The sequence below is a fragment of the Enterobacter cloacae complex sp. IR53030 genome (assembly GCF_049238365.1).
GTDB lineage: Bacteria > Pseudomonadota > Gammaproteobacteria > Enterobacterales > Enterobacteriaceae > Enterobacter > Enterobacter kobei.
Genome location: NZ_JBMKHA010000018.1, coordinates 1 through 115,343, shown reverse-complemented (window position 1 = coordinate 115,343; position 115,343 = coordinate 1). Strand labels below are relative to the sequence as shown.

At 54.7% G+C, this 115,343-nt stretch carries 100 protein-coding genes, 2 tRNA genes and 1 pseudogene; 60 read left to right on the top strand and 43 right to left on the bottom strand.

All coding sequences use genetic code 11. The features are described from left to right. Window positions 1-6: 6 nt before the first annotated feature. From ACOTXR_RS17955 to ACOTXR_RS17940, 4 genes are all read right to left on the bottom strand, one after another. Window positions 7-83, bottom strand: a tRNA-Pro gene (locus ACOTXR_RS17955). A gap of 91 nt (window positions 84-174) precedes the next feature. After that, window positions 175-1,869: a kdo(2)-lipid A phosphoethanolamine 7''-transferase gene (gene eptB, locus ACOTXR_RS17950; RefSeq protein ID WP_058690617.1), complete on the bottom strand. Its 1,695-nt coding sequence runs from the start codon at window positions 1,867-1,869 to the stop codon at window positions 175-177. 236 nt (window positions 1,870-2,105) lie between these two features. Continuing rightward, the gene (locus ACOTXR_RS17945) at window positions 2,106-3,308 is read right to left on the bottom strand and encodes an L-lactate MFS transporter (RefSeq protein WP_058690618.1); all 1,203 of its coding nucleotides are present in this window, start codon (window positions 3,306-3,308) and stop codon (window positions 2,106-2,108) included. 238 nt (window positions 3,309-3,546) lie between these two features. Beyond that, complete coding sequence (locus tag ACOTXR_RS17940; RefSeq protein ID WP_023331756.1) at window positions 3,547-4,245, bottom strand: autotransporter domain-containing protein; 699 nt, start codon at window positions 4,243-4,245, stop codon at window positions 3,547-3,549. Between the two features lie 162 nt (window positions 4,246-4,407). On the opposite strand from ACOTXR_RS17940, the gene tag reads away from it, so the two are divergent. Both tag and ACOTXR_RS17930 read left to right on the top strand, forming a co-directional pair. Continuing rightward, the gene (gene tag, locus ACOTXR_RS17935; RefSeq protein WP_014882052.1) at window positions 4,408-4,989 is read left to right on the top strand and encodes a DNA-3-methyladenine glycosylase I; all 582 of its coding nucleotides are present in this window, start codon (window positions 4,408-4,410) and stop codon (window positions 4,987-4,989) included. After that, a complete protein-coding gene (locus ACOTXR_RS17930; RefSeq protein ID WP_032635359.1) occupies window positions 4,967-5,413 on the top strand; it encodes an N-acetyltransferase in 447 nt (148 codons plus the stop codon). The genes tag and ACOTXR_RS17930 overlap by 23 nt, the downstream gene beginning before the upstream one ends. On the opposite strand, the gene ACOTXR_RS17925 is transcribed toward ACOTXR_RS17930, so the two are convergent. Continuing rightward, window positions 5,376-7,655, bottom strand: a complete 2,280-nt coding sequence (locus ACOTXR_RS17925; protein ID WP_058690632.1) for a molybdopterin guanine dinucleotide-containing S/N-oxide reductase — start codon at window positions 7,653-7,655, stop codon at window positions 5,376-5,378. The two genes, ACOTXR_RS17930 and ACOTXR_RS17925, sit on opposite strands and share 38 nt — an antisense overlap. A gap of 212 nt (window positions 7,656-7,867) precedes the next feature. On the opposite strand from ACOTXR_RS17925, the gene ACOTXR_RS17920 reads away from it, so the two are divergent. From ACOTXR_RS17920 to ghrB, 6 genes are all read left to right on the top strand, one after another. Further along, window positions 7,868-8,530: an OmpA family lipoprotein gene (locus tag ACOTXR_RS17920; protein ID WP_010426241.1), complete on the top strand. Its 663-nt coding sequence runs from the start codon at window positions 7,868-7,870 to the stop codon at window positions 8,528-8,530. 144 nt (window positions 8,531-8,674) lie between these two features. Beyond that, on the top strand, window positions 8,675-9,691 hold the full coding sequence (locus tag ACOTXR_RS17915; protein WP_058690621.1) for a LacI family DNA-binding transcriptional regulator: 1,017 nt from the start codon (window positions 8,675-8,677) through the stop codon (window positions 9,689-9,691). Window positions 9,692-9,794: 103 nt separating this feature from the next. Beyond that, the gene (locus ACOTXR_RS17910; RefSeq protein WP_058690622.1) at window positions 9,795-10,544 is read left to right on the top strand and encodes a sugar phosphate isomerase/epimerase family protein; all 750 of its coding nucleotides are present in this window, start codon (window positions 9,795-9,797) and stop codon (window positions 10,542-10,544) included. A gap of 3 nt (window positions 10,545-10,547) precedes the next feature. After that, entirely contained in the window at window positions 10,548-11,486 is a 939-nt protein-coding gene (locus ACOTXR_RS17905) for a sugar kinase (protein ID WP_058690623.1), read from the top strand. A gap of 117 nt (window positions 11,487-11,603) precedes the next feature. Beyond that, window positions 11,604-12,884, top strand: a complete 1,281-nt coding sequence (locus ACOTXR_RS17900) for an MFS transporter (protein WP_023331751.1) — start codon at window positions 11,604-11,606, stop codon at window positions 12,882-12,884. Window positions 12,885-12,910: 26 nt separating this feature from the next. Next, entirely contained in the window at window positions 12,911-13,885 is a 975-nt protein-coding gene (gene ghrB / locus ACOTXR_RS17895) for a glyoxylate/hydroxypyruvate reductase GhrB (protein ID WP_023336571.1), read from the top strand. A gap of 58 nt (window positions 13,886-13,943) precedes the next feature. Here ghrB and cspE read toward each other — a convergent pair whose 3' ends face one another. Both cspE and ACOTXR_RS17885 read right to left on the bottom strand, forming a co-directional pair. Continuing rightward, window positions 13,944-14,156: a transcription antiterminator/RNA stability regulator CspE gene (cspE, locus tag ACOTXR_RS17890; protein WP_003860775.1), complete on the bottom strand. Its 213-nt coding sequence runs from the start codon at window positions 14,154-14,156 to the stop codon at window positions 13,944-13,946. A gap of 247 nt (window positions 14,157-14,403) precedes the next feature. After that, the gene (locus ACOTXR_RS17885) at window positions 14,404-15,114 is read right to left on the bottom strand and encodes a DUF3053 domain-containing protein (RefSeq protein ID WP_014882044.1); all 711 of its coding nucleotides are present in this window, start codon (window positions 15,112-15,114) and stop codon (window positions 14,404-14,406) included. 332 nt (window positions 15,115-15,446) lie between these two features. On the opposite strand from ACOTXR_RS17885, the gene ACOTXR_RS17880 reads away from it, so the two are divergent. Continuing rightward, complete coding sequence (locus tag ACOTXR_RS17880) at window positions 15,447-15,734, top strand: HTH-type transcriptional regulator (RefSeq protein ID WP_014882043.1); 288 nt, start codon at window positions 15,447-15,449, stop codon at window positions 15,732-15,734. Window positions 15,735-15,772: 38 nt separating this feature from the next. Here ACOTXR_RS17880 and ACOTXR_RS17875 read toward each other — a convergent pair whose 3' ends face one another. The 4 genes from ACOTXR_RS17875 to ACOTXR_RS17860 form a co-directional block, all read right to left on the bottom strand. Next, window positions 15,773-17,392: an ABC-F family ATP-binding cassette domain-containing protein gene (locus tag ACOTXR_RS17875; RefSeq protein ID WP_222834741.1), complete on the bottom strand. Its 1,620-nt coding sequence runs from the start codon at window positions 17,390-17,392 to the stop codon at window positions 15,773-15,775. Window positions 17,393-17,828: 436 nt separating this feature from the next. Beyond that, window positions 17,829-19,898, bottom strand: a complete 2,070-nt coding sequence (gene glyS / locus ACOTXR_RS17870; protein ID WP_023338916.1) for a glycine--tRNA ligase subunit beta — start codon at window positions 19,896-19,898, stop codon at window positions 17,829-17,831. A 9-nt stretch (window positions 19,899-19,907) separates the two neighbouring features. Further along, window positions 19,908-20,843 (bottom strand): glycine--tRNA ligase subunit alpha, encoded by a 936-nt coding sequence (gene glyQ, locus ACOTXR_RS17865; RefSeq protein ID WP_023338915.1) that lies wholly within the window; start codon window positions 20,841-20,843, stop codon window positions 19,908-19,910. Between the two features lie 160 nt (window positions 20,844-21,003). Continuing rightward, window positions 21,004-21,309 (bottom strand): YsaB family lipoprotein, encoded by a 306-nt coding sequence (locus ACOTXR_RS17860; protein WP_014882040.1) that lies wholly within the window; start codon window positions 21,307-21,309, stop codon window positions 21,004-21,006. Between the two features lie 182 nt (window positions 21,310-21,491). On the opposite strand from ACOTXR_RS17860, the gene ACOTXR_RS17855 reads away from it, so the two are divergent. Continuing rightward, window positions 21,492-22,487, top strand: a complete 996-nt coding sequence (locus ACOTXR_RS17855; RefSeq protein ID WP_045282188.1) for an acyltransferase — start codon at window positions 21,492-21,494, stop codon at window positions 22,485-22,487. Between the two features lie 54 nt (window positions 22,488-22,541). Here the strand turns inward: ACOTXR_RS17855 and xylB are convergent, their stop codons facing one another. Beyond that, complete coding sequence (gene xylB / locus ACOTXR_RS17850; protein ID WP_058690625.1) at window positions 22,542-23,996, bottom strand: xylulokinase; 1,455 nt, start codon at window positions 23,994-23,996, stop codon at window positions 22,542-22,544. Between the two features lie 61 nt (window positions 23,997-24,057). Beyond that, complete coding sequence (xylA, locus tag ACOTXR_RS17845) at window positions 24,058-25,380, bottom strand: xylose isomerase (protein WP_086527836.1); 1,323 nt, start codon at window positions 25,378-25,380, stop codon at window positions 24,058-24,060. 370 nt (window positions 25,381-25,750) lie between these two features. Between xylA and xylF the strand changes: the two genes are divergently transcribed. From xylF to xylR, 4 genes are all read left to right on the top strand, one after another. Continuing rightward, a complete protein-coding gene (gene xylF, locus ACOTXR_RS17840; RefSeq protein WP_014882036.1) occupies window positions 25,751-26,743 on the top strand; it encodes a D-xylose ABC transporter substrate-binding protein in 993 nt (330 codons plus the stop codon). 72 nt (window positions 26,744-26,815) lie between these two features. After that, complete coding sequence (locus ACOTXR_RS17835) at window positions 26,816-28,357, top strand: xylose ABC transporter ATP-binding protein (RefSeq protein WP_200923760.1); 1,542 nt, start codon at window positions 26,816-26,818, stop codon at window positions 28,355-28,357. Then, window positions 28,335-29,516 (top strand): xylose ABC transporter permease XylH, encoded by a 1,182-nt coding sequence (gene xylH, locus ACOTXR_RS17830; RefSeq protein ID WP_014882034.1) that lies wholly within the window; start codon window positions 28,335-28,337, stop codon window positions 29,514-29,516. Before ACOTXR_RS17835 ends, xylH begins: the two co-directional genes overlap by 23 nt. A 33-nt stretch (window positions 29,517-29,549) precedes the next feature. Next, window positions 29,550-30,728, top strand: a complete 1,179-nt coding sequence (xylR, locus tag ACOTXR_RS17825) for a D-xylose utilization transcriptional activator XylR (protein WP_014882033.1) — start codon at window positions 29,550-29,552, stop codon at window positions 30,726-30,728. A gap of 38 nt (window positions 30,729-30,766) precedes the next feature. On the opposite strand, the gene ACOTXR_RS17820 is transcribed toward xylR, so the two are convergent. Beyond that, window positions 30,767-31,591 (bottom strand): protein bax, encoded by an 825-nt coding sequence (locus tag ACOTXR_RS17820; protein ID WP_058690626.1) that lies wholly within the window; start codon window positions 31,589-31,591, stop codon window positions 30,767-30,769. Window positions 31,592-31,905: 314 nt separating this feature from the next. On the opposite strand from ACOTXR_RS17820, the gene ACOTXR_RS17815 reads away from it, so the two are divergent. Further along, a complete protein-coding gene (locus ACOTXR_RS17815) occupies window positions 31,906-33,936 on the top strand; it encodes an alpha-amylase (RefSeq protein WP_058690627.1) in 2,031 nt (676 codons plus the stop codon). Between the two features lie 198 nt (window positions 33,937-34,134). After that, window positions 34,135-35,391, top strand: a complete 1,257-nt coding sequence (avtA, locus tag ACOTXR_RS17810; protein WP_058690628.1) for a valine--pyruvate transaminase — start codon at window positions 34,135-34,137, stop codon at window positions 35,389-35,391. A gap of 56 nt (window positions 35,392-35,447) precedes the next feature. Here the strand turns inward: avtA and ACOTXR_RS17805 are convergent, their stop codons facing one another. After that, complete coding sequence (locus ACOTXR_RS17805) at window positions 35,448-36,257, bottom strand: helix-turn-helix domain-containing protein (protein ID WP_058690629.1); 810 nt, start codon at window positions 36,255-36,257, stop codon at window positions 35,448-35,450. A gap of 225 nt (window positions 36,258-36,482) precedes the next feature. Between ACOTXR_RS17805 and ACOTXR_RS17800 the strand changes: the two genes are divergently transcribed. Together ACOTXR_RS17800 and ACOTXR_RS17795 are read left to right on the top strand one after the other, a co-directional pair. Continuing rightward, the gene (locus ACOTXR_RS17800; RefSeq protein ID WP_058690630.1) at window positions 36,483-37,883 is read left to right on the top strand and encodes an MFS transporter; all 1,401 of its coding nucleotides are present in this window, start codon (window positions 36,483-36,485) and stop codon (window positions 37,881-37,883) included. A 10-nt stretch (window positions 37,884-37,893) separates the two neighbouring features. Further along, window positions 37,894-39,843, top strand: a complete 1,950-nt coding sequence (locus ACOTXR_RS17795; protein ID WP_058690631.1) for a glycoside hydrolase family 127 protein — start codon at window positions 37,894-37,896, stop codon at window positions 39,841-39,843. A gap of 74 nt (window positions 39,844-39,917) precedes the next feature. Here the strand turns inward: ACOTXR_RS17795 and ACOTXR_RS17790 are convergent, their stop codons facing one another. Beyond that, window positions 39,918-40,658, bottom strand: coding sequence for a MipA/OmpV family protein (locus tag ACOTXR_RS17790; protein WP_014882026.1), 741 nt, complete (start codon window positions 40,656-40,658; stop codon window positions 39,918-39,920). Between the two features lie 116 nt (window positions 40,659-40,774). Between ACOTXR_RS17790 and ACOTXR_RS17785 the strand changes: the two genes are divergently transcribed. Next, complete coding sequence (locus ACOTXR_RS17785) at window positions 40,775-41,740, top strand: LysR family transcriptional regulator (protein WP_078309900.1); 966 nt, start codon at window positions 40,775-40,777, stop codon at window positions 41,738-41,740. Here ACOTXR_RS17785 and aldB read toward each other — a convergent pair. The 6 genes from aldB to ACOTXR_RS17755 form a co-directional block, all read right to left on the bottom strand. Next, window positions 41,737-43,275, bottom strand: a complete 1,539-nt coding sequence (gene aldB, locus ACOTXR_RS17780; protein WP_222834739.1) for an aldehyde dehydrogenase AldB — start codon at window positions 43,273-43,275, stop codon at window positions 41,737-41,739. The two genes, ACOTXR_RS17785 and aldB, sit on opposite strands and share 4 nt — an antisense overlap. Before the next feature lie 86 nt (window positions 43,276-43,361). Then, window positions 43,362-45,209 (bottom strand): selenocysteine-specific translation elongation factor, encoded by a 1,848-nt coding sequence (gene selB, locus ACOTXR_RS17775; RefSeq protein WP_057057600.1) that lies wholly within the window; start codon window positions 45,207-45,209, stop codon window positions 43,362-43,364. Beyond that, window positions 45,206-46,591, bottom strand: a complete 1,386-nt coding sequence (gene selA, locus ACOTXR_RS17770) for an L-seryl-tRNA(Sec) selenium transferase (RefSeq protein ID WP_023338906.1) — start codon at window positions 46,589-46,591, stop codon at window positions 45,206-45,208. The genes selB and selA overlap by 4 nt, the downstream gene beginning before the upstream one ends. A 103-nt stretch (window positions 46,592-46,694) precedes the next feature. After that, window positions 46,695-47,303: a glutathione S-transferase gene (locus ACOTXR_RS17765; protein ID WP_014882021.1), complete on the bottom strand. Its 609-nt coding sequence runs from the start codon at window positions 47,301-47,303 to the stop codon at window positions 46,695-46,697. Window positions 47,304-47,393: 90 nt separating this feature from the next. Continuing rightward, the gene (locus tag ACOTXR_RS17760) at window positions 47,394-48,530 is read right to left on the bottom strand and encodes an HlyD family secretion protein (RefSeq protein WP_014882020.1); all 1,137 of its coding nucleotides are present in this window, start codon (window positions 48,528-48,530) and stop codon (window positions 47,394-47,396) included. 2 nt (window positions 48,531-48,532) lie between these two features. Beyond that, window positions 48,533-48,889 (bottom strand): DUF3302 domain-containing protein, encoded by a 357-nt coding sequence (locus tag ACOTXR_RS17755; RefSeq protein WP_200923759.1) that lies wholly within the window; start codon window positions 48,887-48,889, stop codon window positions 48,533-48,535. A 661-nt stretch (window positions 48,890-49,550) separates the two neighbouring features. Here ACOTXR_RS17755 and ACOTXR_RS17750 point away from each other — a divergent pair. From ACOTXR_RS17750 to trmL, 9 genes are all read left to right on the top strand, one after another. Beyond that, the gene (locus ACOTXR_RS17750; protein ID WP_058690595.1) at window positions 49,551-51,458 is read left to right on the top strand and encodes a PTS mannitol transporter subunit IICBA; all 1,908 of its coding nucleotides are present in this window, start codon (window positions 49,551-49,553) and stop codon (window positions 51,456-51,458) included. Between the two features lie 102 nt (window positions 51,459-51,560). Beyond that, the gene (gene mtlD, locus ACOTXR_RS17745) at window positions 51,561-52,709 is read left to right on the top strand and encodes a mannitol-1-phosphate 5-dehydrogenase (protein ID WP_200923758.1); all 1,149 of its coding nucleotides are present in this window, start codon (window positions 51,561-51,563) and stop codon (window positions 52,707-52,709) included. Further along, window positions 52,706-53,296: a mannitol operon repressor MtlR gene (gene mtlR, locus ACOTXR_RS17740; protein ID WP_023331737.1), complete on the top strand. Its 591-nt coding sequence runs from the start codon at window positions 52,706-52,708 to the stop codon at window positions 53,294-53,296. The genes mtlD and mtlR overlap by 4 nt, the downstream gene beginning before the upstream one ends. A 58-nt stretch (window positions 53,297-53,354) precedes the next feature. After that, window positions 53,355-53,717, top strand: a complete 363-nt coding sequence (locus ACOTXR_RS17735) for a YibL family ribosome-associated protein (protein ID WP_014882015.1) — start codon at window positions 53,355-53,357, stop codon at window positions 53,715-53,717. A 271-nt stretch (window positions 53,718-53,988) separates the two neighbouring features. Beyond that, window positions 53,989-55,644, top strand: a complete 1,656-nt coding sequence (lldP, locus tag ACOTXR_RS17730) for an L-lactate permease (protein WP_014882014.1) — start codon at window positions 53,989-53,991, stop codon at window positions 55,642-55,644. Then, entirely contained in the window at window positions 55,641-56,414 is a 774-nt protein-coding gene (gene lldR / locus ACOTXR_RS17725) for a transcriptional regulator LldR (RefSeq protein WP_058690594.1), read from the top strand. Before lldP ends, lldR begins: the two co-directional genes overlap by 4 nt. Then, window positions 56,411-57,598 carry a quinone-dependent L-lactate dehydrogenase gene (lldD, locus tag ACOTXR_RS17720; protein WP_023331735.1) on the top strand — a complete coding sequence of 396 codons (1,188 nt, stop codon included), beginning with the start codon at window positions 56,411-56,413 and terminating at the stop codon, window positions 57,596-57,598. The genes lldR and lldD overlap by 4 nt, the downstream gene beginning before the upstream one ends. Before the next feature lie 182 nt (window positions 57,599-57,780). Continuing rightward, window positions 57,781-59,121, top strand: coding sequence for an MFS transporter (locus ACOTXR_RS17715; protein ID WP_421767063.1), 1,341 nt, complete (start codon window positions 57,781-57,783; stop codon window positions 59,119-59,121). A 45-nt stretch (window positions 59,122-59,166) separates the two neighbouring features. Next, window positions 59,167-59,640 carry a tRNA (uridine(34)/cytosine(34)/5-carboxymethylaminomethyluridine(34)-2'-O)-methyltransferase TrmL gene (gene trmL / locus ACOTXR_RS17710; RefSeq protein ID WP_014882010.1) on the top strand — a complete coding sequence of 158 codons (474 nt, stop codon included), beginning with the start codon at window positions 59,167-59,169 and terminating at the stop codon, window positions 59,638-59,640. Here the strand turns inward: trmL and cysE are convergent. From cysE to ACOTXR_RS17685, 5 genes are all read right to left on the bottom strand, one after another. Beyond that, entirely contained in the window at window positions 59,637-60,458 is an 822-nt protein-coding gene (gene cysE / locus ACOTXR_RS17705; protein ID WP_008502718.1) for a serine O-acetyltransferase, read from the bottom strand. The two genes, trmL and cysE, sit on opposite strands and share 4 nt — an antisense overlap. 75 nt (window positions 60,459-60,533) lie before the next feature. Next, on the bottom strand, window positions 60,534-61,553 hold the full coding sequence (gene gpsA, locus ACOTXR_RS17700; RefSeq protein ID WP_047343731.1) for an NAD(P)H-dependent glycerol-3-phosphate dehydrogenase: 1,020 nt from the start codon (window positions 61,551-61,553) through the stop codon (window positions 60,534-60,536). Further along, window positions 61,553-62,020, bottom strand: a complete 468-nt coding sequence (gene secB / locus ACOTXR_RS17695) for a protein-export chaperone SecB (RefSeq protein WP_008502716.1) — start codon at window positions 62,018-62,020, stop codon at window positions 61,553-61,555. The genes gpsA and secB overlap by 1 nt, the downstream gene beginning before the upstream one ends. Window positions 62,021-62,052: 32 nt before the next feature. Next, on the bottom strand, window positions 62,053-62,304 hold the full coding sequence (gene grxC / locus ACOTXR_RS17690) for a glutaredoxin 3 (protein WP_014882008.1): 252 nt from the start codon (window positions 62,302-62,304) through the stop codon (window positions 62,053-62,055). 11 nt (window positions 62,305-62,315) lie between these two features. After that, a complete protein-coding gene (locus tag ACOTXR_RS17685) occupies window positions 62,316-62,747 on the bottom strand; it encodes a rhodanese-like domain-containing protein (protein ID WP_058690592.1) in 432 nt (143 codons plus the stop codon). 246 nt (window positions 62,748-62,993) lie between these two features. On the opposite strand from ACOTXR_RS17685, the gene gpmM reads away from it, so the two are divergent. The 5 genes from gpmM to ACOTXR_RS17660 are packed head-to-tail and all read left to right on the top strand — an operon-like array spanning window position 62,994 to window position 68,941. Further along, window positions 62,994-64,538: a 2,3-bisphosphoglycerate-independent phosphoglycerate mutase gene (gene gpmM, locus ACOTXR_RS17680; protein ID WP_032635332.1), complete on the top strand. Its 1,545-nt coding sequence runs from the start codon at window positions 62,994-62,996 to the stop codon at window positions 64,536-64,538. A gap of 33 nt (window positions 64,539-64,571) precedes the next feature. Next, a complete protein-coding gene (gene envC, locus ACOTXR_RS17675; RefSeq protein WP_230278613.1) occupies window positions 64,572-65,831 on the top strand; it encodes a murein hydrolase activator EnvC in 1,260 nt (419 codons plus the stop codon). 3 nt (window positions 65,832-65,834) lie between these two features. Further along, window positions 65,835-66,785 carry a divergent polysaccharide deacetylase family protein gene (locus ACOTXR_RS17670; protein ID WP_032635331.1) on the top strand — a complete coding sequence of 317 codons (951 nt, stop codon included), beginning with the start codon at window positions 65,835-65,837 and terminating at the stop codon, window positions 66,783-66,785. A gap of 20 nt (window positions 66,786-66,805) precedes the next feature. Continuing rightward, entirely contained in the window at window positions 66,806-68,011 is a 1,206-nt protein-coding gene (locus ACOTXR_RS17665; RefSeq protein WP_023331731.1) for a glycosyltransferase, read from the top strand. A 15-nt stretch (window positions 68,012-68,026) separates the two neighbouring features. Beyond that, window positions 68,027-68,941, top strand: coding sequence for a hypothetical protein (locus ACOTXR_RS17660; protein ID WP_058690591.1), 915 nt, complete (start codon window positions 68,027-68,029; stop codon window positions 68,939-68,941). A 27-nt stretch (window positions 68,942-68,968) separates the two neighbouring features. On the opposite strand, the gene tdh is transcribed toward ACOTXR_RS17660, so the two are convergent. Continuing rightward, window positions 68,969-69,997, bottom strand: coding sequence for an L-threonine 3-dehydrogenase (tdh, locus tag ACOTXR_RS17655; RefSeq protein WP_014882001.1), 1,029 nt, complete (start codon window positions 69,995-69,997; stop codon window positions 68,969-68,971). A 9-nt stretch (window positions 69,998-70,006) separates the two neighbouring features. After that, window positions 70,007-71,203, bottom strand: a complete 1,197-nt coding sequence (kbl, locus tag ACOTXR_RS17650) for a glycine C-acetyltransferase (RefSeq protein WP_014882000.1) — start codon at window positions 71,201-71,203, stop codon at window positions 70,007-70,009. A gap of 215 nt (window positions 71,204-71,418) precedes the next feature. Here kbl and rfaD point away from each other — a divergent pair, with 215 nt between their 5' ends. From rfaD to ACOTXR_RS17620, 6 genes are read left to right on the top strand one after another with little or no spacing between them, the layout of a single operon-like run. Next, window positions 71,419-72,351: an ADP-glyceromanno-heptose 6-epimerase gene (gene rfaD / locus ACOTXR_RS17645; RefSeq protein WP_014881999.1), complete on the top strand. Its 933-nt coding sequence runs from the start codon at window positions 71,419-71,421 to the stop codon at window positions 72,349-72,351. A 2-nt stretch (window positions 72,352-72,353) separates the two neighbouring features. Then, the gene (rfaF, locus tag ACOTXR_RS17640) at window positions 72,354-73,400 is read left to right on the top strand and encodes an ADP-heptose--LPS heptosyltransferase RfaF (protein ID WP_014881998.1); all 1,047 of its coding nucleotides are present in this window, start codon (window positions 72,354-72,356) and stop codon (window positions 73,398-73,400) included. Window positions 73,401-73,403: 3 nt separating this feature from the next. Next, window positions 73,404-74,387 (top strand): lipopolysaccharide heptosyltransferase RfaC, encoded by a 984-nt coding sequence (gene rfaC / locus ACOTXR_RS17635; protein WP_023336550.1) that lies wholly within the window; start codon window positions 73,404-73,406, stop codon window positions 74,385-74,387. A 3-nt stretch (window positions 74,388-74,390) separates the two neighbouring features. Continuing rightward, window positions 74,391-75,500, top strand: a complete 1,110-nt coding sequence (locus ACOTXR_RS17630) for a glycosyltransferase family 9 protein (RefSeq protein ID WP_023331727.1) — start codon at window positions 74,391-74,393, stop codon at window positions 75,498-75,500. 5 nt (window positions 75,501-75,505) lie between these two features. Beyond that, a complete protein-coding gene (locus ACOTXR_RS17625; protein ID WP_023331726.1) occupies window positions 75,506-76,414 on the top strand; it encodes a glycosyltransferase family 2 protein in 909 nt (302 codons plus the stop codon). After that, on the top strand, window positions 76,402-77,616 hold the full coding sequence (locus ACOTXR_RS17620; RefSeq protein ID WP_014881994.1) for an O-antigen ligase family protein: 1,215 nt from the start codon (window positions 76,402-76,404) through the stop codon (window positions 77,614-77,616). Before ACOTXR_RS17625 ends, ACOTXR_RS17620 begins: the two co-directional genes overlap by 13 nt. 24 nt (window positions 77,617-77,640) lie before the next feature. Here the strand turns inward: ACOTXR_RS17620 and ACOTXR_RS17615 are convergent, their stop codons facing one another. Continuing rightward, on the bottom strand, window positions 77,641-78,597 hold the full coding sequence (locus ACOTXR_RS17615; protein ID WP_032629639.1) for a polysaccharide deacetylase family protein: 957 nt from the start codon (window positions 78,595-78,597) through the stop codon (window positions 77,641-77,643). Between the two features lie 150 nt (window positions 78,598-78,747). On the opposite strand from ACOTXR_RS17615, the gene rfaQ reads away from it, so the two are divergent. The 7 genes from rfaQ to coaD all read left to right on the top strand — a co-directional run bounded on the left by rfaQ (window position 78,748) and on the right by coaD (window position 85,639). Next, window positions 78,748-79,818 carry a putative lipopolysaccharide heptosyltransferase III gene (gene rfaQ / locus ACOTXR_RS17610; RefSeq protein ID WP_200923757.1) on the top strand — a complete coding sequence of 357 codons (1,071 nt, stop codon included), beginning with the start codon at window positions 78,748-78,750 and terminating at the stop codon, window positions 79,816-79,818. Next, window positions 79,815-80,942: a glycosyltransferase family 4 protein gene (locus ACOTXR_RS17605; RefSeq protein ID WP_047344998.1), complete on the top strand. Its 1,128-nt coding sequence runs from the start codon at window positions 79,815-79,817 to the stop codon at window positions 80,940-80,942. The genes rfaQ and ACOTXR_RS17605 overlap by 4 nt, the downstream gene beginning before the upstream one ends. A 2-nt stretch (window positions 80,943-80,944) precedes the next feature. Continuing rightward, the gene (locus ACOTXR_RS17600) at window positions 80,945-82,045 is read left to right on the top strand and encodes a glycosyltransferase (RefSeq protein ID WP_023331722.1); all 1,101 of its coding nucleotides are present in this window, start codon (window positions 80,945-80,947) and stop codon (window positions 82,043-82,045) included. Window positions 82,046-82,056: 11 nt separating this feature from the next. Further along, window positions 82,057-83,046, top strand: a complete 990-nt coding sequence (locus tag ACOTXR_RS17595; protein ID WP_058690588.1) for a glycosyltransferase — start codon at window positions 82,057-82,059, stop codon at window positions 83,044-83,046. 65 nt (window positions 83,047-83,111) lie between these two features. Further along, window positions 83,112-84,386 (top strand): lipid IV(A) 3-deoxy-D-manno-octulosonic acid transferase, encoded by a 1,275-nt coding sequence (waaA, locus tag ACOTXR_RS17590; RefSeq protein WP_014881988.1) that lies wholly within the window; start codon window positions 83,112-83,114, stop codon window positions 84,384-84,386. Beyond that, the gene (locus ACOTXR_RS17585) at window positions 84,386-85,156 is read left to right on the top strand and encodes a glycosyltransferase family 2 protein (protein ID WP_014881987.1); all 771 of its coding nucleotides are present in this window, start codon (window positions 84,386-84,388) and stop codon (window positions 85,154-85,156) included. The genes waaA and ACOTXR_RS17585 overlap by 1 nt, the downstream gene beginning before the upstream one ends. Before the next feature lie 3 nt (window positions 85,157-85,159). Then, a complete protein-coding gene (gene coaD, locus ACOTXR_RS17580) occupies window positions 85,160-85,639 on the top strand; it encodes a pantetheine-phosphate adenylyltransferase (RefSeq protein WP_058690587.1) in 480 nt (159 codons plus the stop codon). A gap of 2 nt (window positions 85,640-85,641) precedes the next feature. Here the strand turns inward: coaD and mutM are convergent, their stop codons facing one another. The 4 genes from mutM to radC form a co-directional block, all read right to left on the bottom strand. Continuing rightward, a complete protein-coding gene (gene mutM / locus ACOTXR_RS17575; RefSeq protein WP_014881985.1) occupies window positions 85,642-86,451 on the bottom strand; it encodes a bifunctional DNA-formamidopyrimidine glycosylase/DNA-(apurinic or apyrimidinic site) lyase in 810 nt (269 codons plus the stop codon). A gap of 72 nt (window positions 86,452-86,523) precedes the next feature. Continuing rightward, entirely contained in the window at window positions 86,524-86,691 is a 168-nt protein-coding gene (gene rpmG, locus ACOTXR_RS17570) for a 50S ribosomal protein L33 (protein ID WP_003024094.1), read from the bottom strand. Between the two features lie 22 nt (window positions 86,692-86,713). Further along, window positions 86,714-86,950, bottom strand: coding sequence for a 50S ribosomal protein L28 (gene rpmB, locus ACOTXR_RS17565; RefSeq protein WP_002436699.1), 237 nt, complete (start codon window positions 86,948-86,950; stop codon window positions 86,714-86,716). Between the two features lie 218 nt (window positions 86,951-87,168). Then, entirely contained in the window at window positions 87,169-87,837 is a 669-nt protein-coding gene (radC, locus tag ACOTXR_RS17560; RefSeq protein WP_058690586.1) for a RadC family protein, read from the bottom strand. A 171-nt stretch (window positions 87,838-88,008) separates the two neighbouring features. Between radC and coaBC the strand changes: the two genes are divergently transcribed. The 3 genes from coaBC (at window position 88,009) to slmA (ending at window position 90,373) form a co-directional block, all read left to right on the top strand. Continuing rightward, window positions 88,009-89,220, top strand: a complete 1,212-nt coding sequence (gene coaBC, locus ACOTXR_RS17555; RefSeq protein ID WP_014881983.1) for a bifunctional phosphopantothenoylcysteine decarboxylase/phosphopantothenate--cysteine ligase CoaBC — start codon at window positions 88,009-88,011, stop codon at window positions 89,218-89,220. Continuing rightward, window positions 89,198-89,656 (top strand): dUTP diphosphatase, encoded by a 459-nt coding sequence (dut, locus tag ACOTXR_RS17550; RefSeq protein ID WP_015570042.1) that lies wholly within the window; start codon window positions 89,198-89,200, stop codon window positions 89,654-89,656. The genes coaBC and dut overlap by 23 nt, the downstream gene beginning before the upstream one ends. A gap of 120 nt (window positions 89,657-89,776) precedes the next feature. Then, window positions 89,777-90,373 carry a nucleoid occlusion factor SlmA gene (gene slmA, locus ACOTXR_RS17545; RefSeq protein WP_014881982.1) on the top strand — a complete coding sequence of 199 codons (597 nt, stop codon included), beginning with the start codon at window positions 89,777-89,779 and terminating at the stop codon, window positions 90,371-90,373. Between the two features lie 84 nt (window positions 90,374-90,457). Here slmA and pyrE read toward each other — a convergent pair whose 3' ends face one another. After that, a complete protein-coding gene (gene pyrE, locus ACOTXR_RS17540) occupies window positions 90,458-91,099 on the bottom strand; it encodes an orotate phosphoribosyltransferase (RefSeq protein ID WP_058690585.1) in 642 nt (213 codons plus the stop codon). Window positions 91,100-91,164: 65 nt separating this feature from the next. Next, window positions 91,165-91,881: a ribonuclease PH gene (gene rph / locus ACOTXR_RS17535; RefSeq protein ID WP_023331718.1), complete on the bottom strand. Its 717-nt coding sequence runs from the start codon at window positions 91,879-91,881 to the stop codon at window positions 91,165-91,167. A gap of 125 nt (window positions 91,882-92,006) precedes the next feature. On the opposite strand from rph, the gene ACOTXR_RS17530 reads away from it, so the two are divergent. After that, window positions 92,007-92,870, top strand: a complete 864-nt coding sequence (locus ACOTXR_RS17530) for a YicC/YloC family endoribonuclease (RefSeq protein ID WP_008502687.1) — start codon at window positions 92,007-92,009, stop codon at window positions 92,868-92,870. Between the two features lie 206 nt (window positions 92,871-93,076). Continuing rightward, entirely contained in the window at window positions 93,077-93,694 is a 618-nt protein-coding gene (locus ACOTXR_RS17525; RefSeq protein WP_023331717.1) for a trimeric intracellular cation channel family protein, read from the top strand. A 2-nt stretch (window positions 93,695-93,696) separates the two neighbouring features. Here ACOTXR_RS17525 and ligB read toward each other — a convergent pair whose 3' ends face one another. Then, window positions 93,697-95,367, bottom strand: a complete 1,671-nt coding sequence (ligB, locus tag ACOTXR_RS17520; RefSeq protein WP_058690584.1) for an NAD-dependent DNA ligase LigB — start codon at window positions 95,365-95,367, stop codon at window positions 93,697-93,699. 252 nt (window positions 95,368-95,619) lie between these two features. Here ligB and gmk point away from each other — a divergent pair, with 252 nt between their 5' ends. From gmk to recG, 5 genes are read left to right on the top strand one after another with little or no spacing between them, the layout of a single operon-like run. Continuing rightward, a complete protein-coding gene (gene gmk / locus ACOTXR_RS17515) occupies window positions 95,620-96,243 on the top strand; it encodes a guanylate kinase (protein ID WP_014881977.1) in 624 nt (207 codons plus the stop codon). 54 nt (window positions 96,244-96,297) lie between these two features. Then, a complete protein-coding gene (gene rpoZ, locus ACOTXR_RS17510; protein ID WP_000135058.1) occupies window positions 96,298-96,573 on the top strand; it encodes a DNA-directed RNA polymerase subunit omega in 276 nt (91 codons plus the stop codon). Window positions 96,574-96,592: 19 nt separating this feature from the next. Then, window positions 96,593-98,707 (top strand): bifunctional GTP diphosphokinase/guanosine-3',5'-bis pyrophosphate 3'-pyrophosphohydrolase, encoded by a 2,115-nt coding sequence (gene spoT / locus ACOTXR_RS17505; RefSeq protein WP_014881976.1) that lies wholly within the window; start codon window positions 96,593-96,595, stop codon window positions 98,705-98,707. A 4-nt stretch (window positions 98,708-98,711) separates the two neighbouring features. After that, a complete protein-coding gene (gene trmH / locus ACOTXR_RS17500; RefSeq protein WP_058690583.1) occupies window positions 98,712-99,401 on the top strand; it encodes a tRNA (guanosine(18)-2'-O)-methyltransferase TrmH in 690 nt (229 codons plus the stop codon). Window positions 99,402-99,404: 3 nt separating this feature from the next. Continuing rightward, on the top strand, window positions 99,405-101,486 hold the full coding sequence (gene recG, locus ACOTXR_RS17495; RefSeq protein ID WP_032635294.1) for an ATP-dependent DNA helicase RecG: 2,082 nt from the start codon (window positions 99,405-99,407) through the stop codon (window positions 101,484-101,486). A 2-nt stretch (window positions 101,487-101,488) separates the two neighbouring features. On the opposite strand, the gene gltS is transcribed toward recG, so the two are convergent. Next, the gene (gene gltS / locus ACOTXR_RS17490; protein ID WP_014881973.1) at window positions 101,489-102,691 is read right to left on the bottom strand and encodes a sodium/glutamate symporter; all 1,203 of its coding nucleotides are present in this window, start codon (window positions 102,689-102,691) and stop codon (window positions 101,489-101,491) included. Window positions 102,692-102,915: 224 nt separating this feature from the next. On the opposite strand from gltS, the gene xanP reads away from it, so the two are divergent. Further along, a complete protein-coding gene (xanP, locus tag ACOTXR_RS17485) occupies window positions 102,916-104,307 on the top strand; it encodes a xanthine/proton symporter XanP (protein ID WP_014881972.1) in 1,392 nt (463 codons plus the stop codon). Between the two features lie 118 nt (window positions 104,308-104,425). Beyond that, the gene (locus ACOTXR_RS17480) at window positions 104,426-106,114 is read left to right on the top strand and encodes an AsmA family protein (protein ID WP_058690582.1); all 1,689 of its coding nucleotides are present in this window, start codon (window positions 104,426-104,428) and stop codon (window positions 106,112-106,114) included. Between the two features lie 117 nt (window positions 106,115-106,231). Here ACOTXR_RS17480 and yicI read toward each other — a convergent pair whose 3' ends face one another. Continuing rightward, window positions 106,232-108,550 carry an alpha-xylosidase gene (gene yicI / locus ACOTXR_RS17475; RefSeq protein WP_058690581.1) on the bottom strand — a complete coding sequence of 773 codons (2,319 nt, stop codon included), beginning with the start codon at window positions 108,548-108,550 and terminating at the stop codon, window positions 106,232-106,234. Between the two features lie 12 nt (window positions 108,551-108,562). Continuing rightward, window positions 108,563-109,954: a glycoside-pentoside-hexuronide family transporter gene (locus ACOTXR_RS17470; RefSeq protein ID WP_023331710.1), complete on the bottom strand. Its 1,392-nt coding sequence runs from the start codon at window positions 109,952-109,954 to the stop codon at window positions 108,563-108,565. Window positions 109,955-110,245: 291 nt separating this feature from the next. Between ACOTXR_RS17470 and ACOTXR_RS17465 the strand changes: the two genes are divergently transcribed. Further along, window positions 110,246-110,340: transfer RNA gene (locus tag ACOTXR_RS17465), tRNA-Sec, on the top strand. Between the two features lie 162 nt (window positions 110,341-110,502). Further along, window positions 110,503-111,726 carry a tyrosine-type recombinase/integrase gene (locus ACOTXR_RS17460; protein ID WP_044599767.1) on the top strand — a complete coding sequence of 408 codons (1,224 nt, stop codon included), beginning with the start codon at window positions 110,503-110,505 and terminating at the stop codon, window positions 111,724-111,726. A 123-nt stretch (window positions 111,727-111,849) separates the two neighbouring features. On the opposite strand, the gene ACOTXR_RS17455 is transcribed toward ACOTXR_RS17460, so the two are convergent. From ACOTXR_RS17455 to ACOTXR_RS17445, 3 genes and pseudogenes are all read right to left on the bottom strand, one after another. Further along, window positions 111,850-113,475 carry a UvrD-helicase domain-containing protein gene (locus tag ACOTXR_RS17455; RefSeq protein ID WP_044599768.1) on the bottom strand — a complete coding sequence of 542 codons (1,626 nt, stop codon included), beginning with the start codon at window positions 113,473-113,475 and terminating at the stop codon, window positions 111,850-111,852. Between the two features lies 1 nt (window position 113,476). Next, complete coding sequence (locus ACOTXR_RS17450) at window positions 113,477-115,177, bottom strand: ATP-dependent nuclease (RefSeq protein WP_421767062.1); 1,701 nt, start codon at window positions 115,175-115,177, stop codon at window positions 113,477-113,479. 64 nt (window positions 115,178-115,241) lie between these two features. Continuing rightward, window positions 115,242-115,343, bottom strand: a pseudogene (locus ACOTXR_RS17445) (type VII secretion system (T7SS), usher family protein); the annotation flags it as partial.

The window sequence follows — 115,343 nt, the reverse complement described above, 5'->3', positions numbered from 1 at the left end:
AGAATGTGGTCGGCGAGAGAGGATTCGAACCTCCGACCCACTGGTCCCAAACCAGTTGCGCTACCAAGCTGCGCTACTCGCCGAATGCGGAGCGCATCTTACTGCTGAGGTGCGCCCCCGTCAATCCCTTATTTTCAAAAAGCCATTCAACTGGCGATATTCTCGCCAGAGCAGTTACTGCGCGGCTTTTGCGGTGCTATCAGGGAGTTTACACCAGTTGTTGTTTTCGTTAATTCCACCATTTGGTGAGGTATAGCCGAGACAACCCATAATGGTGTCGTACAGTTCAACGTGGCGACGTGGCACCTTCATCTCCGCCTCTTTTTTCAGATGAGCAAACATTGCGGCTTTGTCAGGGTTTTCCAGATACTTATCCGACATCCACATAATCATCGGCACGCGGAACTGCTCCGGCGGTGCCAGCTTGCGCGGTGTACCGTGCAAATGCTCTTTCTCATTGATGGATTCACCGTGATCTGCCGCATAGATAACAATCGCTTTCTTGTCTCGCAGCTGGTCAATCACGCGGCTCAGGAAGGTATCAACATACAGTACCGAGTTATCGTAGGCATTGATCAGTTCCTGCTTGCTGCAGTCTTTATTAATACCGACGCACTCAGGTTGCCACTTTGCAAAGTCGCGCGTGTAACGTTGGTAATAGCTGTAATGTGACCCTTTTGTATGCAGAATGACGAGATGTTTGCCCTGCGGATGATTCTTCAGAGACTCAGACATCTCCTCAAGGAGCAGCATATCGTCGACGTTTTTACCGCGGTTGCGGGGCTCGGCGCCAATCTGCTCACGGTACGCGATGTTATCCGCCAGCGTATTGGTGTAGAACCACATCTCACTTTGCATCGCGAACAGGTCAGAGCTAAATCCAAGCTGCTTCAGCACGGCAAACACGTTTTGCTCTTTCAGCGTGCGTTGTGGGTTATCACTCGCACCGCCTTCACGCACAAACATACAGCGCAATGAGAGCTTCGTCGCGGTATCGCAAGAGTAGCCGCGATAGGCCACCAGGTTCTTTTCCTGAGCCAGTTTTGGTGTGGTATCACGGTCGTAACCGAGAATACCCATATGATCCCAGCGTGTTGTTTCACCGATAACAAACACGACGTAAGTATCATCCAGTCCGTCAGCAGGTGCCTGATAGGTGAATTTTTTTGTCGGGTTAATCAGCGATTTCACATCACTCGATTCGTCCGCCTGTGCCCAGGCATAAAGACCTAATGCCGAGAGCCAGTTAGACGGCAGATACGAGTTAGCCACTACACCACCGTAGCTTGGCATATCAACGCCCGTCGCTTTTTCAATTCGTTTTTGCTGTTTTTCAATTAAGCGAATAGGCGCCCATACCAGCAGTCCGGCCAGCAAAACGACAACGATATTGCGTACCCGCTGCCCGCGCGTACGCAACTGGCGTAATAAGGTATAGCGGCAGGTATTACTCCAGATAAAGAAGAGCGGGATCAGGCAGGTTAACACCGTCCAGACGATAAAGCCTTTACCGACCACCTCTTTTGAAAGATCGATATCCGTGGTCATCACCGACGCCACGATACCGTACCCGATGACGACGTTCATGAACGTCATGTAATAGCTTGCGGCGGCAGAGATAATCACCACCAGCGAGGCCAGAATTTGCCAGGTACGTCGGCCAAAAAGTGAGAGCAGGCGTAACAGGAAGAAGGTTGCCAGAACGGAACCAAACACTTCAATCGCGGCAAAAATTCCATTTCTTACGGTGAGGTGTTCAAAATAACCTTCCACTCTTCTGAACAGCACCGCGCCATTCAGAAACAAACCGATATAGACAGCCAGCATCAGACACAATCGTTGCTGGGTAAGAGACCTAATATATTTCATGCAAACAACCCTGGGGGAAGGGGTATAAAGACCCGCCGAATCTCATCGAGAAAGCAGACAGAGTAAGTTGGTGCGAGAGAAACCGTTATCAGAAAGGTCCACAAGCGCGATAAGTAGACCACAGCGGGAAAGAAAAGTGGCAGCAGAGAATGTGATCGATGAAGATTTTTACAAAATAACAAGTCCGAAGGCAATGCAGAGATAAAAAAGAGGCCCTGCGGCCTCTCTTCATTAAATCAGGCATGCGCTTCTTTATAGACTTCACGCTGCGGCTGACGAATCGTCGTGGACAGTGCCAGCGAAATAATCAGCAAAGCAAATATCACGCAGAAGGTCACGTAGAACCCGCCGAACAGCGAGGCAATCAGCGAGCCGCAGATACTGCCGATCCCAAAGCCGAGATAGATAACCCCGTAGTTTTTCGCCAGGTTATTCAGCCCAAAGAACTCGCTTACCAGCGACGGGAAGACGGTAATGGTGCCGCCAAAGTTAAAGGCCACGCAGGCAATTGCTGCAAAGAATGTCGCTTCATTCAGCGGGGCGAACAGTAACGCCGCCATCCCCACCAGAGAGACCACCTGCCCTATCGTAATGACGCGGATACGGGCAATCTTGTCGGACAAGATCCCCAGCACCAGGCGACCAGACAGGTTAGCGATGGAAATAACCGTCACCGCATTCGCCGCGGTTGCCGCATCCAGTTTCACCATTCCCTGGGCGATATCTTTCGCCACGCCAATGACGTACAGACCACTCATGCAGGCCGTCAGGAACATCACCGCCAGCATCCAGTACTGCGGTTTGCGCATGGACTGCGCCAGCGTAAAGTCGTTCTCCACCACGCCGTTAACGGATTTCACTTCCTGCTGCGGGGCATCTTTCATCAGCGTGGCACCGAACAGAATCATCACCAGCACGATGGCACCCCAGATCATGAAGGTCTTTTCGAGGCCAACGGACGCCAGCAGATGGGCATCAATAAACTTAAAGCCGAGGCTGCCCAGGCCATAAGAACCAATGGCAAAGGCGGAGATTAACCCCTTACGCTCCGGGAACCACTTCACGCAGTTCGACAGCGTCAGCAGATAGCCCGCACCGTCTGCCAGGCCCACCAGGACGCCAGCACTCAGCCACAGCATCATCAGGTTGCTGGAATGCGCCGTCAGGAAGAAGCCCAGACCGAGCAAAATGCCGGACGCCATGGTCACGCGCTTCACGCCAAAACGCTCCTGCAGCTTGCCCGCGACGGAAGACGAGATCGCCAGCGCAAGACTCAGCAGACCAAAAGAAAACGCCACCTGGCTGACCGGTGCGCCAAGTTTGTCGGAAAGCGCACTGTTAAACAGACTCCAGGTATAGACCGATCCCAGCGCGAACTGGGTGACGATGGTGCCAAAGAGCGTGAGCCAGCGCGTACGGTTATAAGTTGATGTGTTCATGGCCGTTGTCCTGCAACAGAAATTAGAAGATTTCGCTGAGGACAACGATAAACAAAACCCTAGCGGTGATGGGGTAAAACGGCATGAAATGCAGGAGGAACGGAATGAAATGCCTGGAATCGGGAATGAATGACCTTGCCGGGGAACAAAGCGACAGCAGGTTAGTACCTGCTATCGCTGTAAAGCCTGTGATTATTGTTTTCGAGATGTTATCGCTACGTTTAAAAAGGTAACAACATTAAAAATTCGCACTCACCCCCAGGGTATAGAGAAACTCTTCACCGGTCGTGGTGCGTTCCCCCTGAGCCAGCGACGCATACGCCGCCATGTGGGTATTAAAAGGCATATCCGTTCCAACAGTGACATCCATCCAGCTACCGTTTTGAGCAGGAGCCGGCGTTTGCGGCATGCCAAACTGCGATTTCCACTGGTTTTCACCAAACTGCTGGTTATAGCTCACCTGCGCCCAGGGACGAAGATCGCCGTACTGAGTATTTACGCGCCAGCCTAGCGTGCTCACGCTGGCATGCCAGAGCGGATCGGCGAGCGTCTGCGTCGTCGCGCTATCGCCAAACTCATTGATCATCATCGGCGTCGAACCGTCATACCGCCAGGACATCACCGGACCGGTGGTGATCCGCGCTGAAACCGGAAAATTCCATCCCAGGCTCATCGCCGCGTCCGTGGTGGCACCTGAGGGAACAGCCAGGGCAAGCCCAGGCAAATTTTGCGAAGACTGAATACGCTCAGCAAGAATATCTTCATAACGCGGTTGGTGATCCGCGTCCCATGTATAGCGTTCCGCCGTATTATTTTGGGCGTCTGAAACGATATATTCCTGTTGCCAGGCAGACGCTGTATGACAAAACAACAGGCAGGCTGAAATCCCCACCAGGCCAGAAACAGCATGGCGACCACTGATTTTTTTTATCATCATCAAAGCGACCCCAGAGAGAGCCGAGTTCGGCGATATTTGTCGTTATTCAGGAAGCGTTTAGCGGGCATATAGCCCTGTATTAACTATTGTCTTTATACCAGGCACGTCAAGACAGACGGAATGAAAATTTTGCGAAATCAGCATCAGTAAGGGAGATAACGGATGGAACGTTGCGGTTGGGTAAGCCAGGATCAGCTTTATATCGACTATCACGATCGGGAATGGGGCGTGCCGGAGACGGAGGGCAGAAAACTCTTTGAGATGATCTGCCTTGAGGGACAGCAGGCGGGATTGTCATGGATTACGGTACTGAAGAAACGTGAAAACTACCGCAACGCCTTTCACCAGTTCGACCCCGTCGCCGTCGCCGCCATGACCGATGAAGACGTAGAACGCCTGGTGCAGGATGCTGGCATCATCCGCCATCGCGGTAAGATCCAGGCCATCATCGGCAATGCCCGCGCTTACCTGGCGATGGAGCAAAACGGCGAGCCCTTCTCTGCGTTTGTCTGGTCGTTTGTGAATAACACGCCGCAGCTCACTCAGGCCACCTCGCTGGCGGAGATCCCGGCCTCCACGCCGGAGTCGGACGCGCTCTCTAAGGCCCTCAAAAAGCGCGGCTTTAAGTTTGTCGGCTCCACCATCTGCTACGCCTTTATGCAGGCCTGTGGCCTGGTCAATGACCATGTTACCGGCTGCTTCTGTCATCCGGGGAGGCAACATGATCCGCAAGTGGCAAAGTGACAATGCCGATCCGCTCCTGAGCCTGTGGCTTGAAAGCACCACCGAAGCGCACCCGTTCATCAGCGCAAGCTACTGGAAGGAGAACGAAGCCATGGTGCGGGAGGTCTACCTCCCTGCAGCGGAAACCTGGGTGTGGGAAGAGGACGGTACGCTGCGTGGTTTTATTAGCATTATAAAGTCGCAGTTTGTGGGGGCGCTGTTCGTCAGGCCAACGTATATCGGGCAAGGTATTGGAGGCGCGCTGCTGAACCATGTTCAACAGCGCTTCCCGCATTTAAGCCTGGAGGTCTATCAGAAAAACGTCCGGGCGGTGAATTTCTATCATGCACAGGGCTTTCGCATCGAAGACAGCGCCTGGCAGGACGATACCCAGCACCCGACCTGGATTATGAGCTGGCAGGCGGATCAAACGCCGTTAAGGTAAGCTCAGGCCCCTGGTATTTCTCGACCCAGGCCAGCGCCGTATTCCCTGCACAACCGTTCCCCAGCTTCGAGCTGGGGAGATCTTTGGTCAGCACGTTAACCGCCCCGTTTTTACAGATCCCCCCCTCGGCAGGCTCAAGATCGGGCCATGCGCCCTGGTGAATACAGATCACGCCCGGTTTAATCCCGTCGCTGACCACCGCCCCTGCCAGCACCTGACCACGATGATTCCAGACGCGCACCACATCGCCGTCCGCAATCCCGCGGGCTTTAGCGTCATGGGTATTCAGCGTGATCGGCTCTCGCCCGGCGACCGCATACTGCTCGCGCAGTGAGGAGTAGTTAAGCTGGCTGTGCAGACGATGTGCGGGATGAGCAGATAACACCTGCAGCTGCTCCGGCTGGGCGTTGCCGTGCCACTCGTCTGGCTCCAGCCAGGAAGGGTGTGGCGGGCAATCGGTATAGCCAAAGCTGGCGATGCGCTCGCTGTAGATCACAATCTTGCCGCTCTCGGTTTTCAGCGGATGGTTCTCCGGGTCGCGGCGGAAATCAGCGAAACGGACGAACTGCGCGTTCTGTTCGCTTTCCGGCATTTCGATCAACTGGTTCGCTTCCCAGAACGCAGAAAATGGCGGCAGCGTTACGCCCTGCGCCGCACCGCGCTGCCCGGCGATCTGGTAAAACGTCTCCAGCCATTGCAGATCCGTTTTCCCTTCGGTAAAACGTTCGCGACCGCCCGCTTCCCACCGCTCGCTCAGTTCAGCAAACACGTCAAAATCATCACGTGCTTCATCGCGCGGCGCCACAACGCGCTTCATCGGTACCATATGCTGGTTGCTGTAATCGCCGGTCATGGTGAGATCGTTACGCTCAAACGACGTGGTCGCCGGCAGCACAATATCCGCATGTTTGGCCGAAGCGGTCCAGAAGCACTCGGAAATCACCACCAGCTCCGGCTTTTGCCAGGCGCGGATCAGGCGATTGGTATCCTGATGGTGCGTGAAGTTCGCCCCGCCCGCCCACCAGATAAATTTAATATCCGGGAAATGGCGGTCCAGACCGTTGTGCTGATAAAAACCGCCCGGGTTTTCCAGGGCTTCAATGATTCGCGCCACCGGGATTTTATCCACGGCATCCACGCCGCCTGCCACCGAACCTTGCAGAGAAGCCAGCACCGCCGCTTTGCGCGTTGGGTTTCCGCCGTTGGCAAAATGATAGGAGAGACCAAAACCGCCGCCCGGCGTACCGATCTGCCCGAGCATGGCGGCAAGCGTGACCAGCATCCAGTGCTTCTGCTCGCCAAACTGCTGGCGCTGCATCCCCCAGCCGGACATTAACATCGTGGTGTTGTCATGGAATAACGCGGCCAGTTCGCGAATTTTGTCAGCAGAAACACCACAAATTCCTGCCGCCCATTCTGCGGTTTTAGCCACCCCGTCGGATTGCCCCGTGAGATAGTCGGCAAATTGGTCAAAGCCGGAGGTGCAGCGGGTGAGGAAGTCACTGTCGTGCCAGTCGTTCTCCAGCAGCGTATGGGCGATACCCAGCATCATTGCCACGTCGGTGCCCATATGCGGCGCAATCCACTCGGCTCTGTCGCCGAAGAAATCCATGGTTTCAGAGCGCATCGGGTCAATGCAGATGATGCGCTTGCCGCTTTTGCGCAGCGCGTCGAAATAGCCAATGCCCTGCTCGTCACTGGCATTCCAGGCAATTTTCAACGTGTTAAGCGGGTTGGCACTCCAGAGCACCACCACATCGGTATGCGCCAGCACCAGCGGCCAACTGGTCTGCTGCTGGTAAACTTCGTTGCCGCCGACCACGTACGGCATGATCGCCTGCGCAGCGCCAGTGGAATAATCTCCCAGATGTCCTGTATAACCGCCCGCCAGACTCATGTAACGCTGCAGCAGCGTCGACGCCTTATGCAGCACGCCGTTTGAACGCCAGCCGTAAGATCCGGCAAAAATGGACGATGGGCCGTAACGTTCGCGGATGCGCTTATGCTGGGCGTGGATCAACGCCAGCGCGTCATCCCAGCTCACGCGAACAAACTCATCCTGGCCGCGAATACCCTGCGGTTTGTCCGGCGAAGCCAGAAAACCTTTACGCACCATCGGCCAGCGCACGCGCGTTTTGCTATGCACCTGATCGCGAACGACGGTCTGTAAAGAGTTGGGATGTTGTGTTGGCAGTGCCCCGCGGGACGACAAAACATTTTCGCCATCGGTTTCGACCAGCATCGGCCCCCAGTGGGCGGCGGTCAGAATGGTTTTCGTTGAGGTGCTCAAGCGTGCGCTCCTGGTTGCGTGCAGGTTTTACGGCCTTCTTGCTGAGGCCGTTTATGGTTTGTCACAAATTTCAGAGTTATACCCGGAATTTTCTCCGTATCTGGACGTCATAATCAACTGCCACGCACGCCGTGGCAAAGAATAAAAAGGATTAAGGAAAGAAGATGAAAAAACGCGTACTCGTTATTGCCGCTCTGGTGAGCGGTGCACTGGCTGTTTCTGGCTGCACAACCAACCCTTACACCGGTGAGCGCGAAGCGGGTAAATCCGGCATCGGCGCAGGTATCGGCTCACTGGTAGGTGCAGGCGTTGGGGCACTCTCCTCCTCCAAGAAAGACCGCGGTAAAGGCGCGCTGATTGGCGCAGCGGCGGGGGCAGCACTGGGCGGCGGCGTCGGTTATTACATGGATGTGCAGGAAGCAAAACTGCGTGACAAAATGAAGGGAACCGGCGTAAGCGTGACGCGCAGCGGCGATAACATCATTCTGAACATGCCGAACAACGTGACCTTTGATAGCAGCAGCGCAACGCTGAAACCAGCGGGTGCGAACACGCTGACCGGCGTGGCGATGGTGCTGAAAGAGTACAACAAGACCGCCGTGAACGTGATTGGCTACACCGACAGCACCGGCAGCCAGGATCTGAACATGCGTCTGTCACAGCAGCGCGCGGATTCCGTTGCCAGCTCGCTGATCGCCCAGGGTGTGGAAGCGAACCGCATCCGCACCAGCGGCATGGGCCCTGCCAACCCTATCGCCAGCAACAGCACGGCGGAAGGTAAAGCGCAGAACCGTCGCGTAGAGATTACGTTGAGTCCAATTCAGTAATCGCATTTCTCCCTCTCCCGTGGGAGAGGGTTGGGGTGAGGGCACCAGACCGCACCCCAGGTAAGCGCAGCGCCACCGGGCAAATTACTTGATTCGTCCGATTTTCCCGTTAAGGTATTCTCACTAAATTCAGGGAAATCAGCGATGAGCAAACCAGCCCGGGCCACCATCAGCGACGTGGCGAAAGCCGCCAGAACCGGTAAAACCAGCATTTCGCGCTACCTTAACGGCGAGAAACATCTATTGTCCGATGCATTGCTGGCGCGTATTGAACAGGCTATTGCCGATCTCGACTACCGCCCCAGCCTGATGGCCCGCGGGCTCAAACGTGGCCGCACCCGCCTTATCGGACTTATCATCGCGGATATCACTAACCCCTACTCTGTAAACGTGCTCAGCGGTATCGAAGCCGCCTGCCGCGAAAAAGGTTTTACGCCTCTGGTCTGTAATACCAACAACGAGGTCGACCAGGAGTTGCACTATCTCGATCTGCTGCGCAGCTACCAGGTGGAAGGGATTGTGGTCAACGCGGTGGGCATGCGTGAAGAGGGGCTGAACCGTCTGCAGCAATCCTCCCTGCCCATGGTCCTCATCGACCGTAAAATCCCGGAATTCGCCTGCGATGTGGTCGGGCTGGATAACACCCAGGCCGCCACGACCGCGACCGAACATCTGATTGAACAAGGTTTCGAGGCGATTCTCTTTCTGAGCGAACCGCTGGGCATGGTAAATACCCGACGCGAACGGCTGGCTGCATTTCGTGCCACGCTGGCGCGTTATCCCGGCGTGATCGCCGAAAATGCCGAAACGCCGCTTCACGAAGCCGGGCAGCTCGACAACACCCTGCGCCAGTTCCACACGCGCCATCGCGGGATGCGCAAAGCCGTTATCTCCGCCAACGGGGCACTAACCCTGCAGGTTGCCCGCTCACTCAAGCGTATTGGCCTGCACTGGGGCAGCGATATCGGTCTGCTGGGGTTTGATGAACTGGAGTGGGCGGAGCTGGCTGGCGTCGGCATTACCACCCTCAAACAGCCCACCTGGCAGATTGGCTATGCTGCTGTAGAACAAGTGGTTCGTCGTATTGAAGGCACCAGTGAGGCCGTACGCGAGCAGGTCTTCTCCGGCGAGCTGATCGTCCGCGGCTCCACCGCACGTTAATATCCCCTTGTGATAGCGATCATAAATTCGACATCCTGAGCTTTTCTTTGGAACCGGTTCCATCTAGCGTAATAGTATTGATATGTTGCGATGGAGTCCGAAGATGGGCAGGAAAATCATGGTGGTCACCGCCGCGTATGGCGCGGAGCAGGTGCGACAGGCGGGCGGTCAGCGGGCGATGCTTCCCGTTATTGCGGGTGCAGGCGCCGACGGCGTGGAGATCCGCCGCGAGCTGTTCAATAGCGAAGAGTTACTGGCGCTGCCTGCGCTCGGTGAGTCCATTGAGCTTCTGGGCCTGCTGGCGTGTTACTCAGCACCTGCCGCCCTGTTTATGCCCGATGGCACCCTCAACCCGGACCTGCCGCGGTATCTCTCAGAAGCCAGCATCCTGAACGCGCTGTGGCTGAAGGTTTCCCTGGGCCATTTTAGCGACACGCAGCCTCTCGATGCCTTACGTAATCTGCTCAATACCAGCGGTATAGCGCTGGTTGTGGAAAACGATCAGACCGACTGCGGCCAGCTTGCACCGATGCAACGTTTTCAGGCCGCCTGTCGCGAAAGGGCGCTTCCCGTCACGTTGACCTTTGACATGGGCAACTGGCTGTGGGTCGGTGACTCCCCGGAAGAGGCCGCGCGTCATCTGGCGCCTGCCGTGAGCTATATCCACGTTAAAGCCGCCGTTCCGCATAAAGATAACTTTCGCGCCGTCGCGCCGGATGGTGCCGATTCCCGCTGGCTGGATCTGCTTGGCCAGCTGCCTGCCGATGCCCCGCGCGGTATCGAGTTCCCGCTGGAAGGGGCGGATTTAACCGCCGTTACCCGCCATTACGTCAACCTGCTGCGCGAGGAGTAAATCATGCACAAGACGCTGGATGTCATCACGATTGGCGAAGCCATGGCAATGTTTGTCGCCACCGAAACGGGCGAGCTGAGCGCGGTAGAGCACTTTATCAAACGCGTGGCGGGCGCAGAGCTGAACGTCGCAACCGGCCTGGCGCGTCTGGGCCTGAACGTCGGCTGGGTCAGCCGCGTGGGCGATGACAGCTTTGGCCACTTCGTTCTCGATTCGCTGAAAAAAGAGGGGATTGATGCCGCAGGCGTTACGCTCGACGGACGCTTCCCCACCGGCTTTCAGCTTAAGTCTAAAGTTGAAAATGGAACCGATCCCATCGTGGAGTATTTCCGTAAAGGGTCGGCCGCCAGCCATCTCTCCGTAGAAGATTACCACGCCGATTATTTTGCCTCCGCGCGCCATTTGCACCTGAGCGGCGTGGCGGCGGCGCTCTCTGCCAGCTCGTATTCGCTGCTGGATCATGCGGCAACGACCATGAAGTCGCTGGGCAAAACGATCTCTTTCGATCCAAATTTGCGCCCGGTGCTGTGGAAAAGCGAAGCGGAAATGATCGAGAAGCTTAACCGGCTGGCATTCAGGGCGGACTGGGTTCTGCCGGGCCTGAAAGAAGGGATGATCCTGACCGGCGAAAATACACTGGAAGGCATTGCTGACTTCTACCTGAATAAAGGGGTAAAAGCGGTGGTGCTGAAAACCGGCGCCGATGGCGCATGGTTTAAAACAGCCGAAGGCGAGCAAGGCGCGGTCGCGGCGGTGAAGGTCGAGAACGTCGTCGACACCGTCGGCGCGGGCGATGGCTTTGCCGTGGGCGTCATTAGCGCGCTGCTGGAAGGCAAACCGCTGCCGCAGGCGGTTGCACGAGGCAACAAGATTGGCTCACTGGCCATTCAGGTGCAGGGCGACAGCGAAGGATTACCGACACGAGCACAGCTCGGCATGTAAATTCCCTCTCCCCGTGGGAGAGGGCCAGGGTGAGGGCCACAGGCCGCACCCAATAATTAAACCACCGTGTACCCTACAGGCAACGGCGGTAACAACCTCAACAACAGAGGCAAGCCTATGAACAGTTCGACCAATGCAGTAAAACGCTGGTGGTACATCATGCCAATCGTGTTTATCACGTACAGCCTGGCGTACCTTGATCGTGCCAACTTCAGTTTCGCATCCGCGGCGGGGATCACCGAAGACCTCGGGATCACTAAGGGCGTCTCATCCCTGTTGGGCGCCCTCTTCTTCCTGGGGTATTTCTTCTTCCAGATCCCCGGTGCTATTTACGCCGAACGCCGCAGCGTGCGTAAGCTGATCTTCATCTGTCTGATCCTGTGGGGCGCCTGTGCGTCACTTACCGGCGTGGTGAACAATATTCCTGCCCTGGCCGCCATTCGCTTTATCCTTGGCGTCGTTGAGGCGGCGGTCATGCCCGCGATGCTGATTTACATCAGCAACTGGTTTACCAAATCTGAACGCTCACGCGCGAATACTTTCCTGATCCTCGGTAACCCGGTCACCGTACTGTGGATGTCGGTGGTCTCCGGCTACCTGATCCAGTCCTTCGGCTGGCGCGAGATGTTCATCATCGAAGGGGTTCCGGCAGTGATTTGGGCCTTCTGCTGGTGGGTGCTGGTGAAAGATAAACCTGCCCAGGCGAAATGGCTTTCCGAAGATGAAAAAGCGGCGCTCCAGGCGCAGCTGGATAAAGAGCAGCAGGGTCTGAAGGCGGTACGTAACTACGGTGAAGCCTTCCGCTCCCGTAACGTGATCCTGCTCTGCGCGCAGTATTTTACCTGGAGTATCGGCGTGTACGGTTTTGTGCTGTGGCTGCCGTCGATCATCCGCAGCGGCGGTGAGAATCTCGGCATGGTTGAAGTGGGCTGGCTCTCGTCCGTACCGTATCTGGCTGCGACCATCGCCATGATCGTCGCCTCCTGGGCGTCGGATAAGCTGCAAAACCGTAAGGTGTTCGTCTGGCCGCTGCTGCTGATTGCTGCTTTTGCCTTCATCGGCTCCTGGGCCGTGGGCGCGAATCACTTCTGGGCCTCTTATACCCTGTTGGTCATTGCCGGTGCCGCCATGTACGCCCCGTACGGTCCATTCTTTGCCATCATCCCGGAGATGCTGCCGCGTAACGTGGCGGGCGGTGCCATGGCATTAATTAACAGCATGGGCGCGCTGGGTTCGTTCTGCGGCTCCTGGTTTGTTGGTTACCTGAACGGAGCCACCGGCAGCCCATCCGCATCGTACATCTTTATGGGGGTGGCGCTTTTTGCCTCCGTGTGGCTTACTCTGATTGTTAAGCCTGCTAATAATCAACAGCACCCCGTCGGCGCACGCCACGCCTGAATCCTTAAAAATCAACGGAGATTAGCATGAAGCCGTCCGTCATTTTGTATAAAGCACTGCCGGAAGATCTGCAGAAACGCCTGGAAGAGCACTTCACCGTCACGCAGGTGAAAAACCTGAGTCCGGAGACCGTGGCACAGCATGCCGATGCGTTCGCCAGCGCCGAAGGCCTGCTGGGTTCAAGCGAGAAAGTGGACATCGCCCTGCTGGAGAAAATGCCGAAGCTTCGTGCTACTTCAACTGTTTCAGTAGGTTATGACAACTTCGACGTGGATGCCCTGAGCGCCCGCAAAATCCTGCTGATGCACACGCCGCATGCCCTGACGGAAACCGTGGCCGACACGCTGATGGCGCTGGTGCTCAGCACCGCCCGTCGCGTGGTTGAAGTGGCCGAGCGCGTTAAAGCAGGCGAATGGACAAAAAGCATTGGCCCGGACTGGTTCGGCGTGGATGTTCACGGCAAAACGCTGGGCATCGTGGGTATGGGACGTATCGGGCTGGCGCTGGCACAGCGCGCGCATTTTGGTTTCAACATGCCGATACTGTACAACGCGCGCCGTCACCACGGTGAAGCGGAAGAACGTTTTAACGCGCGTTACTGTGAGCTGGATACGCTGTTGCAGGAAGCCGATTTTGTCTGCCTGATCCTGCCGTTGACGGATGAAACACGTCACCTGATTGGCAAATCCGCATTTGAAAAAATGAAGAAATCCGCCATTTTCATCAACGCGGGTCGTGGCCCGGTGGTGGATGAGCAGGCGCTCATTGAAGCCCTGCAAAATGGCCAGATCCACGCCGCCGGTCTGGACGTGTTTGAGCAGGAGCCACTGCCGGTGGATTCTCCACTGCTGAAAATGCCAAACGTCGTCGCCCTGCCCCACATCGGCTCTGCCACGCACGAGACACGCTACAACATGGCGGCTACCGCAGTGGACAACCTGATTGCCGCGCTGAGTGGAAAAGTGGATAAAAACTGCGTTAACCCGCAGATCCAACAGTAGAAACGAAAAAACCCGCCAGAAGGCGGGTTTTTGAATTTTGTGCTACTGGGTTGGAAGCTTACAGGCTTACAACGTTACCAGCTGCTGGGCCTTTAGCGCCGCTTTCGATGGTGAAGGACACTTTCTGACCTTCGTCCAGAGATTTGTAGCCATCGTTCTGGATAGCAGAGAAGTGTACGAACACGTCTTTTGAGCCATCGTCAGGAGTGATGAAGCCGAAACCTTTATCAGCGTTGAACCATTTTACCAGACCAGTCATTTTAGCAGACATAGAATTACCTTAATTAACAAATATATTGTGCCTTCCGGCTTGATGGATTGCGTTACAGATTTTTAAGCGATGAAGGAAGGGTCACAACGAAGGGTATCTATGGATAACAATCTGGACTGCTTTACTAAACTGCTTTAGGTCTGTGTAACAAACCGACGGGAATAGTTATACCGATGTGGTAGAGGAATGACAAGCGTTATTTTCGCAATGCATAAAAAAACCCCGCCTGACGCGGGGTTTTTTCGGTTTATTCTGTGGCCGTGACGGCGGCACTCCAGGCCTGGCTAAAGGCCTGATGCTGGGAGGCCAGCGGCCCAATCAGCGTATTGTACTGACTTGCCTGCTGCGAAGTCGGGAACTGGATGCCGTTGGCAACAAAGCTCACCTGAGTGTCCTGCTGGGCGATAAAGTCACCCACCTGAACCAGCTGCTGCGTGAAAATTTGCGCGGCCGGAATCAGCGGTTGCAGTGCTTCAGACGGTTTGGTCACCACTTTCTCATACACTTTGTCAAAGACCGGTTTGAGATCGTCACCCTGCTTCAGCGCAGAACGTGACGCATCAGCCTGCATTTTCGCATTCTGTAGCTGCTGGCTCAGCACGCCGAGCGCACCGTTGGACTGGCGCAGCGGTTCACGCTGAGTCACATAATCCTGTGGAACGCGGATGGCGTTTACGCTATCCACGACCGGGCGGATACCGGAATCCATCGCCTGGCTCACCTGCTGTGAATACCCATAAAGAATGGCGTAATCGGACACAAAGGGACCAAACTGTTTTTTCTGATCCGCAGTCAGCGTCGGTAACCGCTCGCCGCTGCGCATCACTGTATTCTGCAGAAAATCGATAAACGCTTTACGCTGATCGCCTTCTTTATCAAAACACCCACTCAGGCTAACAACCATCAACAACGCCGCAATAGGCGCAAACCAGCGAGAGCAGGACTTTCCTGTCGCCATTTTATTACTCCTTTCACCCAAAAAAGCGCACACCGGCACACGCGTGCCCGACGGCTTACAAGGATAGTCCAGGTCAGCCTTGCAAGATACTCTTTTCATGTAAAACGCCTATTGCCGATTTATTTCTTATCATTTACAAAAAAATACCTGACGGGCCCTCCTTATGGTTAATCAGGTAATTAGCATAACTATCCATATAGCTGAATCGGATAAAGCGATCGTTACCGCACGATTAATCACACCCGTGACGATCCTGGGTTTGTATTAGGGACTATTCTTAATTGGCTCTCTGATGTTCTTGATCACGATGTGAGATTTAAGAGGAGTTCTCAATGGAATATAAAGATCCTGAGTTTGAGCTGCTGAGCAGTCTGGAACAGATCATTTTTAAAGATGTACCGCAGACGATTACCCTGCAACAAAAAGCCAATCCCTTTACAGAATATGAGCAATTGCGCAAAGGGACAGGTCTGAAGACAGAAGAATTCGCCAGAGCGATGGGTGTCAGCGTAGCGATGGTGCTGGAGTGGGAGTCAAAACGTGAGAGACCCACGCCAACCGAGTTAAAGCTGATGCGCCTGATTCAGGCCAACCCTGCACTCAGCAAACAGATAGCGTAGTGACGTTTGAACGCCCCCGCCTTCGCGGGGGCTTGTGTTTAAAGACTTTCGCAACGCCAGCCCGCCTCTTCCCAGATCATCTCGTGCGACAACGTTAACCCTTTTAAAAAAGCGTCATCGTGTGACACCACCAGCAGTGCTCCCGGAAAACCGGCCAATGCCGCTTCAATGGCCTGAACCGAGGCCAGATCCAGATGGTTGGTCGGTTCATCCAGCAGCAGGAGCTGCGTGGCCTCAGCACGCCATAATACGCAGGCCAGTGCCGCCTTAAGACGCTCACCGCGGCTCAGTTCCGCCAGCGGGAGCGCGACTTTATCGACCCCCAACTGAAGCTGCGCTAAACGGGTTCGTAATACCCCCTCTTCAAGGGGCGTATTGCCCAGGTTGAGGTGGGTCATGACCGACTGCGAGAGATCGAGCCGGGACAGATGTTGATCGAGATAAGCGCAGCTGACGGAAACGTTGCAGGTCCCTGAACGCGGGCTGATTTCGCCGAGAATCGCTTTTAACAGCGTCGACTTCCCGCAGCCGTTTGGTCCTTTTAACGCCACGCGCATCGGACCATCCATCCGCCAGTTGAGTGGGGGAACGGGCACATGCGGCAGCACCAGATTTTCCATCACCAGCACCTGTTTTCCTTCCGGAATCTGACTCCCCGGCAGGGTAAACATCACCGGGTTATCGTCTTCAACCCGCTCACGCGCCTTGTTTACGGCAGCGTTCAGGGCATCATTTTGCTCGTTATGCTGCTTTTTCCAGCTGCCAATACGTTCCTTTGCCGCGCCTTTATATTTGACGCGTTCGAACGATGCGATATTGAGGGTATCGACGGTGCGCAATGTTTTTGCCGACCGCCGCTGGCTGTCGTCATGCTCTTTCTGCATGCGCGCGCGGGTACGTTTGCGCGCCGTCGCCGCGTGCTCCAGCGCCACGCGGGCAGCCTGTTGCTCAGCATCGCGCTGGGTTTGATAATCCGCATAATTCCCGCCATAGCTGCGAAGACCCGCGCCACTCAGTTCAAGAATACGCGGCACCTGCGCCAGCAGCTCACGGTCATGGGAGGCCACCAGTACACCGCCCTGATAACGGGCAAGCTGGTCGTAGAACCATGTCCGGCCTTGCCGGTCCAGGTGGTTAGTGGGTTCGTCCAGCAGCAGATAATCCGCTTGCGCCGTAAACGCCCCGCACAGCAACGCGCGGACACGCTCGCCACCGCTGAGTTCAGCGGCTGGCTTATCCGGATCAAACGGCGACAGTGTCGCCCGGGCAAACGCCTCGCTCAGGCGTTCTGCTAAATCCCAGAAGCCATCAAGCGTTTCCAGATCGTCAGGCTGATACTCTCCGCTGTCGACACGCGCTCGCGCCGCGAAGATTGCCTCGTACCCGAGCAGTTCAGCCAGCGTCGTGTGTGGCAAAATATCCTGCTGCTGCGCCACATAAACCTGTGTTCCGGTTCGTTCGATATGCCCGTTTGCGGGTTCATCAAGTCCCGCCAGCAGGCGCAGCAGACGTGTTTTCCCGCTGCCGTTGCGGCCCACCAGCGCGCACAGAGACGGTTCCAGAGAAAGATTCAGCGGACCAAAAAGGGTATCCCCCGTCGCAAATTGACAGGTGACCTGATGCAAAATAAAAGAAGGGGACTGCGCAAAATGAGCCATAAGCACTCCTGAATGAAATCAAAACATCCCCTGCCGACGCGGTGGCGTTTAGCAAGGATCGAAATTCATCAGTCGTGTTTGTTCATTTTTGGGGGGCACTCCAGCGTGAGAAATTTAACGAGGGTAAGGATAACGGTAATGTGTTGAAGGTTTCAAGGTTAAATTTTGGGCGACTTATACTCCCTCAGCCCTTTGGGAAGGACTACTTTGCCGATACCCTGAAGGCGCCGCGCTTATCCGGCCTACAAAAGCCCCATAAAAAAACCCGCCGAAGCGGGTTTTCAAACTGCTGGCAAAGTGCATTTTGTCAGTTTCCCCCGGCGGCGCTACGCTTGGGCCTACAATGAAACGTGCAACCCGTTACACAATGTAGGCCGGGTAAGCGTAGCGCCACCCGGAAAGAAAGACGGCTCACATGTTTATGACAGCGTGCACATTACTGCAGCAGCGAAATATCCGCCACGCGCAGGAACAGCTCGCGCAGTTTTTCGAGCATAGAGAGACGGTTGATACGCAGGTCTTTATCTTCTACGTTCACCATCACTTTCTCGAAGAAGGCGTCGATCACGTCACGCAGTTCCGCCAGCTCCACCAGCGCTTCCTGGTAGCGGCCTTCCGCGAAGTACGGTTCGAGCTTGTCGCGCAGCACCACAACCTGCATCGCCAGAGCAATCTCTTCCGGCTCTTTCAGGGTTGCGGCGTTCACGCGTTCGTTCAGCGTTTCGTCGGATTTCGCCAGAATGTTGGAGACACGCTTGTTAGCCGCAGCCAGCGCAGATGACGCTTCCAGCGTACGGAAGTGGGAAACCGCCTTCATACGCGCATCGAAATCAGCCGGACGGGTCGGACGACGCGCCAGCACCGCCTGAATGGTGTCAACGGTGTAACCTTCGTCCTGATACCAGGCGCGGAAACGACCGAGCATAAAGTCGATAACGTCGTCCACCACGTTCGCGTTGGTCAGCTTGTCGCCGTACAGACGCACCGCTTCTTCGGTCAGTGTCTGCAGATCGAGGTTCAGGTTCTTCTCAACGATGATGCGCAGCACGCCCAGCGCAGCACGACGCAGCGCAAACGGGTCTTTGTCCCCTTTTGGATGCTGGCCGATACCGAAGATACCCGCCAGGGTGTCCATCTTGTCGGCAATCGCCACGGCGCAGGCGACCGGGTTGGACGGCAGTTCGTCACCCGCAAAGCGCGGCTGATACTGCTCGTTCAGTGCCACAGCCACGTCTTCCGCTTCGCCATCGTGACGCGCGTAGTGCATGCCCATCACGCCCTGGGTATCGGTAAATTCGAACACCATGTTGGTCATCAGGTCGCACTTGGAGAGCAGGCCCGCACGGGTCGCATGGTTGACGTCGGCACCAATTTCGCGGGCGATCCAGCCGGACAGCTCCGCAATGCGGTCGGTCTTGTCGCGCAGCGTACCCAGCTGCTGCTGGAACAGCACGGTCTGCAGACGCGGCAGGTTATCTTCCAGACGCTTTTTACGGTCGGTATTGAAGAAGAACTCGGCATCCGCCAGACGTGGACGCACCACTTTCTCGTTACCGGAGATAATCTGGATCGGATCTTTCGATTCGATGTTGGCGACAAAGATGAAGTTTGGCAGCAGCTTGCCGTCGTTGGCGTATACCGGGAAGTACTTCTGGTCACCCTTCATGGTGTACACCAGCGCTTCTGCCGGAACGGCCAGGAATTTCTCTTCGAACTTCGCGGTCAGCACCACCGGCCATTCAACCAGAGAGGTCACTTCTTCCAGCAGGCTGTCGCTCAGATCGGCATTACCGCCAATCTTGCGCGCCGCCTCTTCCGCGTCCGCTTTGATTTTGGCTTTACGCTGTTCGTAGTCAGCAATGACCTTGCCGCGCTCCAGCAGAATTTGCGGATACTGGTCGGCATTGTCGATGGTGAACTTCGGCTCACCCATAAAGCGGTGGCCGCGGATCACGCGATCGGACGCCACGCCCAGAATGGTGGCAGGAATAACGGTGTCGCCCAACAGCAGGGTCACGGTATGCACCGGACGCACGAAGTGGACGTCAGACGCGCCCCAGCGCATCAGTTTAGGAATCGGCAATTTCGCCAGCGACGTGGCAATCATGTCCGGCAGCAGCGCTTCTGCACTCTCGCCTTTCACATGCGCACGATACAGCAGCCACTCGCCTTTGTCGGTGGTCAGACGCTCGGCCTGGTCAACGGTGATGCCGCAACCGCGCGCCCAGCCTTCAGCCGCTTTGCTCGGCTTGCCTTCCGCGTCGAACGCCTGGGCAATAGCCGGGCCACGTTTTTCGACTTCACGATCCGGCTGAGACGCCGCCAGATTTGCCACTTTCAGCGCCAGACGACGCGGCGCAGCAAACCACTCAATTTTACCGTGCGCCAGGCCAGCGTTATCCAGCTCGGCAGTCACGTTCGCAGCAAAAGATTCAGCCAGGCTGCGCAGGGCTTTTGGTGGCAGCTCTTCGGTGCCGATTTCCACCAGGAAAGTTTTCTCAGACATGGCCGCCTCTTATTCGTTTACTTTGATGTCTTCTGACTTCAACTTGTTGCACATCGGGAAGCCAAGGGCTTCACGGGACGCGTAGTAAGCTTCTGCAACGGCTTTGGTCAGGGTACGAATACGCAGAATGTAGCGCTGACGTTCAGTCACGGAGATGGCTTTGCGGGCGTCCAGCAGGTTGAAGCTGTGGGCGGCCTTCAGAATACGCTCGTAAGCAGGCAGCGGCAGCGGAGTCTCCAGCGCCAGCAGCTGCTGCGCTTCTTTCTCGTACTGCTCGAAGCAGGTGAACAGGAAGTCCACGTCCGCGTATTCGAAGTTATAGGTGGATTGCTCCACTTCGTTCTGATGGAACACGTCGCCGTAGGTGGTTTTACCCAGCGGGCCGTCGCTCCAGACCAGGTCGTAAACGCTGTCTACGCCCTGAATGTACATCGCCAGACGTTCCAGACCGTAGGTGATTTCACCCGTGATCGGCTTACATTCCAGACCGCCAACCTGCTGGAAGTAAGTGAACTGGGTCACTTCCATGCCGTTCAGCCACACTTCCCAACCCAGACCCCAGGCACCCAGCGTTGGGTTTTCCCAGTTATCTTCCACGAAACGGATATCGTGAATGGTTGGATCCATACCCAGCTCTTTCAGCGACCCGAGGTACAGTTCCTGAATATTGTCGGGCGATGGCTTAATCACCACCTGGAACTGATAGTAATGCTGCAGACGGTTCGGGTTCTCACCGTAACGACCATCGGTCGGACGACGGGAAGGCTGCACATACGCGGTCGCCATTGGCTCTGGTCCCAACGCGCGCAGGCTGGTCATCGGGTGTGAAGTGCCGGCGCCGACTTCCATGTCCAAAGGTTGAACAATGGTGCAGCCCTGACGAGCCCAGTAATCCTGTAAGGTCAGGATCAGGCCCTGGAAGGTCTTGGTATCAAACTTTTGCATAGTATTTCGTGCTGGATACGTGTGGTTTTAAATGGAAGGGACCAGTATACCCGCTGGCTGCAAGATATACAGTACGAAACGGGGTTGTTTAGGGAAAATTGGGAAATAAGCCTTCAGGCCAGAACGTGGGCGACGTCTGGCTGTTGATTATGCGAGCAGGTTAGCGCATGGAGAGGTGTAAAAACTGGCCGTCTGCATCAAACGAGCAGACAAAGCCCTCTTTACGCGACGTATGGCCCCGCAGCTCATAGCTTCCCTGAAAGCGCTCAAATCCGGTGACATCAATCTTCTGAACGGCCGAGTTATAACGGCGTGCAGCCTGATCTTTACAGATTGCCTCCATGTTCAGTGAACGTTCCGGGCTCATTTTGCCCTGCTGTGCTTTTTGCACAGGTGCTTCTTGTGGCGTACTGCAACCTGCCAGCATGAGCAGCAGAAAGAGTGACGCCACTCGCTTCATCATCATTTTTATTACCGTCCTGGTCAGTGGCTGTTATTTTTAGTATCAAAGCTTTTATAGATTAAGGTCCGCCATTCTGCGAATCTCGCGGTCTTCCGGCAAGCCTGCTGATAAAACTCAGAATTTTCCAAACGAAGACTTTTGGACAATGGCAGTCACACTCCATTTACAGGGAATACGAGGAACTGATGGCGTCAAAAATTAACTGGATTGATAACCTGCGAGGAATAGCGTGTCTGATGGTGGTCATGATCCACACGACGACCTGGTATGTCACGAATGCGCACAGCATCAGCTCTGTTAACTGGGACATTGCCAACATTCTCAACTCTGCGTCTCGCGTCAGCGTCCCGCTGTTTTTTATGATTTCCGGCTTTCTCTTTTTTGGCGAACGTAGCGCGCAACCGAGGCACTTCACCCGCATCGCGGCCTGTCTGGGGTTTTACAGCGCAGTTGCCTTGCTCTATATCACCCTGTTCACCTCAATTAACGCCGGGCTATCACTCAAATATTTGCTGCAAAAACCAGTGTTCTATCACCTGTGGTTTTTCTTCGCCATTATCGTTATCTATCTCGTCTCTCCTCTTATTCAGGTGAAAAACGTCAGCGGGAAAATGCTGCTGGCCCTGATGGTGGTGATTGGCCTCATCGCCAACCCGAATACGGTCTCGCAGAAAATCGACGGATTTGAATGGTTGCCGGTCAATCTCTATATCAACGGCGATACCTTCTATTACGTGCTTTACGGCATGCTGGGGCGCGCCATCGGGATGATGGAGACGCAAAAACGTAGTCTGAACTGGCTTTCTGCGTTGCTGTTTATCGCAGGCGTGGCGGTGATATCGCGCGGGACGCTGCACGAATTGCAATGGCGCGGTAATTTTGCCGATACCTGGTACCTGTATTGCGGACCGATGGTGTTTCTCTGTGCCGTCTCGCTGCTTACGCTCGTTAAAAACACGCTCAACGCGCGACCACTCCCGGTCCTGAGCGTGATTTCGCGGCACTCGCTCGGAATTTATGGTTTTCACGCGCTGGTGATCCACGCCCTGCGTACAAGAGGTGTGGAGCTAAAGAGCTGGCCGGTGCTGGATATCATCTGGATTTTTGCCGCCACGCTGGTCATCAGCCTGCTGCTGTCGATGCTGCTGCAAAGAATCGATACGCGCAGGTTTGTAAGTTAGCCAGATGGACGGGGAGTGGTAGGCCGGGTCAGCGCAGCGCCACCCGGCGGATGTTTACGACATCAGCGGCAGCAGCTGCTGATAGATTTTGCGGAACACGTCGCGCCTCTGCGCATAGCGGGCATGGCGTGCTGCGTCAGGCAAGTGCGCCTGTTCAAGCGGAAGCTGCGGTAACAATTGTGAAAGCGGTTTTTCGGGGTTCATGGCTATCTGTGTCAGCCGTGCGGCGCCGAGCGCGGGCCCGACATCGCCACCAGTGCGGAAATCCAGCTGCAATCCGCTGATGTCAGCCAGCATCTGTCGCCAGTAAGGGCTCCGCGCGCCGCCGCCAATCAGGGTGACGCTCGACGGTTTCAGGCCGCAATCATGCACCACGTCCATGCCGTCGGCCAGTGCATAGCCCACACCCTCCAGAACCGCACGCGCCAGCTCAGCCGGGCCATGCTGATGAGTTAAACCAAAGAACACCCCTTTCGCTTCCGGATTGTTGTGCGGCGTTCGCTCACCGGAAAGATACGGTAAAAACCAGATCGTACCCGCGGTGTCATCCGCCTGCTGCGCGGCGGAGATGAGCGCCGGAACATCGGCCATGCCGGTGAGTCTTGCCGCCCAATCCAGGCAAGATGCGGCACTGAGCATCACTGACATCAAATGCCATTTCCCCGGAAGGGCATGGCAGAAACTGTGCACTGCGCTTTCAGGGTTGCTGCGATACCCGTCGCTGACGGCAAAATAGACACCGGACGTTCCCAGCGACAGCATCGCCTGCCCTGCCTCCACCATGCCGACACCCACGGCCCCCGCCGCATTGTCACCGCCTCCGGCCACCACCGGTACGGCTGGCATATTCCAGCGTTCAGCAACGGCTGGCTGCAGCGTGCCTGTCACCTCGCTACCTTCGAACAGCGCGGGCATATGGGCGCGGGTCAGATGGCAGGCATTCAGCATCGCCTCGCTCCAGTCACGTTTCGCCACGTCGAGCCACATCGTGCCCGCCGCGTCAGACATGTCGCTGGCGAAATCACCCGTCATGCGAAAACGCAGATAATCTTTCGGCAGCAGGACTTTCGCCACCTGCCGGAAAATCTCAGGTTCATGACGCTGTACCCACAGAAGTTTCGGTGCGGTAAAACCGGGCATCATCAGGTTGCCGGTGATCTGGCGGGAGGTGGGTACACGTTCCTCAAGAAGCGCACACTCTTCTGCACAGCGGCCATCGTTCCAGAGGATCGCAGGACGCAACACGCGATGCTGGCTATCCAGCAGCGTTGCGCCGTGCATTTGCCCGGCAATCCCCAGCGCTTTGACGTCACGCAGAGGGTGTTTCTCGCCTAGCGCCTTGATGGCACGGTCCGTTGCCTGCCACCACTGCTCCGGGTCCTGTTCCGACCACAGCGGATGCGGACGTGAAACCTGCAGCGTTTCCGTCTGCGTAGCCAACACATCGCCCTGCTCGCTTAACAGGATGGCTTTCACACCCGACGTGCCAAGATCGATCCCGATATACATTACGGTGACTCCTTTAACAGAAATGCCCGGTGGCGCTAACGCTTACCGGGCCTACGTGCTGTTATTTATCGAACAGGTAGTGGTTGACCAGGTTTTCCAGCAGCTCCTGGTGCCCGCTCTGGTGCTGCGGCGCCAGCTGCTGCTGTTCAGCGTACTTCGCGATCTCCGCAAGTGATAACTGGCCTTTCAAAATTTGCTGACCCAGCTCACTGTTCCAGCCGCTGTAGCGCTTCGCAACACGCTTATCCAGCTCACCGTCTTCAATCATGCGAGCGGCGACTTTCAGCGCCAGCGCCATGGTGTCCATCGCGCCAATGTGGCCGTAGAACAGATCGTATTTGTCGGTGCTCTGACGACGTACTTTGGCGTCAAAGTTCAGGCCGCCGGTAGTGAAACCACCCGCTTTAATGATTTCGTACATCACCAGCGCATTCTCTTCCACGCTGTTCGGGAACTGGTCTGTATCCCAGCCCAGCTGTGCATCGCCGCGGTTAGCATCGACAGAGCCAAAAATGCCCAGTGCAATCGCAGACGCAATCTCGTGATGGAAAGAGTGGCCCGCCAGCGTGGCGTGGTTGGCTTCAATGTTAACTTTAATCTCTTTTTCCAGCCCGAACTGTTTCAGGAAGCCATACACCGTCGCCACGTCGTAGTCATACTGGTGCTTGGTCGGTTCCTGCGGTTTCGGCTCAATCAGCAGCGTGCCACGGAAGCCGATTTTGTGCTTATGATCGACAACCATCTGCATAAAGCGGCCAATCTGCTCGCGCTCCTGGCGCAGATCGGTGTTGAGCAGGGTTTCGTAGCCTTCACGGCCGCCCCACAGGACATAGTTTTCGCCGCCCAACTGATGCGTGGCGTTCATAGCCGTCACCACCTGCGTGGCCGCCCAGCTAAACACTTCCGGATCCGGATTGGTTGCCGCGCCCGCGCCGTAGCGTGGATTAGTGAAGCAGTTTGCGGTGCCCCACAGCAGCTTCACGCCGCTTTGCTGCTGTTTTGCCGCCAGCACATCCACCATCTGCGCGAAATTGTTCAGGTACTCTTTCAGAGACGCACCTTCCGGCGAGACGTCCACATCGTGGAAGCAGTAGTACGGCACGTTCAGCTTGTGGAAGAACTCAAATGCCACATCGGCTTTACGTTTCGCCAGCTCGATGGCTTCACCCGGCTGCTGCCATGGGCGGTCAAAGGAACCCACACCGAACATATCGGCGCCGTTCCAGCAGAAGGTATGCCAGTAACAGGCGGCAAAGCGCAGATGGTCTTCCATGCGCTTACCCAGTACCAGCTCATCCGGGTTGTAGTGACGAAATGCTAAAGGATTGGTCGTTTTTGGGCCTTCGTAACGAACACGATCGAGTTGGTCGAAATAAGCTTGCATATTGAGCTCCATAATCAGGGTATGCGGCGAGTCGTTGATACAGGAGTAATAGTGAATAGACATTTTGGGTTGCTCAATTACGTTATTTCACACTGCTATTGAGAGAATGCACAACTGTGCGCTGGCTCGCAAAATAATGCGCAGGCAAACTATTTTTCGGCGTAAATTCCAGAATCAAATGTAATTAAGACGTTACGCATTTTAAAATCCGATCGCGGTCATAAATTCAGAAATAAACCAAATATCGTAATGAGAAGATAAAAATCTGTAATTGCCAGCCTGCCTTTCCGCGTTAAAAATTTGCTGCGTCCCAGCAGTGAATGTTTCTTTTATCTCAGCAACACATACCCCTACAAAAGGCCTAATAATTATGAAGATAAAGAACCTGACCCTAACGATCTGCACTACTCTCCTCCTTGTAAGCTTTGCAGGACATGCCAAAGAGGTCAAAATTGGCATGGCGATTGACGACCTGCGCCTGGAGCGCTGGCAAAAAGATCGCGATATCTTTGTGAAAAAAGCGGAATCACTCGGTGCGAATGTCTTTGTTCAGTCAGCGAATGGCAATGAAGAAACGCAAATGTCACAGATCGAGAATATGATTAACCGTGGTGTCGATGTCCTGGTCATTATCCCTTATAACGGCCAGGTATTAAGTAACGTAGTGAAAGAAGCGAAGCAAGAAGGCATAAAAGTTCTCGCTTATGACCGTATGATTAATAATGCGGATATTGATTATTATATTTCGTTCGACAATGAAAAAGTGGGTGAATTACAGGCGCAAAGCCTGATCGACAAAGTGCCTCAGGGCAATTATTTCCTGATGGGTGGCTCTCCGGTAGATAACAACGCCAAACTGTTCCGTGAAGGACAAATGAAAGTCCTTAAACCTTACATCGACAACGGGAAAATTAAGGTGGTTGGCGATCAGTGGGCCGACGGATGGCTGCCAGAAAACGCGCTGAAAATTATGGAAAACGCGCTGACGGCCAACAACAACAAAATTGATGCGGTCGTGGCCTCCAACGATGCCACCGCAGGCGGTGCTATCCAGGCGCTGAGCGCCCAGGGGCTGGCCGGGAAAGTCGCTATCTCCGGGCAGGATGCCGACCTGGCAGGGGTAAAACGCATTATCGCTGGCACACAAACCATGACGGTCTACAAACCGATTACCGAGCTTGCCAATACCGCGGCTGAAATCGCCGTGGAACTGGGCAATGGCAAGCAGCCTAAAGCAGACGCGACGCTGAATAACGGGCTGAAAGATGTTCCGGCTCGCCTGCTCACGCCAATTGAAGTCAATAAAGAGAACATTGACGCCACCGTGATTAAAGACGGTTTCCACAAGAAGAGCGAACTGTAATCCAGCGCGGCCCCCGCTCTGCGGGGGCGCATCACGTTGTACTGTTCTTCCCTCGGGTTATGTGGAGCAGGTATGCCTTATTTACTTGAAATGAAAAGCATCACCAAGCGCTTCGGCGCAGTGAAGGCCGTCGACAACGTCAGCCTCCGGTTGAACCCCGGCGAAGTGGTTTCGCTGTGCGGCGAGAACGGTTCGGGCAAATCAACGTTGATGAAAGTTCTGTGTGGGATCTACCCACACGGCAGTTACGAAGGCGAAGTTGTCTTTGCCGGTGAAGTGATCCAGGCGACACACATTCGCGATACCGAACGTAAAGGGATCGCCATCATCCACCAGGAGCTGGCGCTGGTGAAGCATCTCACCGTGCTGGAAAACATCTTCCTTGGAGCCGAGATTTCCCGCCACGGCGTACTGGATTACGACACCATGACGCTCCGCTGTGAAAAGCTGCTGGCGCAGGTGAGCCTCAATATTTCACCGGATACCCGCGTGGGCGATCTGGGTCTGGGGCAACAGCAGCTGGTAGAAATTGCTAAGGCGCTGAACAAACAGGTACGGCTGCTGATCCTCGATGAGCCCACGGCTTCGCTCACCGAACAGGAAACCGCAGTTCTGCTCAATATCATCCGCGATCTGCAAAACCACGGCATCGCCTGTATCTACATTTCGCACAAGCTAAACGAGGTTAAAGCCATTTCGGACACCATCTGTGTCATTCGCGACGGGCAACACATCGGCACGCGCGAAGCGGCAGGCATGAGTGAAGATGACATCATCACCATGATGGTAGGCCGCGAGCTGACGGCGCTCTACCCGAATGAGCCACACGCCAGAGGCGAGGAAGTGCTGCGTGTGGAAAACCTGACCGCGTGGCACCCCGTTAACCGCCACATTAAACGCGTGAATAACGTCTCGTTTTCTCTTCACAGCGGCGAAATTCTCGGGATTGCGGGCCTCGTCGGCGCCGGACGCACGGAGGCCGTACAGTGTCTGTTTGGCGTGTGGCCCGGGCGCTGGGAGGGGACGATTTATATCGACGGCCAGCCAGTGAAAATCGACAACTGCCAGCAGGCGATTGCCCGCGGCATTGCTATGGTGCCGGAAGATCGTAAAAAAGACGGCATCGTACCGGTCATGGCGGTGGGGAAAAACATTACGCTTGCGGCACTCGATCGGTTCTCCGGCGCGCTGAGCAGCCTGGACGATGCCGCAGAGCAACAGTGCATTCTTCAGTCGCTTGCCAGGCTGAAGGTCAAAACGTCCTCCCCGGAACTGGCGATTGGCCGCCTGAGTGGCGGTAACCAGCAGAAAGCGATTCTGGCGCGCTGCCTGCTTCTCAACCCACGCATATTAATCCTCGATGAGCCAACGCGCGGGATTGATATCGGTGCCAAATATGAAATCTACAAACTGATTAATCAGCTTGTTCAGCAAGGGATTGCCGTCATTGTCATTTCGTCTGAGTTACCCGAAGTGCTCGGCCTGAGCGACCGCGTGCTGGTGATGCACGAGGGGAAACTGAAAGCCAACCTGATTAACCAGAACCTGACGCAGGAGCAGGTGATGGAAGCCGCTTTAAGGAGCGAACGTCATGTCGAAAAGCAATCCGTCTGATATCAAAGTCGCCGTTCCGACGCCCGGTGCGTTCGCAGGGCTAAAAGCGCTGAACCTGCAGGTCTTCGTGATGATCGCAGCAATTATCGTCATCATGCTGTTTTTTACCTGGATGACCGATGGTTCATACTTAAGCGCGCGTAACGTCTCAAACCTGCTCCGCCAGACCGCCATTACCGGGATCCTGGCCGTAGGCATGGTGTTCGTCATTATCTCGGCAGAAATTGACCTGTCTGTAGGCTCGATGATGGGCCTGCTCGGCGGCGTGGCGGCTATTTTCGACGTCTGGCTTGGCTGGCCGCTGCCGCTGACCGTGGCGGTGACGCTGGTACTGGGTCTGGTCCTGGGGGCCTGGAACGGCTGGTGGGTTGCCTACCGCAAAGTCCCGTCGTTTATTGTTACCCTGGCGGGGATGCTGGCCTTCCGTGGGATCTTAATCGGGATTACCAACGGCACTACCGTCTCCCCCACCAGCGCCGCCATGTCGCAAATTGGTCAGAGCTACCTCTCCGATAGCGTGGGCTTTACGATTGGCGTGGTAGGTTTGCTGGCGTTTGTCGCCTGGCAGTGGCGGGGGCGCATGCGTCGTCAGGCGCTGGGGCTGGCGTCACCGGCATCAACCTCCGTGGTAGGACGCCATGCGCTGACTGCGGTCATTGTGCTGGGCGCCATCTGGCTTCTTAACGACTATCGCGGTGTTCCGACACCGGTCCTGCTGCTGGCGCTGTTACTGCTGGGCGGGATGTTTATGGCGACGCGCACCGCGTTTGGCCGCCGCATTTATGCCATCGGTGGCAACCTTGAAGCTGCCCGTCTCTCGGGGATCAACGTCGAGCGCACTAAGCTCGCGGTGTTCGCCATTAACGGCCTGATGGTCGCCATCGCCGGGTTGATCCTCAGTTCGCGTCTGGGTGCCGGTTCGCCCTCCGCGGGTAACATCGCCGAGCTGGATGCGATTGCCGCCTGCGTCATTGGCGGCACCAGCCTCGCCGGCGGTATCGGTAGCGTGGCGGGTGCGGTCATGGGGGCATTTATCATGGCGTCGTTGGATAACGGGATGAGTATGATGGACGTCCCGACGTTTTGGCAGTATATCGTCAAGGGGGCCATTCTTTTACTGGCAGTCTGGATGGACTCTGCCACCAAGCGACGAGCCTGATAACCGTATTGTGACTTAATTGGGAAGTGAGCCATGTTTGAAAAGCGTCACCGCATTACGTTGTTATTCAATGCCAATAAAGCCTACGACCGTCAGGTCGTTGAAGGCGTGGGTGAATATTTGCAGGCGTCGCAATCCGAGTGGGATATCTTCATTGAGGAAGACTTCCGCACCCGTCTGGAGAACATCAAAGACTGGCTGGGGGATGGCGTCATCGCTGACTATGACGATCCCGTCATTGAACAGCTGCTGACCGACGTCGACGTCCCGATCGTGGGCGTCGGCGGCTCCTACCATTCCCCCGAAAATTACCCGCCGGTTCACTATATCGCCACCGATAATCATGCACTGGTCGAAGCCGCTTTTCTTCATTTAAAAGAGAAAGGCGTCCATCGTTTCGCGTTCTATGGTTTACCCGCCACCAGCGGCAAGCGCTGGGCAGTCGAGCGCGAGCATGCGTTTTGCCAGCTGGTCGCGCAGGAGAAGTATCGCGGAGTAGTGTATCAGGGGCTGGAGACGGCTCCGGAAAACTGGCAGCACGCGCAAAACCGGCTGGCGGACTGGCTGCAAACGCTGCCCCCGCAAACCGGTATTATTGCCGTCACCGACGCCCGCGCCCGCCACGTGCTGCAGGTCTGCGAGCATTTACATATCCCGGTGCCCGAGAAGCTGTGCGTGATTGGCATTGATAACGAAGAACTCACCCGCTATCTCTCCCGCGTGGCGCTCTCCTCTGTGGCACAGGGCACCCGTCAGATGGGCTATCAGGCAGCGAAGCTGCTGCATCGTCTGCTGGATAAAGAGTCTCTGCCGCTTCAGCGTTTGCTGGTACCCCCTGTCCGCGTCGTGGAGCGTCGCTCAACCGACTATCGTTCCCTGAGTGACCCGGCCGTCATTCAGGCGATGCACTATATTCGCAACCACGCCTGTAAAGGAATTAAGGTCGATCAGGTTCTGGATTCGGTGGGCATTTCTCGTTCGAATCTGGAGAAGCGTTTCAAAGAAGAAGTGGGCGAAACCATTCATGCCGTCATCCATGCGGAGAAACTGGAGAAAGCCCGCAGCCTGCTCATCTCAACATCACTGTCGATCAACGAAATCTCACAGATGTGCGGTTATCCGTCGCTGCAATATTTCTATTCGGTGTTTCGCAAAGAGTATGACACCACGCCAAAAGAGTATCGGGATCGCCACAGCGAGGTGCTGATATAGAAAAGAAAACGCCTTCATTTAGAAGGCGTTTTTAGTGATTACATATGGGCGGCGATTAAGCGCTGGTTATCCTGGTACATCGCGAACAGATAGTTGTTATAGCTCTGTCCCTTCGTCGAATAACCCTTCAGCTTGTGAATCATCGTACTGGCCGTCACTTCCTGATCCGCTTTACGCAACTGAGCACGTGATTTACGGAAGGATGAGTAGGCCGGATGCGTGTTCAGATTGACCACATAGGCACCCACGGAATCTTTGACTGATTCAAACTGAGAATAGCCTTTCACCTTGCCAGGCGCATTATTACAACGACCTTTCACACACTTCATACCGAAAAGATTGTTGTTATTACGCGCCAGCTTTGACGTTCCCCAGCCGCTTTCGGCTGCCGCCATGGTCGCAACCATGCTATTCGGGATGATATCGACACGTTCAAGGAGAGCATTCCACGGCACACGACGGGTGTTACCGTTCCAGCTCAGCTTGTAGCGCTTCGTGATATCTTTCAGACGCGCGCGTTCTGAAGGCGACCAGCGGCTATCGTACTGTTTGGAAATCAGCCAGTTACGATCCGCAGTAATCGCGGCATTTTGACTCGTGATGTAAGGCATTACCGTCCGGAGAAACGCTTTTTTCCTTGGTGTTCCGGAAGGGTATTTTCGCAAATCAGGAAGTGAACTACTCTTTGCACTATTGCGAGAATACTCTTGTTTACTGCTAACCTTACTACTTGTCGTCTTTATTACGTGGGCTTTCTTACTCGTTGTATCCGTGTGCGTCTTCGCAAGCACCTCACCTGAAAATGCCAAGGTGAGTAACATGAGTATCGCAGCCCCATATCGTCGAATGGGAGTCGATATCATTAGGTCTCCTGGTCGGATGTCATCATCCTAACACCTTATTTTTTTCACAAATTTGAGAGCGGAATCTCAAATCATATCAAAAATAGACTTCAAGAGCACGTATAGAAATAGTCCAAATCCGAAACTATGTCACCTGAAACTTGCTTATAAAAACAGCACTCCTGAAAATTTGTGCGCGATATCGCAGATAACTGCCTAATTTTGCGCGGGATCACTCATCCTCACACGTCCTCCTGGCAGAAAGCGCTGGAGGATGAGTTTTTACCCTCCGCCTGATGGCAAACTGGTTAAAAATGCCGCGACAGGAAAATGGAATGAAACGCACCGCTCTGGCTTTTCTGATGCTACCCGCACTGGCACACGCTGACTGGTCATCACCGGGGTTTAATAGTTTTAGCGCCGAAGGCACCGGGATTTTCACCAGCCAGGCAAAGCTTGCGAAGGGTACGCGTCCTCTTACGCTGAGTTTTGACAAGACGTGCTGGCAGCCATCAGAGGCGATAAAACTCAATGAGATGCTGTCGCTCAAACCCTGCAATAGCACGCCGCCGCAGTGGCGCCTTTTCCGCGACGGTGAATATCAGATGCGGATTGATACTCGCTCCGGCACGCCCACAATGCTGCTGACAATTCAGAGTGCAGCAGAACAACCGGTGGCAACCGCTATCCGCCAGTGTCCGAAGTGGGATGGTAAACCGCTGACGCTGAACGTTAGCGATACTTTCCCGGAAGGGACAGTAGTGCGTGATTTCTACAGCAAACAGACCGCGACGGTACAGAACGGAAACATTACCCTGCAGCCCGCCGCTGGCAGTAATGGCCTGCTGCTGCTTGAGCGCGCCGAAACGGATAAACCCGCACCGTTTAGCTGGCAGAACGCCACCGTCTATTTTGTCCTGACCGACCGCTATGTGAACGGTGACCCGAGCAACGACAACAGCTATGGCCGCCATAAAGACGGCATGCAGGAGATTGGCACCTTCCACGGTGGCGACCTCAAGGGACTTGCCAGCAAGCTCGATTATTTACAGCAACTGGGGGTGAATGCGCTCTGGATAAGCTCTCCGCTTGAGCAGATCCATGGTTGGGTAGGCGGGGGGACCAAAGGGGATTTCCCTCACTATGCGTATCATGGCTATTACACCCAGGACTGGACAAAGCTTGATGCCAACATGGGTACCGAAGAAGATTTGCGCCATCTTGTCGATGAAGCACACAAGCGTGGTATCCGCATCCTGTTCGATATCGTCATGAACCACACGGGCTACGCGACGCTAGCAGACATGCAGGCGTATCAGTTTGGCGCGCTGTATTTACAGGGTGATGAGCTGAAAAAAACGCTGGGTGAACACTGGACCGACTGGAAGCCAGGTGCAGGCCAAACCTGGCACAGCTTCAATGACTACATTAACTTCAGCGACAAAGCCGCATGGGAAAAATGGTGGGGCAAGAAATGGATCCGTACCGACATCGGTGATTACGACAACCCTGGCTTTGATGATTTGACGATGTCGCTGGCGTTCCTGCCCGACCTGAAAACGGAATCCACCGTCCCTTCCGGGTTACCCAATTTTTATCAACACAAACCCGATACCCACGCGAAGGCCATCCCGGGATATACCCCGCGCGACTATCTGACTCACTGGCTCAGCCAGTGGGTACGAGACTACGGCATCGACGGTTTTCGGGTCGATACCGCGAAGCACGTCGAGCTTGCGGCCTGGCAGCAGCTAAAAGATCAGACAAGTCAGGCACTGGCGGCCTGGAAAGGGGCGAACCCGGACAAAAAGCTCGACAACGCACCGTTCTGGATGACCGGGGAATCCTGGGGTCACGGGGTGATGCAGAGTGATTATTACCGCCACGGTTTCGATGCGATGATCAACTTTGATTATCAGGAGCAGGCGGCAAAGGCGGTGAACTGCCTGGCCGATATCGACCTGACGTGGCAGCAGATGGCAGAAAAGCTGCAAAGCTTCAACGTTCTGAGCTACCTCTCCTCCCATGACACACGCCTGTTCCGCGAAGGTGGTCAGCGCGCGGCTGAGCTGCTCCTGCTGGCACCGGGCAGCGTACAAATCTATTACGGGGATGAATCCGAACGTCCGTTCGGCCCGACGGGCTCCGACCCGCTTCAGGGCACCCGTTCGGATATGAACTGGCAGGATGTCACGGGCACGCAGGCGTCAACCGTCGCCCACTGGCAAATGCTGGGTCAGTTCCGCGCCCGTCACCCGGCGATCGGCGAAGGCAAGCAAACCACGCTGTCGCTGAAAGAAGGGTATGGCTTTGTGCGCGAGCACAAGGGCGATAAAGTCATGGTGGTATGGGCTGGTAATCAATAATCCCCCCCTCACCCTAACCCTCTCTCCACAGGGGAGAGGGCCGGGGTGAGGGGAGAAAAAACCGCCAGAACAATTCACTGAATAAATCCTTACCCACCACATAAAACAACAAATCCGACCACACCACCCGATTTGCACCAACACGGTGCTAGCGTTATGGTTACCCACTTTCAAAATAAGCTCGACAGATCACCTGCTATGACGTTTTCACTTTTCGGCGACAAATTCACCCGCCATTCAGGCATTACTCGCCTGATGGAGGACCTCAACGACGGGCTGCGCACACCGGGCGCAATCATGCTCGGCGGCGGAAACCCGGCTCAAATTCCGGAGATGAATACCTATTTCCAGACGCTGCTCGCTCAGATGCTGGAAAACGGCAAAGCGACCGATGCGCTCTGCAATTACGACGGTCCTCAGGGCAAAACTGAACTGCTGGCGCTCCTCGCTGGAATGCTGCGTGACGAGCTGGGCTGGGATATCGAACCACAGAATATTGCACTAACAAACGGCAGCCAGAGCGCGTTTTTCTACTTGTTTAACCTGTTCGCTGGACGTCGCGCCGACGGCACGACCAAAAAAGTGCTGTTCCCGCTGGCCCCGGAATATATCGGCTATGCCGATTCCGGTCTGGAAGAGGATCTGTTCGTCTCCGCACGCCCTAACATTGAGCTGCTGCCGGAAGGCCAGTTCAAATATCACGTCGATTTTGAACATCTGCATATCGGTGAAGAGACGGGCATGATCTGCGTCTCCCGTCCGACTAACCCGACGGGCAACGTCATTACCGACGACGAGCTGATGAAGCTGGATGCGCTGGCAAATCAGCACGGCATTCCGCTGGTGATCGATAACGCCTACGGCGTGCCGTTCCCGGGCATTATCTTCAGCGAAGCGCGTCCGCTGTGGAACCCGAATATCGTGCTGTGCATGAGCCTCTCTAAGCTGGGCCTGCCGGGTAGCCGCTGCGGCATCATCATCGCCAACGAGAAAATCATCACCGCCATTACCAATATGAACGGCATTATCAGCCTTTCACCGGGCGGCATCGGTCCGGCAATGATGTGTGAAATGATTAAGCGCAACGACCTGCTGCGTCTGTCTAACGAGGTTATCAAGCCGTTTTATTATCAGCGTGTTCAGGAAACCATCGCGACGATTCGCCGCTACCTGCCGGAAGAGCGCTGCCTGATCCACAAACCTGAGGGGGCGATTTTCCTCTGGCTGTGGTTTAAGGACTTGCCGATCACCACCGAACTGCTCTACCAGCGTCTGAAAAAACGCGGTGTGTTGATGGTGCCGGGTGATTACTTCTTCCCGGGTCTGGATAAGCCGTGGCCGCACACGCACCAGTGCATGCGTATGAACTACGTGCCCGATCCGGAAAAAATTGAAGAGGGCGTCAAAATTCTCGCCGAAGAAATCGAAAAAGCCTGGCGCGAAGACGGTCAGTGACGCGTTACGCCAGATGATGCTGCACAGCGGGCATAATCTGGCGACCCCGAGACAGGTCAACCAGAATTAATATGCTCTTTACAGTACCGCCGTTTCCAGACGGCGGGCGTTAGACCGGTGTGCTTAGAAAAAATCTGTCGAAAATAGCCCACATCATTAAAACCGCAGCGTGTCGCTACTTCGGTTAATGATGCGGCCTCGTTGAGCAGTAATTTTTCTGCCGCCCGGACACGCTGGCGATGAATGGCCTCCGTCAGGGTTAAATGAAATGTCCGGCGAAATACTCGCCCAAGATAATCCGCATTGCAGTGCAGTTCTTTTGCCAGTAGCGACGTTGAAAGCGGTAAATGAAACTGTGTGCGAATAAGCTGTTTCGCCTTCCACGCCATGGCCGCACCGGCTTCATTGGCGCTGTCTTCATATCCGGAAGGACGGGAAATTTGCTGTAAGATCAGCAGTAAAAGGATTTCAAGCGCCATGGTTCGCTGTAATTTCTCCTGCTCGCTTAAGAACTGGCGGAAAAGAGAAATGACAGACTGGGCGTCCCTCACGCGACAATGCTGTTCTATCGCCAGATTGGGTTGTGAAGAGGGGTAATGTTCAATCTCAAAATGCAGCCAGTAAAATTTAAGATCGATCGGGAATTCGCCCACACCCACGTGTCGCCTGTCAGGCCAAAGCAGTAACGTCTCCCCTGCACGCACCTCAAACACCGTATTTTCTTCCTGGATCGTTAATGTCCCTTTTTCGACAAAAATAATCTCCCACGATGTTAATTTCCGCGCAGGATGGCGACCCACGCCCCGGGAAATAAATAGCCCGCCATTTTGGACCTTAATCGGAAGCGCTATGGATAATTCGAGCATGGATATTCACCATTCCGCTTTTATTGCCATCAATATTCAATTTACGCATTGATTATTAACTAATATCTGAATAACTGTCCGATCGGAATCACATTTTCTTCATCAGGTCGGAATCGTCACCTTTTTATACTTTTCCCTTCCCTTGTTGGCCTTGCCGTTCAATGCAGAATAAATGGGTACCTTGCATAAATACGATAATAAATTCGTTCATCGAGGAGTTACTTCATGACTTCCACACCGATTACTGAATCAGACGTGACACAAGGGGCGGCAGATGACCGGCTGTCCGTCCGCGAAAAAATTGGCTACGGCCTGGGTGATGCGGGCGGGACGGTAATTACCTGCCTGATCATGAATTTCCTGACCTTTTTCTATACCGATGTCTTTGGCCTCACTCCCGCGCTCGTGGGCACGCTATTTATTGCTCTTCGTGTGTTTGATGCCATCTCCGATCCGGTGATGGGCGTGATTGCTGACCGCACGCAGAGCCGCTGGGGACGTTTTCGTCCCTGGCAGCTATGGGTGGCGCTCCCCATCGGGGTTATTGGCGTGCTGACGTTCACCGTACCGGAAGCCAGCATGGGGGTGAAAATCGCCTGGGCGTTTGGTACCTATTTGCTGTTGTCCGTTGGTTATACCGCCATTAACGTGCCCTACTGCGCGCTGATTAACACCATGACTACCCGACACAATGAGGTGATCGCCTGCCAGTCATGGCGCTTTGTGCTGTGCGGCGTGGCGGGATTTCTGGTCTCTGTGGGTTTGCCATGGCTGGTCGCGGAGCTCGGTCAGGGCGATGCCGCAAAGGGTTATCAGCTTGGCGTCGGCGTCCTATGTACTGTCGCCGTGGTGATGTTTCTCTGCTGCTTCTTCTGGGTTCGCGAGCGCGTCCCGCTGGCGCTGATGGGTAAATTCACCTTACGCGAGCACCTTGCGGGCCTGCGTAAAAACGATCAACTGCTCCTGATGCTGGTGATGTCGTTTCTGCTGATCAACGTTTTCAACATTCGCGGCGGCGGATATATGTACTTCATCACCTACGTCCTGCAGGGCAGCACGGCCTATACCTCGCTGTTTTTCACGATGGTGACTTTTGCGGCCATTCTGGGTGCGGTGATCGTCAATCCGCTGTCGCGCCGTATTGATACCGTCAAACTCTACTACTACACCAACCTGGTGCTCGCTGCGCTTGCGGTGGGCATGTGGTTTCTGCCGGGAGGCCCGTCGCACCAGACGCTCTGGCTGGTGATTATTTTAAGCAACGGCGTGATCCTCGGTTTTACCCTCCCACTGCACTTCTCGCTGATGGCTTTTGCCGATGACTACGGTGAATGGAAAAACGGCGTGCGCTCATCGGGCATGAACTTCGCCTTCAACCTGTTTTTCATCAAGCTCGCATGGGCATCCAGCGCCGGGATCATCAGCCTGGTGTTTATCACCGTAGCCTATCAGCCGGGCATGGGTAACCAGACGCCAGCCTCGTTACAGGGCATCACCGCCATGGAGACACTGCTGCCTGCCCTTTTCCATCTGCTGCTGGCGGTCACTATCCGCTGGTGCAGGCTTAACAATCCACTGATGTCGCGCATTGCCACCGATCTGCGCCAGCGTCATGTCCCTTCCTGAGGAGAATACGATGTCCGTAATGGAACCCGATCTGCACCAACTGAAAATCAATGACCCGTTTCTCGGGCAGTATCAACGACTGGTCCGTGATGTGGTGATCCCCTACCAGTGGGATGCGCTGAACGATCGCGTGGCAGAGGCTGAACCCAGCCACGCCATTACCAACTTCCGCATTGCCGCGGGTCTGGAAGAGGGTGAATTCTACGGGATGGTGTTTCAGGACAGCGACGTGGCGAAATGGCTGGAGGCCGTGGCGTGGTCGCTATGCCAGAAACCGGATGCTGAACTGGAAAAAACCGCCGACGAGGTCATTGAACTGATTGCCGCAGCACAGTGTGAAGATGGCTATCTCAATACGTACTTTACGGTTAAGGCCCCCGAGGCGCGCTGGACCAATCTGGCCGAATGCCACGAGCTGTACTGCGCCGGGCATATGATTGAGGCTGGCGTGGCCTGGTTTCAGGGAACCGGTAAACGCAACCTGCTGGATGTGGTGTGCAGGCTGGCAGACCATATCGACAGCGTGTTTGGCCCTGGCGAAACGCAGCTGCACGGTTATCCTGGCCACCCGGAAATCGAGCTGGCGCTGATGCGGCTGTACGACGTCACGGAGGAACCACGCTACCTCAATCTGGTGAAATACTTTATTGAGGAACGCGGCGCCCAGCCTCACTTCTACGATATCGAGTACGAGAAGCGTGGCAAAACGTCATACTGGAATACCTATGGACCTGCGTGGATGGTCAAGGACAAAGCCTACAGCCAGGCACATCAACCTCTTGCTGAACAACAAACGGCCATCGGCCATGCGGTACGCTTTGTCTACCTGATGGCGGGCATGGCGCATCTGGCGCGCCTGAGCGGCGACGAAGGTAAACGCCAGGACTGCCTGCGGCTGTGGAATAACATGGCGCAGCGCCAGCTGTACATTACCGGCGGGATTGGCTCGCAAAGTAGCGGCGAGGCGTTCAGCAGCGATTACGATCTGCCCAACGATACGGTGTACGCGGAAAGCTGCGCCTCCATTGGCCTGATGATGTTTGCCCGCCGGATGCTCGAGATGGAGGCAGATAGCCACTATGCCGACGTGATGGAGCGCGCGTTATACAACACGGTACTCGGTGGCATGGCGCTGGACGGAAAACACTTCTTCTATGTGAACCCGCTGGAGGTACATCCGAAAACGCTGGCGTTCAACCATATCTACGATCACGTGAAGCCCGTCCGCCAGCGATGGTTCGGCTGCGCCTGCTGTCCGCCGAATATCGCCCGCGTGCTGACCTCACTGGGACATTACATTTATACCGTTCGCCCGGATGCCCTGTTGATCAACCTGTATGTGGGGAACGATGTCGCCATACAGATTGATGAAAACACACTCTGGCTACGTATTAGCGGTAACTATCCGTGGCAGGATCAGGTGACCATCGAAATAACCTCGCCTGTTCCGGTGACTCACACGCTGGCCCTGCGGCTGCCGGACTGGTGCGCCGAACCGGCTGTTTCGCTGAATGGTGAACGCGTCACCGGTGAGGTCGTTCGTGGATATCTTTACCTCAACCGTTGCTGGCATGAGGGCGACACGCTGACGCTGACACTCCCTATGCCGGTTCGCCGCGTTTACGGTAACCCGCAGGTGCGCCAGCAGGCAGGTAAAGTCGCGCTTCAGCGCGGGCCCCTGGTTTACTGTCTGGAAGAAGCTGATAACGGCGCAAATCTGCATAACCTCTCTTTGCCTGAAAACAGTGCGTTCCGGGTATTTGAAGGCAAAGGCATTTTCGCGCACAAAATGTTGATACAGGCGGAGGGGCGCGGTTATCACGCGAAGGATACGGATGCGCTGTGGCAGTACGATCGCTCGCCGGTACAGCGTCAGCCCCAGACGCTGACCTTTATTCCCTGGTTCAGTTGGGCAAACCGGGGAGAAGGGGAGATGCGGATATGGGTGGATGAAGGCTGAATATTTGCGGTCTGTTGCCCTCCCCCCGGACTGTACACACCCACGGGGAGAGGGAGTAAACCGGCTTTAACGTATCAGAAGCGCCAGGTCAGCCCGGTCATCAGCACGAAGCTGTCGTCGCGGTCGATCATCGGGCTGTTCTTCACGTCGTCAGGCAACACGGTGTAGACCGCGCTGGCGTTAAGGTACAGCTTCTGAGTTAACTGATATTTAGCCGCCAGGCCAACGTATGGCGTCCAGCTGTCACCGGCGGTGTATTGCTTCAGACCTGAGCGGCGAGACTCGTTGCCGGATACGCCGTAGTAGTAGTCGTTATAGCTTTCGTCGGTATAAAAAACACCCACAGATGGCGTCAGGGTCAGACGTTCCATCCTGATGGGTCGAAAGTAGGAGACTTCTCCAATCATGCCGCCGCTTTCATCGGTGGCATCGCCAGAGACCGCCACTTTCAGAGAACCCCAGCTTTCGTGGTGATAGTACGCGCCACCGAGGAAAGCGGACGCCTTACGCTCATCAAGCTGTTTCATCTGATGGTCGTCATTGTCATCGGGATCAAAATGCAGCGGCATCCACGATGCGGTCAGACTGAGTTCATTTTTTGCGTCTTTCCACAGGATCCAGCCGCCCGTGGTCTGGCGCACATAGAAACGATCGCTTTCGTAACTGATTAACGGCACCGCAGTGGTATTTTCGTTATACCCCTTATAAGGAGACTCATTAAATACAGCCCCCGCACCTATTGAAAAGTCACCGGCCATTGCAGACGTGGCTGCAAATAACGTGGCAGCGATAAGTAAATTGTATTTAATAGTCATCAAAGTAATCCATTTAAACGCCAAACAAGCGGGGCGAATAATAATGGTTACAAATTTGCCAATGCAACGCTGCGGTTTATATAATATTATATATATAATGATATAGATGGGTGCGCATGATGAGTAAATTACAGCTAAAGCCACGCGAATTAAAAATAATCTCCGTCATTGCCGCCACTCACAGCATTGGTGATGCTGCTGCCCTGTTGGGTATGGCGCAGGCTAACGTCAGTAAATATCTCTCTGATTTTGAAGCGCGGGTTGGACTAAAGGTTTTTGAGCGCACGACCCGTCAGCTTGCGCTTACTCAGTTTGGTGAAGCGTTACTTCCCTATATTGACGCTTCGCTGGACAAAAACGATCAGCTCGTGAATTTCATTGCCGATTATAAGCATGAAAAGCGGGGCAAAGTGACCCTTTACGCGCCCACGGGAATTGTCACCTACCTCGCGCGCCATGTCATCCATCAGATAAAAGACATCGGCGACATTCGTATCGCCCTGAAAACGTACAACCTGGACCGCAATGAATTTTCAGAAGGCGTTTCCTTCCCGGATGACTGCGATATTTTAATTACCTATGCACAACCAAAAGATGGAAGTCTGGTCGCCAGCGTATTAACAAAATATTCCGTTACGGCATTCGCCACTCAGGAATATTTAAATAACCATCCGTTAGCCGGACCCGACGATTTAATGAATCACTCATGTATTCTGATTGATTCCATGCTGGTCGACGATGCAAATATCTGGCGTTTTCGTACCCATGGTAGTGATAACGTGCAAGATTACAGGGTGACCGGAAATTATATTTGCGACAACACGCAGACGGCGCTGGAGCTGGCAAGAAATAACCTTGGGATCGTATTCGCACCTAAAGAGAGCCTGAAAAAAGAATTAGCGCAAGGCATGCTGGTTCCCTGCTTCCCGCATCAGGAAGAGTGGTGGCTCGATCTGACCGCAATATTCCGCAAACGTGAATACCAGCCCTGGCGTGTGCAGTACGTCCTTGATGGCGTCCTCAATTGCCTGCGCCAGCAAATTGCTCAGGCCGCCCAGGGACGGCCTGAGCAGGGCGACTAGAACAGGCCCAGCGGCTTATCGGAGTAGCTGACCAGCAAACATTTCGTCTGCTGGTAATGCTCCAGCATCATCTTGTGGGTTTCACGCCCGATGCCGGATTGCTTATAACCCCCAAATGCGGCGTGTGCCGGATAGGCGTGATAGCAGTTGGTCCAGACGCGCCCGGCCTGAATGCCCCGGCCCATTTTATAGGCCAGATTTCCGTTGCGGCTCCAGACGCCCGCCCCCAGGCCATACGGCGTGTCGTTGGCAATCTCCAGTGCCTCCTCCATCGTTTTGAAGGTGGTCACCGCCAGCACCGGTCCGAAAATCTCCTCCTGGAAGACGCGCATTTTGTTCTTGCCAAACAGGATCGTCGGCTCAAGGTAATACCCGTCCTGCAGATCGCCACCAAGTACCTTACGGCGGCCGCCGGTCAGGATATCTGCGCCCTCTTTCTTGCCGATATCAATGTAGTTGAGGATGGTCTCCAGCTGTCCATGTGAGACCTGCGCCCCCATCTGCGTAACGTTATCGAGCGGGTTCCCGCTGCGGATAGATTCAACGCGGCGAATGGCGCGCTCCATGAAGCGTTCATAGATAGACTCCTGCACCAGCGCGCGACTCGGGCAGGTACAGACTTCACCCTGGTTAAACGCAAACAGCGCAAACCCTTCCAGGGCTTTATCGAAGAAGGCATCCTCTTCTTCCATCACGTCTGCAAAGAAGATGTTCGGGGATTTTCCCCCGAGCTCAAGCGTCACCGGAATGATGTTCTGCGTGGCGTACTGCATGATCTGCTGGCCCACTTCCGTCGACCCGGTAAACGCCACTTTGGCGATACGTTTAGACGTAGCCAGATACTCCCCTATCTCGCCACCCGCACCGTTCACCACGTTAATCACGCCCGGCGGCAGGAGATCGCCAACGATTTCCATCAGCAGCAGAACCGAAAGCGGGGTCAGACGCGCCGGTTTGAGCACAATGCAGTTGCCTGCTGCCAGCGCGGGCGCCATTTTCCAGCTCGCCATCAGCAGCGGGAAGTTCCACGGAATAATTTGCCCTACCACGCCCAGCGGTTCGTGGAAGTGATACGCAACGGTGTCGCTGTCGACCTCGCTGATTCCGCCCTCCTGAGCGCGAATACAGGAGGCAAAATAGCGGAAGTGGTCAATGGCCAGCGGCACGTCTGCCGCCATCGTTTCCCGGATCGGCTTGCCGTTATCCCAGGTTTCTGCCGTCGCCAGCAGTTCCAGATTCTGCTCCATCCGGTCAGCGATTTTGAACAGAATGGCTGCCCGATCCTGAACGGAGGTATGCCCCCATTTGTCTTTCGCGTTGTGCGCCGCATCCAGCGCCAGATCGATATCGCGCTTGCCGGAGCTGGCTATTTCACACAGCGGCTGGCCGGTAACGGGGGTCAGGTTGGAATAGTATTCGCCGTCGACGGGGGCCACCCAGTCGCCGCCAATAAAGTTGTCATAACGAGGCTTTAGCTTGAGGGGAAAACCATACTCGCCAGGCTGGATACGCGAAGAGGGAGGATTGTTTGTCATGACCGTCTCCTTGCTGTTGGTGTACAACAAGGGTAGTCCCGGCTGGCGATTTTCTCGCCAACCGGTAACGGTGTTTACGACGGGGGTCACGGAGTTTCAGGAAATAATAACGAATCTCGCAGAACATGGTCGTTACCGCGGCGACGCGTAAACCCAATACGATTGAAATATTCCAGGATCTGAATCGCCAGCTTGCGCCCTACGTTCAGCCGATCGCGAAAATCGGCTGCACAGGTGGAGCCGCGCGCCTGATCCAGCTCGCGGATCAGGTTAGCAAACGCCACAATGCGATCGTTACGGTAATAACGATCTTTCACGATCGCAACTATCAGCCCCTGCTGCGCCGCGTGGCGTAATACCTGACGCATCGCCTGCTCGTCGGTGTTCGTTTCGCGCGCCAGATCGCGAACCCACCACGGCTCATCACCAAACAGCGAAGCCACTTTCTGCCAGATAACCTCCTGCTCTGCGGTGAATCCGGCTTTGTGATCCGGCAGGTGCAGCCAGCCGTGGTGGCTTTTAATCACCCCGCTTTCGCGCATGTTTTCAATCAGCAGCAGCACCAGCGCATCGTCTTCCATCGGCAGCGCCATGCGGCGCAGACGCTCACGCCCCGGACCAGGCTCATCCTGATGCTGTTCATGATACGTCGCGAGAGTGGTGAGTATTTTACGCTGCCAGCGTGCGGCAACCGGGGCATTCAACAGGCTATTACCGGCCTGAATAAAGCCCGGCTGCCGGGTCAGCGGGTCTAATCCTTCCCTGCTCAGCTGGCGTGCCCAGGCAAAATCACCCAGGTTCACTGCACCGCGATCGAGATGCACCCGCAGCGCGGCGTTATCATCAGGGGCTTGTGCCAGCGCGGCCAGCCATTGCAGATATTCCGGTTTACGCTTGCCGCGTCGCGGCGAGTTAAGCGCCACCACCCGTGCCCCGGCCAGCGTTTCCCGCGCGGAGATATCCCGCAGAACCAGACGGTCGTTGTCTGCAAGCCAGAGCGGTGAATCGAAAACCAGTTCAGCAAGATCGTTTTCCAGCAGCGACACGCGTCCGGTGATATGGCTGGCCGCGTGGTGAATATGCAGCGGCTGCCACTGAGTCAGCGGCACATTCGTCTGCAGAGAGACAATCACGCGTTCAGACGGCTCTGGCGGAGCATCGGCCAGCAGCCAGTCGCCGCGGTTAAGCTGCTCTTTTTCCGCATCTCCGGCAATATTCAGCGCGATCCGCTGCCCGGCATGCGCCTGCTCTGCGGGCTGGTTCTGTGCATGTAAGCCGCGCACGCGCATCGGTTTGTTAACGCCCGTCAGCCACAGGCTATCGCCCACCTTCACTTCACCGCTCAACGCGGTACCGGTGACCACCAGGCCCGCCCCTTTTACGGTAAATGCCCGATCAATCGCCAGACGGAAGCGATGATGACTTGCGTGGTCACGTGACGTCAGTTGCTGCAAATGGTGACGAAGTTCGTCGATGCCGCGGCCTTCGGTGGCCACGGTGACAAAAATCGGCGCATCGGCAAAGCCATACTCCCGTAAGGTGGCCTGCACCCCTTCGCGCACCTCGCCGACGCGCGCGTCATCCACGCGGTCAGCTTTCGTCAGCGCTACGGTCAGCTGCGGGTTGCCGGTCAGCTGGAGGATTGCCAGATGCTCGCGGGTTTGCGCCATCACGCCGTCATCGCAGGCCACGACCAGCAGGGCATGATCGATACCCCCCACCCCCGCCAGCATGTTAGACAGAAACTTCTCGTGCCCTGGTACATCAATAAAACCCAGCACGCGGCCGTCTGGCTGGGGCCAGTAGGCATAGCCCAGGTCGATAGTCATGCCGCGCTTTTTCTCTTCCGGCAGACGATCGGCGTTTATGCCAGTAATCGCCTGCAGCAACGTAGTTTTTCCGTGGTCGACATGACCGGCGGTGGCAATAATCATTTCAACAACATCTCCAGAAATCGCTCTTCATCATCAAGGCAGCGCAGATCCAGCCACATTCGTCCATCGTAAATCCGCCCGATAACCGGCACAGGCATGGCGCGCCAGCGTAACGACAGGGCCTCCAGGTGGCTGCCGCGCCCGTCACGCGGGGTAAACGTGAGCGCTTCGCTCGGCAGCCTGTCCACCGGCAGCGAACCGCTGCCAATCTGCGACTGGCAGGGCTCAATCCGAACGTCAAAATCAGGGTAGTGCGGGGCGATGCGCGGCAGCAATAACTCGGCCTGCGCACGAATCGAGGCGGCATCACGGGTTAAGAGACGCAGCACAGGCAGGCGGTCGGCCAGCTTCTCCGGATGGAGATAGAGCCGCAGCGTCGCATCCAGCGCGGCAAGGGTCATTTTATCGGCTCGCAGGGCGCGCTTGAGCGGATGCTGCTGCAGCCGGGCAATCAGCTCGCGTTTGCCGACGATAATCCCGGCCTGCGGCCCGCCCAGCAGTTTGTCGCCGGAAAAACTCACCAGGCTGACGCCCGCCGCAATCATCTCTTGCGGCATCGGTTCTTTTGGCAAGCCGTACTGGCTCAGGTCCACCAGCGAACCGCTGCCGAGATCGGCAATCACCGGGATATTCAGTTCGCGCCCAATCTCCGCCAGCTCGGCCTCATCAACCGTTTTGGTGAAGCCTTCAATCTGATAATTGCTGGTGTGAACCTTCATCAGCAGGGCGGTATTTTCATTCACCGCTGCGCGATAATCTTTCGCATGGGTACGGTTGGTGGTACCGACCTCATGCAGCGTGCAGCCCGCCTGGCGCATCACGTCCGGAATGCGAAACGCCCCGCCAATTTCCACCAGCTCGCCGCGGGATACCACCACCTCTTTGCCACTGGCGGTGGCCGCCAGCATTAGCAGCACCGCTGCGGCGTTGTTATTCACAATGCAGGCATCTTCTGCACCGGTCAGCTGGCACAGCAGATCCGCCAGGGCACGATCGCGATGCCCGCGTCCTGCGCCGTCCAGATCGTACTCCAGCGTCACCGGCGTTCGCATGGCCTGCCCGACCGCAGCCACGGCCTCTTCCGCCTGCTGCGCGCGGCCCAGGTTGGTGTGCAGCACGGTACCGGTAAGGTTGATCACCGGGCGTAATGCGCTTTGCGCGTTCTTGTCCAGCCGATGTTCCACTTCCAGCTCCCACGCGGTACACCAGCCGGGCAAGCTATTTTCTGCCTGAATGGCGCATCGGGCTTCGTCCTGAAGCAGGCGTAACATCTCAACCGTCGCGGTATGGCCGAAACGCTCCACAACAGCATGAATGCGAGGTTCGCGAAGAAGACGATCGGTAGCGGGGATCTGGCTGTAGAGCGAATGATGAGTAGTCATGAAAGCGCCTGGCGAGTAAATATCTTCCCCCCTCCCGACGGGAGAGGGAGTTAACATGTGGAGAGATTGTACCGCCTCCTGCAGCGAAGTGTTATAACCCGCGTCAAGCCTTTGGCGGTTCGGTACGGGCAAAGCTCTCGCGGCTAAAGAGCGTTTCAGCCAGCTTCACCAGCAACGGTCGGTCAACGCACCAGCCGGGGGACACGCGGCGGAAATTGAGATACCCGATGGCGCAGGCAATGGCGATGGTGGCCAGGTTCAGGCTGTCGGTGTGAATTTTTCCCTCCCGGATGAGCTGTTCGCACATATCCAGACTGCGGTTGATTTTTTCCCGCTGGCGCAGCAGTTCGTTTTCTGACTGCTGTGCGGCGGGCCTTGCCTGCTCACGCACGGAAGTCAGCGCCGCATCCATAATGCCATCGGCCAGGGCTTCAATCTGCTTCACCGCCAGCGCCGCTTTTGGGTCAGCCGGCAGCATGGCCGGGGCCACGCCCAGCAGCTCGATATACTCCGCAATAATCGGGGAGTCGAACCAGTATTCACCCTCGTCCGTCACCAGCGCCGGAACTTTTCCCAGCGGGTTGTACTGCGCGACGCCGTTTTCAGCGTTGTAGGGCTGTTCATTGACGAATTCGAATGTCATCCCTTTCTCCAGCAGGAGAATCGAGATTTTTCGCACGAAGGGACTGGTGTAGCTACCGATGAGTTTCATTGCCTGATCCTTGATGCCGGAAAAAGGTCAGTATGGATCACGGGATGAAAAAAGGGCAGGTATGGATGTCGCATTCCTGCCCTGGCGGGATTAATGATCGAGGTAGAGGTAGTGCATCCAGCTGGTCATGCGCAGCAACACTTTACGCATCACCGAGACGTGGGCGAAATGGTCTGAATAGACCGCCACCTGGGCATAGATACCGTCTGGTAGCGCATCGACGTCGGCGTTAGGCTCCAGTTCAATCAGCGCCTGTACGCCATCCGTGCCCGGTGTGACGGTCAATGCCTGCAACGCCCCCTGCGCCTGGTACGACCCTCCCGGCACCACCGGCAGGACGCTGGTGAGTTTCCCGGTAAATACCTGGCCCGGCAGCGCATTAAACACCACTTCTGCTTCATCACCCGGCTTAAGACGCAGCAGCGAGTTCTGGCGGAACTGCGCCACAATCTGACGTTTCTGTTCAGGAATAAAGACCATGACCGGACGCAGAGGTAACGCGGCGGCATAGGTCCCCGGACGGATCAGCACCTGGGTGATATAGCCGTTGCTCGGCGCGCGCACCACGGTCTGATCGAGATTGTATTTCGCTTCGGCAAGCTGGGCGCGTAATGAGGCAATCTGCGACTGTTCACCGTTCACCATGCTGTCTAACTGACTTTGAATCTGCGTCTGTTCAGCCACAGAACCTTTCACCAGTGCATCCTGCGCCAGATAGTTCTGCCGCGCGTTGTCGATATCGCTTTCAGAAAACGGGTTCACCTTCGCCCGGCTGCCTTTCAGGTAACGCTGATAATCTTTATACAGGCGGTCACGCTCTGCCGAGACGCGCGTGGTATTAGCGACGGCTTCTGCAAGCTGCGCTTTCAGGCTATCGATATTATGGGTTGCGGTGACCAGATCGGCCTTGAGTCTGTCGACCCGCGCCTGGTAGCGGCCCGGATCAAGTTTAAATAATACTTCGCCTTTTTTAATGAGCTGGTTGTTTTTATCAGTCACTTCGGTGACCACGCCCGTCACCTGCGGTGTAATCGGAATGGAAATAACCGCTTTTTGCGCCGTAAAGGTATACGGATGGTTATAGTTCATTAACAGAATCAGTCCGGCAACAATAAATACCCCACCCAACGTTGCGGTGGCGAGCGTCCACTGATTTACCGGAATGCGGAATATTTTAAAGATCGCCCAGGCAAATGCCACATAGGTCAAAATAATCAACAGATCCATGATTAGCGCTCCAGCGTGTTCTGATCAGCAGTGGGCTGTACCGCCGCCAGCTTTTGTTCTAATTCGTCCACGCGTTTGGACAGCGCATCCATGCCCGGAACCTCATCTGGCTTTGTAATGTGGTTCTGCATGCCCCAACCGCGATCTTCACGGTAGAGCGTGGCCCAAATCCACAGAAACGGCCAGATGGCATGGAGGGTGAACAGGCTAATCCAGCCTGCCGTATGAATCGCATCGGCATGGGGATGATTACGTTTTTTAGCCATATTATAAGGGATATCATGAATAGCGATAATCCCGTAAAAAAGCACCAGAAATACAAAAATCAATACGCCCAACGCAAAATAGTTGAGAAACATATTTTCCTCACTTAAACAACGTCAACTCATTAAACGAATAAAACAGCACGCAGCCTAATTAATTTATTTTTAAATTTAAAAGGCACACTGGTTATTTCAGAGCCGGGGAGTATCGGTTTTTATAATATCTCCATGCAAGTTTATAAACGTGTCAAAATATAACCTGAATAATAATATACTTAACCTTACATTATGAGCGTAATCCACCTTTTAACTTTTCGCCATACCACACATGAAAAGTGGTTTTTTAGCTTTACGTGTCACTCAAGACTATCCTGACGCCAATTCGCAAAGCAGAGTTTGCCGCCGATCACAGCCAGAGAAATCTGCATAAAAATATTTTGTGAAATCAGTCACAATCCAGAAACAAACCCACAAAACAAAAATGCGATCACAATCACAAAAACACGTGGTTTTTGCTTTGTTTTTCGCCATCGTATTTTTTTTACCCACTAATTTTGTGATTCGGATCACGTCATTAAATGCCACACCCCCTACATTTACGTGACATATGTCACACAAATTTTCACTGTCTGGACAGTTGAACGATTCAGTGCCAGATTTCACAGCATCAGAACAGGGCCCGGCTACCTCTGCCGCCGCACATTAACGATAAACCTCGGGCCGCAAGCCTAAGCGTAAACATAAGAAGGGGTGTTTTATGTCATCCGATTTCAAGATCAAAGTTCAAAGCTTTGGTCGTTTCCTCAGCAACATGGTGATGCCAAATATCGGCGCGTTTATCGCGTGGGGTATTATCACCGCATTGTTCATTCCGACAGGGTGGTTGCCTAACGAAACGCTGGCGAAACTTGTTGGCCCTATGATTACTTACCTCCTGCCGCTGCTGATCGGTTTCACCGGTGGTCGTCTGGTAGGCGGTGACCGTGGTGGCGTTGTGGGTGCCATCACCACAATGGGTGTTATCGTCGGTGCGGATATGCCGATGTTCCTCGGTGCCATGATTGCCGGTCCTCTGGGCGGCTGGGCGATTAAGAAATTTGACGTCTGGGTAGATGGTAAGATCAAATCCGGCTTCGAAATGCTGGTGAACAACTTCTCTGCGGGCATCATCGGGATGATCCTCGCGATTCTGGCGTTCCTCGGCATTGGCCCTGCGGTTGAAGTGCTGTCCAAAATTCTGGCGGCAGGCGTTAACTTTATGGTGGCGCACGACATGCTGCCGCTGGCGTCTATCTTCGTTGAACCGGCGAAAATTCTGTTCCTTAATAACGCCATCAACCACGGTATCTTCTCGCCGCTGGGTATTCAGCAGTCTCACGATCTCGGCAAGTCCATCTTCTTCCTGATTGAAGCGAACCCAGGTCCGGGTATGGGCGTTCTGCTGGCATACATGTTCTTTGGTCGCGGCAGCGCTAAGCAGTCTGCTGGCGGTGCGGCTATCATCCACTTCCTGGGCGGTATCCACGAAATTTACTTCCCGTACGTGCTGATGAACCCACGCCTGATCCTGGCCGTTATCCTCGGCGGTATGACCGGCGTGTTCACCCTGAGCGTGCTGGGCGGCGGTCTGGTCTCTCCTGCTTCTCCGGGCTCTATCCTGGCCGTGCTGGCGATGACCCCGAAAGGTGCCTACTTCGCTAACATCGCGGCTATCTGTGCGGCCATGGCGGTCTCCTTCGTGGTTTCTTCTATCCTGCTGAAAACCAGCAAAGTGAAAGAAGATGACGATATCGAAGCGGCAACCCGCCGTATGCACGACATGAAAGCGGAATCCAAAGGCGCGACCCCGCTGGCGGCTGGCGATGTCTCTAACGACCTGAGCCACGTGCGTAAAATCATCGTTGCTTGTGATGCTGGTATGGGCTCCAGCGCAATGGGTGCCGGCGTGCTGCGTAAGAAAGTACAGGATGCGGGCCTGACCAACATCTCCGTGACCAACAGCGCAATTAACAGTCTGCCGCCGGACGTTGACCTGGTGATCACCCACCGCGATCTGACCGAACGCGCCATGCGTCAGGTACCGCAAGCACAGCACATTTCGCTGACTAACTTCCTCGACAGCGGCCTGTACACCAGCCTGACCGAACGTCTGGTTGCCGCGCAGCGTCATGAAGATAACGAAGTGAAAGTGCGCACCAGCCTGCAGGATAGCTTTGACGAGAGTAATGCCCACCTGTTTAAACTGGGTGCGGAGAACATCTTCCTCGGCCGTACCGCGGCTACCAAAGAAGACGCGATTCGCTTTGCCGGTGAACAGCTGGTAAAAGGCGGCTACGTTCAGCCTGAATATGTCGATGCGATGCTGGAACGCGAAAAACTGACCCCAACCTATCTCGGTGAATCCATCGCGGTTCCACACGGTACGGTTGAGGCGAAAGACCGCGTGCTGAAAACCGGCGTGGTGTTCTGTCAGTATCCTGATGGCGTACGCTTCGGTGAAGAAGAAGATGACATCGCCCGTCTGGTGATTGGTATCGCCGCTCGCAACAACGAGCATATCCAGGTGATCACCAGCCTGACCAACGCCCTGGACGATGAGTCCGTTATCGAGCGTCTGGCCAACACCACCAGCGTTGAAGAAGTTCTGGCACTGCTGAACAAATAACAGCGCCTCTTCCCTCTCCCCACGGGGAGAGGGCTAGGGTGAGGGGGAGAAAGCTCCTCACCCCAGCCCTCTCGGGTAAAAACATTGATGAAGGTTAACACTATGAAAGCATTACATTTTGGCGCAGGTAACATCGGTCGTGGTTTTATCGGCAAACTGCTGGCAGACGCGGGCATTACGCTGACGTTCGCCGATGTGAATCAGGTGGTCCTGGATGCCCTGAATGCCCGTCATAGCTATCAGGTCCATGTGGTGGGCGAAAACGAGCAGGTCGATACCGTTTCAGGCGTGAACGCGGTCAGCAGCATTGGTGACGACGTAATCGACCTGATTGCCAGCGTTGACCTTATCACCACGGCGGTAGGCCCGGTGGTTCTGGAGCGTATCGCCCCGGCGGTGGCTAAAGGCCTGGCAAAACGTAAAGCGCAGGGCATCGACACCCCGCTGAACATCATCGCCTGTGAAAACATGGTACGCGGCACCACACAGTTGAAAGGCCACGTCATGGCGGCCGTGGCTGACGAGGATAAAGCCTGGGTCGACGCGCACGTTGGGTTTGTGGATTCCGCCGTGGACCGCATCGTTCCGCCGTCAGCATCCGCCACTCACGACCCGCTGGAAGTGACCGTGGAAACCTTCAGAGAGTGGATCGTCGATAAAACGCAGTTTAAAGGTGCGCTGCCGACCATTCCGGGAATGGAATTAACCGATAACCTGATGGCATTTGTCGAACGCAAACTCTTCACGCTGAACACCGGGCATGCTATAACCGCGTACCTCGGAAAATTGGCCGGTCATCAGACCATTCGCGATGCGATCCTCGATGAGAAAATCCGCGCGGTGGTAAAAGGGGCCATGGAAGAGAGCGGCGCGGTGCTGATCAAACGCTACGGTTTTGATGCTGATAAACACGCAGCCTACATCCAGAAAATCCTCGGCCGCTTTGAAAACCCGTATCTGAAAGATGATGTTGAGCGCGTGGGACGTCAGCCGCTGCGTAAGCTGAGTGCAGGCGATCGTCTGATTAAGCCGCTGCTCGGCACGCTGGAATACGGTCTGCCGCATGCCAACCTGGTGAAAGGGATTGCCGCTGCAATGCACTACCGCAGCGATCAGGACCCGCAGGCGATCGAGCTGGCTCAGCTGATTGATGACAAAGGCGCGCAGGCTGCGCTGGCGCAGATTTCCGGTCTGGACGCCAATAGCGACGTGGTTGTGGAGGCGGTTAACGCATACAACGCAACCAAATGATGCACAGTGTGGCGCAGGTTAGCCTGCGCCCAGATAACAGATTGTCAGATATGCAGGCAATAATGGAACAAACCCAGGCCTTTGAAAATCGTGTGCTTGAGCGTCTGAATGCTGGCAAAACCGTACGAAGCTTCCTGATTGCCGCCGTCGAGCTGTTAACCGAGGCGGTAAATATCCTGGTGCTTCAGGTGTTTCGCAAAGACGACTACGCGGTAAAATATGCTGTAGAACCGTTACTGGACGGCGATGGACCGCTGGGCGATTTATCGGTGCGTCTGAAGCTGATTTACGGTCTTGGCGTGCTGAATCGGCAAGAGTACGAAGATGCAGAGCTGTTAATGGCGCTACGTGAGGAGCTCAATCATGACGGTAACGAATACGCCTTTACCGATGATGAGATCCTGGGGCCCTTCGGCGAGCTGCACTGCGTGGCCGCGCTGCCCCCTGCCCCTCATTTCGACAGCAGCGACCCTGAGCTATACGCGATGCAAAAGCTGCGTTATCAGCAGGTTGTCCGCTCCACGATGGTCCTTTCCCTGACTGAGCTGATTTCCCGGATCAGCTTAAAAAAAGCGTTTCAGAAGTAAGCCTGCTCACATTGGTGTATCCTTCCCTGTAAATTCCCCGTTTTCAGAGTTATTTGTCATGAAAGAAGTCGAAAAGAACGAAATTAAACGCCTGAGCGACCGCCTGGATCTGATCCGTCACCAGATGGCGGGTCTGTCACTGGTCGATTCCGCCGAGAAGTACGCCGAGCTGGAGAAAGAGACCGCGAAGCTGGAGGCAGAGATCGAGCGCCTGCGCGAAGTAAAAGGCCAGAAGCTGAGCAACGAAGCGCAGAAGCTGATGAACATGCCACACCGCCGCGCAATCACTAAAAAAGAACAGGCTGACATGGGCAAGCTGAAGAAAAGCGTCCGTGGCCTGGTGGTCGTGCACCCGATGACCGAGCTTGGCCGTGAAATGGGCCTGAAAGAGATGACGGGCTTTTGTAAGACCGCATTCTGATTTCATGCCGGGTGGCGCTGCGCTTACCCGGCCTACTCTTTTCCCCTTCGCATGAATTGGTCCAACCAATTGCGCAATCAATCCTCCCTTGGTTCACAATTCCATTATTTCCGCTCACAAAACCATTGCCACCCCATAACATCTGATTAACCATTCATTGTCATTAACCCTACAACACAACATTGGCAGGACCACTTTTACATAACCTGTGATGCAGAGATGAGCGGAGACTCACCCGCCGCGCAGGTTATCTGGTCCCCAGGAGACCTGCATGAGCCTCTGGCAACAAAACTACGACCCGGCCGGAAATATCTGGCTGTCGAGCCTGATCGCATCGCTTCCAATCCTGTTCTTCTTCTTTGCGCTGATTAAGCTCAAGCTGAAGGGCTACCTTGCCGCGACGTACACCGTTGCCATCGCTCTGCTGGTGGCTCTGTTCTTCTACAAAATGCCGGTCGATCGCGCGCTGGCCTCCGTTGTCTACGGTTTCTTCTACGGTCTGTGGCCAATTGCGTGGATCATCATCGCCGCTGTCTTTGTCTATAAAATTTCGGTGAAAACCGGGCAGTTCGACATCATTCGCTCGTCGATTCTCTCCATCACGCCGGACCAGCGCCTGCAGATGCTGATTGTCGGCTTCTCCTTCGGGGCGTTTTTGGAAGGTGCCGCCGGATTTGGCGCACCGGTCGCCATTACGGCCGCCCTGCTGGTGGGCCTCGGCTTTAACCCGCTTTATGCCGCGGGCCTGTGCCTGATTGTGAATACCGCCCCGGTGGCGTTTGGCGCAATGGGGATTCCGATTCTGGTCGCCGGGCAGGTGACCGGGCTGGATAGCTTTGAGATCGGCCAGATGGTGGGTCGCCAGCTGCCGTTCCTGACCATCATCGTGCTGTTCTGGATCATGGCGATTATGGACGGCTGGCGCGGCGTGAAAGAGACGTGGCCTGCTGTAATGGTGGCGGGCGGTTCGTTCGCCATCGCGCAATACCTGAGCTCAAACTTCCTCGGTCCGGAGCTGCCGGACATTATCTCGTCGCTGGTCTCGCTGGTCTGCCTGACCCTGTTCCTGAAACGCTGGCAGCCGGTACGTATTTTCCGCTTCGCCGACATGGGTGCCTCGCAGGTCGATCAAACCCTGGCACGCACGGGCTATACCGCAGGGCAGGTGATCCGCGCCTGGTCACCGTTCCTGTTCCTGACCGCAACGGTAACGCTGTGGAGCATCCCGCCGTTTAAAGCCCTGTTCGCCCCGGGCGGCGCGCTGTACGACATGGTGATTAACATCTCCGTGCCGTTCCTCGACAAAATGGTCGCCCGCATGCCGCCAGTCGTGCATGCCGCCACACCGTATGCCGCGGTCTATAAGTTCGACTGGTTCTCCGCCACCGGGACCGCCATCCTGTTTGCCGCGATCCTTTCCGTGGTGTGGCTGCGCATGAAGCCTGCCGCCGCGGTGCAGACCTTCGCAGCGACGATTAAAGAGCTGATGCTGCCGATTTACTCCATCGGCATGGTGCTGGCGTTCGCGTTTATCTCGAACTACTCCGGCCTGTCATCGACGCTGGCACTGGCGCTGGCCCATACCAGCCACGCCTTCACCTTCTTCTCACCGTTCCTCGGCTGGCTGGGTGTGTTCCTGACCGGGTCAGATACCTCGTCGAACGCCCTGTTTGCTGCACTGCAGGCTACGGCAGCCCAGCAGATTGGCGTGTCGGATGTTCTGCTGGTCGCTGCGAACACCACCGGCGGCGTGACCGGGAAAATGATCTCCCCGCAATCCATCGCCATTGCCTGTGCGGCGGTGGGACTGGTCGGTAAAGAGTCGGATCTGTTCCGCTTTACCGTAAAACACAGCCTGATATTCACCTGCATGGTCGGGGTGATCACCACCCTGCAGGCTTATGTCTTAACCTGGATGATCCCATGATAGTGATGCCCAGACGCCTGTCCGACGAGATAGCCTCTCGCGTACGGGCGCTGATTGAAGAACAACAGCTGGAAGCGGGCATGAAGTTGCCCGCTGAACGCCAGCTCGCCACCCAGCTTGGTGTATCGCGTAATTCCCTGCGTGAAGCGCTGGCCACGCTGGTCAGCGAAGGGGTACTGGTGAGCCGTCGCGGCGGCGGCACCTTTGTGCGCTGGCAGCATGACGACTGGTCCGAGCAAAACATCGTTCAGCCGCTGAAGACGCTGATGGAAAATGACCCGGACTACAGCTTTGACATCCTCGAAGCGCGTCACGCCATCGAGACCAGCACCGCCTGGCATGCGGCCATGCGGGCAACCGAGGCCGACAAAGAGAAGCTCAAAGCCTGCTTTGAGGCCACGCAAAGCAGCGACCCGGATATCGCCTCCCAGGCTGACGTGCGTTTTCACCTGGCCATTGCCGAAGCGTCGCACAATGTGGTTCTGCTCCAGACCATGCGCGGGTTCTTCGACCTGTTGCAATCCTCCGTCAAACAAAGCCGCCAGCGCATGTACCTGGTTCCGCCGGTGTTTGCCCAGCTGACTGAACAACACGAGGCGGTGCTTAACGCCATTCTGGCCGGTGATGCCGAGGCCGCACGCAAGGCGATGATGGCGCATCTCGGCTTCGTTCACACCACCATCAAACGATTCGATGAAGACCAGGCCCGACAGGCGCGTATTACCCGTCTGCCTGGCGACAGTGATATTTCCAGGGAGAACAAAGCATGATCATTTCAGCAGCCAGTGACTATCGCGCCGCGGCGCAGCGCATTTTGCCCCCGTTCCTGTTCCACTACATCGACGGCGGGGCGTATGCCGAATACACCCTGCGCCGCAATGTGGAAGACTTGTCAGAGGTGGCCCTGCGTCAGCGCGTGCTGAAGAATATGTCTGACCTGAGCCTTGAGACGACGCTGTTCAACGAAACGCTCTCCATGCCGGTCGCCCTCGCCCCCGTCGGTCTGTGCGGTATGTACGCCCGTCGTGGCGAAGTGCAGGCGGCGGCGGCCGCGGATGCCAGGGGTATTCCGTTTACCCTCTCTACCGTCTCCGTCTGCCCGATTGAAGAGGTCGCGCCGACCATCAAGCGTCCGATGTGGTTCCAGCTGTACGTCCTGCGCGATCGCGGTTTTATGCGCAACGCGCTGGAGCGCGCCAAAGCGGCGGGCTGTTCCACGCTGGTCTTTACCGTCGATATGCCAACGCCGGGCGCGCGCTACCGCGACGCCCACTCCGGCATGAGCGGCCCGAATGCCGCTCTGCGCCGCTACTGGCAGGCGGTGACGCACCCGCAGTGGGCGTGGGATGTGGGTCTGAACGGACGTCCGCACGATCTGGGCAATATCTCGGCTTACCTCGGTAAACCGACCGGGCTGGAAGATTACATCGGCTGGCTGGCGAACAACTTCGATCCGTCCATCTCCTGGAAAGACCTGGAGTGGATCCGCGAATTCTGGGACGGCCCGATGGTGATCAAAGGGATCCTCGACCCGGAAGATGCCCGCGACGCGGTACGTTTTGGCGCAGACGGCATTGTGGTCTCAAACCACGGCGGGCGTCAGCTCGACGGTGTGCTCTCCTCAGCACGCGCGCTGCCCGCCATTGCCGATGCGGTGAAAGGCGATATCGCGATTCTGGCCGACAGCGGCATTCGCAACGGGCTGGATGTGGTACGCATGATCGCGCTCGGCGCCGACAGCGTGCTGCTGGGCCGTGCGTATCTGTACGCGCTGGCGACGGCAGGTCAGGCTGGCGTGGCGAACCTGCTTGACCTGATCGAAAAAGAGATGAAAGTCGCGATGACGCTGACCGGTGCGAAAACCATTAGCGAAATCAGCAAAGACTCTCTGGTGCAGGAGTTAAGTCGATTACCGGCGGCGCTGGCTCCCCTTGCGCAGGGAAACGCTGCCTGAATACCCCTCCTGTTAACACCGCTGTTCACGCGCCCGGTTCCCCCTTCGGGCGCTTTTTTTTGCCGAAAATAACACTTAGATAACAAATTGGATAAGAAAATTTGACATATTTACCCCCTCCGCAATTGTATAGACAAGCAAATACAAGAACACAAAAACAACATCACATCGGAGAGGAGCATATGACGTATTCAGGCAAGGTGGATATTCAGCAGGTGATCGATGAGAGTCCCTTTTCAGGGTTTCACTGGCTTCTTATCGTACTGGGCTTTCTGGTTCTGGCGATCGATGGATTTGATACCGCGGCAATGGGTTACATCGCCCCTACGCTGTCGGCAGAATGGGGGATACATAAACAGGATCTGGGGCCGGTGCTGAGCGCTGCCCTGCTGGGCTTGTCGCTGGGTGCCCTCATTGCAGGCCCGGTATCGGACAAGATGGGGCGCAAGCGCGTGCTGGTCTTCTCCTGCCTGTTCTTCGGTCTTGCAAGCCTGGGCACGGCCTGGGCGCAAACGCTGAATACGCTGACGCTGTGGCGGTTTCTGACGGGCCTTGGCCTCGGTGCCGCAATGCCAAACGCCATCACGCTGATTTCCGAGTTTGCCCCCCAGCGCTGCCGCGCCATGGCGATTAATACCATGTACTGCGGCTTCCCTCTGGGTGCCGCAGGGGGTGGTGCGATCTCTTCGTGGCTTATTCCCCACCATGGCTGGCGAAGCGTGCTGCTGACGGGTGCAATTGCGCCGCTGATTTTGACGCTGCTGCTGGCGCTGTTTTTGCCGGAGTCGGTGAAGTTTCTGGTGCAGCGCGGGAAGGAGGTCATGCAGATCCGCCGTATCGCCAGCCGGTTCAGCCGCAGCACCCTGGAGAGCGTTACCGGCTTTTTCCTGGCCGAGAAAAAAGTCGCTTCTAAGAAAGGGAGCGTGGCTCAGCTCTTCTCCATGCCCTGGCTGCCCTGCACACTGATGCTGTGGGTCACTTACTTTATGGGGCTGGTGATTTACTACGTCCTGCTGAGCTGGATGCCGACCCTGATGCAGGGGATGGGCTATGCGCTGGCGGAATCCGCCTGGCTCACCTCGCTGTTCACCTTCGGCGGTACCGCAGGCATTCTGCTCGCGGGCTGGATGATGGATCGCTGGGAGGCACACAAAGTGGTCGCGGGTGGCTTTGTGCTGACAATGGGTCTCATTCTGTTACTGGGCATTGAGCATAATCATATCGCCCTGTTTGGCGGGTTGATTTTCCTGATGGGGATCGCGATGAACGGGGCGCAATCGGGCATGCAACCCCTGGCAGCGACTTTTTACCCAACAGAGTGCCGCGCAACGGGTATTGCCTGGATGCAGGGGATCGGCCGCTTTGGCGGCGTGGCGGGAACCATGACCAGCGCTCAGCTGCTTTCCCTGCAGTGGCAGGCGGACAGTATTTTGATGATCCTCAGCGTGCCTGCCCTGGTCGCCGCAGCGGCAACGTGCTACAAAATGCTGCGTTGCCGTGCGCAGGAACCTGGCGTCGCGTAATTCCTCACTTTTCTGCTATTCTGCCCCCGCAATTAAGGGGGCAGCATGCTTAACATCGTTTTATTCGAACCAGAAATTCCGCCGAATACCGGCAATATCATCCGCCTGTGTGCCAACACCGGCTTTCGTCTGCACATCATTGAGCCGATGGGCTTTACGTGGGACGACAAGCGTCTGCGTCGCGCGGGGCTGGATTACCATGAATTTACTGCCGTCGTGCGCCATCATGATTACGCCGCGTTTCTGGAAAGCGAAAAGCCGCAGCGCATGTTCGCCCTGACCACCAAAGGCACGCCAGCGCACAGCGCCGTGAGCTATCAGGACGGTGACTATCTGATGTTTGGCCCGGAAACCCGCGGCCTGCCAGCCACGATTCTGGATGCCCTGCCCGCTGAGCAGAAAATCCGAATTCCGATGATGCCGGACAGCCGCAGCATGAACCTGTCGAACGCGGTGTCGGTGGTGGTGTATGAAGCATGGCGCCAGCTGGGGTACCCGGGCGCCATTCTCAGAAGTTAAATGCCGTCACCATACTCAAACGTATGGTGGATACCGTTGAAATGCTGATCCATATCCATGGACGGCTTATCGCTGTCTGGTTTGCCGACGATACGCGCCGGTACGCCAGCCGCGGTGGTGTGCGGCGGAACCGGCTGGAGCACAACCGACCCTGCACCAATCTTCGCGCCGCGTCCGACTTCGATATTGCCGAGGATTTTGGCACCCGCGCCAATCATCACCCCTTCACGAATTTTCGGATGGCGATCGCCGCTGGTTTTACCGGTACCGCCAAGGGTAACCGACTGCAGGATCGAAACGTCGTCTTCAATCACCGCCGTCTCACCCACAACAATGCCGGTGGCGTGGTCGAGCATAATCCCACGGCCAATTTTCGCTGCCGGGTGAATATCGACCTGGAAGGTCACGGAGACCTGATTTTGCAGGAAGATTGCCAGCGCGCGGCGGCCTTCATTCCATAGCCAGTGGCCGATGCGATAGGCCTGCAGGGCGTGGAAGCCTTTCAGGTATAGCAGCGGCGTAGAGTATTTATCTACCGCCGGGTCACGCGTACGCACGGCCTGAATATCACAGGCGGCAGAGGCGATCATTTCCGGGTCAGCGGCGTATGCCTCCTCCACCACTTCGCGGATGGCGATAGCAGGCATAATCGAGGAGGCCAGCTTGTTGGCGAGCATGTAGCTGAGAGCACTGCCAAGGTTTTCGTGTTTGAGTAGCGTAGCGTGGTAAAAACTGGCCAGCATAGGCTCACAGTCGGCCAGCGCCCGGGCTTCGGCTTTAATATTGTTCCAGACGATATCCAGTTCTTCACACGGCATTGCTTACTCCAGACGATAAGTTAATGACCAGCCAGTTCTGCGCTGGCTGGGTCATTCAGGTGACAATGGTTCCGACTACTTACTGCTGCGCTCGTCCTTGCGCGCACGACCTAATAAGGTCAATGCTGCCTCGCGCGCATTTTTTCCGCAATACAATACCTGATAAATTTCCTCGGTTATTGGCATTTCGACACCAAACCGGTGCGCCAATTCGCGGACTTCTTTGGTATTGCGGTAGCCTTCCACCACCTGTCCAATCTTCTGCTGCGCGCTTTTTACATCGCTGCCCTGTCCGAGCATCATGCCAAAGCGGCGGTTACGAGACTGGTTGTCGGTACAGGTCAGCACCAGATCGCCCAGACCCGCCATCCCCATAAAGGTGGCCGGATCGGCGCCCAGCGCCTCGCCAAGACGGGACATCTCGGTTAAGCCGCGGGTAATCAACGCCGTACGGGCGTTGGCGCCAAAGCCAATACCGTCAGACATCCCGGCACCGATAGCAATCACGTTCTTCACCGCACCGCCCAGCTGGACACCGATAAAATCAGGGTTGCTGTAGACGCGGAAACTCTTGCCACAGTGCAGCAGATGCTGGAGATCGTCGGCGAAAGCCTGGTCAGTCGATGCCAGCGAGATCGCTGTCGGCAGGCCAGCAGCCAGCTCTTTGGCAAAGGTCGGACCGGAGATGACCGCCAGCGGGATCGCATCACCCAGCGCTTCGCGGGCAACGTCCTGCAGCAGGCGTCCGGTTTCCGCTTCAAGACCTTTGGTTGCCCAGACAATACGGGCATCCGGGCGCATCAGCGGCTTAATCTGACGCAGCACTTCGCCAAACACATGGCTCGGGACGACAATCAGAATGTTGCGGCTGGCCGCCAGCGCGGTCGCAAGATCGCTTTCCAGGTGCAGGGAGTCAGGGAACGGAACGTCCGGGAGAAACGCCACATTGCAACGGTCGTGCTGCAGCGTGGCGATATGTTTTGGATCGTGGCCCCACAGGACCACGTCGTGACCATTTCTTGCCAGCGTGATGGCAAGAGCGGTGCCGTATGAGCCGGCACCGATCACAGTCATTGAAGCATTAACAGTGCTCATCAGGCATCCTGATGTTGTTCAGCACCTTCGCCAGCTTGCTGCTGCAGATAGTTCATGAACAGCGCATCAAAGTTAACTGGCGCAAGGTTCAGTTGCGGGAATGTACCGCGAGAAACCAGGCTGGTGATGCATTCGCGCGCATACGGGAACAGGATGTTCGGGCAGTATGCACCCAGGCAATGCGCCATCTGGTTGCCTTCGATGCCGCCGATGGAGAAGATGCCGCCCTGCTGTACTTCACACAGGAACGCGGTTTCTTCGCCCAGAGAGGCGGTCACGGTCACACGCAGTACAACTTCATACACGTCATCTGCCAGTTGGGTAGATGCGGTATCCAGATCAAGTTTAACCTCTGGCTGCCAGTCTTTCTGGAAAACGTGCGGCGCATTTGGCGCTTCAAAAGAGACATCTTTCGTGTAGATGCGCTGGATCTGGAAAATCATTTCATTATTGCTTTGTTCTGACATGGAAAAACCCTTTTTAATTGTCCTAAAGTCTCTTAGCTCAGCAGCGGATCGAGTCCACCACGGGCGTCGAGCGCATACAAGTCATCACAGCCGCCAATGTGCTGCGCATCAATAAAAATCTGCGGAACCGTCGTACGACCACTACGTTGGATCATCTCTTCACGTTTAACCGCGTCACCGTCGATCGGCAGTTCCTTGAACGTGACGCCTTTGCTGTTCAGCAGCGCTTTCGCACGGTGGCAGAACGGGCACGTCGCTTTGGTGTAGATCTCAATATTGGCCATGACTGAACTCCTTATTTACCGCGAACCAAAGGAAGATTTTCCCCTCTCCAGCCGGAGATCCCTTCTTTCAGTACCGTTACATTTTCGAAGCCCGCTTTATAAAGCGCGCTGGCAGATTCTTGCGCCTGCATACCGGTTGCATCAACAACGATAATTGGCTGGGCTTTGTGTTTTTCAAGCTCACCCACGTTGTTCGCTTTGATTTCAGCTGGCAACAGGTTGATTGCGCCTGCAATGTGACCTTTACGGAAATCGTCACGCTGACGCAGATCGACAACGACGGCATCTTCTTTGTTGATCAGACGCGTCGCTTCACCACGGGTGATAACCTTAATCTTAGACGTCAGGCTCTTAAATGTGGTGAACAGCACAGCAGCCAGCAGGCCAATCCACGCGATGCTCAGAACCGGATGGCGGCTAACGAATTGCATAATTTCTTGCATGGAGGGTAACTACTCCCGACTAAGTGATAAAAAAACCAGGACAGGAGTATACCTGTGCGTTCTGGCAAATACAGCCAGCGACCCTAACCTAATCCATTTTCTGCGGCATGCCACCTAAAAAAATGCCTCAAAATGGTCCGGTCAGCGCCTTGCCCCTGCGCTTTCTTTGATCTTCTGCGGCTATTTGATCGATTCAGCTGTAGTAAAATTACGCAAATTTTGACTCTTGAGCATGAGGTTGTTGCAATGTCGGTTTCTAAAAAACCTATGGTACTGGTGATTCTGGATGGCTATGGCTACCGTGAAGACAGCCAGGATAACGCTATTTTCAGCGCAAAAACCCCGGTGATGGATGCGCTGTGGGCGAAACGTCCCCATACCCTGATCGACGCATCCGGTCTGGAAGTCGGTCTGCCTGACCGCCAGATGGGCAACTCCGAAGTCGGTCACGTTAACCTGGGCGCGGGCCGTATCGTCTATCAGGACCTGACCCGTCTGGATGTCGAAATCAAAGAACGCACCTTCTTCGCGAACCCGGTTCTTTGCGGCGCGGTAGATAAAGCCGTTGCGGCAGGTAAAGCCGTTCACATCATGGGCTTGCTCTCCGCGGGCGGTGTACACAGCCACGAAGATCACATCATGGCGATGGTTGAACTGGCCGCCGAGCGCGGTGCAGAAAAAATCTATCTGCACGCCTTCCTGGATGGTCGCGATACGCCACCACGCAGCGCAAAAGGCTCTCTGCAAGCCTTCGAAGAGAAATTTGCCGCACTGGGCAAAGGCCGCGTCGCCTCCATCATTGGTCGTTACTACGCCATGGACCGCGACAACCGCTGGGATCGCGTTGAACAGGCCTATGACCTGATGACCCTGGCAAAAGGTGAGTTCCAGTTCCCGACTGCCGTTGAAGCCCTGGAAGCCGCATACGCACGTGATGAAAACGATGAATTCGTGAAAGCGACCGTGATTCGTGCTGAAGGCCAGCCCGATGCCGCCATGGAAGATGGCGATGCGCTGATCTTCATGAACTTCCGCGCTGACCGCGCGCGTGAAATCACCCGTGCTTTCGTCAACAGCGACTTCGACGGTTTTGCCCGTAAGAAAGTGGTAAACCTCGACTTCATCCAGCTGACCGAATACGCGGCAGACATCAAAGCCCCATGCGCGTATCCACCAGCCTCGCTGGCTAATACCTTCGGCGAGTGGATGGCGAAGAATGACAAAACGCAGCTGCGTATTTCCGAAACCGAAAAATATGCGCACGTGACCTTCTTCTTTAACGGCGGCGTGGAAGAGCCGTTCAAAGGTGAAGAGCGCATTCTGATCAACTCACCGAAAGTCGCGACTTACGATCTGCAGCCAGAGATGAGCTCTGCTGAGCTGACTGAAAAACTGGTCGCGGCCATCAAGAGCGGCAAGTACGACACCATCATCTGTAACTACCCGAATGGCGACATGGTCGGTCATACCGGCGTGATGGAAGCCGCCGTGAAAGCGGTTGAAGCACTGGATCACTGCGTTGAGCAGGTTGCAAAAGCGGTTGAGTCCGTAGGCGGTCAGTTGCTGATCACCGCTGACCACGGTAACGCGGAACAGATGCGCGACCCGGCAACGGGCCAGGCGCATACCGCTCACACCAACCTGCCTGTTCCGCTGATTTATGTCGGTGATAAATCACTGAAAGCAGTGGAAGGCGGCAAGCTTTCTGACATCGCGCCAACCATGTTGTCGCTGATGGGTATGCCGATCCCTGAAGAGATGACTGGTAAGCCGCTGTTCATCGTGGAATAATCCCTCCCCATGAGGGGAAAGGCGATTTTTTCAATCACATGGGTCGTGAAGCCGCTTAGGTTATCAGTCAGACCCCTGCTTTGCGCCAGCGCACTCAGCGCTGGCGTATTGCTGTGCGCCGCATCCGCCCACGCGGACGATCGCGACCAGTTGAAATCCATTCAGGCGGATATCGCCGCTAAAGAGCGTGCGGTACGCCAGCAACAACAGCAACGCTCCGCCCTGCTCGCCCAGCTTAAGCAGCAGGAAGAAGCTATTTCGGCCGCAGCCCGTAAGCTCCGTGAAACGCAAGATACCCTCGCTCAGTTGAATAAACAGATCGACGAGATGAACGCGTCGATTGCCAAACTGGAGCGCCAGCGTGATGCACAGGAGCGCAATCTTGCCGCACAGCTTGATGCCGCTTTCCGACAGGGTGAACACACCGGTCTTCAGTTGATCCTCAGCGGTGAAGAGAGCCAGCGCGGTCAGCGTCTGCAGGCCTACTTCGGTTATCTGAACCAGGCGCGTCAGGAGACCATTGCGCAGTTGAAACAGACGCGTGAAGAGGTCTCCACCCAAAAAGCTGAGCTGGAAGAGAAGCAGAGTCAGCAGCAGACGTTGCTCTACGAACAAAAAGCGCAGCAGGCGAAACTTGAGCAGGCTCGTAACGAGCGCAAGAAAACCCTTTCCGGTCTTGAGTCCTCCATTCAGCAAGGTCAGAGCCAGCTGAGTGAAATGCGTGCCAACGAATCAAAACTGCGTAACAGTATCGCCCGTGCCGAAGCCGCGGCGAAAGCGCGTGCCGAAAAAGAGGCCCGCGAGGCGCAGGCTGTCCGCGACAAGCAGCAGGAAGCCTCCCGCAAAGGTACCACCTACAAGCCAAGCGAAAGCGAACGTTCCCTGATGTCGCGTACCGGCGGTCTGGGTTCCCCACGCGGTCAGGCCTACTGGCCCGTTCGCGGTACACTTCTGCATCGTTATGGCGAACAGCTGCAGGGTGAGCTACGTTGGAAAGGGATCGTTATCGGTGCGTCTGAAGGTAGTGAAGTGAAAGCCATTGCCGATGGACGAGTGATTCTGGCCGACTGGCTGCAGGGTTACGGTCTTGTGGTAGTGGTTGAGCACGGTAAAGGCGACATGAGTCTTTACGGCTACAATCAGAGCGCACTGGTCAGCGTTGGCACACAGGTGCGCGCAGGCCAACCCATCGCCCTTGTGGGCAGCAGTGGCGGTCAGGGCCGCCCGTCACTCTATTTCGAAATTCGTCGTCAGGGTCAGGCGGTCAATCCACAGCCGTGGTTGGGAAGATAAGTTTTGCTTCAATTTCGTCGAATGGTTCTCTCCGTCGTCAGCGCGCTGGCGCTGGCTGCACCGGTATACGCAGGTAAACTCGCGATTGTGATTGATGACTTCGGTTATCGTCCGCACTATGAAAATCAGGTGCTGGCGATGCCGCCAGCCATCTCTGTCGCCGTCCTTCCGAATGCGCCTCACGCCCGTGAGATGGCGACCAAAGCCCACAACAGCGGACATCAGGTCCTCATCCATCTGCCGATGGCACCGCTCAGTAAACAGCCGCTGGAAAAAGATACGCTTCGTCCGGATATGAGCAGCGATGAGATCGAGCGCATCATCCGTGACGCTTACAACAACGTGCCGTATGCCGTTGGCCTGAACAACCATATGGGTAGCGCGATGACCTCCAGCCTGTACGGCATGCTAAAAGTGATGCGGGCGCTGGAACGCTACAACCTCTACTTCCTCGACAGCATGACCATCGGCAATAGCCAGGCGATGCGTGCCGCTCAGGGAACGGGAGTGAAGGTGATCAAGCGCAAGGTGTTCCTGGATGATACTCAGAACGAGGCCGACATTCGCGTGCAGTTCAATCGCGCCGTGCAGCTCGCCCGACGTAATGGTTCAGCCATTGCCATCGGCCACCCGCATCCTTCTACGGTGCGCGTTTTACAACAGATGTTGCCGACCTTGCCTCCAGATATCACACTGGTACGTCCGAGCGATCTGCTCAATGAGCCGCAGGTCGATACGTCTCGCCCGGGTAGCGCACAACCACCCGCAACGCAGCCGCGTAACCCGTTCCGTGGCGTGAAGAATTGCAAGCTGAAACAACCGCCTGAACCGGTGCATGCAACCCGCTTCTTCGCGGTCATCAGCGAAAGCGTGAGCCAGAGTACGCTGGTGCAATACTTCCAGCACCAGTGGCAGGGATGGGGTAAGAAAGTATCAGTGAGCCATTCTCAGTGACAGGCGATTAAGGTAGAAAAATGCCGCAGCGACACAAAATTCTGCTCCTCGATACCGGTAAAGAATGGGGAGGAGGCACCAACAGTATGCTCGAACTTCTGAAGCGTATTAACCGCGAAAAGTTCGATATTACCTGTTGTTTTTACAGTGACTACAGCCGGGCCGAAGGGCAAACCATCGGCCAGGTGCTGAACAGTATTGGCATTCCCTTAATTGTCATCCCTCAACATAAGCAGCCCGCATGGGCGAAGATTGCCAAAGAATTGGGACGTAGCCTGCTGTTTTTCTCCCGCAGCGCCCGGAAGGCATTTACACGTCATGTTGATACGCTCTGGCGTATTCGACCCAACGTTAGCAAAATCGAGACGATTTTCAGGGATGGCGGTTTCGATACGCTTTATATGAACAACCAGCCGGGCTCTAACGAAGAGGGTTATCTGGCAGGTGCAAACGTGCATGCGCGGATAATCCAGCACTGTCGAATTGAACCTGTTTTGACCCCGCCGCTGGTGAAGCTGGTGAATACCCATGCCACAAAAATCATCGCCGTCTCACATGGCGTAGAACGCGTGTTAGTTCAGCATGGGGTCCGACCCGAGCTGTGTACGACGGTCAACAATGCCATCGACATCCATCAGCCTTTACCCGACCGACGCGCGATGCGTAATCGCCTGAACATTGATGACGACACGTTCGTGTTCGGCAGCATTGGCTCATTAATCCCTCGCAAAGCCAACCACCACACGCTGGAAGCGCTGGCACAGTTCAACCAGAAACATCCCGAGGCGAGGTGGAAGATGGTGCTGGTCGGTGAGGGGGCTGAACGCGGTGCGTTGGCGGCACAAGCTGATGCGCTGGGTATTGCTGAGCATGTGATTTTCACCGGTTTCCAGAACACGCCTTTTGACTACCTCGCGACCTTTGACGCGTTTATTCTGGCCTCGCAGAGCGAAGGCTTGCCCCGCGTCGTGCTGGAAGCGATGCTGCTGAATATCCCCGTCATTGGCTCAAAGGTGACCGGCACGGCAGAATTGATCGATCATGCATCGACCGGGCTGCTTTTCCCGTGGAGCGATGTGTCGCAACTTGCTCAACACCTGGATAATATCTGGCAGGATCCCGATCTGCGCACCCGGCTCGCCGCCGCTGCGCATCAGAATGTCTGCAACGTGTATGCCATTGAAAGCTATGTTAACGGTGTCGAGGCCGTTCTTGGCGCGCAATAACCAAACGAGAAGAACATGTTTAAATTCCTGAATGCTCGCTACCGCCACATCACCGGGCGACATAACATTCCCTACGCTTCCCTTCCGGTCACGCGCGATCTCGTGGCGGTTGACTCTATCGTGATCCCTTGCACCGGTGCGGATTTCGTCGAAGAGGCGTTATTGTCCGCGACCTTTGCAGAGCGATATGCCACCGACGTCAGCGAGATTGTGATTGTCAGCGATCAACCAGAATCCGCGTTTGGCAATCTGCCGCCGAAAACCCGCATAGTGACCCTCGACCTGCCAAAACGTGAAGAAGGTTATCGCTACAAGCAGATCTACCTTAGCCGCCTGGTGAAGCTTAACGCCCCGCTGCAGGCGCGCGGTGAAGGCGTATTGATGATCGATTCCGATCTCAACCTCCTGAAGATGCCAGAAATCAACATGGCCGAGATGCACATCTACTCCAGCTTCCGCCAGGGAAAAATGATTGCCAAGCTGGACGGCGCACCAGCGGAGAAAGTCCCGGCGTATTACAAAGAGACGGTGCGCCCGTATCTGGTTGATCATGTTAACGGTGCGTTTCTTGCGGCCACTAAAAAGACCTGGCGCCGTATCTGCCCGCTGTGGCTCACGCTGTTCCAGGATACCTGGGAACTGATGGAAGACACGCAACCGCCGACGGATCAGCTGCCGCTCGCCGCGCTACTGGACATGCTGGATTTAAAAACGGTTAACCTGGGCGACTGGATGAACTGGCCGGTGTCCAAGAAGATTGGCGGACAGGAAGCCGTTGTGCCGAAAGAGGTGATTGGTGCGCACGGTGGTTTTCCGCTCTTAGAATGGCAAAAGTATCTTGAATCACCTGAAAACAAACTGTTGTTTAAAGGTCAGGACTATACCCGCAAGGTGCGTTACCTGACGGACGAAGAGAAAAAAAATCAGTAAAAAAAGGGGCCGCTGGCCCCTTTTTGATTACTTATCCCAGCTCAGGATCACTTTCCCAGACTGACCTGAACGCATCGCGTCAAAGCCTTTCTGGAACTCATCAACTGAGAAGCGGTGAGTAATAATCGGGGACAGATCCAGACCTGACTGAATTAATGCCGCCATCTTGTACCAGGTTTCGAACATTTCACGGCCATAAATGCCTTTGATGAACAGCCCCTTGAAGATGACCTTGTTCCAGTCGATAGACATATCTGACGGCGGAATACCCAGCATCGCGATACGGCCACCGTGATTCATGGTGTCGAGCATGGTGCGGAACGCCGGTGGCGCACCGGACATCTCCAGACCTACGTCAAAGCCTTCGGTCATGCCCAGCTCTTCCATCACGTCGGTCAGACTCTCTTTGGAAACATCCACCGCGCGGGTGACGCCCATTTTACGCGCCAGCGACAGACGGTATTCGTTCACGTCGGTGATCACCACGTTACGCGCGCCCACATGCTTCGCCACGGCTGCCGCCATAATGCCAATGGGGCCCGCGCCAGACACCAGCACATCCTCACCCACCAGGTCGAAGGAGAGTGCCGTGTGTACCGCGTTACCGAACGGGTCAAAGATGGAGGCCAGATCGTCAGAGATATTGTCCGGGATTTTGAACGCGTTAAACGCCGGGATCACCAGGTATTCCGCGAAGCATCCCGGACGGTTTACGCCCACGCCAATGGTATTACGGCACAGGTGCGTACGCCCGCCGCGGCAGTTGCGGCAGTGGCCGCAGGTGATATGGCCTTCACCGGAGACGCGGTCGCCAATCTGGAAACCTTTGACTTCCTGACCAATGCCAACCACTTCACCCACATATTCGTGACCGACAACCATCGGGACCGGAATGGTTTTCTGTGACCACTGATCCCAGTTGTAGATGTGAACGTCAGTACCGCAGATGGCGGTTTTACGAATTTTGATCAGCAGATCGTTATGACCGACTTCCGGCTCCGGCACGTCGGTCATCCAAATCCCTTCTTCCGCTTTCAGTTTGGATAACGCTTTCATCACACGTCCTCAGGCAATTACGCCCAGCTGTTTGCCGATGCGGGTAAAGGCTTCCACCGCACGTTCAATTTGTTCAGGCGAATGCGCCGCAGACATCTGGGTGCGGATACGCGCCTGGCCTTTTGGTACCACCGGGAAGAAGAACCCGGTGACATAAATCCCTTCTTTCTGCAGTTCACGAGCAAATTGCTGCGCCACGACCGCATCACCCAGCATCACCGGGATGATGGCGTGATCGGCACCGGCCAGGGTGAAACCTGCGGCGCTCATTTTTTCACGGAACAGACGGGCGTTCGACCACAGGCGATCGCGCAGCCCCGCGCCGGACTCCACCATCTCCAGTACCTTGATGGAGGCGGCAACAATGGCCGGCGCCAGGGAGTTGGAGAACAGATACGGGCGGGAGCGCTGACGCAGCCATTCAACCACCTCTTTACGCGCAGCGGTATAACCACCGGACGCGCCGCCGAGCGCTTTGCCCAGCGTACCGGTGATGATATCCACGCGGCCCATCACATCACAGTATTCGTGGGAACCGCGGCCATTTTCGCCGACAAAACCGACCGCGTGAGAGTCATCGACCATGACCAGCGCGTCGTATTTATCCGCCAGGTCACAGACACCTTTCAAGTTAGCGATCACACCGTCCATGGAGAACACGCCGTCGGTGGCGATCAGCACGTGGCGAGCACCCGCTTCACGGGCCTCTTTCAGGCGCGCTTCCAGTTCAACCATGTCGTTGTTGGCGTAGCGGAAACGCTTCGCTTTACACAGGCGTACGCCGTCGATGATGGAGGCGTGGTTCAGGGCGTCGGAGATAATCGCATCTTCTGCGCCAAGCAGGGTCTCAAACAGACCGCCGTTGGCGTCGAAGCAGGAGGAGTAGAGAATCGCGTCTTCCATTCCAAGGAAGCTCGCCAGCTTTTGCTCAAGCTGCTTGTGGCTATCCTGGGTACCGCAAATAAAGCGTACGGAGGCCATACCGAAACCGTGGGTATCCATGCCGTTTTTCGCTGCGGCAATCAGCTCAGGGTGATTCGCAAGACCTAAGTAGTTGTTCGCACAAAAGTTGATCACGTGGCTGCCGTCGGCAACGGTGATGTCCGCCTGCTGAGCAGACGTGATAATACGCTCTTCCTTGAACAACCCTTCCGCACGTGCGGTGTCGAGGTCGCTGTTTAACTGTTTGTAAAAATCACCACGCATTGCAATTCTCCAGACTCGGCAAATTTCGGGACATATTACCCAAACCTATAGTTCATGACGAGATGACGCAGTATCTCTTGTCGTTTTTGCAGCATAAATCACGTGTACCCCTACCGCATATCGGTGAATGGCTGAAGACAGGGCATTGTGATGATATGATAGAAACATTAGCGTTCGGGATTGTCCCCGGACTCCACACTTCAAAGGTTACCGTTATGATCATCGTTACCGGCGGCGCAGGCTTTATCGGCAGCAATATTGTTAAGGCTCTCAATGACAAAGGCATCACCGACATCCTGGTGGTGGACAACCTGAAAGATGGCACCAAGTTCGTTAACCTGGTGGATCTGAACATCGCTGACTACATGGATAAAGAAGACTTCCTTATCCAGATTATGGCAGGTGAAGAGTTTGGCGAGATTGAAGCCATTTTCCACGAAGGTGCGTGCTCATCCACCACCGAGTGGGACGGCAAGTACATGATGGACAACAACTATCAGTACTCCAAAGAGATCCTCCACTACTGCCTGGAGCGTGAAATTCCGTTCCTGTACGCCTCTTCTGCTGCCACCTACGGCGGGCGTACCTCAGACTTCATCGAATCCCGCGAATACGAGCAACCGCTGAACGTCTACGGTTACTCCAAATTCCTGTTCGACGAATACGTGCGTCAGATTCTGCCAGAAGCGAACTCCCAGATTGTCGGCTTCCGTTACTTCAACGTCTACGGGCCGCGCGAAGGGCACAAAGGCAGCATGGCGAGCGTGGCATTCCACCTGAATACCCAGCTGAATAATGGCGAAAGCCCGAAACTGTTCGAAGGCAGCGACGGCTTTAAGCGCGACTTCGTCTACGTGGGCGATGTGGCTGCAGTCAACCTGTGGTTCTGGGAAAACGGTGTGTCCGGCATCTTCAACCTGGGGACTGGCCGCGCGGAATCCTTCCAGGCAGTGGCAGACGCGACGCTGGCGTACCACAAAAAAGGCAGCATTGAGTACATTCCGTTCCCGGATAAGCTGAAAGGCCGCTACCAGGCGTTCACCCAGGCAGACCTGACTAACCTGCGTAAAGCTGGCTACGACAAGCCGTTCAAGACCGTTGCCGAAGGCGTAACGGAATATATGGCCTGGCTGAACCGCGACGCGTAAGTATGAGAATTCTGGTGATCGGCCCGTCATGGGTGGGCGACATGATGATGTCGCAAAGTCTCTATCGCACGCTCAAGGCGCGCTATCCCCAGGCGATAATCGACGTGATGGCACCCGCGTGGTGCCGTCCGCTGTTATCGCGTATGCCGGAAGTGAACGAGGCGATCCCGATGCCGCTCGGCCACGGTGCGCTGGAAATCGGCGAACGCCGCAAGCTCGGCCATAGCCTGCGCGAGAAGCGCTACGATCGCGCGTATGTCCTGCCGAACTCTTTCAAATCTGCCTTAGTGCCCTTCTTTGCGGGTATTCCGCACCGTACCGGCTGGCGCGGTGAAATGCGCTACGGCCTGCTGAACGACGCGCGGGTGCTGGACAAAGAGGCCTGGCCGCTAATGGTGGAGCGCTACGTGGCGCTGGCCTACGACAAAGGCGTGATGCGCAGTGCGAAAGATCTGCCGCAGCCGCTGCTCTGGCCGCAGCTTCAGGTTAATGACGGCGAGAAATCCCAGACCTGCAACGCGTTTGGTCTTTCGTCTGAACGCCCGATGATTGGCTTCTGCCCTGGTGCGGAGTTCGGTCCGGCAAAACGCTGGCCGCACTATCACTATGCGGAGCTGGCAAAACAGCTGATCGACGAAGGCTATCAGATTGTGCTGTTTGGCTCGGCAAAAGACCACGAAGCAGGCAATGAAATTCTCGCCACGCTCAGCACAGAGCAGCAGGCCTGGTGCCGAAACCTGGCCGGGGAAACGCAGCTCGAACAAGCTGTTATTCTGATCGCCGCCTGTAAAGCCGTGGTGACCAATGATTCCGGCCTGATGCACGTCGCTGCCGCGCTGGACCGCCCGCTGGTCGCGCTGTATGGTCCAAGCAGCCCGGACTTCACGCCGCCGCTGTCGCACAAAGCGCGCGTCATTCGCCTGATTACCGGCTACCACAAGGTGCGCAAAGGCGATGCCGCAGAAGGCTATCACCAGAGCCTGATCGACATCACGCCGCAGCGTGTTCTCGAAGAACTCAACGAACTGCTGTTGAGCGAAGAAGGGTAACGGATGCGGGTATTGATCGTTAAAACCTCCTCTATGGGTGATGTTCTGCATACGCTGCCTGCGCTGACGGACGCGATGCAGGCCATTCCGGGCATCCGTTTTGACTGGGTGGTGGAAGAAGGCTTCGCGCAGATCCCTACCTGGCATGAAGCAGTAGACCGCGTGATCCCGGTGGCCATTCGCCGCTGGCGCAAAGCATGGTTCTCCACACCGATTAAAGCCGAGCGCACCGCCTTCCGCGAAGCGGTTCAGGCGCAGCGTTACGACGCGATCATCGACGCGCAGGGGCTGGTGAAAAGCGCCGCGCTGGTGACGCGTCTGGCACACGGCGTAAAGCATGGCATGGACTGGCACTCCGCCCGCGAGCCGCTGGCGAGCCTGTTCTATAACCGTCGCCACCGTATTGCAAAACAACAGCACGCGGTGGAGCGTACCCGTGAACTGTTTGCCAAGAGTCTTGGCTATGTAAAACCGGAATCCCAGGGCGACTACGCCATTGCGCAGCACTTTTTGCGCAATACAGACCCCTGTACTCAGCCTTATCTTGTCTTCCTCCATGCCACAACGCGCGACGATAAACACTGGCCGGAAACGCACTGGCGAAGACTGATTGAACTAATGCAACCTACCGGGATCCATATTAAACTGCCCTGGGGCGCTGAACATGAGCGACAGCGTGCAGAACGTCTGGCCTCCGGTTTTTCGCACGTTGAGGTATTGCCCAGACTCACGCTGGCGCAGGTGGCCGCAGAGCTGGCGGGGGCGAATGCCGTCGTTTCCGTGGATACAGGATTAAGCCATTTAACCGCAGCGCTGGATCGCCCGAATATTACGATATTCGGCCCGACCGATCCGGGTCTGATTGGGGGCTACGGCAAAAACCAGCACCAGATGGTCAGCCCAACGCAACACACGAAGGATATTAGCGCAGATGCTATTTTTTCATTTTTACAGGGCAGCCATCGGCTTTCTGACAGGGATATTTAACCCATGAGTTATGTATTTCTGCTGATTTTACTCTTTCCGGTGAAACTCATCCGAAAGCTGTTTCGCAAAGACACAGGTAAAAACCTGGTTATTCAGACAGCAAAAATCGGCGATTTTGTTAATGCAACGCCCCTTCTGGCATACCTGCAAAAAAGCGACGTACTTATTAGTCGCAGCGTAGGTGCACTGGCGAAGCATGATGAGACGATCGACGAGATTTTTTTCATCGAACAGCATAAGCGTAACCTGTGGCGAAAGCTCTGCTTTGCCTGCCGGATCATGAACCGCTATGACAATGTGTATCTTCTGCAGCCTAACAGCGTAAATCTTTTTTTTGCCTCCGTTTGTAACGCCAAAAACAAACAGTTCTTAAGCACATACACACGCAGGTGGTATCACGGAATTTTCTATGCAACGGCAGACGGCACCGTTGAACACGGCAAAAAGACATTGTCGGTGACTAACTATCTCAAACTTGCCGACCGCACGCTGACCTGGAAAGACTCACCAAAGCACGCCACCAGACCACTTTTTAAACCCGCGACATATCCGGCAATCCTTGATAAACCCGGCGTGATCCGCATTGGCATCAGTATTGCCGCAGGAAATAAAGCGAAAACCGTCCCGCCGGGCATCTGGAAGCGGATTGCCGATCATCTCGCCGACCTGCCCTGCGAGTTTTATGTGTTTGGCGCCCCGAACGAACAATCGTGGATGGATGATATCACCCGCGCGTATGGCGAATTGCCCAACTTCATCAATCTGATTGGCAAAATTTCGCTTGAAGAACTCCCGTGGGCCATTTCAAAAATGGATTGTTATATCGCGTCCGACTCAGGAAATGTCTACGTTGCCGACGCGGTGGACGTGCCGGTAATCTTACTGTTTGGACCCTGTTGCCACTATGAACAGCGTCCGCTTGGCAACGTACTGTTGGTTGGGAATGATGACAATATTTGCTCGTATGTTTTTGAGACTCGCTATTACTTCTCACAAAGCCGGGAAGAACTCTTCTCTGTAACAGATGAATCGCTGGACAACATTAGACATTTCATTTGCGCGTTACCAACGGCTAACGCGGCCGCATATACCGTTGATGCCCAGGGAAACTAATTGTTATGGCTTTTCTAAGCATCATTATTGCCGCACATAACGCCCAGGACACGCTTGACGCAACGCTACAAAGCCTGCAAAACGCGATTGATAATGCGGGCGATGATGTAGAAATCATTATCTTTAATGACAGTTCCAATGATTCCACACAGGATATTATTGAGACGTGGTTGCCAAAGCTTCCGAATGCGCAATCCCGATACGTTGAGTACCGTAACGTCGGTCATGTTCGAAACAGCGCACTCTCTCTGGCGTCAGGTGAGTACATTACCATGCTGGATAGCGATGACCGATTGAAACCGGGCAGCATCCGGGACGCCGTGGCATTTCTGCAAGCACAGCGGCCTGATATGCTCCTGACGCGCCTGCTGGAAATACGCGATACGCATAAAATCACCGCTGACTGGCAGGGGTTCTCTCCCGTTGCTTTATCACAACACCAGGCAATAACGCGTTTCCTTCAGCATAAAGACTTTCAGGCGCACCTCATCGGGCAATTCGTTCATCGCAGGCTGTACGAAAACAACCCGATCCCTTCAATGGTCTGTTATGAAGATTTCGCCGTGTTTCCCGGCATGCTGATGCAATCGAGTAAAATAGTCTTCCAGCGGAAGGGGCACTATTATTACATCAAACGTAACGATAGTTTATCGAGCCGTCTTGACGCCAGTAAAATCGCTACGCTTGTTGAATGCACATTACAGATGGAAAAGATATTCCCGCAATCATTCAGGCATCTCATTAATTGCCACTGGTTTGATATTTACAGTAACCATCGACAATATCTGACCGACGCGCAACTCAAACTGGTTATGCAACGAGTAAAAGCACTTTATTCGTTCTCTTTTTTCTTCTCCAGCGATGTTCGTTTCAGCTACAAAAAAAGGGTTATTGAGGCATTATGGAAAAAGTAAAACTGCGGCTCTATCAACTGACGCTTATTTTGAGCCTCATTTCGCTTGCGCTGGCGTTACTGAGCTCGGGGAAACAGCGTGAATTCTTCTATATTGCGGTTTATGCCAGCATTATCGGCCTGGCGTGCGAATATAAAAAAATCACCCTTCGTCCCTTTTCGATTGCGCTACCCATTTTGCTGATTGGGTTGCTCAATCTTATCTGGTATATGGCCTATGAATATCATAACGAAGGCTTGAACGCTTATAGCGATTACCTTGGCGCCAGCAAGAAATTGATTTTGGCGAGTATTCTCGTTTTCTATCTTGACCGGTTCAAATCTTATATTGATAAAACAGCCTTCCTGAAATATTTCTTGTATGCCTCTGGTGCAGGATTTGTCCTTGCTACTGGTTATGGCTTATGGCAAGCGTCACAGGGTATGGAACGTGTTGAGATGGCCATCAATCGTCCAACCGTGTCGGCCTATGTTTACTCCGTACTGTCACTGGCGTTTGTATACAGCCTTTATCTTCAGAAAAACAGAAAGCTGTATGTGGCCGCAGGGCTCACCATCTTGATCTCTTATTTCGTCATCCTTTTGACGGCTACGCGCGCCGCAATGGGATTATATTTGCTTCTGGCGATTGTACTCACACTCTACCACTTCAGAAGAATCCATCTGAAATCAACGCTGATTTTCTTATGTATTGTGGCAGGTATAGTGGTTGTGAGTTACAAGCCGTTAATTCTGCCTAAGATACAACAAACACAATCTGAAATAGAACGTTATCAAAAAGGATATGACGCCACCTCACTCGGTGCACGTTTTTCTATGTGGATTATTGGTGCTCAAAACGGACTTGCCCACCCCATGGGGCAGTCAGTCGAAGACCGCGAAGTCTGGTCACAGCAATATGTGAAAAATGGACATCCACATCTCGCGGCAGCGCTTGAATTTACCCGGATTCATCTGCACAACGAGTTCATTGAAAAATACTCTCTTCAGGGGATCCCTGGGCTGGTAATATTATTCTTTTTCTATATCTCGATGATCGTGTACGCACTTAAAAATAAAAATGGTCTGCTGCTGACGACCATGCTTCTTTTATTGCTCTATGGTCTGACGGACGTCATTTTGTTGAGCTCAGAGGCGCTCATCTTCTTTGTCACCGTGTTTGCGCTGAGTACACTCTTTTCACAAACCAGACAACGCCAGTAAGTGATAATGCCCGCCATGCGGGCATTATTTTTTCTTGTGTTGATAAAACTCCGCCAGCGTCATCCCCACCGTCTTGTCGGATAACCAGCTAAACAGCGCTTCCAGATCCTGGTATAACCCCTCGATCGCCGCCTCGTCCTTAAACGTAGGACTGCCCCCGGGCATAAATTCCGACGAATGGAGCATAAACTCGACGTAATCATTTCCCTGAGAAAGGCATTGCTGCGCAACCTCAATCATCTGCGACGCATTACCACCTGTCGGACGTAACCAGTTCACAGAAGGTGAGCGGTATTTACCACGAAGACGATCGTAACCCTGTTTGATCGTGTTCAGCCAGGCAGGATGTTTATACTGAATGCTCATCGGCACTTCGAGTAAAGGGCTCGTGCCCGCCCGGGAAATGTCGTTAACGTCAATAAAGTAGGCACGGTCCGGAAAATGTTGGTAATCCGTCCCACCATGGCCTTGCGGAGCCCCCTTCGCATTGCGCCAGTTCACTCGCGGCGTCACCGAGCAATCAACCTGATACCCCAGCTCAATCAGTAACCTGGCATAACGGCTATCAAACGCCCAGCGCCCGGCGCGGTGGCTTAACATTTTGGTCTGGAACGTCTCTTCCAGCAGGCGGGTCATGAACAGCACTTTCTCGCGCATCACCTCGTCTGAAAATTCAATCAAATAAGGCTGCCAGCGCCAGTCATCACCCGTGAGATCGTGCTCAGGCGGGCTATTCCATGCGTGGAGGTGCATGCCCACCTCCCCCTGGCCGCGAGCGATCACGTCCCTGGCGAAGTCGATGAAAACGGGCTCGATCGCCATCTCATAGTTTGTCAGCCACACGGGCTTAAAGCCGAAACGTTCACACAGCGTCTGGAACCGGGCCAGATAGCGCGCGTTTTCCGTTTTAATGACGCGGTGGTTCTGCCAGAGATTATCGCCCTCAGTATCAATCGTGATGATAAACGCGGGTTTTTTCATAATGAGTCCGCAAGACAGGGAAGTTAGCGCTATGTTACGCACTCTCCAAACCATCAGTAAACCCTTGCTGGGAAATTCCTGAGATTATGGAGAAAGAGTGCAAGTCGCTATCAGGTCTATTAGAATTGCCAACAGTACAACGCCGATAAGATGATGATGAATAACTTACCTGACACGCCTGATTTGCGCATTTTACTGATCAAACTCCGCCATCATGGCGATATGTTATTGACCACCCCCGTCATTGATTCATTACGTCAACACTGGCCACACGCGCAAATTGATGTGCTGTTGTATGAAGAAACGCGCGACATGCTCGCCGCGCATCCGGCAATTGGCACCATTTATGGAATCGATCGTAAATGGAAGCACCTGGGCACACTCAAGCATCTACAGAAAGAGTGGCAGTTGCTGTGTGCGTTAAGGAAACAACATTATCATCTGGTGATTAACCTTGCCGATCAGTGGCGTAGCGCTATTGTCACCCGCTTCACCGGCGCGCCGGTTCGTCTCGGATTTGCCTTTAACAAACGCAACAATGCATTCTGGCGTTTTTGTCACAGCGATTTAGTCTCCGTTGCAAATCACCAGTCTCTGCACACCGTCGAGCAAAACCTCTCCATTCTGTCTCCATTACAGGTCGCGGCGCAGCCCGCCGTCACCATGGCCTACAGCGCAGATGACTGGCACTTCGCCCGCCAACAGCTGGAGAAAAAGGGTGTGAGTGATAACTATATCGTGATTCAGCCAACATCCCGCTGGTTCTTCAAATGCTGGGATGAAGACAAAATGGCGCAAACGATTACAGCGCTGCAGCAAGATGGGCATACCGTCGTACTCACGGCCGGGCCGGATAAAAAAGAGATGGCGATGATCGATCGCATTCTCGCCGCGTCCCCGAAGACCGGCGTCGTCTCGCTGGCCGGTCAATTAACGCTGCGCCAGCTTGCAGCGCTGATCGATCATGCCTGCCTGTTCATTGGGGTTGATTCGGTTCCGATGCATATGGCCGCCGCGCTGCAGACGCCCTGCGTGGCACTCTTTGGCCCTTCCAAACTGACGTTTTGGTCTCCGTGGCAGGTCAACGGCGACGTTATCTGGGCTGGCGACTTCGGCCCGCTCCCCGATCCGGACGCCATTGATACCAACACTAAAGAGCGCTATCTCGACGCCATTCCCGTAAATGCTGTCGTCTCTGCTGCAAAGAGATATCTGTCATGAAACACCATCGTCTGGCTATTGTGCGCCAAAAATATCGTCCTGATGGCGGAGCGGAACGGTTCGTCTCCCGCGCGCTCACCGCGTTAAGCAACCAAAATCTTGAGCTGAATGTCATCACCCGTGAATGGCAGGGAGAAAAGCAGGACGACTGGCATATCCACATTTGCGATCCGCGAAAGTGGGGCCGCATCAGCCGCGAGCGTGGTTTTGCTCATGCCGCACGTGAACTGTGGCAACAACAACAGTTTGATATTGTGCAAAGCCACGAGCGAATCCCGGGCTGTGACATCTACCGCGCAGGCGATGGCGTCCACCGCCGCTGGCTACTGCAGCGTGCACGCATTCTACCCGCCTGGCGTGCAAAGATGCTGATGGTCGATCGCTATCACCGCTATGTGATGCATGCCGAACGAGAGATGTACCAGGCACCGGAACTCAAAGCGGTTATCTGTAATGCGGAGATGATCAAACGCGAAATTGTCGAAGATTTTGATATTGACGCAAAAAAAATACATGTAATTTATAATTCTATTGATTCCAGCCGCTTCGTTCCGGCTCAGGAGGCACAACGTGCCGCGTTGCGTCAGCAATTTGGTTTGCCAGCCGATGCCGTGGTGTTCTGTTTTGTCGGCTCCGGGTTCGAACGAAAAGGCCTGGCCAGCGCCATACGGGCTATCGCTGGAACAGCGGCATGGCTGATTGTGGTTGGACAGGATAAAGCAGAAAGTCGTTATCGCGATCTTGCCCGTTCACTCGGCTGCGAAGGGCAAATCCGTTTCCTGGGGATGCAAAAAGAAACGCTTCCTTTTTATCAGCTATCCGATGGTTTACTGTTGCCAACGCTGTATGATCCCTTTCCTAACGTCATTCTTGAAGCGATGGCCTGCGGTTTACCCGTCATTACTTCAGAGAGTTGCGGAGGCGCTGAATTTATTCAGCAAGGCCAGAACGGATTTTATTGCGATGCCCTTGATATCAAGACATTGAAGGAAGCGATATCCGCTATTCCTTCTCTGGAAAAAAATAACAATATGGGACGCGCGGCACGGGAACGTGTGAAAGACGCCACCCCCGAAAAACTGTCAAGTCAGCTTATTTCGCTTTATCAAAAATTACTGGATTAAAAATGCGCATCCTAATGATTATTGATGGTTTACCCGGTGGGGGAGCTGAAAAAACGGTTCTTACACTTTCCAGTGGATTGATAGAAATGGGACATCAGGTCTCTCTCTTCTCCCTGCGGAAAGTGTGCGATTACGCCATCCCGGAAGGCATTGATTATCAGGTTGTTCAGGATACCTGCAAAAAACCGTGGCGAAAGCTGACGGAGATCCCACGCCGCGCCCATCTGCTGGATCGGGCTATTGAGCGGGCTGAACGCAGCGGAAAATTTGACGTTGTGTTCTCTCATTTGCACAAAACCGACCGCATTGTTGCACACTGCCGTGCGCTGGAACGCGATAAAGTCTGGTTTTGCGTGCATGGCATGTTCTCGTTCTCCTATTTGCGCCATCGCCGCGGGCTTTCTCGCTGGTTTAAGCATCTTAAAATTCGTCATACCTACGAAAATCGTAATGTTGTCGCTGTTTCAGGCGCCGTGTTGAAAGATCTTTCAGAAACGCTGGCGCTCACTCTTCGACGCAAAGCGGTAATCCATAACCCGTTTGATATCCCTGAAATTCAGCGTCTGGCTGATGCCCCCTTTGAAATGCAAGGGAAGGATTACATCATTCATGTTGGCCGCTTCCATGAGCACAAACGTCACGATCGGCTTTTACGTGCGTTCGCACTGAGTCAACTTGACACTACACTGGTCATGATGGGCAATGGATCCGACGCCAAAATCCAAAAATTACAGCAGCTTGCCAGAGATTTGGGTATTGAAAACAAAACGGTTTTCCGCCCATTCGACGCCAACCCCTACCCCTGGATAAAAGGGGCGCGGCTCTTAGTGTTAAGTTCTGACTGCGAAGGTTTTGGTAATGTGCTGGTCGAATCCATTATCTGCCAGACCCCGCCGGTCAGTACAAATTGTCCAGGAGGCCCCGCTGAAATCCTCACGGGAGACCTGGCGCGCGGGCTGTCAGAGTTAAACGACGAATCACTGGCAAAAACGCTGGTCGATATTTATACCTCCCCGCCGGTCGTTGGCGGTGCAACCATTGCGTCGTTCGGCATCAATGCCATTTGCCGGCAATATATTGCTTTGGTAGACAATCAAAAATAATCAGGTTTCTTATGCAAAATTCAGCGCCATTATTAAGCGTGGTGGTTGCCGTATATAACGGTGAAGCTTTTCTGGATCAGTTCTTTACCTGCCTTGTGAATCAACGCATCGACAGCATGGAAGTCATTATTGTCAATGACGGCTCTACTGACCGTTCGATGCAGATCGTCGAAAGCTGGCGTGAAAAACTGCCGCAGTTGCAGGTGATTGAACAGCAAAATCAGGGCGTATCCATCGCGCGTAATACCGGCCTGGCCGTAGCAACGGGTCAGTATCTCTCTTTCCCGGATATTGATGATGTCTTCAAGCCGGGCATGTACCATCGTCTTCTGGATATGGCCGTCACGCAGGATTTGGATGTCGCGACCTGCAATGGGAACTACGTCTGGGAAAACAACAAGAAACCCTCTCGCCCTATTTTCCCTGAAGATAAACTCGCCTCGACGGATGTCATGACTGGCCCGGCGTGGTTAAAGAAGGCGCTGGATTCACGAAAGTTCCTGCACGTCACCTGGTTAAACATCTATCGCCACGACTTTATTCGTAAACACAGTTTCCATTTTGAACCCGGCCTTCGCCATCAGGATATTCCGTGGACGACCGAAGTGCTGCTTGCCGCGGAACGCGTTCAGTACACCAGCGAACGCTTTTATGACTACTACATTCACTCTGCTTCGGTATCGCATACTCCGGATAATGACGACACGCTGATTCGCTCCGCCCGTCATTACATGAAAATCCTGCAGATGCTTGACGCCATTAACCAGCGTTACCCGGATAAAGTGAAAAATATCCCGGCTTGCCACTGGCAAATCGCCAAAGAGGGGCTGGGGATCATTCATACCTTCGACAACATGAAGGATGAGGCGAAGAAGACCATGATTATCAAAGAGTTCTTTGATACCGGGATCTGGAAGCTTATCTGGAAAAGTGCTAAAAGTCCGCGTTTGCGCTGGCGTCTGGGTCGACGCTACTTCCGTTTAAAACGGTATCTGGCATAAGAGATAGCTTTAGCACGCTTAAATGCTTAGAATTTCCCGGCCGAAACTAAAAAACGGATAATCGCTTGGAATTGTTGTATACCGCCCTGCTCTACATCATTCAGCCACTGGTGTGGCTGAGACTGTTGCTTCGTAGCCGTAAAGCGCCTGCGTACCGTAAACGCTGGGCTGAGCGCTATGGCTTTTGCCGCAATAAAGTCGCCCCGGACGGTATTCTGCTGCATTCCGTTTCTGTTGGTGAAACGCTGGCGGCGATCCCGCTGGTTCGCGCCCTGCGTCACCGCTACCCATCGCTGCCCATCACCGTCACGACGATGACGCCAACCGGCTCAGAGCGCGCGTTATCCGCCTTTGGCAAAGACGTTCATCACGTCTACCTCCCTTACGATCTGCCCTGCGCCATGAATCGTTTCCTTAATACCGTTCGCCCGAAACTGGTGATCGTGATGGAAACTGAACTGTGGCCGAACATGATTTCCGCCCTGCATGCCCGTAAAATTCCGCTGGTGATTGCCAACGCGCGCCTGTCAGAGCGCTCAGCGAAAGGCTACGGCAAGCTGGGTAAATTTATGCGCCGTCTCCTGAGCAAAATCACCCTGATTGCCGCGCAAAACGAAGAAGATGCCGCACGCTTTATCGCGCTGGGCCTGAAACGCAACCAGCTTGCGGTAACGGGCAGCCTGAAATTTGATATTTCTGTTACCCCTGAACTCGCCGCCCGCGCGATCACGCTGCGTCGCCAGTGGGCCCCGCGTCGTCAGGTCTGGATTGCAACCAGTACCCATGATGGCGAAGAAGAGATCATCCTGCAGGCGCACCGCAAGCTGCTGGAAAAATTCCCTGATTTACTGCTGATCCTCGTTCCCCGCCATCCGGAGCGTTTTAAAGATGCCCGTGAAATGGTGCAGAAAGGCGGCTTCAGCTTCACCTTGCGCAGCAGCGGTGAGATCCCTTCCGGCAGCACCCAGGTGGTGATTGGCGATACGATGGGCGAGCTGATGTTGCTGTACGGCATTGCCGACCTCGCCTTTGTCGGTGGCAGCCTGGTGGAACGCGGCGGCCATAACCCGCTCGAGCCAGCTGCGCACGCCATTCCGGTGCTGATGGGTCCGCACACGTTTAACTTCAAAGATATCTGCGCCAAATTGCAGCAGGCCGATGGTTTAATTACCGTGACCGACGCGGACTCCGTCGTCAAAGAGGTGTCGACCCTTCTGACGGACGAAGATTATCGTCTGTGGTACGGTCGCCATGCCGTCGAAGTGCTGCATCAGAACCAGGGCGCACTCACCCGTCTTCTGCAGCTTCTGCAACCTTATCTGCCTCAGCGGAGCCACTAATGTCAACGCGTCTGTCGGTCGTGATGATCGCCAAAAACGCCGCCGACCTGCTTCCGGACTGCCTGGCTTCGATCGCCTGGGCTGACGAAATCGTCGTCCTTGACTCCGGCAGCACGGACAACACGGTGGACGTTGCCCGCGCAGCGGGTGCAAAGGTCTTTATCAATACGGACTGGCAAGGCTATGGCATCCAGCGCCAGCGCGCGCAAAAGTATGCTACCGGTGATTACGTGTTGATGATCGACACCGACGAGCGTGTCACCCCGGAACTCCAGCAAGCCATTCAGACCGTGCTTGCCGCGCCGCAGCCCGAAGCGGTCTACAGCATTGCCCGTCGTAACTATTTCCTGGGCCGTTTTATGCGCCACAGCGGCTGGTATCCAGACCGCGTAATGCGCCTCTATGAGCGCGAGCGCTATCAGTACAACGACAACCTGGTCCACGAGTCACTGGTCTGCGACAGCGCCCGGCAGATCCCCCTGACGGGCGATTTGCTACACCTGACCTGCCGCGATTTCGCCAGCTTCCAGCGTAAACAGCTCAGCTATGCCACCGCGTGGGCGCAGGAACGCCACCAGCGCGGCAAGAAGGCCACGCTGACCGGCATCTTCACCCACACGCTGGGCGCGTTTCTGAAAACGTTGCTGCTGCGTGGCGGGGTGCTGGACGGTAAGCAGGGCTGGTTACTGGCGGTGGTGAATGCCCAGTATACTTTCAACAAATACACCGAGCTGTGGGCGCTCTGCCGCGGCTACTCAGAGAAAACGTGAGCCATGAGCACAAAAGCGATTTATCCGGGTACCTTCGATCCGATCACCAACGGTCATCTTGATATCATCACCCGTGCGGCGTGCATGTTCGACACGGTGATTCTGGCGATTGCCGCCAGTCCCAGCAAGAAACCCATGTTTGACCTCGACGAGCGTGTTGCGCTTGCCCGCGATGCGATTGCACACCTGCCGAATGTAGAGGTAGTGGGCTTCAGCGACCTGATGGCAAACTTCGCCCGTGCCCAGCAGGCAAACATCCTGATTCGCGGGTTACGCGCGGTGGCAGACTTCGAGTATGAGATGCAGCTGGCGCACATGAACCGCCACCTGATGCCGGAACTGGAAAGCGTATTCCTGATGCCGTCCAAAGAGTGGTCGTTTATCTCTTCTTCGCTGGTGAAAGAGGTGGCGCGCCATCACGGGGACGTTACCCACTTCCTGCCGGTTAACGTCCACCAGGCGTTGATGGAAAAGCTAAAGTAGCGCTATTTCTGACACTGACGGCAGTAGAACGTGGCGCGCTGGGCATGCTTCGTGGCAATAACTGGCGTTCCGCAGACTCTGCATGGCTCACCTTTACGGCCATACACCTGCAGCTCCTGAGCAAAATAGCCCGGCTTGCCGTCGCTTTGCAGGAAATCCTTCAGCGTGGTTCCGCCCTGCTCAATCGAGCGCAGCAATACCGCTTTAATCACTCTGACCAGCAGTTCGCACTCCTGAGCCGACAGTGAAGAGGCCAGCCGATCGGGATGGATCCCGGCGGCAAACAGCGATTCGCTGGCATAGATATTCCCCACGCCGACCACCAGCTTGTTATCCATCAGCCAGGGCTTAATCGGGCTCTTCTTCTTCGCGCACTTCGCTTTCAGGTATTCCGCATTAAACGCGTCTGAGAGCGGCTCCGGGCCCAGATGCGCCAGCACATTGTGCCCGTCCAGCTCTTTAGTCCACAGCCACGCGCCAAAGCGCCGTGGGTCGGTGTAACGCAGCACTTTGCCGTTGCTCATCACCAGATCGACGTGGTCGTGCTTTTCCGCGGGCAGTTCTTCAGTAAGGATGCGCAGGCTCCCGGACATCCCCAGATGGATGATAATCCAGCCGTCAGGCAGCTCCAGCAGCAGGTATTTCGCGCGGCGCTGCACGCTAAGCACGGGTTTATCGCTTAACGCGTGGATCTCATCGGACACCGGCCAGCGCAGACGTCCATTGCGAACGACAGCATGAAGAATCGTCGCGCCGACCAGATGGGGCTCAATGCCGCGGCGGCTGGTCTCTACCTCAGGTAATTCAGGCATGGTTCCTCCGTTGAGATGCAGAATGCAAAAAACCCCGCAGTTGCGGGGTTTTTCAATACAAGGAGGCTAAAATTATTTGATTTTAGCTTCTTTGTACAGTACGTGCTGGCGTACAACTGGATCGAATTTTTTCAGTTCCAGTTTTTCCGGCTTAGTACGTTTGTTCTTCGTGGTGGTGTAGAAGTGACCTGTACCAGCAGAAGAAACCAGCTTGATTTTCTCGCGAATACCTTTAGCCATGATTTATTTCCTCTTTAAGTACTTAGTACTTTTCGCCACGGGCACGCAGTTCAGACAGAACTGTATCGATGCCTTTCTTATCAATTACACGCATACCTTTAGCAGATACACGCAGGGTGACAAAACGCTTCTCGCTCTCAACCCAGAAACGGTGAGAGTGCAGGTTCGGCAGGAAACGGCGTTTAGTCGCGTTCAGTGCGTGGGAACGGTTGTTACCGGTCACCGGACGCTTGCCAGTAACTTGGCAGACTCGGGACATGTCTATTCTCCAAAAATCAAATTAGCTCGAGCTTCGTATGGGGTATCGGCGCCTCGTCAGGCTTTACAGCCCGGTCATCGCATAGTTCTAAGTGAACTCTCGATTGCCAGGCCCAAATGCCAAACCCGAGATTCTCAAAGGTGGCGTAGTATACGCTGACTCGGCGGTGTGCTCAAGTCCCGAACAGACAAAGATCCCGATGGATCGCCAGAAATAGCCTAAATCCAGCCATGTTCGGCAAAAGAAAGGTACTCTCCGCGGCCAATTATCAGATGATCCAGCACACGAATGTCCATGAATTGACAGCATTTGATAATGCGCTCGGTCATTTCTTTGTCAGCTCTGCTCGGTTCTGCACAGCCAGAGGGGTGATTATGCGCGAGGATCACGCCCGCTGCATTCACTTTTATCGCTTCGCGCACAATTTCACGCGGATGTACCTCAACATGGTTCAGGGTACCCGAAAAAAGATGGCTGTGTTTCAGCACCCGGTTCCTGTTGTCGAGAAAGATCACCATAAAGATCTCGCGTTCAACATCGGTTAACTGACTTTGCAGGAATTCTCGCGTCATCGCTGGCGTCAGGATCGGTGCCTCCTTCTGCAGGCGGACATTGTTAAAACGGCGGGCCAGCTCGGCAATCGCCCTCAGCTGAGCATATTTCGCCACGCCGATCCCGCCAATATGCTTAAACTGCGCCAGGTCGGCGGTCAGCAAGCCATACAGTGAACCGAAATGAGCGATCAGCTCTTTTGCCAGCGTAAAGACCGTTTTCCCCGGGGTCCCGGTACGCAAAAAGAGCGCCAGCAGCTCATCGTCTGTTAATGGGGTGACGCCGTTGCGCAGCAACTTTTCGCGCGGCAGCAGCAGTTCATCCTCTTCTTCCATGCTCTTTCTCCCTTTTTACCCACATGCTGCCACAGGCCAGTCAGGCACTCGACGGCCTCGTATCGTTCTTGCGTAGCGCCTCGCAAAGTGAGCTAAGGACAAAATCACCGCGCTCAGGGGATTGTGATAAAATGCCCGCTCTCTGGTGAAACCCAACAGGAAAGAATTATGATGAGCCTGGCCGGTAAAAAAATCGTTCTTGGCGTAAGCGGCGGTATTGCTGCCTATAAAGCGCCGGAGCTGGTGCGTCGTCTGCGCGAGCGCGGGGCGGATGTGCGGGTCGCGATAACCGAAGGCGGCAAAGCCTTTATCACTCCCCTGAGCCTGCAGGCCGTGTCAGGGTACCCGGTATCTGACAGCCTGCTCGACCCGGCCGCCGAAGCCGCAATGGGCCACATTGAGCTTGGGAAGTGGGCAGATCTTGTGATTCTTGCCCCTGCCACGGCTGATTTGATTGCCCGAGTTGCGGCCGGTATGGCGAACGATTTGGTTTCAACCATATGCCTCGCTACACCTGCCCCGGTCGCCGTTGTGCCTGCGATGAACCAGCAGATGTACCGTAACGCTGCCACCCAGCATAATCTGGAGACGCTGGCATCACGCGGCCTGCTTATCTGGGGTCCAGACAGCGGCAGCCAGGCCTGTGGCGATGTGGGCCCGGGTCGCATGCTTGATCCACTGACGATTGTCGACATGGCCGCAGCCCATTTTTCACCTGTCAACGATCTGCAACATCTCAACATCATGATTACCGCGGGCCCTACGCGCGAGCCGCTGGACCCGGTGCGTTACATCACTAACCACAGTTCCGGCAAAATGGGTTTTGCCATTGCTGCCGCCGCCGCAAAACGCGGCGCCAACGTCACGCTGGTAAGCGGTCCGGTCTCGTTGCCTACGCCGCCTTTTGTGCAGCGCATTAACGTCACCACCGCCCTGGAGATGGAAGCCGCCGTGCAGGCTCATGCGCAAAGCCAGCAGATTTTCATCGGTTGTGCGGCCGTGGCAGACTACCGCGCTGAGACCATCTCTGATGCGAAAATCAAAAAGCAAGGCGATGAATTAACGCTAAAAATGGTGAAAAACCCGGACATTGTTGCCGGTGTCGCCGCACTAAAAAACCATCGTCCTTACGTTGTTGGGTTTGCCGCAGAAACGAATAATGTGGAAGAATATGCCCGGCAAAAACGTACGCGCAAAAACCTCGATTTAATCTGCGCGAACGATGTATCGCTGGCCACGCAAGGATTTAACAGCGACAGCAACGCACTGCACCTTTTCTGGCAGGATGGAGATAAAATCTTACCGCTTGAGCGCAAGGAACTCCTGGGCCAACAATTACTGGACGAGATCGTTACCCGTTATGATGAAAAAAATCGACGTTAAGATTCTGGACCCGCGTGTTGGCGAGCAATTCCCGCTGCCAACCTATGCCACCTCCGGCTCTGCCGGACTTGACCTGCGCGCCTGTCTCGATGACGCCGTAGAACTGGCTCCGGGTGCCACCACCCTGATCCCGACGGGCCTGGCCATTCACATTGCTGACCCGTCTCTGGCGGCAGTCATCCTGCCACGCTCTGGCCTTGGCCATAAGCATGGCGTTGTGCTGGGCAACCTGGTTGGCCTGATCGACTCCGACTATCAGGGTCAACTGATGGTTTCCGTCTGGAACCGTGGTCAGGACAGCTTCACCATTGAACCGGGCGAGCGTATCGCGCAGATGGTCTTTGTGCCAGTGGTTCAGGCAGAATTTAACCTGGTGGCAGATTTTGACGCCACCGACCGTGGCGAAGGCGGCTTCGGCCATTCCGGGCGCAAATAAACGCCCAACAAACACGTATCTCACAGCGCCATAATGCAATAACAAACCGCAAACGTCCGTTTGCGGTCGCTGTGTGGATGCCAGCCTGGCAAGTGCTTATTTTCAGGGGTATTTTGTAACATGGCAGAAAAACAAACCGCGAAAAGGAATCGTCGCGAAGAAATACTTCAATCTCTGGCTCTGATGCTTGAATCCAGCGATGGCAGTCAACGCATCACCACCGCTAAACTGGCCGCCTCTGTAGGCGTGTCTGAGGCGGCGCTATACCGTCATTTCCCCAGCAAAACCAGGATGTTCGACAGTCTGATTGAGTTTATTGAAGACAGCCTGATCACACGCATCAACCTGATTCTGAAAGACGAAAAAGACACCACCGCGCGTCTGCGTCTGATTGTGCTGTTAATTCTGGGCTTTGGTGAACGTAATCCGGGCTTGACCCGTATCCTCACCGGCCACGCGCTGATGTTTGAGCAGGACAGGCTACAGGGCCGTATTAATCAGCTTTTCGAACGTATTGAAGCGCAGCTGCGCCAGGTACTTCGCGAGAAGAAAATGCGTGAAGGCGAAGGATACACGATGGATGAGACATTGCTGGCAAGCCAGATCTTAGCGTTTTGTGAAGGTATGCTCTCACGCTTTGTCCGTAGCGAATTTAAATACCGTCCAACGGACGATTTTGACGCCCGCTGGCCGCTCGTCGCCGCTCAGTTGCAATAACTCCGGTGCCGGATGACGGCTTCGCCTTATCCGGCCTACGGGTGATGTAGGCCCGGTAAGCGGTAGCGCCACCGGGCAATTCATCTACACGCCAAACTCTTCGCGATACGCACGCACCGCAGCCAGATGGTCCGCCATCTCAGGCTTCTCTTCCAGATACGCAATCAGCTCTTTCAGGGTAATGATAGAGATCACTTTGCAGCCGTAATCACGCTCAACTTCCTGGATAGCAGAGATATCGCTGCGACCACGCTCCTGACGATCCAGAGAAATCAGTACGCCAGCCAGCGTCGCGCCGTGAGCCTGGATAATCTCCATCGATTCACGAATCGCAGTGCCTGCGGTGATCACATCGTCCACCAGCATCACGCGGCCCTGCAGTGCACTGCCGACCAGGTTACCGCCTTCACCGTGGGTTTTAGCCTCTTTACGGTTAAAGCAGTACGGCACGTCGCGATCGTGATGTTCCGCCAGCGCTACTGCGGTGGTGGTCGCAATCGGAATGCCTTTGTAGGCCGGGCCAAAAAGCAGGTCAAAATCAATTCCGGAATCCATCAGCGCTTCGGCATAGAAACGACCCAACAGCGCCAGATCGCGCCCGGTATTAAACAGCCCGGCGTTAAAGAAATAAGGGCTCTTACGACCGGATTTCAGCGTAAACTCGCCAAACTTAAGGACCTGTTTATTAATCGCAAACTCAATAAACTGGCGCTGATACGATTTCATGGATTCGCTCCTTTGGTTTCTGTCTTGCAGGCAAAAAAAAGGCGACTCATTGGTCGCCTTTAAAATCAATTTTCTAACGCCGCTTTCTGCGACGTGACAATAGATTCGATTCCCCCTCGGGCCAGAGCCAGCAGGGTAAGAAGTTCTTCATGGGTGAACGGCTCGCCTTCCGCCGTGCCCTGCACCTCAATGATGCGACCGTCTTCGGTCATCACTACGTTCATGTCGGTCTCGGCGGCGGAATCTTCGACGTATTCCAGATCGCACAGCGCTTCACCGTTAACGATACCCACGGAAACCGCCGCAACCATGCCTTTCATTGGGTTGGTTTTCAGCTTACCGGCTGCAACCAGTTTGTTCAGGGCATCGGCCAGCGCCACACAGGCACCGGTAATGGACGCGGTACGCGTGCCGCCATCAGCCTGAATCACGTCGCAGTCGAGCGTAATCGTAAATTCACCGAGAGTTTTCAGGTCCACAGCAGCGCGTAGCGCACGCGCGATCAGACGCTGAATTTCCATGGTACGGCCACCCTGCTTTCCCTTGGCCGCTTCACGGGCGTTACGGGTGTGGGTCGCGCGCGGCAGCATGCCGTATTCAGCGGTGATCCAGCCCTGGCCCTGGCCTTTCAGGAAACGCGGAACACCTTCTTCGATGGACGCGGTGCACAGTACTTTGGTGTCACCAAACTCAACCAGCACGGAACCTTCAGCGTGTTTTGTATAGTTACGGGTCAGGGTGACGGGACGCACCTGATTGGCGCTACGACCTGATGGACGCATGATGGATTCTCCGGCTTGAAACGAATGTGGCTGCGCATTATACGGATAAAGGACGCTTATTCCTATCCTGAGAAGCCCCCGAAAGCTATAATCCCCCCATCTCTCCTTTAAAAACGGGAATGTCTATGATCCGCAGTATGACCGCCTACGCCCGGCGTGAAATCAAGGGTAGCTGGGGTAGCGCTACCTGGGAAATGCGCTCGGTAAACCAGCGCTATCTGGAAACATATTTCCGTATGCCGGAGCAGTTCCGCAGCCTCGAGCCCGTTGTACGCGAGCGCATCCGTACTCGTCTGACGCGCGGTAAAGTGGAATGTAACCTGCGTTTTGAGCCTGATGCCAGTGCGCAAGGCGAACTGATCCTGAATGAAAAACTGGCTAAACAGCTCGTGAATGCGGCGAACTGGGTCAAAATGCAAAGTGATGAAGGCGAAATCAACCCGGTTGATATTCTGCGCTGGCCTGGCGTCATGGCTGCCGGTGAGCAGGATCTGGATGCCATCGCCGCCGAAATCCTTGCCGCCCTCGACGGAACCCTGGATGACTTTATCGTTGCCCGCGAAACCGAAGGCCAGGCGCTGAAAGCGATGATTGAGCAGCGTCTTGAAGGCGTAAGCGCCGAAGTGGCAAAAGTCCGCACCCATATGCCGGAAGTGCTGCAATGGCAGCGCGAGCGTCTGGTAGCCAAACTGGAAGAAGCGGAAGTTCAGCTGGAAAACACCCGTCTGGAACAAGAGCTGGTGCTGATGGCGCAGCGTATTGACGTTGCCGAAGAGCTGGATCGTCTGGAAGCACACGTGAAAGAGACCTACAACATCCTGAAGAAGAAGGAAGCGGTAGGCCGCCGCCTCGACTTTATGATGCAGGAGTTCAACCGCGAGTCGAACACCCTGGCATCTAAGTCGATCAATGCTGAAGTGACTAACTCAGCGATCGAGCTGAAGGTGCTGATTGAGCAGATGCGAGAGCAGATCCAGAACATCGAATAATTACTCTCGGGTGGTGTCCGCTGGACGCCACCCATTATTATTTCTAATCCATATTTTCACATCACTCCCCATCTCTTCCATGTTCATCAAGCCTGCCTGATACAAATTGATAAAATTTTGTAGGGAAAACTCATTCACCTTAGAAAATCTCAATCGTGATCTTGCGCACAAATCGCTAACCTGCCCGCGTTCTGACCGGAGGGTATATGCTGCTTCACACTCTTTATCTTATTGGTATCACCGCAGAAGCCATGACCGGCGCACTTGCAGCCGGACGACGCCGCATGGACACCTTCGGCGTGATCATTATTGCCACCGCGACCGCGCTGGGCGGCGGATCCGTGCGCGATATCCTGCTTGGCCATTACCCTCTCGGCTGGGTTAAACACCCTGAGTATGTGATTATCGTGGCAACAGCCGCCGTATTAACCACCATTGTGGCACCCGTTATGCCCCATCTGCGCCGCCTGTTTCTGGTGCTGGATGCGCTGGGGCTGATTGTCTTTTCTATCATCGGTGCACAGATCGCGCTCGATATGGGTGAAGGGCCGGTTATCGCCACGATTGCTGCTGTGGTCACAGGGGTGTTTGGCGGCGTACTGCGCGATATGTTCTGCAAACGCATTCCCCTGGTCTTTCAAAAAGAGCTGTATGCCGGCATTTCCTTCGCCGCAGCGGTGCTCTACATCGCCCTGCAGCACTATGTTTCTAACCATGATGTGGTGGTTATCTCTACGCTGCTGTTTGGCTTTACGGCCCGCATGCTGGCGCTGCGTCTGAAGCTGGGACTGCCCGTGTTTCACTATAAGCACGGCGTACACTGATCTCAGAAACCGTTGATGTGCTGCCGGGCAAGCCACCGGACCAGCACATCAATCTCTGGTGCATTTATCCAGCTCACGATCTGCCGCGCCCTCTCTTCCCCCGTACCCGGCAAGGCCTGCCAAGCCTTTGCGCTGCGTTCACGCATCTGTTGCCATGACATATCCCCCAACGCCTTCAGCGAGGCTTGTGGCAATGGCGCACCCAACGCCATCATCCAGTGGATAAAAGGTTGTTCACGTACCAGGTTGAAGCGATGCCAGAGCGCCAGCCCACGCGCTGGAGAAAACCCCGGCGTAGACTGGAGCTGCGCCTGCGTTAAGAGCAGCCATGAGAAGAGATGTTCAAAATGATGCGCCTGCCAGAGTGTTCGCCAGCCTGACTCGCCTAATCCTTCAATGTTGAATACCTGCTTAGAACTGAGCCATGTCAACCGGGCGAAGAACTGTTCCATACACTCTGGCGAAGCATAAAAACAGCTCAGGGAGTGAAAACGCGAGGCCGGTGGTTCTGGTTTTTGTCTGTCCGTCCCTCGCCAGATAACCTTATCAAACCGTGGGATACCCAGCCCGGCAAGGCTCACCTGGATCTGATCGCCAGGGGCAATATCCAGCCTCTGCCAGCGTCCAACCGACCCCAGGCTCACCCGCTGTACCTGTTTATCATCCAGTTGCACCGGCTCCAGCGCCGCCACGACGGAAATTTTACCCGTACGCCCAACTGAAAAATGAATATCCCTGACCTCAGCAACCTGCGCAACTGGCGGATATTTCCACGCCATGACCCAGTTGCCTTCGCCAGGCAGCCAGCGCTCCCCTGAAGGCGACTCCGCGGACCGAACCACAATGCCATCCGTGGCAAAGGGTAATGCTGTGTTTTGCCAGGCCAAACGCTGCTTTTCAACTTCATCAACCGTTCGGGCGGGCAAGGTATAGGGCGCCGTCAGGGAAAACCCAGCTCCGGAAAGCGCCGAAAGCATACTTTCCATCTCTTTCGGACCATCCGGCCAGGCCCAGATAAATATTCCTGTCTGGTTCAGAAGCGCACCGTCGTTCTGCCGCATCATCGCTCCCGCCACTTTTGCGCGTGCATTCATTCCGCCCATCTGCCGCTGAATGTGATTCTCGCGCATCCAGAAAAGCTCCCCCTGCAGGACGCTGTTTGCCAGCGCGCCGGATACCTCTTTAGGCACTGACGGAATCAAACGCACGCGAGCGGTCCAGTTCTCACCTTTTAACCCATTACCGCGACTGATAGCCTGGGCGAGCTTTCCGTTGCGATACACCAGCGTCACCGCCACGCCGTCGACTTTTGGCTGCATCCAGAGATTTTTCTGGCCTCGCATCCACTGACCTAGCGCTTCTTTGCTGGCAGCCTTATGCACCCCCGTATGGGCAACAGGATGTTTTACGCTTCCCGTCAGCGCAGGTAAGGTGTTCTCTGAGAGATCATGGCCAAAACAGCGCTGCCACTGGGCTAAGCGTCCGTTGAGCTGGTCGTATACCTCGTCGTTGACCTCGCTGACGCCCTGCTTCCAGTAGGCTTCATCCCAGCGTTTGATCTGTGCGCTTAAGGATGCAATCTCTTTTCCGGCTTTAGCCTGTGACCACACCGGACACACCGCCGCCCCATAACCACACCACAACAGCATTAACCCGCTTATCCATCGCCACATCGCTACCCCTCCTTTGCAATGCCGGAGGTATAACCTGACGTGAGAAACATGGCTAATAACAACTTCTCATCATGCGATGACGCTATCCAGTATTCATTTTTATTGCAGCAAACCGCGGGTAAAACCTGAAAACGGTACGCAAAATTCAATAATCCAGGGGAAAAAGTGTGACAAAGGCTACGTCACACTGCGCCGACGTGTATAATAAGCCCGTATGTAGGACTTCTTCGCTAACACATACAAAAGACTCTCATGGCTCAAGGCACGCTTTATATTGTTTCTGCCCCTAGTGGCGCGGGTAAATCCAGCCTTATTCAGGCACTGTTAAAAACCCAACCGTTGTACGACACACAGGTATCTGTTTCTCACACCACGCGTCAGCCGCGTCCGGGTGAAGTGCACGGTGAACACTATTTCTTTGTGGATCACGACGAGTTCAGAGCGATGATCGCCAGGGATGCGTTTCTTGAACACGCTGAAGTGTTTGGTAACTACTACGGTACCTCGCGTGAAACCATTGAGCAGGTTCTGGCCACGGGCGTGAATGTCTTCCTGGATATCGACTGGCAGGGCGCACAGCAAATTCGCAAGAAAATGCCGGAGTCACGCAGTATCTTTATTTTACCGCCATCGAAAGATGAGCTGGATCGCCGTCTGCGTGGCCGCGGTCAGGACAGCGAAGACGTGATTGCAAAGCGTATGGCCCAGGCAGTTGCAGAAATGAGCCATTACGCGGAATATGATTACCTTATTGTGAATGATGATTTTGATGCCGCGCTGAGCGATCTCAAAACCATCCTTCGCGCAGAACGTCTGCGTATGAGCCGCCAGAAGCAGCGACATGACGCATTAATCACCAAACTGTTGGCAGACTGAACCCACTTTCAGTATCATGCCCAGTCATTTCTTCACCTGTGGAGCATTTTAAGTATGGCACGCGTAACTGTTCAGGACGCTGTAGAGAAAATTGGTAACCGTTTTGACCTGGTACTGGTCGCCGCGCGTCGCGCTCGTCAGATGCAGGTAGGCGGTAAAGATCCGCTGGTACCGGAAGAAAACGATAAAACCACCGTTATTGCACTTCGCGAAATCGAAGAAGGTCTGATCAACAACCAGATCCTCGACGTGCGTGAGCGCCAGGAGCAGCAAGAGCAGGAAGCCGCAGAACTGCAGGCCGTAACCGCCATTGCTGAAGGTCGTCGTTAATTAAACCTGCGGGTCGCCCTTGTATCTGTTTGAAAGCCTGAATCAACTGATTCAAACCTACCTGCCTGAAGACCAGATTAAGCGTCTTCAGCAGGCGTATCTCGTTGCACGTGACGCTCACGAGGGCCAGACACGTTCAAGCGGTGAACCCTACATCACGCACCCTGTTGCGGTAGCCTGCATTCTGGCCGAGATGAAACTCGACTACGAAACGCTGATGGCTGCTCTGCTGCATGACGTGATCGAAGATACCCCTGCCACCTACCAGGATATGGAACAGCTGTTTGGCAAAAGCGTTGCCGAACTGGTGGAAGGGGTCTCTAAGCTTGATAAGCTGAAATTCCGCGACAAGAAAGAGGCGCAAGCCGAAAACTTCCGCAAGATGATTATGGCGATGGTGCAGGATATCCGCGTCATTCTCATCAAACTCGCTGACCGTACCCACAACATGCGCACGCTGGGCTCACTTCGCCCGGACAAGCGTCGCCGCATTGCTCGTGAAACCCTGGAAATTTACAGTCCGCTGGCGCACCGTTTAGGTATTCACCACATTAAAACCGAGCTGGAAGAGCTGGGTTTTGAAGCGTTATACCCGAACCGCTATCGCGTCATTAAAGAGGTGGTGAAAGCCGCACGCGGTAACCGTAAAGAGATGATTCAAAAGATCCTCTCGGAAATTGAAGGGCGTTTACAGGAAGCGGGCATTCCGTGCCGCGTCAGCGGTCGCGAGAAACATCTGTACTCGATTTACTGCAAAATGGTGCTCAAAGAGCAGCGTTTTCACTCGATCATGGATATTTACGCGTTCCGCGTGATCGTCCACGATGCCGATACCTGCTATCGCGTGCTGGGGCAGATGCACAGCCTCTACAAACCGCGTCCGGGGCGCATGAAAGATTACATCGCCATTCCAAAAGCGAACGGCTATCAATCTTTGCATACCTCGATGATCGGTCCACACGGCGTGCCTGTCGAAGTGCAGATCCGCACCGAAGACATGGACCAGATGGCAGAGATGGGTGTCGCCGCGCACTGGGCGTATAAAGAGCACGGTGGCGAAAGCAGCACGACTGCACAGATCCGCGCCCAGCGCTGGATGCAGAGCCTGCTGGAACTGCAGCAGAGTGCGGGTAGCTCCTTTGAATTTATCGAGAGCGTGAAATCCGATCTCTTCCCGGATGAGATTTACGTTTTCACCCCAGAAGGTCGGATTGTCGAACTGCCTGCGGGCGCAACGCCGGTCGACTTTGCTTACGCAGTACATACCGATATCGGGCATGCCTGCGTGGGCGCACGCGTCGACAGACAGCCTTATCCGCTGTCTCAGCCGCTCTCCAGCGGCCAGACGGTAGAAATTATTACCGCACCGGGCGCACGCCCGAACGCGGCCTGGCTGAACTTTGTGGTGAGCTCCAAAGCGCGCGCCAAAATTCGCCAGTTGCTGAAAAACCTCAAGCGCGACGACTCCGTCAGCCTGGGACGCCGTCTGCTCAACCACGCGTTGGGCGGTAGCCGTAAGCTGGCTGAAATTCCACCAGAGCATATCCAGCGCGAACTCGACCGTATGAAGCTCACGTCTCTGGACGATCTGCTGGCGGAAATTGGTCTCGGTAACGCCATGAGCGTCGTGGTGGCGAAAAACCTGCAGCAGGGCGAAGCGATACCTTCTGCTCCTGGCGCATCCGGCCACGCTCATCTGCCAATCAAAGGCGCGGACGGGGTGCTGATCACCTTCGCAAAATGTTGCCGTCCAATCCCCGGTGACCCGATTATTGCGCACGTCAGCCCCGGCAAAGGGCTGGTTATCCACCATGAATCCTGTCGTAACATTCGCGGCTACCAGAAAGAAGCCGAGAAGTTTATGGCGGTCGAGTGGGACAAAGAGACGGCGCAGGAATTTATCACCGAAATTAAGGTGGATATGTTCAATCACCAGGGTGCCCTGGCAAACCTGACGGCAGCGATCAACACGGCCTCGTCCAACATTCAGAGCCTGAATACGGAAGAAAAAGACGGCCGCGTTTATAGCGCCTTTATTCGTCTGACCGCCCGCGACCGCGTGCATCTGGCGAATATTATGCGCAAGATCCGCGTCATGCCGGACGTGATTAAAGTTACCCGAAACCGAAACTAGGTTTATGAATTCACAACGTTATACACGTATCTGCGAAATGCTCGCCAGGCGTCAGCCTGACCTGACGGTCTGCATGGAGCAGGTTCATAAGCCTCATAACGTCTCTGCTATCGTTCGTACCGCAGACGCCGTCGGCGTGCATGAAGTGCACGCCGTCTGGCCGGGCACCCGCATGCGAAACATGGTGTCTGCTGCCGCAGGCAGCAACAGCTGGGTATCCGTCAAAACGCATCAGACGATTGGTGAAGCCGTATCGCACCTGAAAGGCCGCGGTATGCAGGTTCTTGCGACTCACCTTTCTGCTAAAGCTGTGGATTTCCGCGAGATCAACTACACCCGCCCAACCTGCATTTTGATGGGGCAGGAGAAAACCGGGATCACCCAGGAAGCGCTGGATCTGGCGGATCAGGACATCATAATCCCGATGATCGGTATGGTTCAGTCCCTGAACGTGTCGGTTGCCTCTGCGCTGATTCTGTATGAAGCGCAGCGCCAGCGCCAGAACGCCGGAATGTACGAGCGCAGCAACAGTATGCTGCCGGAAGAGGAACAGCAGCGCCTGCTGTTTGAAGGCGGTTATCCGGTGCTGGCTCGCGTCGCGAAGCAGAAAAAATTGCCTTACCCCCACGTCAACGCGCAGGGCGAAATTGAAGCCGATGCCGAGTGGTGGTCCACCATGCAGTACGCCGGGTAACTGATGAAAGGCCGCCTGCTGGATGCCATTCCGCTCAATAGCCTGACGGGCGTGGGCGCGGCGCAAAGCAGTAAGCTGGCAAAAATTGGCCTGCATACCGTGCAGGATCTCCTCCTGCACCTCCCTCTGCGTTACGAAGACCGCACTCAGCTCTACAAAATTGGCGATCTGCTGCCTGCCATTTACGCCACCGTTGAAGGCGAAGTCCTGAACTGCAACATCACGTTTGGTGGACGCCGGATGATGACCTGTCAGATCAGCGACGGTACCGGCATTCTCACCATGCGTTTTTTCAACTTCAGTGCAGCGATGAAAAACAGCCTGGCGACAGGCCGCCGAGTGCTGGCCTATGGCGAAGCCAAACGCGGTAAATACGGCGCAGAGATGATCCACCCGGAGTACCGCGTGCAGGGCGACCTCAGCACACCGGAACTGCAGGAGACGCTTACGCCGGTTTACCCGACGACTGAAGGCATTAAGCAGGCAACGCTGCGTAAACTCACCGATCAGGCGCTGGAGCTGCTGGATACCTGCGCGATTACCGAACTTCTGCCCCCCGAGCTGGCACAGGGCATGATGAGCCTGCCCGAGGCATTGCGCACACTGCATCGCCCACCACCCACATTACAGCTCAGCGATTTAGAAAGCGGCAAACATCCCGCACAACGGCGTCTTATCCTTGAGGAATTACTGGCACATAACCTGAGCATGCTGGCGCTTCGCGCAGGCGCGCAGCGTTTCCACGCTCAGCCGTTAAGCCAGAATGATGCGCTCAAAGATAAGCTGCTGGCCTCTCTGCCGTTTAAGCCGACCGGCGCTCAAGCGCGCGTAACGGCCGAGATTGAACGCGATATGGCCCTCGACGTGCCGATGATGCGCCTGGTGCAGGGCGACGTCGGGTCAGGTAAAACGCTGGTTGCCGCCCTGGCAGCACTGCGCGCGATTGCCCACGGTAAACAGGTGGCGCTGATGGCGCCGACTGAGCTGCTGGCTGAACAGCACGCCAATAATTTCCGCGCCTGGTTCGCGCCGCTCGGGATTGAGGTAGGCTGGCTTGCCGGGAAGCAAAAAGGCAAAGCGCGTCTTGCGCAGCAGGAAGCCATCGCCAGCGGCCAGGTGCAGATGATTGTCGGCACACACGCTATCTTCCAGGAGCAGGTACAGTTTAACGGCCTTGCGCTGGTGATTATCGACGAACAGCACCGCTTCGGCGTGCATCAACGTCTGGCGCTGTGGGAAAAAGGGCTGCAGCAGGGCTTTCATCCGCATCAGCTGATCATGACCGCCACGCCAATCCCGCGCACCCTGGCGATGACCGCCTATGCCGATCTGGATACCTCCACCATCGATGAACTGCCGCCGGGGCGTACGCCGGTCACGACGGTCGCCATACCGGATACGCGCCGCAGCGATATCATCGACCGCGTGCGCAACGCCTGTACCCACGAAGGGCGTCAGGCCTATTGGGTCTGCACCCTGATTGAAGAGTCAGAACTGCTTGAAGCGCAGGCTGCTGAAGCAACGTGGGAAGAGCTAAAGCTGGCGCTGCCGGAGCTAAACGTGGGTCTGGTGCACGGGCGCATGAAGCCTGCCGAAAAACAGGCGGTGATGCAGGCGTTCAAACAGGGTGAGCTGCATTTACTGGTCGCGACGACGGTTATTGAAGTGGGCGTCGACGTCCCCAACTCCAGCCTGATGATCATCGAAAACCCGGAGCGTCTTGGCCTTGCTCAGCTCCACCAGCTGCGTGGGCGCGTTGGGCGTGGCGCAGTGGCCTCCCACTGCGTGCTGCTCTATAAAGCGCCGCTCTCAAAAACTGCCCAGATGCGTTTGCAGGTGCTGCGCGACAGCAACGACGGTTTTGTGATTGCACAAAAAGACCTTGAGATACGCGGCCCGGGCGAATTGCTGGGCACGCGTCAGACGGGAAATGCCGAATTTAAGGTGGCGGATTTGCTGCGCGATCAGGCCATGATCCCGGAAGTTCAGCGCCTCGCACGCCATATTCATGAACGCTACCCCGAACAGGCGGCAGCGTTAATTGAGCGCTGGATGCCGGAAACCGAGCGCTATTCCAACGCCTGATCTCAGGCAAACATCGGCAGCATCAGGTACAGCTTAATCACCAGCGCGTTGACGATATCAATAAAGAACGCCCCGACCATTGGCACCACCAGAAACGCCATGTGCGATGGCCCAAACCGTTCGGTGATCGCCTGCATGTTGGCAATAGCCGTTGGGGTTGCCCCCAGACCAAACCCGCAGTGACCCGCTGCCAGCACCGCTGCATCGTAGTTTTTCCCCATCAGGCGCCAGGTCACGAACATGGCGTACAGCGCCATAAACAGTGCCTGCACCGCCAGAATCGCCACCATCGGCAGCGCCAGCGAGGCCAGCTCCCACAGTTTGAGGCTCATCAGCGCCATCGCCAGGAACAGCGACAGACAGACGTTACCGAGCACCGATACCGCACGTTCAAACACGCGGTAGAAGCCCATCAGCGCCAGACCGTTGCTCAGAATGACCCCGATAAACAACACGCAGACAAAGGTCGGAAGTTCAAACGCTGTACCCGCCAGCCATTGCGCAACCACTTTGCCCACGGTCAGGCAGATGGCAATCATCGCGATGGTTTCAATCAGTACCAGCGAGGTGATGCTGCGCCCGACATCCGGCTTTTCGAACGCGGTGGGCACCATTTCATCGTCCGGTCTGCCATTCGGCGTGGTGGAATGTTTAACGAGATAACGGGCCACCGGGCCGCCAATCAGGCCACCCAGCACCAGACCAAAGGTTGCGCAGGCCATCGCCACTTCCGTTGCGTTTTCAAAGCCGTAACGCTCGATAAACAGCTTACTCCACGCGGCTCCGGTACCATGGCCGCCTGAGAGGGTAATCGAACCTGCCAGCAGACCCATCAGCGGATCCAGCCCCAGCAGCGTCGCCATGCCGATGCCAATAGCGTTTTGCATCAGCAGCAGTCCCACCACCACAATCAGAAATACGCCGAGCACCTTACCGCCAGAGCGCAGGCTCGCCAGGTTGGCGTTCAGGCCGATGGTGGCAAAGAAGGCCAGCATCAGCGGATCTTTCAGGGACATATCAAAATCAATTTCCCAGCCCATGCTTTTTTTCAGTACCAGCAGGGCCAGCGCCACCAGCAAACCACCGGCGACAGGTTCAGGAATGGTGTACTTTTTCAGAAAGGAAACACTATGTACCAGCTTGCGACCAAGCAGCAGAACCAGCGTTGCGGCAACAAGGGTCGACAACGTATCGAGATGAATCATAAAAGGCTCCTGTTATGCGCGTGTTCCATACACACGCGGCGTTATCCTGGCCGGTTTGCGCTCTTCATGAGCCACCGGCGCAAAAAGTGTAATTTTTTTTCCCGACGGGTTGTAGAAAACCTGCTCACAACGGCAGATTTTCTTCCCTTTTTTTGCTGGCAATCGTTTGCTTTTACCAGGTGGTCAGATAAAATGCCCGCTTTTCCACCGTGGGATTGCCGCCGATGTCCGTTAACACCATAGAGTCGCCTGATGCGCAACCGATTGCGCAGAAGCAAAATAGCGAACTGATTTACCGCCTTGAAGATCGCCCGCCACTGCCTCAGACGCTTTTCGCGGCCTGCCAGCATCTTCTGGCGATGTTTGTCGCGGTGATCACCCCGGCGCTGCTGATCTGCCAGGCGCTCGGTTTACCGGCGCAGGATACGCAGCACATCATCAGTATGTCCCTCTTCGCCTCTGGCGTGGCCTCAATTATTCAAATTAAAGCGTGGGGTCCGGTGGGGTCGGGATTATTGTCGATCCAGGGTACCAGCTTTAACTTCGTGGCACCGCTGATCATGGGCGGCACAGCCCTGAAAACCGGCGGTGCGGATGTCCCGACCATGATGGCGGCGCTGTTCGGCACCCTGATGCTGGCAAGCTGCACGGAGATGGTCATCTCCCGCGTGCTGCATCTGGCCCGCCGCGTCATTACCCCGCTGGTCTCCGGCGTGGTGGTGATGATTATCGGCCTGTCGCTGATTCAGGTCGGCCTCACCTCCATCGGCGGCGGCTATGCCGCAATGAGCGACCATACCTTCGGCGCGCCGAAAAACCTGCTGCTGGCGGGCGTCGTGCTGGCGATCATTATTCTGCTTAACCGCCAGCGTAACCCTTACCTGCGCGTGGCTTCTCTGGTGATCGCCATGGCAGCCGGTTATCTGCTGGCGTGGGCGCTGGGCATGTTGCCGGAGAACACCGCACCGACCAACAGCGCGCTGATCACCGTCCCCACGCCGCTGTACTACGGTCTGGGCATTGACTGGGGTCTGCTCCTGCCGCTGATGCTGGTCTTTATGATCACCTCTCTGGAGACCATCGGCGATATCACCGCTACCTCCGACGTCTCCGAGCAGCCGGTGTCCGGCCCGCTGTACATGAAGCGCCTGAAAGGCGGCGTGCTGGCGAACGGCCTGAACTCGTTTGTTTCTGCGGTATTCAATACCTTCCCGAACTCCTGCTTCGGCCAGAACAACGGCGTGATCCAGCTGACCGGCGTCGCCAGCCGCTACGTGGGTTTTGTGGTGGCGCTGATGCTGATCGTCCTCGGCCTGTTCCCGGCGGTGAGCGGCTTTGTGCAGCACATTCCTGAGCCGGTGCTGGGTGGCGCAACGCTGGTGATGTTCGGGACTATCGCAGCGTCCGGGGTGCGTATCGTCTCCCGCGAACCGCTGAACCGCCGGGCGATCATGATTATCGCGCTGTCGCTGGCCGTGGGTCTGGGCGTTTCTCAGCAACCGCTGATCCTGCAGTTTGCCCCTGACTGGGTGAAAAACCTGCTCTCTTCCGGCATCGCCGCGGGCGGTATCACCGCTATTGTGCTGAACCTCGTTTTCCCGCCTGAAAAGAACTGATCCCCTTCACGGCAGGCAGTCAATGCCTGCCGTGACATCTATTTACACCATTCCCGCCTTGAGGATTGCGCATAAATCGTGCATAACTCCCTTATGTACGTTTGCGGGATGGAAGACCATGAAATTTATTGGAAAGCTGCTCGTCTATCTTCTGGTAGCCCTGCTCATTGTGATACTGGCGCTCTATATTCTGCTCCAGACCCGCTGGGGCGCGGCTCAGGTCAGCAGCTGGGTGACGGTGAATACCGATTACGAACTCAGTTTCGACAAGATGAATCACCGCTTTTCGTCGCCTTCCCATCTTATTCTGGAAAACGTCACCTTCGGGCGGGACGGTAAACCTGCCACGCTGGTAGCCAAAAAAGTTGATATCGGCCTGAGCAGCCGTCAGGTGACCGATCCGCTGCATATGGACACCATTACCCTTTTCGATGGCACGCTGAACCTCTCGCCGCAGACGGCACCGCTGCCCTTGCAGGCCGATCGTCTTCAACTGAGCAACATGGCCTTTAACAGCCCGAATACCGAATGGGATCTGAGCGCGCAGAAGGTGACGGGCGGCGTCAGCCCATGGCAGCCGGAAGCAGGCAACGTGCTGGGGAAAAACGCGCAGATTCAGATGAGCGCAGGCTCGCTGACCCTCAACGGCGTCCCGGCCACCAACGTGTTAATTGAGGGCCAGCTTAACGGTAAGGAGGTGGTGCTGAACACTATCGGGGCCGATATGGCGCGCGGTTCGCTCACCGGCTCCGCCCTGCGTAACGCCGACGGAAGCTGGGTTATCGACACCCTGCGTCTGAATGAGATCCGCCTGCAGAGCGACAACACGCTGACAGCCTTCTTTGCCCCGCTGGCCACCATCCCTTCTCTGCAAATAGGCCGTCTGGAGGTCACCGCCGCCCGGCTGCAGGGCCCGGACTGGGCGGTGACCGATCTCGATTTAAGCCTGCGCAACCTGACGATAAGCAAAGGCGACTGGCAAAGTCAGGACGGGCGTTTGTCCATGAACGCCAGCGAGTTTATCTACGGCTCGCTGCATCTGTTTGACCCGATCCTGAACGCAGAGTTTTCCCCGCAGGGTATGGCGCTGCGCCAGTTTACCTCCCGCTGGGAAGGCGGTATGGTGCGCACCTCCGGCAACTGGCTGCGCGACGGCAAAGCGCTGGTGCTGGACGATGTCGCCATCGCCGGTCTGGAGTACACCCTGCCGCAGAACTGGAAAACGCTGTGGATGGAGCCGCTCCCGGATTGGCTGAACAGCGTCACGCTGCAAAAATTCGGCCTGAGCCGCAACCTGGTGATCGACATCGATCCCGCCTTCCCGTGGCAGATCACCTCCCTGGATGGCTACGGTGCCAACCTGCAGTTGGTGAAAGACCGCCAGTGGGGCGTGTGGAGCGGCAGCGCAACCCTGAACGGCGCGGCGGCGACCTTTAACCGCGTGGACGTGCGCCGTCCGTCGCTGGCGTTGAATGCCAACGCCGCCACGGTGAACATTACCGACCTGAGCGCATTTACCGAGAAAGGCATTCTGGAAGCGACGGCGACGGTTTCGCAGTTGCCGCAACGGCAAACCACCGTAAGCCTTAACGGGCGCGGCGTGCCGCTCAACGTGCTGCAGCAGTGGGGCTGGCCAGCGCTACCGGTGACGGGCGATGGCAATATTCAACTCACCGCCAGCGGCAGCGTGCAGGCCAATGCGCCGCTGAAGCCGACGGTGAACGGCAAGCTGAGCGCGGTGAATATGGATAAACAGCAGGTAGAGCAGACGATGACGAGTGGCATTGTTTCAACACCCGTGCAATAAACAAGCCGGGTGGCGGTTTTATTCCCTCTCCCTGTGGGAGAGGGTCAGGGTGAGGGCATCAGACCGCATAATTACCGTAGGCCCGGTAAGCGAAGCGCCACCGGGCATTTTTATCGCTCAGAGGTGAACCACCACCTCATTCCCCTCCGCTTTCACCACCACGCCCCACTCGCTTCCCGCATGTGAACCGCCTTTCACGCCGCCCACCTTCTGCACGTTGCGCAAGCACACCGACCAGTTTCGCGCCTCACCCACGCCGCTCAGGGTCACGGTATCGCCCTCTCGTGACGCTTTCAGCGTAAACGCCACCGCGCCGTCCGCCGCAGGCACTTCACTCACCGCCGTTGCGCCATCCTCCAGGTTAAACAACTGGAAGGCCGTGCCCTCGTTCCACGCATAGTCTGGTTTCTGGCTGTTATTGCCCAGCGCCAGCAGGGTGTTATCGCGCACATAGACCGGCAGGCTGCGGAAGTCGTGCTGTTGCTTATGCCAGCGGCTACCCTGAATTTCGTCGTTATGCCACAGGTGCGTCCAGCGTCCTTCAGGTAGCCAGAACTGTACATCGCCCTTCTCTGAGAACACCGGCGCGACCATCACCGCATCCCCCAGCATGTACTGGCGGTCAAGATAATCGCACGCCGGATCGTCCGGGAACTCCAGCATCATCGCCCGCAGCATCGGCGTACCGCACTCGCGCGCCAGCGCCGCCTGACGGTACAGATACGGCATCATCCGGCACTTCAGCTGCGTAAAGTGGCGCACCACGTCGCAGGACTCGTCATCATACGCCCACGGCACGCGGTAAGATTTACTGCCGTGCAGGCGGCTGTGGCTGGATAAAAGCCCGAACGCGCACCAGCGCTTGTAGACGTGTGCCGGGGCGGTGTTTTCGAATCCGCCAATATCGTGGCTCCAGAACCCAAAGCCGGACAGGCCAATCGACAGCCCGCCGCGCAGACTTTCCGCCATCGACTCATAGTTGGCGTAGCAGTCACCACCCCAGTGAACGGGGAACTGTTGCGCACCGACGGACGCCGAGCGGGCAAACAGCACCGCCTCTTGCTCACCCACGGTCTCTTTCAGCACGTTCCACACCAGTTCGTTGTAGATGTAGGCGTAATGGTTATGCATCTTCTGTGGATCGGATCCGTCAAACCACTGCACGTCCGTCGGGATGCGCTCGCCGAAGTCGGTCTTAAAGCAGTCGACGCCGATGTCTACCAGGCCTTTCAGCTTGTCGGCATACCACCGGCACGCTTCCGGGTTAGTGAGGTCATAAATTGCCAGCCCCGGTTGCCACTTGTCCCACTGCCACAGGGAACCGTCCGGGCGCTTGAGCAGGTAGCCCTTCTCTTTCAGTTCGCGAAATACCGGCGACTTCTGGCCGATGTACGGGTTAATCCACACGCAGACCTTCAGCCCTTTCTCCTTCAGGCGGCGGATCATCCCTTCCGGATCCGGGAAGGTCACCGGGTCCCACTCAAAATCACACCACTGGAAGGCCTTCATCCAGAAGCAGTCGAAGTGGAAGACGTGCAGCGGCAGATCGCGCTCGGCCATGCCGTCGATAAAGCTGTTAACCGTCGCTTCGTCGTAGTTAGTGGTGAACGACGTGGTCAGCCACAGGCCGAACGACCACGCGGGCGGCAGCGCCGGACGCCCGGTGAACCGCGTATAGCGGTTGAGCACCTCTTTCGGCGTCGGGCCGTCGATCACGAAGTACTCCAGATATTCCCCTTCGACGCTGAACTGCACTTTGGAGACTTTCTCCGAACCCACTTCGAACGAGACGTTTTCCGGGTGATTCACCAGCACGCCGTAGCCACGGTTGGTCAGATAAAACGGGATGTTTTTGTAGGACTGCTCGGTGCTGGTGCCGCCGTCCCGGTTCCACGTTTCGATCGTCTGGCCGTTGCGCACCAGGGCGGTAAAGCGCTCGCCCAGACCGTAGACCGTTTCGCCCACGCCGAGGTCGAGACGTTCAAACAGGTAGTTGCGATCGGTGTTGGTGTCCTGCACGTAACCGTTGTTTTTCAGCTGGCTGCCGGTAATGCGCTGGCCGTTGCGCAGGAAGTCCAGCGCCCAGAATTCCCCTTTGGTGACGCGCACGCTGACGCTTCCGCTTTTCAGCTCGGCAAATTCCGCGTTGTTTTCAATCTCGACCTTCACGTCTTTCAGCACGTTCAGCGGGTAGTGCGGGCCGTTGTCCAGCGCGCCCTGGAAGTGCTCGATGCGCACCCCGACAATCCCCTCCTGCGGGGCAAACAGGCGCACCGTGAACATGAGCGTGTCGAGCTGCCAGGTGCGCTCACGCACGTCGCGCGGCGCAACGTACACCACCAGGTCATTGCCCTGCTGCTCCACGTCGAACACCTGTACCGGATACGTCACGTTCAGACCCGGTTGAATAAGCCAGTTTCCATCACTGATTTTCATGCTTTCGTCCTCTTAGTTCTGCAATTCTTTGCTGACCGGCAGGTTTTCAAACTCCTGCTGATTGCGGCGCGCACCCTGCGCCAGCTCGCCCAGGATTTTGGTCAGGAAGGGGGTTTTCAGCGTGTAGTAGCGTTTGGCGATAATGGCGCTCAGCACGTAGCAGACCGCCGGGGCCAGGGTAAACAGGCCGATAATGATGCTGATGGTCGCGCTGTTCTGGGTTTTGGCTGCCGCGTCGTAGCCGCCGCCTGCCAGCATCCAGCCGATCATCGCCCCGCCCAGCGCCAGGCCAAGCTTCAGCACGAACAGCGTGCCCGCAAAGCTGATCCCGGTCAGACGTTTGCCGTTGGTCCATTCGCCATAGTCGACGGTATCGGACATCATTACCCACTGGATCGGCGTCACCAGCTGGTGCAGCACGCCGATGACGAAGATAAAGGCGAACATCACCACGGTGGCATGCATCGGCACGAAGAACATCGCTACGCTCACCACCGCCAGCGCGGCGTTGGTCCACCAGAAAATGCTGACCTTACACTTCCAGTCGGTGAGCGGTTTCGCCAGCGCGGAGCCGATCAGGTTGCCGACGCAGTAGGTGGTGAGGAACGCGACGAACACTTCCGGCGAGCCCATGATCCAGGTGCAGTAGTACATCATCGCCCCGCCGCGCACGCAGACGGCGAGGATGTTGAGGATGGTCAGCACGCCAACGATGCGCCACTGATCGTTGCGCCAGATGTCGCGCAGGTCTTCCCGCATAGCGGTGGTGCTCGGCGGCACCTGGATGCGCTCTTTGGTGGTGAAGAAGCAGAACGCCAGCATCAGGAACGCGACCACCGACAGGACGGCGATCCCGCCCTGAAAGCCGAACGCTTTATCGTCGCCGCCGATCAGGTTCACCAGCGGCATCATCAGCACCGTGGAGAGCATGCCGCCCGCCGTCGCCAGCACGAAGCGCCAGGATTGCAGGGATATACGCTGCGTCGGGTCGTTGGTGATCACCCCGCCCAATGCGCAGTACGGGATGTTAACCACGGTATAGAGCAGGGTCAGCAGCGTATAGGTAATGGCGGCATACACCATTTTGCCGTTGAGGCTGAGGTCCGGCGTGGTGTAGGCCAGCACGCAGACGATGCCAAACGGGATCGCTCCGAACAATATCCACGGACGGAACTTGCCCCAGCGGCTGCGGGTGCGGTCGGCAATCAGCCCCATGCACGGGTCGGAGATTGCATCCAGCGCACGGGCGAGCAGGAACATGGTGCCGACAAACCCGGCGGGAATGCCGAAAATATCGGTGTAGAAAAACATCATATACAACATGACGTTATCAAAAATGATGTGGCTGGCGGCGTCTCCCATGCCGTAGCCAATCTTCTCTTTTACTGACAATACTTCGCTCATCTTTTATTCATCCTTCACGCTGTAGGGGGCGCTGAGACCGGTTGCATTGGTTTTAAACCATTGTTTCATGAGCGGGTATTGCGTTTTCTGGTTAGCAGATTACGTTTCTTGTTTTTTGTGATCGCGGTAAATGTCGGAGAGCACAAAACGCTAACCTGAGGATTTTCTTAAGAATTAACTGAAACAGGGGGGTACAGGTCAAAAGAGAGGTGAAAAAAGTGTGTCGGGGTATGTGGTAAATGCCTGAAAGTAGCTATAATGCGCCCCGCCTCCATGTAGCAATGCAGGCGCGGAAGATCGTCATCTCCGGTGAGGTGGCTGGACTTCAAATCCAGTTGGGGACGCCAGCGTTCCCGGGCAGGTTCGACTCCTGTGATCTTCCGCCAATTAGCCTCTACTGAACTCCACTGTCTCAAGTAAATCCCCTATAATACCCGCAATTAAAGCTGATTATGTTCTCCCGAGGTCTACTGTCTCTACCAGAATCAAGTGCATTCTGGGGGCATAATGGGGGGCATGATTTATAGCCCTATTTTGAGATGCCCCCAATGAAGCTAACAGTCAGACAAATTGATACAGCCAAACCCAAAGAGAAGCCGTATAAGCTATCTGATGGTGGCGGCCTCTACCTTGAAGTAACTACCAACGGCTCACGTTACTGGCGTTTAAAGTATCGCTACGCAGGTAAAGAAAAGCGTCTTGCTTTCGGCGTTTATCCCGAGATTTCTCTCGCTCAAGCACGCGAAAAGCGTGATGCTGCGAAAAAGCTGCTGTCTGCCGGAAGCGATCCCGGTGAAGTAAAGAAAGCAGAGAAAATTGCCCAAAAGCTTAACTATGAAAATACCTTCGAAGCTATTGCCCGTGAATGGCATCAGTTGAGAGCGGATCGTTGGTCATTACGCTATCGCGATGAAATTATTGATACCTTTGAAAAGGATATTTTCCCCTACATCGGTAAGCGCCCTATAGCTGAAATTAAGCCCATGGAATTGCTGGAAACCCTTCGTCGTATGGAAAAGCGTGGTGCATTAGAAAAGATGCGCAAAGTCAGACAGCGCTGCGGTGAAGTTTTCCGTCATGCGATTGTGACCGGACGCGCTGAATACAATCCAGCACCCGATCTCGCCACAGCCCTCGCAACACCAAAGAAAACACATTTTCCATTCCTGACAGCCGAAGAACTCCCTCACTTTCTTAGGGATCTTGCCGGTTACACCGGTAGCGTTATTACCAAGACTGCGACTCAAATCATCATGCTTACAGGGGTACGAACCCAGGAATTACGTTTTGCCCGCTGGGAGGATATCAATTTTGAAAAGCGGCTTTGGGAGATCCCTGCTGAAGTGATGAAGATGAAACGACCACACATCGTTCCGATGTCGGATCAGGTTGTCGAACTCTTTGAGTCACTTAAACCTATTACCGGGCTATACCCACTGGTATTCGTCGGACGTAACGATCGAACGAAGCCGATCTCAAAGGAAAGCGTTAATCAGGTTATTGAGTTATTGGGATATAAAGGAAGGCTGACAGGACATGGTTTCCGCCACACGATGAGTACCATCCTCCATGAAGAAGGTTTTAACTCAGCGTGGATAGAAACGCAGCTAGCACATGTGGATAAGAACGCGATACGTGGGACTTACAACCATGCGCAGTATTTGGAGGGGCGTAGGGAGATGATGCAGTGGTATGGGAACTATCTTGACAACCTTATTGTTGATAGAGATAGTTCAGTATACTTTCCAGACCTAAAAACCATTAATATGTAATATGTAATATGTAATATGTAATATGTAATATGTTAATTATCTTTATTAATGTATAAGCCATTGTGGGTATTTAAAGCAGATAAGAACAAATATGGTGCATATTAAAATATGCACCAGTATTTCCTAACGATAAAGACCCTCTAGTTGGGGCAATTTAAAAAAGTAAGATGCTTCAGACTTCTTAAATGCCCCAGTCGAGTTTTGGCGTAACTCTGCATTAATTAATACGCAGCATTTCTCAGCTCTTGTAATACCAACGTAATGAAGGTTTGTTTCTTGTGGAAGACTGGGATAAAGTGCTATATTTCTATCAACCTCATTTACTAATCTATATGGAAAAGACCATTCATCCATATCCAAATGTAATACTATTTTAAATTCAAGTCCTTTAGACTTGTGAAGTGTCATTACTTGAACTTCATTTTTATCTAATGGCATAAACTGCTTTAAGTACATACCATCTGATATAATTTCCAAAACTGCATTATCATTAGATTCAGTAAACTGAATGTTTAGCATTCCAGCGATTTCATGGAAGTAATTAATTAGTTCCTCATCAGTTAGATTACTCCTGAGAATTTTAATTTTTTTCCTTAATAAAAACTGATGGTTGTCATTCATGATTAAGCCATCAAATACTTTATTAATTAATTCTTGCGCAGTACCTATTGCCTTGTATCTATACGCTAGAAGATCTTTATATAAATCTGAACATTCTGTACCCAATTTATCTAATGGCGTATCAATATAAACCCTGAAATTTGATGTCAATCCCGAGCATAGCAATAGTAATGACTGTTCTTTTCTTGCAAAAATAGCTATTTGGCTTGCTTGCTCCACGCCCCATTGACCTACATTTAACCATTTTGAAATCCATGATGATAATGTCATCGAAACATCTTTAAGATTTCCAGGCAATCTCTTCCTATAAACATTAATACTTTCACTTGGCAATAATACGAAATTTGAATCTAGTAGTCGAGATGCATAATTAATTATTGATGAATGACACCTATGATTTAAATTTATCTCAAAATGTTCAAAAATACTTTTATCTCTAACCAAGTCAAGTAACAACTCTGCATTTCCACCTCGAAACTCATAAATTGATTGCCAAACATCACCAACAGCAATAGAACATAAACCGATCTCATTTATTTTTAAAAATAATTGATGCTGTGATAAGGATGAGTCTTGATATTCATCTATAAATATATGGCTATATCTCGCTTTTATATATCGTTGTGCTGCAGGAGATTCATTGAGTATTTTTAAAGATAAGGCAGCAAATGAACTCATCCACAGCATTCCCTCATCATACAGTCTCTTATAGCCAGCGTCTTCATTGACATTAACAATTGATGGTGTTCCAAAAAAATCCTCCTTTAAATAATATTTATATGGAGAATCTAATTTCTTAAGTACTTTACATTCTGTTGGTTTGCCACCCCATATTTTGGGAAGAAACGGAATGATTATTTCATTTAAGCAAAAGCTATCAATCGTACCAAAAAAACTATGTTTTATATCGTGCCCATCGGCCTTACATCTACGCTCTAGTTCTGCACTTGCTTTCCTTGTAAAAGTAATAGCAATGACTCCTTTATGCTCAGGAAGACAACCGGTAATATTTCTAATTTTCTCTTTTATAACTGTAGTTTTACCGCTACCAGGGCATGCTGTTATTACCATACTTTTAGGGTAGTCAATGGCTGATGCTTGCTGAGTGGTTGGTGAAAAAACGCTCATTTCATTCACCTTTAACTATTTTTACAAGATGGTGTAACGGTTTAACCAAATCACCCATACTAAGTTTATCAAGGTCATTTTTAATTTTCTTAAGAAGTATACGCATTCTTATTGCTTTTTTCTTTTGTAAATATTCTATTGCGCTTTGGTTATTTTTTTTATCTAGTGCATCTAATATTGAAGCACCTAATTCTTCTACAAGATCAGTTTCCAAATCAATTTTTGATAAATATATTCCAGATCTATTCACTTCATCAGAAACTTTTTGCCAATCACCGTTAGCAAGAGTATCTTGAGAAGATATTTTTTTGTCGCTATGCTCAAACTTTTCTATACCAGCTATATCTAAACATCGATTAATCCCTGCATAGTGCCACTTTTCTTTATCTTTTAGCTTTGATACATCGTTATCAGTGCGCATTACCCATGGAATTTCTAAAGCATCTAGAATTGCTGCGTATATTTTAAATGATATTCCATCAACTGAAATCAATGAAATATTTAAATAATCTAGGTCAATTTTCAAACTTTTAGCTAAGGAATGATAAAACAAAATTTCGGATGGCCCTTCGATTAAGAAAACGCCATTTGAAAAAAATGATTCTGCTGGTAATATACTCATCCGATAGCTCATATCCTCCCAGCCATCTGAAATACCTTTTGAGCATCCTTCACTTGCGGCTACAGTGTGTCCCCCACGGTCAAGCAATCTTATTATAGAGTCTGGCCCAAAGTTTACCGCTATTTGGGGAGAATGTGATGAAATGATCGTTTGACCTGGGAGTTCAGCTATCAAATAATCAGCCAATTTTCTTTGTTGGTGAGGGTGTAGGTGTGCTTCAGGTTCTTCGATAACATAGAAGATGACTTCGTTATCGATATCATGTTCCTTAATACTTTTCGCTTTCCATAATGCTAATAATATTTGATTGTTCCGTCCGTCTCCTCCAAGCATTACGTTAGAACCATTTGTATTAGCTCCAAGTTGTAGATTATCAATAAAATCGTTTATTCCAATTGCCCCAGTATCTAGTTGCACAGAATACTCTGAATAATGATGTGCAAGTTTTTTCAACTCATCGTTGACTTCTTTTGTAGCTCTTTCTACATATACAAGCTGAGATATTTTATCATTGATCAACTGCAAATCTGTACTTATCTCTCCTAATAAATCTTCATCTTCTTTTCTTTCATCAGAGTTCAATGATTGTTGGGCAATTTTTAAGAGTTGTCTTTTTTCTTTGCGGATAAATCTTTCTAAATCTCGTTGTGACTGAATATATTTTAGATTAACGAACTTAAGATAATAACGAGAGTTAATTTCTTGTAAAGACTCTAAAGAGTCACCTATAAAAAGTTTGTAGCTGAGATCAGATTTTTGTGCAACATACTTAATAAAAGATTCACCAGAGTCACTGACATTACCTTTCAAAATTGAAAGAACCGCATCTTCATTGATATCTTTAAAATGAAGAATAATCTCAAACTCTTCACATGAATTCCCATTTTCTAAATGGAAATCAAGCTCATTTGGTTCAATTTCTGAATCTGATACACTTTTATCTAATAGCATTCTTAGCGAATGCAGCATATTACTTTTGCCAACATCATTAGCTCCGATAATCAGAGTGTTCGAATTAAAATTGATATGTGCATCTTTAAAGTTTCTAAAACCTTTAAGTTTCAGATATGATATTTCCAACTTAAAATCCCTCTTTAAAGTAAAAAATCATATTTATAATGAGGTTTCACGTAAAGTATGCAACCTAATTTTGCTCATTTTTTGCAGCAGATCTATTAGGGAAGGTGCGAATAAGCAGGTCATTTCTTCCCAAGCTGACTCGCTGATTAAAATTTCGCGGATCTGG

Excerpts from the sequence above, each read along its gene's own strand:
- eptB (WP_058690617.1), bottom strand. The coding sequence starts at position 1,869 with ATGAAATATATTAGGTCTCTTACCCAGCAACGATTGTGTCTGATGCTG.
- ACOTXR_RS17945 (WP_058690618.1), bottom strand. The coding sequence starts at position 3,308 with ATGAACACATCAACTTATAACCGTACGCGCTGGCTCACGCTCTTTGGC.
- ACOTXR_RS17940 (WP_023331756.1), bottom strand. The coding sequence starts at position 4,245 with ATGATGATAAAAAAAATCAGTGGTCGCCATGCTGTTTCTGGCCTGGTG.
- tag (WP_014882052.1), top strand. The coding sequence starts at position 4,408 with ATGGAACGTTGCGGTTGGGTAAGCCAGGATCAGCTTTATATCGACTAT.
- ACOTXR_RS17930 (WP_032635359.1), top strand. The coding sequence starts at position 4,967 with ATGATCCGCAAGTGGCAAAGTGACAATGCCGATCCGCTCCTGAGCCTG.
- ACOTXR_RS17925 (WP_058690632.1), bottom strand. The coding sequence starts at position 7,655 with ATGCTGGTCGAAACCGATGGCGAAAATGTTTTGTCGTCCCGCGGGGCA.
- ACOTXR_RS17920 (WP_010426241.1), top strand. The coding sequence starts at position 7,868 with ATGAAAAAACGCGTACTCGTTATTGCCGCTCTGGTGAGCGGTGCACTG.
- ACOTXR_RS17915 (WP_058690621.1), top strand. The coding sequence starts at position 8,675 with ATGAGCAAACCAGCCCGGGCCACCATCAGCGACGTGGCGAAAGCCGCC.
- ACOTXR_RS17910 (WP_058690622.1), top strand. The coding sequence starts at position 9,795 with ATGGGCAGGAAAATCATGGTGGTCACCGCCGCGTATGGCGCGGAGCAG.
- ACOTXR_RS17905 (WP_058690623.1), top strand. The coding sequence starts at position 10,548 with ATGCACAAGACGCTGGATGTCATCACGATTGGCGAAGCCATGGCAATG.
- ACOTXR_RS17900 (WP_023331751.1), top strand. The coding sequence starts at position 11,604 with ATGAACAGTTCGACCAATGCAGTAAAACGCTGGTGGTACATCATGCCA.
- ghrB (WP_023336571.1), top strand. The coding sequence starts at position 12,911 with ATGAAGCCGTCCGTCATTTTGTATAAAGCACTGCCGGAAGATCTGCAG.
- cspE (WP_003860775.1), bottom strand. The coding sequence starts at position 14,156 with ATGTCTGCTAAAATGACTGGTCTGGTAAAATGGTTCAACGCTGATAAA.
- ACOTXR_RS17885 (WP_014882044.1), bottom strand. The coding sequence starts at position 15,114 with ATGGCGACAGGAAAGTCCTGCTCTCGCTGGTTTGCGCCTATTGCGGCG.
- ACOTXR_RS17880 (WP_014882043.1), top strand. The coding sequence starts at position 15,447 with ATGGAATATAAAGATCCTGAGTTTGAGCTGCTGAGCAGTCTGGAACAG.
- ACOTXR_RS17875 (WP_222834741.1), bottom strand. The coding sequence starts at position 17,392 with ATGGCTCATTTTGCGCAGTCCCCTTCTTTTATTTTGCATCAGGTCACC.
- glyS (WP_023338916.1), bottom strand. The coding sequence starts at position 19,898 with ATGTCTGAGAAAACTTTCCTGGTGGAAATCGGCACCGAAGAGCTGCCA.
- glyQ (WP_023338915.1), bottom strand. The coding sequence starts at position 20,843 with ATGCAAAAGTTTGATACCAAGACCTTCCAGGGCCTGATCCTGACCTTA.
- ACOTXR_RS17860 (WP_014882040.1), bottom strand. The coding sequence starts at position 21,309 with ATGATGATGAAGCGAGTGGCGTCACTCTTTCTGCTGCTCATGCTGGCA.
- ACOTXR_RS17855 (WP_045282188.1), top strand. The coding sequence starts at position 21,492 with ATGGCGTCAAAAATTAACTGGATTGATAACCTGCGAGGAATAGCGTGT.
- xylB (WP_058690625.1), bottom strand. The coding sequence starts at position 23,996 with ATGTATATCGGGATCGATCTTGGCACGTCGGGTGTGAAAGCCATCCTG.
- xylA (WP_086527836.1), bottom strand. The coding sequence starts at position 25,380 with ATGCAAGCTTATTTCGACCAACTCGATCGTGTTCGTTACGAAGGCCCA.
- xylF (WP_014882036.1), top strand. The coding sequence starts at position 25,751 with ATGAAGATAAAGAACCTGACCCTAACGATCTGCACTACTCTCCTCCTT.
- ACOTXR_RS17835 (WP_200923760.1), top strand. The coding sequence starts at position 26,816 with ATGCCTTATTTACTTGAAATGAAAAGCATCACCAAGCGCTTCGGCGCA.
- xylH (WP_014882034.1), top strand. The coding sequence starts at position 28,335 with ATGTCGAAAAGCAATCCGTCTGATATCAAAGTCGCCGTTCCGACGCCC.
- xylR (WP_014882033.1), top strand. The coding sequence starts at position 29,550 with ATGTTTGAAAAGCGTCACCGCATTACGTTGTTATTCAATGCCAATAAA.
- ACOTXR_RS17820 (WP_058690626.1), bottom strand. The coding sequence starts at position 31,591 with ATGATATCGACTCCCATTCGACGATATGGGGCTGCGATACTCATGTTA.
- ACOTXR_RS17815 (WP_058690627.1), top strand. The coding sequence starts at position 31,906 with ATGAAACGCACCGCTCTGGCTTTTCTGATGCTACCCGCACTGGCACAC.
- avtA (WP_058690628.1), top strand. The coding sequence starts at position 34,135 with ATGACGTTTTCACTTTTCGGCGACAAATTCACCCGCCATTCAGGCATT.
- ACOTXR_RS17805 (WP_058690629.1), bottom strand. The coding sequence starts at position 36,257 with ATGCTCGAATTATCCATAGCGCTTCCGATTAAGGTCCAAAATGGCGGG.
- ACOTXR_RS17800 (WP_058690630.1), top strand. The coding sequence starts at position 36,483 with ATGACTTCCACACCGATTACTGAATCAGACGTGACACAAGGGGCGGCA.
- ACOTXR_RS17795 (WP_058690631.1), top strand. The coding sequence starts at position 37,894 with ATGTCCGTAATGGAACCCGATCTGCACCAACTGAAAATCAATGACCCG.
- ACOTXR_RS17790 (WP_014882026.1), bottom strand. The coding sequence starts at position 40,658 with ATGACTATTAAATACAATTTACTTATCGCTGCCACGTTATTTGCAGCC.
- ACOTXR_RS17785 (WP_078309900.1), top strand. The coding sequence starts at position 40,775 with ATGATGAGTAAATTACAGCTAAAGCCACGCGAATTAAAAATAATCTCC.
- aldB (WP_222834739.1), bottom strand. The coding sequence starts at position 43,275 with ATGACAAACAATCCTCCCTCTTCGCGTATCCAGCCTGGCGAGTATGGT.
- selB (WP_057057600.1), bottom strand. The coding sequence starts at position 45,209 with ATGATTATTGCCACCGCCGGTCATGTCGACCACGGAAAAACTACGTTG.
- selA (WP_023338906.1), bottom strand. The coding sequence starts at position 46,591 with ATGACTACTCATCATTCGCTCTACAGCCAGATCCCCGCTACCGATCGT.
- ACOTXR_RS17765 (WP_014882021.1), bottom strand. The coding sequence starts at position 47,303 with ATGAAACTCATCGGTAGCTACACCAGTCCCTTCGTGCGAAAAATCTCG.
- ACOTXR_RS17760 (WP_014882020.1), bottom strand. The coding sequence starts at position 48,530 with ATGGATCTGTTGATTATTTTGACCTATGTGGCATTTGCCTGGGCGATC.
- ACOTXR_RS17755 (WP_200923759.1), bottom strand. The coding sequence starts at position 48,889 with ATGTTTCTCAACTATTTTGCGTTGGGCGTATTGATTTTTGTATTTCTG.
- ACOTXR_RS17750 (WP_058690595.1), top strand. The coding sequence starts at position 49,551 with ATGTCATCCGATTTCAAGATCAAAGTTCAAAGCTTTGGTCGTTTCCTC.
- mtlD (WP_200923758.1), top strand. The coding sequence starts at position 51,561 with ATGAAAGCATTACATTTTGGCGCAGGTAACATCGGTCGTGGTTTTATC.
- mtlR (WP_023331737.1), top strand. The coding sequence starts at position 52,706 with ATGATGCACAGTGTGGCGCAGGTTAGCCTGCGCCCAGATAACAGATTG.
- ACOTXR_RS17735 (WP_014882015.1), top strand. The coding sequence starts at position 53,355 with ATGAAAGAAGTCGAAAAGAACGAAATTAAACGCCTGAGCGACCGCCTG.
- lldP (WP_014882014.1), top strand. The coding sequence starts at position 53,989 with ATGAGCCTCTGGCAACAAAACTACGACCCGGCCGGAAATATCTGGCTG.
- lldR (WP_058690594.1), top strand. The coding sequence starts at position 55,641 with ATGATAGTGATGCCCAGACGCCTGTCCGACGAGATAGCCTCTCGCGTA.
- lldD (WP_023331735.1), top strand. The coding sequence starts at position 56,411 with ATGATCATTTCAGCAGCCAGTGACTATCGCGCCGCGGCGCAGCGCATT.
- ACOTXR_RS17715 (WP_421767063.1), top strand. The coding sequence starts at position 57,781 with ATGACGTATTCAGGCAAGGTGGATATTCAGCAGGTGATCGATGAGAGT.
- trmL (WP_014882010.1), top strand. The coding sequence starts at position 59,167 with ATGCTTAACATCGTTTTATTCGAACCAGAAATTCCGCCGAATACCGGC.
- cysE (WP_008502718.1), bottom strand. The coding sequence starts at position 60,458 with ATGCCGTGTGAAGAACTGGATATCGTCTGGAACAATATTAAAGCCGAA.
- gpsA (WP_047343731.1), bottom strand. The coding sequence starts at position 61,553 with ATGAGCACTGTTAATGCTTCAATGACTGTGATCGGTGCCGGCTCATAC.
- secB (WP_008502716.1), bottom strand. The coding sequence starts at position 62,020 with ATGTCAGAACAAAGCAATAATGAAATGATTTTCCAGATCCAGCGCATC.
- grxC (WP_014882008.1), bottom strand. The coding sequence starts at position 62,304 with ATGGCCAATATTGAGATCTACACCAAAGCGACGTGCCCGTTCTGCCAC.
- ACOTXR_RS17685 (WP_058690592.1), bottom strand. The coding sequence starts at position 62,747 with ATGCAAGAAATTATGCAATTCGTTAGCCGCCATCCGGTTCTGAGCATC.
- gpmM (WP_032635332.1), top strand. The coding sequence starts at position 62,994 with ATGTCGGTTTCTAAAAAACCTATGGTACTGGTGATTCTGGATGGCTAT.
- ACOTXR_RS17665 (WP_023331731.1), top strand. The coding sequence starts at position 66,806 with ATGCCGCAGCGACACAAAATTCTGCTCCTCGATACCGGTAAAGAATGG.
- ACOTXR_RS17660 (WP_058690591.1), top strand. The coding sequence starts at position 68,027 with ATGTTTAAATTCCTGAATGCTCGCTACCGCCACATCACCGGGCGACAT.
- tdh (WP_014882001.1), bottom strand. The coding sequence starts at position 69,997 with ATGAAAGCGTTATCCAAACTGAAAGCGGAAGAAGGGATTTGGATGACC.
- kbl (WP_014882000.1), bottom strand. The coding sequence starts at position 71,203 with ATGCGTGGTGATTTTTACAAACAGTTAAACAGCGACCTCGACACCGCA.
- rfaD (WP_014881999.1), top strand. The coding sequence starts at position 71,419 with ATGATCATCGTTACCGGCGGCGCAGGCTTTATCGGCAGCAATATTGTT.
- rfaF (WP_014881998.1), top strand. The coding sequence starts at position 72,354 with ATGAGAATTCTGGTGATCGGCCCGTCATGGGTGGGCGACATGATGATG.
- rfaC (WP_023336550.1), top strand. The coding sequence starts at position 73,404 with ATGCGGGTATTGATCGTTAAAACCTCCTCTATGGGTGATGTTCTGCAT.
- ACOTXR_RS17630 (WP_023331727.1), top strand. The coding sequence starts at position 74,391 with ATGAGTTATGTATTTCTGCTGATTTTACTCTTTCCGGTGAAACTCATC.
- ACOTXR_RS17625 (WP_023331726.1), top strand. The coding sequence starts at position 75,506 with ATGGCTTTTCTAAGCATCATTATTGCCGCACATAACGCCCAGGACACG.
- ACOTXR_RS17620 (WP_014881994.1), top strand. The coding sequence starts at position 76,402 with ATGGAAAAAGTAAAACTGCGGCTCTATCAACTGACGCTTATTTTGAGC.
- ACOTXR_RS17615 (WP_032629639.1), bottom strand. The coding sequence starts at position 78,597 with ATGAAAAAACCCGCGTTTATCATCACGATTGATACTGAGGGCGATAAT.
- rfaQ (WP_200923757.1), top strand. The coding sequence starts at position 78,748 with ATGATGATGAATAACTTACCTGACACGCCTGATTTGCGCATTTTACTG.
- ACOTXR_RS17605 (WP_047344998.1), top strand. The coding sequence starts at position 79,815 with ATGAAACACCATCGTCTGGCTATTGTGCGCCAAAAATATCGTCCTGAT.
- ACOTXR_RS17600 (WP_023331722.1), top strand. The coding sequence starts at position 80,945 with ATGCGCATCCTAATGATTATTGATGGTTTACCCGGTGGGGGAGCTGAA.
- ACOTXR_RS17595 (WP_058690588.1), top strand. The coding sequence starts at position 82,057 with ATGCAAAATTCAGCGCCATTATTAAGCGTGGTGGTTGCCGTATATAAC.
- ACOTXR_RS17585 (WP_014881987.1), top strand. The coding sequence starts at position 84,386 with ATGTCAACGCGTCTGTCGGTCGTGATGATCGCCAAAAACGCCGCCGAC.
- coaD (WP_058690587.1), top strand. The coding sequence starts at position 85,160 with ATGAGCACAAAAGCGATTTATCCGGGTACCTTCGATCCGATCACCAAC.
- mutM (WP_014881985.1), bottom strand. The coding sequence starts at position 86,451 with ATGCCTGAATTACCTGAGGTAGAGACCAGCCGCCGCGGCATTGAGCCC.
- rpmG (WP_003024094.1), bottom strand. The coding sequence starts at position 86,691 with ATGGCTAAAGGTATTCGCGAGAAAATCAAGCTGGTTTCTTCTGCTGGT.
- rpmB (WP_002436699.1), bottom strand. The coding sequence starts at position 86,950 with ATGTCCCGAGTCTGCCAAGTTACTGGCAAGCGTCCGGTGACCGGTAAC.
- radC (WP_058690586.1), bottom strand. The coding sequence starts at position 87,837 with ATGGAAGAAGAGGATGAACTGCTGCTGCCGCGCGAAAAGTTGCTGCGC.
- coaBC (WP_014881983.1), top strand. The coding sequence starts at position 88,009 with ATGAGCCTGGCCGGTAAAAAAATCGTTCTTGGCGTAAGCGGCGGTATT.
- dut (WP_015570042.1), top strand. The coding sequence starts at position 89,198 with ATGATGAAAAAAATCGACGTTAAGATTCTGGACCCGCGTGTTGGCGAG.
- slmA (WP_014881982.1), top strand. The coding sequence starts at position 89,777 with ATGGCAGAAAAACAAACCGCGAAAAGGAATCGTCGCGAAGAAATACTT.
- pyrE (WP_058690585.1), bottom strand. The coding sequence starts at position 91,099 with ATGAAATCGTATCAGCGCCAGTTTATTGAGTTTGCGATTAATAAACAG.
- rph (WP_023331718.1), bottom strand. The coding sequence starts at position 91,881 with ATGCGTCCATCAGGTCGTAGCGCCAATCAGGTGCGTCCCGTCACCCTG.
- ACOTXR_RS17530 (WP_008502687.1), top strand. The coding sequence starts at position 92,007 with ATGATCCGCAGTATGACCGCCTACGCCCGGCGTGAAATCAAGGGTAGC.
- ACOTXR_RS17525 (WP_023331717.1), top strand. The coding sequence starts at position 93,077 with ATGCTGCTTCACACTCTTTATCTTATTGGTATCACCGCAGAAGCCATG.
- ligB (WP_058690584.1), bottom strand. The coding sequence starts at position 95,367 with ATGTGGCGATGGATAAGCGGGTTAATGCTGTTGTGGTGTGGTTATGGG.
- gmk (WP_014881977.1), top strand. The coding sequence starts at position 95,620 with ATGGCTCAAGGCACGCTTTATATTGTTTCTGCCCCTAGTGGCGCGGGT.
- rpoZ (WP_000135058.1), top strand. The coding sequence starts at position 96,298 with ATGGCACGCGTAACTGTTCAGGACGCTGTAGAGAAAATTGGTAACCGT.
- trmH (WP_058690583.1), top strand. The coding sequence starts at position 98,712 with ATGAATTCACAACGTTATACACGTATCTGCGAAATGCTCGCCAGGCGT.
- recG (WP_032635294.1), top strand. The coding sequence starts at position 99,405 with ATGAAAGGCCGCCTGCTGGATGCCATTCCGCTCAATAGCCTGACGGGC.
- gltS (WP_014881973.1), bottom strand. The coding sequence starts at position 102,691 with ATGATTCATCTCGATACGTTGTCGACCCTTGTTGCCGCAACGCTGGTT.
- xanP (WP_014881972.1), top strand. The coding sequence starts at position 102,916 with ATGTCCGTTAACACCATAGAGTCGCCTGATGCGCAACCGATTGCGCAG.
- ACOTXR_RS17480 (WP_058690582.1), top strand. The coding sequence starts at position 104,426 with ATGAAATTTATTGGAAAGCTGCTCGTCTATCTTCTGGTAGCCCTGCTC.
- yicI (WP_058690581.1), bottom strand. The coding sequence starts at position 108,550 with ATGAAAATCAGTGATGGAAACTGGCTTATTCAACCGGGTCTGAACGTG.
- ACOTXR_RS17470 (WP_023331710.1), bottom strand. The coding sequence starts at position 109,954 with ATGAGCGAAGTATTGTCAGTAAAAGAGAAGATTGGCTACGGCATGGGA.
- ACOTXR_RS17460 (WP_044599767.1), top strand. The coding sequence starts at position 110,503 with ATGAAGCTAACAGTCAGACAAATTGATACAGCCAAACCCAAAGAGAAG.
- ACOTXR_RS17455 (WP_044599768.1), bottom strand. The coding sequence starts at position 113,475 with ATGAGCGTTTTTTCACCAACCACTCAGCAAGCATCAGCCATTGACTAC.